87 protein-coding genes and 4 pseudogenes (1 of these 91 running past the window's edge) are annotated in these 115,343 nt (G+C 69.1%); 47 read left to right on the forward strand and 44 right to left on the reverse strand.

Annotated elements, in window-relative coordinates; genetic code table 11:
- Nucleotides 1–966 precede the first annotated feature (966 nt).
- Nucleotides 967–1,575 carry a hypothetical protein gene (locus AB0G84_RS24605; RefSeq protein WP_361324620.1) on the reverse strand — a complete coding sequence of 203 codons (609 nt, stop codon included), beginning with the start codon at nucleotides 1,573–1,575 and terminating at the stop codon, nucleotides 967–969.
- 742 nt (nucleotides 1,576–2,317) lie between these two features.
- Between AB0G84_RS24605 and AB0G84_RS24610 the strand changes: the two genes are divergently transcribed.
- Entirely contained in the window at nucleotides 2,318–2,440 is a 123-nt protein-coding gene (locus AB0G84_RS24610; RefSeq protein ID WP_361324623.1) for a hypothetical protein, read from the forward strand.
- Nucleotides 2,441–2,997: 557 nt separating this feature from the next.
- Here AB0G84_RS24610 and AB0G84_RS24615 read toward each other — a convergent pair.
- The 5 genes and pseudogenes from AB0G84_RS24615 to AB0G84_RS24635 all read right to left on the reverse strand — a co-directional run bounded on the left by AB0G84_RS24615 (nucleotide 2,998) and on the right by AB0G84_RS24635 (nucleotide 6,406).
- Nucleotides 2,998–3,672 carry a transposase gene (locus AB0G84_RS24615; protein WP_361324626.1) on the reverse strand — a complete coding sequence of 225 codons (675 nt, stop codon included), beginning with the start codon at nucleotides 3,670–3,672 and terminating at the stop codon, nucleotides 2,998–3,000.
- Between the two features lie 151 nt (nucleotides 3,673–3,823).
- Nucleotides 3,824–4,735, reverse strand: a complete 912-nt coding sequence (locus AB0G84_RS24620) for a phosphotransferase (RefSeq protein WP_361324629.1) — start codon at nucleotides 4,733–4,735, stop codon at nucleotides 3,824–3,826.
- Nucleotides 4,722–5,171 (reverse strand): hypothetical protein, encoded by a 450-nt coding sequence (locus tag AB0G84_RS24625; RefSeq protein WP_361324632.1) that lies wholly within the window; start codon nucleotides 5,169–5,171, stop codon nucleotides 4,722–4,724. Before AB0G84_RS24625 ends, AB0G84_RS24620 begins: the two co-directional genes overlap by 14 nt.
- Nucleotides 5,172–5,640: 469 nt before the next feature.
- Nucleotides 5,641–5,826: pseudogene (locus AB0G84_RS24630) on the reverse strand (transposase); the annotation flags it as partial.
- Nucleotides 5,827–5,878: 52 nt separating this feature from the next.
- Nucleotides 5,879–6,406 (reverse strand): DapH/DapD/GlmU-related protein, encoded by a 528-nt coding sequence (locus tag AB0G84_RS24635; protein ID WP_361324635.1) that lies wholly within the window; start codon nucleotides 6,404–6,406, stop codon nucleotides 5,879–5,881.
- A gap of 114 nt (nucleotides 6,407–6,520) precedes the next feature.
- On the opposite strand from AB0G84_RS24635, the pseudogene AB0G84_RS24640 reads away from it, so the two are divergent.
- Nucleotides 6,521–6,769: pseudogene (locus tag AB0G84_RS24640) on the forward strand (LysR family transcriptional regulator); the annotation flags it as partial.
- Between the two features lie 39 nt (nucleotides 6,770–6,808).
- Here the strand turns inward: AB0G84_RS24640 and AB0G84_RS24645 are convergent.
- Nucleotides 6,809–7,174: pseudogene (locus AB0G84_RS24645) on the reverse strand (transposase family protein); the annotation flags it as partial.
- Between the two features lie 552 nt (nucleotides 7,175–7,726).
- On the opposite strand from AB0G84_RS24645, the gene AB0G84_RS24650 reads away from it, so the two are divergent.
- The 3 genes from AB0G84_RS24650 to AB0G84_RS24660 all read left to right on the forward strand — a co-directional run bounded on the left by AB0G84_RS24650 (nucleotide 7,727) and on the right by AB0G84_RS24660 (nucleotide 12,451).
- A complete protein-coding gene (locus AB0G84_RS24650) occupies nucleotides 7,727–10,888 on the forward strand; it encodes an amino acid adenylation domain-containing protein (protein ID WP_361324637.1) in 3,162 nt (1,053 codons plus the stop codon).
- Nucleotides 10,889–11,175: 287 nt separating this feature from the next.
- Nucleotides 11,176–12,222 carry a MupA/Atu3671 family FMN-dependent luciferase-like monooxygenase gene (locus tag AB0G84_RS24655; protein ID WP_361324640.1) on the forward strand — a complete coding sequence of 349 codons (1,047 nt, stop codon included), beginning with the start codon at nucleotides 11,176–11,178 and terminating at the stop codon, nucleotides 12,220–12,222.
- Between the two features lie 34 nt (nucleotides 12,223–12,256).
- A complete protein-coding gene (locus AB0G84_RS24660; protein WP_361324643.1) occupies nucleotides 12,257–12,451 on the forward strand; it encodes a hypothetical protein in 195 nt (64 codons plus the stop codon).
- Nucleotides 12,452–13,094: 643 nt separating this feature from the next.
- On the opposite strand, the gene AB0G84_RS24665 is transcribed toward AB0G84_RS24660, so the two are convergent.
- The 6 genes from AB0G84_RS24665 to AB0G84_RS24690 all read right to left on the reverse strand — a co-directional run bounded on the left by AB0G84_RS24665 (nucleotide 13,095) and on the right by AB0G84_RS24690 (nucleotide 23,756).
- Nucleotides 13,095–14,303: a serine hydrolase domain-containing protein gene (locus AB0G84_RS24665; protein ID WP_361324646.1), complete on the reverse strand. Its 1,209-nt coding sequence runs from the start codon at nucleotides 14,301–14,303 to the stop codon at nucleotides 13,095–13,097.
- Between the two features lie 58 nt (nucleotides 14,304–14,361).
- Nucleotides 14,362–15,771 (reverse strand): condensation domain-containing protein, encoded by a 1,410-nt coding sequence (locus AB0G84_RS24670; RefSeq protein WP_361324648.1) that lies wholly within the window; start codon nucleotides 15,769–15,771, stop codon nucleotides 14,362–14,364.
- 14 nt (nucleotides 15,772–15,785) lie between these two features.
- On the reverse strand, nucleotides 15,786–19,040 hold the full coding sequence (locus AB0G84_RS24675) for an amino acid adenylation domain-containing protein (protein WP_361324651.1): 3,255 nt from the start codon (nucleotides 19,038–19,040) through the stop codon (nucleotides 15,786–15,788).
- Between the two features lie 199 nt (nucleotides 19,041–19,239).
- A complete protein-coding gene (locus AB0G84_RS24680; RefSeq protein WP_361324654.1) occupies nucleotides 19,240–19,911 on the reverse strand; it encodes a transposase in 672 nt (223 codons plus the stop codon).
- A 900-nt stretch (nucleotides 19,912–20,811) separates the two neighbouring features.
- Nucleotides 20,812–22,749 (reverse strand): KedN5 family methylcobalamin-dependent radical SAM C-methyltransferase, encoded by a 1,938-nt coding sequence (locus AB0G84_RS24685; RefSeq protein WP_361324657.1) that lies wholly within the window; start codon nucleotides 22,747–22,749, stop codon nucleotides 20,812–20,814.
- Nucleotides 22,750–22,976: 227 nt separating this feature from the next.
- On the reverse strand, nucleotides 22,977–23,756 hold the full coding sequence (locus AB0G84_RS24690) for a class I SAM-dependent methyltransferase (RefSeq protein ID WP_361324660.1): 780 nt from the start codon (nucleotides 23,754–23,756) through the stop codon (nucleotides 22,977–22,979).
- Nucleotides 23,757–24,344: 588 nt separating this feature from the next.
- Here AB0G84_RS24690 and AB0G84_RS24695 point away from each other — a divergent pair.
- The 3 genes from AB0G84_RS24695 to AB0G84_RS24705 are packed head-to-tail and all read left to right on the forward strand — an operon-like array spanning nucleotide 24,345 to nucleotide 27,340.
- Nucleotides 24,345–25,415 carry a glucose-1-phosphate thymidylyltransferase gene (locus AB0G84_RS24695; protein ID WP_361324663.1) on the forward strand — a complete coding sequence of 357 codons (1,071 nt, stop codon included), beginning with the start codon at nucleotides 24,345–24,347 and terminating at the stop codon, nucleotides 25,413–25,415.
- The gene (gene rfbB / locus AB0G84_RS24700; protein ID WP_361324666.1) at nucleotides 25,400–26,365 is read left to right on the forward strand and encodes a dTDP-glucose 4,6-dehydratase; all 966 of its coding nucleotides are present in this window, start codon (nucleotides 25,400–25,402) and stop codon (nucleotides 26,363–26,365) included. The genes AB0G84_RS24695 and rfbB overlap by 16 nt, the downstream gene beginning before the upstream one ends.
- A 60-nt stretch (nucleotides 26,366–26,425) precedes the next feature.
- Complete coding sequence (locus AB0G84_RS24705) at nucleotides 26,426–27,340, forward strand: aminoglycoside phosphotransferase family protein (protein ID WP_361324669.1); 915 nt, start codon at nucleotides 26,426–26,428, stop codon at nucleotides 27,338–27,340.
- Between the two features lie 99 nt (nucleotides 27,341–27,439).
- Here the strand turns inward: AB0G84_RS24705 and AB0G84_RS24710 are convergent, their stop codons facing one another.
- The 7 genes from AB0G84_RS24710 to AB0G84_RS24740 all read right to left on the reverse strand — a co-directional run bounded on the left by AB0G84_RS24710 (nucleotide 27,440) and on the right by AB0G84_RS24740 (nucleotide 36,508).
- Nucleotides 27,440–29,404, reverse strand: a complete 1,965-nt coding sequence (locus AB0G84_RS24710; RefSeq protein WP_361324672.1) for an ABC transporter ATP-binding protein — start codon at nucleotides 29,402–29,404, stop codon at nucleotides 27,440–27,442.
- A complete protein-coding gene (locus AB0G84_RS24715; protein WP_361324675.1) occupies nucleotides 29,401–31,416 on the reverse strand; it encodes an ABC transporter ATP-binding protein in 2,016 nt (671 codons plus the stop codon). Before AB0G84_RS24715 ends, AB0G84_RS24710 begins: the two co-directional genes overlap by 4 nt.
- On the reverse strand, nucleotides 31,416–32,285 hold the full coding sequence (locus AB0G84_RS24720; protein ID WP_361324678.1) for a xanthine dehydrogenase family protein subunit M: 870 nt from the start codon (nucleotides 32,283–32,285) through the stop codon (nucleotides 31,416–31,418). Before AB0G84_RS24720 ends, AB0G84_RS24715 begins: the two co-directional genes overlap by 1 nt.
- Nucleotides 32,286–32,408: 123 nt before the next feature.
- A complete protein-coding gene (locus tag AB0G84_RS24725; protein WP_361324681.1) occupies nucleotides 32,409–32,870 on the reverse strand; it encodes a (2Fe-2S)-binding protein in 462 nt (153 codons plus the stop codon).
- A gap of 77 nt (nucleotides 32,871–32,947) precedes the next feature.
- Nucleotides 32,948–33,571 carry an FkbM family methyltransferase gene (locus tag AB0G84_RS24730; RefSeq protein WP_361324684.1) on the reverse strand — a complete coding sequence of 208 codons (624 nt, stop codon included), beginning with the start codon at nucleotides 33,569–33,571 and terminating at the stop codon, nucleotides 32,948–32,950.
- Nucleotides 33,572–33,801: 230 nt separating this feature from the next.
- Nucleotides 33,802–36,216, reverse strand: a complete 2,415-nt coding sequence (locus AB0G84_RS24735; protein WP_361324687.1) for a xanthine dehydrogenase family protein molybdopterin-binding subunit — start codon at nucleotides 36,214–36,216, stop codon at nucleotides 33,802–33,804.
- 28 nt (nucleotides 36,217–36,244) lie between these two features.
- On the reverse strand, nucleotides 36,245–36,508 hold the full coding sequence (locus AB0G84_RS24740; protein WP_361324690.1) for a MazG-like family protein: 264 nt from the start codon (nucleotides 36,506–36,508) through the stop codon (nucleotides 36,245–36,247).
- A gap of 457 nt (nucleotides 36,509–36,965) precedes the next feature.
- Between AB0G84_RS24740 and AB0G84_RS24745 the strand changes: the two genes are divergently transcribed.
- The 11 genes from AB0G84_RS24745 (at nucleotide 36,966) to AB0G84_RS24795 (ending at nucleotide 50,347) form a co-directional block, all read left to right on the forward strand.
- Nucleotides 36,966–38,204, forward strand: coding sequence for a hypothetical protein (locus AB0G84_RS24745; protein WP_361324693.1), 1,239 nt, complete (start codon nucleotides 36,966–36,968; stop codon nucleotides 38,202–38,204).
- A gap of 21 nt (nucleotides 38,205–38,225) precedes the next feature.
- A complete protein-coding gene (locus AB0G84_RS24750; protein WP_361324696.1) occupies nucleotides 38,226–39,380 on the forward strand; it encodes a hypothetical protein in 1,155 nt (384 codons plus the stop codon).
- Between the two features lie 46 nt (nucleotides 39,381–39,426).
- A complete protein-coding gene (locus AB0G84_RS24755; RefSeq protein ID WP_361324699.1) occupies nucleotides 39,427–40,569 on the forward strand; it encodes a hypothetical protein in 1,143 nt (380 codons plus the stop codon).
- Entirely contained in the window at nucleotides 40,566–41,516 is a 951-nt protein-coding gene (locus tag AB0G84_RS24760; protein ID WP_361324702.1) for an NAD-dependent epimerase/dehydratase family protein, read from the forward strand. The genes AB0G84_RS24755 and AB0G84_RS24760 overlap by 4 nt, the downstream gene beginning before the upstream one ends.
- A 45-nt stretch (nucleotides 41,517–41,561) precedes the next feature.
- Entirely contained in the window at nucleotides 41,562–42,947 is a 1,386-nt protein-coding gene (locus AB0G84_RS24765; protein WP_361324705.1) for an NDP-hexose 2,3-dehydratase family protein, read from the forward strand.
- A gap of 29 nt (nucleotides 42,948–42,976) precedes the next feature.
- Entirely contained in the window at nucleotides 42,977–43,966 is a 990-nt protein-coding gene (gene cs1 / locus AB0G84_RS24770; RefSeq protein WP_361324708.1) for a clavaminate synthase Cs1, read from the forward strand.
- Between the two features lie 13 nt (nucleotides 43,967–43,979).
- Nucleotides 43,980–44,930 (forward strand): Gfo/Idh/MocA family oxidoreductase, encoded by a 951-nt coding sequence (locus AB0G84_RS24775; protein WP_361324711.1) that lies wholly within the window; start codon nucleotides 43,980–43,982, stop codon nucleotides 44,928–44,930.
- A gap of 67 nt (nucleotides 44,931–44,997) precedes the next feature.
- The gene (locus tag AB0G84_RS24780; RefSeq protein WP_361324714.1) at nucleotides 44,998–46,701 is read left to right on the forward strand and encodes a carbamoyltransferase N-terminal domain-containing protein; all 1,704 of its coding nucleotides are present in this window, start codon (nucleotides 44,998–45,000) and stop codon (nucleotides 46,699–46,701) included.
- 117 nt (nucleotides 46,702–46,818) lie between these two features.
- Entirely contained in the window at nucleotides 46,819–47,718 is a 900-nt protein-coding gene (locus tag AB0G84_RS24785) for a TauD/TfdA family dioxygenase (protein WP_361324717.1), read from the forward strand.
- Between the two features lie 1,079 nt (nucleotides 47,719–48,797).
- Entirely contained in the window at nucleotides 48,798–49,700 is a 903-nt protein-coding gene (locus AB0G84_RS24790; protein WP_361324720.1) for a histidine kinase, read from the forward strand.
- Nucleotides 49,697–50,347, forward strand: coding sequence for a response regulator transcription factor (locus AB0G84_RS24795; protein ID WP_361324722.1), 651 nt, complete (start codon nucleotides 49,697–49,699; stop codon nucleotides 50,345–50,347). Before AB0G84_RS24790 ends, AB0G84_RS24795 begins: the two co-directional genes overlap by 4 nt.
- 63 nt (nucleotides 50,348–50,410) lie before the next feature.
- On the opposite strand, the gene AB0G84_RS24800 is transcribed toward AB0G84_RS24795, so the two are convergent.
- Together AB0G84_RS24800 and AB0G84_RS24805 are read right to left on the reverse strand one after the other, a co-directional pair.
- Nucleotides 50,411–52,054, reverse strand: a complete 1,644-nt coding sequence (locus tag AB0G84_RS24800; protein ID WP_361324725.1) for a DUF6297 family protein — start codon at nucleotides 52,052–52,054, stop codon at nucleotides 50,411–50,413.
- On the reverse strand, nucleotides 52,044–52,742 hold the full coding sequence (locus tag AB0G84_RS24805) for an ATP-binding cassette domain-containing protein (RefSeq protein WP_361324727.1): 699 nt from the start codon (nucleotides 52,740–52,742) through the stop codon (nucleotides 52,044–52,046). The genes AB0G84_RS24800 and AB0G84_RS24805 overlap by 11 nt, the downstream gene beginning before the upstream one ends.
- A gap of 186 nt (nucleotides 52,743–52,928) precedes the next feature.
- Between AB0G84_RS24805 and lxmK the strand changes: the two genes are divergently transcribed.
- The 9 genes from lxmK to AB0G84_RS24850 all read left to right on the forward strand — a co-directional run bounded on the left by lxmK (nucleotide 52,929) and on the right by AB0G84_RS24850 (nucleotide 61,271).
- The gene (gene lxmK / locus AB0G84_RS24810; RefSeq protein WP_361324730.1) at nucleotides 52,929–54,029 is read left to right on the forward strand and encodes a class V lanthionine synthetase subunit LxmK; all 1,101 of its coding nucleotides are present in this window, start codon (nucleotides 52,929–52,931) and stop codon (nucleotides 54,027–54,029) included.
- Nucleotides 54,026–54,979, forward strand: a complete 954-nt coding sequence (locus AB0G84_RS24815) for a T3SS effector HopA1 family protein (RefSeq protein WP_361324733.1) — start codon at nucleotides 54,026–54,028, stop codon at nucleotides 54,977–54,979. Before lxmK ends, AB0G84_RS24815 begins: the two co-directional genes overlap by 4 nt.
- A 3-nt stretch (nucleotides 54,980–54,982) precedes the next feature.
- Nucleotides 54,983–55,309, forward strand: a complete 327-nt coding sequence (locus AB0G84_RS24820; RefSeq protein ID WP_361324736.1) for a transposase — start codon at nucleotides 54,983–54,985, stop codon at nucleotides 55,307–55,309.
- Nucleotides 55,310–55,447: 138 nt separating this feature from the next.
- Nucleotides 55,448–56,395 carry an LLM class flavin-dependent oxidoreductase gene (locus AB0G84_RS24825; protein ID WP_361324739.1) on the forward strand — a complete coding sequence of 316 codons (948 nt, stop codon included), beginning with the start codon at nucleotides 55,448–55,450 and terminating at the stop codon, nucleotides 56,393–56,395.
- The gene (locus tag AB0G84_RS24830; protein ID WP_361324742.1) at nucleotides 56,392–56,994 is read left to right on the forward strand and encodes a flavoprotein; all 603 of its coding nucleotides are present in this window, start codon (nucleotides 56,392–56,394) and stop codon (nucleotides 56,992–56,994) included. The genes AB0G84_RS24825 and AB0G84_RS24830 overlap by 4 nt, the downstream gene beginning before the upstream one ends.
- Entirely contained in the window at nucleotides 56,991–57,980 is a 990-nt protein-coding gene (locus tag AB0G84_RS24835; RefSeq protein WP_361324744.1) for a hypothetical protein, read from the forward strand. The genes AB0G84_RS24830 and AB0G84_RS24835 overlap by 4 nt, the downstream gene beginning before the upstream one ends.
- Nucleotides 57,977–58,747: a class I SAM-dependent methyltransferase gene (locus AB0G84_RS24840; protein ID WP_361324747.1), complete on the forward strand. Its 771-nt coding sequence runs from the start codon at nucleotides 57,977–57,979 to the stop codon at nucleotides 58,745–58,747. The genes AB0G84_RS24835 and AB0G84_RS24840 overlap by 4 nt, the downstream gene beginning before the upstream one ends.
- A complete protein-coding gene (locus tag AB0G84_RS24845) occupies nucleotides 58,735–59,988 on the forward strand; it encodes a pitrilysin family protein (protein ID WP_361324750.1) in 1,254 nt (417 codons plus the stop codon). Before AB0G84_RS24840 ends, AB0G84_RS24845 begins: the two co-directional genes overlap by 13 nt.
- A 488-nt stretch (nucleotides 59,989–60,476) precedes the next feature.
- Nucleotides 60,477–61,271 carry an insulinase family protein gene (locus tag AB0G84_RS24850; RefSeq protein WP_361324752.1) on the forward strand — a complete coding sequence of 265 codons (795 nt, stop codon included), beginning with the start codon at nucleotides 60,477–60,479 and terminating at the stop codon, nucleotides 61,269–61,271.
- Between the two features lie 122 nt (nucleotides 61,272–61,393).
- On the opposite strand, the gene AB0G84_RS24855 is transcribed toward AB0G84_RS24850, so the two are convergent.
- The 3 genes from AB0G84_RS24855 to AB0G84_RS24865 form a co-directional block, all read right to left on the reverse strand.
- Entirely contained in the window at nucleotides 61,394–61,531 is a 138-nt protein-coding gene (locus AB0G84_RS24855; RefSeq protein ID WP_361324754.1) for an LxmA leader domain family RiPP, read from the reverse strand.
- Between the two features lie 435 nt (nucleotides 61,532–61,966).
- Nucleotides 61,967–63,034 carry a hypothetical protein gene (locus AB0G84_RS24860; protein ID WP_361325013.1) on the reverse strand — a complete coding sequence of 356 codons (1,068 nt, stop codon included), beginning with the start codon at nucleotides 63,032–63,034 and terminating at the stop codon, nucleotides 61,967–61,969.
- Nucleotides 63,035–63,388: 354 nt separating this feature from the next.
- On the reverse strand, nucleotides 63,389–65,257 hold the full coding sequence (locus tag AB0G84_RS24865) for an Ig-like domain repeat protein (protein ID WP_361324757.1): 1,869 nt from the start codon (nucleotides 65,255–65,257) through the stop codon (nucleotides 63,389–63,391).
- Between the two features lie 850 nt (nucleotides 65,258–66,107).
- Here AB0G84_RS24865 and AB0G84_RS24870 point away from each other — a divergent pair.
- Entirely contained in the window at nucleotides 66,108–67,652 is a 1,545-nt protein-coding gene (locus tag AB0G84_RS24870) for an FMN-binding glutamate synthase family protein (RefSeq protein ID WP_361324760.1), read from the forward strand.
- A 122-nt stretch (nucleotides 67,653–67,774) separates the two neighbouring features.
- Nucleotides 67,775–68,581, forward strand: a complete 807-nt coding sequence (locus AB0G84_RS24875) for an alpha/beta fold hydrolase (protein ID WP_361324762.1) — start codon at nucleotides 67,775–67,777, stop codon at nucleotides 68,579–68,581.
- Between the two features lie 133 nt (nucleotides 68,582–68,714).
- Here AB0G84_RS24875 and AB0G84_RS24880 read toward each other — a convergent pair whose 3' ends face one another.
- Nucleotides 68,715–69,518, reverse strand: coding sequence for a MerR family transcriptional regulator (locus tag AB0G84_RS24880; RefSeq protein WP_361324764.1), 804 nt, complete (start codon nucleotides 69,516–69,518; stop codon nucleotides 68,715–68,717).
- Nucleotides 69,511–70,056, reverse strand: coding sequence for a VOC family protein (locus AB0G84_RS24885; RefSeq protein WP_361324767.1), 546 nt, complete (start codon nucleotides 70,054–70,056; stop codon nucleotides 69,511–69,513). Before AB0G84_RS24885 ends, AB0G84_RS24880 begins: the two co-directional genes overlap by 8 nt.
- A 322-nt stretch (nucleotides 70,057–70,378) precedes the next feature.
- Between AB0G84_RS24885 and AB0G84_RS24890 the strand changes: the two genes are divergently transcribed.
- Together AB0G84_RS24890 and AB0G84_RS24895 are read left to right on the forward strand one after the other, a co-directional pair.
- Nucleotides 70,379–71,086, forward strand: a complete 708-nt coding sequence (locus AB0G84_RS24890) for a hypothetical protein (protein ID WP_361324770.1) — start codon at nucleotides 70,379–70,381, stop codon at nucleotides 71,084–71,086.
- A 252-nt stretch (nucleotides 71,087–71,338) separates the two neighbouring features.
- Complete coding sequence (locus AB0G84_RS24895) at nucleotides 71,339–71,608, forward strand: hypothetical protein (protein ID WP_361324773.1); 270 nt, start codon at nucleotides 71,339–71,341, stop codon at nucleotides 71,606–71,608.
- Nucleotides 71,609–71,893: 285 nt separating this feature from the next.
- Here the strand turns inward: AB0G84_RS24895 and AB0G84_RS24900 are convergent, their stop codons facing one another.
- The 3 genes from AB0G84_RS24900 to AB0G84_RS24910 form a co-directional block, all read right to left on the reverse strand.
- A complete protein-coding gene (locus tag AB0G84_RS24900) occupies nucleotides 71,894–72,487 on the reverse strand; it encodes a hypothetical protein (RefSeq protein WP_361324776.1) in 594 nt (197 codons plus the stop codon).
- A gap of 110 nt (nucleotides 72,488–72,597) precedes the next feature.
- Nucleotides 72,598–73,722 carry a hypothetical protein gene (locus AB0G84_RS24905; protein ID WP_361324779.1) on the reverse strand — a complete coding sequence of 375 codons (1,125 nt, stop codon included), beginning with the start codon at nucleotides 73,720–73,722 and terminating at the stop codon, nucleotides 72,598–72,600.
- A 430-nt stretch (nucleotides 73,723–74,152) separates the two neighbouring features.
- Complete coding sequence (locus AB0G84_RS24910) at nucleotides 74,153–74,749, reverse strand: TetR/AcrR family transcriptional regulator (protein ID WP_361324782.1); 597 nt, start codon at nucleotides 74,747–74,749, stop codon at nucleotides 74,153–74,155.
- 170 nt (nucleotides 74,750–74,919) lie between these two features.
- Here AB0G84_RS24910 and AB0G84_RS24915 point away from each other — a divergent pair, with 170 nt between their 5' ends.
- Nucleotides 74,920–75,885: a chlorophyllase gene (locus AB0G84_RS24915; protein WP_361324785.1), complete on the forward strand. Its 966-nt coding sequence runs from the start codon at nucleotides 74,920–74,922 to the stop codon at nucleotides 75,883–75,885.
- A 301-nt stretch (nucleotides 75,886–76,186) separates the two neighbouring features.
- Here AB0G84_RS24915 and AB0G84_RS24920 read toward each other — a convergent pair whose 3' ends face one another.
- A complete protein-coding gene (locus AB0G84_RS24920) occupies nucleotides 76,187–78,112 on the reverse strand; it encodes a HEAT repeat domain-containing protein (protein ID WP_361324788.1) in 1,926 nt (641 codons plus the stop codon).
- A 282-nt stretch (nucleotides 78,113–78,394) separates the two neighbouring features.
- On the opposite strand from AB0G84_RS24920, the gene AB0G84_RS24925 reads away from it, so the two are divergent.
- From AB0G84_RS24925 to AB0G84_RS24940, 4 genes are all read left to right on the forward strand, one after another.
- Nucleotides 78,395–79,522 (forward strand): FAD-dependent monooxygenase, encoded by a 1,128-nt coding sequence (locus tag AB0G84_RS24925; protein WP_361324791.1) that lies wholly within the window; start codon nucleotides 78,395–78,397, stop codon nucleotides 79,520–79,522.
- A 76-nt stretch (nucleotides 79,523–79,598) separates the two neighbouring features.
- Complete coding sequence (locus tag AB0G84_RS24930) at nucleotides 79,599–79,742, forward strand: hypothetical protein (RefSeq protein ID WP_361324794.1); 144 nt, start codon at nucleotides 79,599–79,601, stop codon at nucleotides 79,740–79,742.
- Nucleotides 79,739–80,683: a VOC family protein gene (locus AB0G84_RS24935; RefSeq protein WP_361324797.1), complete on the forward strand. Its 945-nt coding sequence runs from the start codon at nucleotides 79,739–79,741 to the stop codon at nucleotides 80,681–80,683. The genes AB0G84_RS24930 and AB0G84_RS24935 overlap by 4 nt, the downstream gene beginning before the upstream one ends.
- A gap of 149 nt (nucleotides 80,684–80,832) precedes the next feature.
- On the forward strand, nucleotides 80,833–81,807 hold the full coding sequence (locus AB0G84_RS24940) for an AraC family transcriptional regulator (protein ID WP_361324800.1): 975 nt from the start codon (nucleotides 80,833–80,835) through the stop codon (nucleotides 81,805–81,807).
- Between the two features lie 132 nt (nucleotides 81,808–81,939).
- On the opposite strand, the gene AB0G84_RS24945 is transcribed toward AB0G84_RS24940, so the two are convergent.
- A complete protein-coding gene (locus AB0G84_RS24945; RefSeq protein WP_361324803.1) occupies nucleotides 81,940–84,126 on the reverse strand; it encodes a SpoIIE family protein phosphatase in 2,187 nt (728 codons plus the stop codon).
- Between the two features lie 300 nt (nucleotides 84,127–84,426).
- Here AB0G84_RS24945 and AB0G84_RS24950 point away from each other — a divergent pair, with 300 nt between their 5' ends.
- From AB0G84_RS24950 to AB0G84_RS24960, 3 genes are all read left to right on the forward strand, one after another.
- Nucleotides 84,427–85,800, forward strand: coding sequence for an MFS transporter (locus AB0G84_RS24950; protein WP_361324806.1), 1,374 nt, complete (start codon nucleotides 84,427–84,429; stop codon nucleotides 85,798–85,800).
- Between the two features lie 152 nt (nucleotides 85,801–85,952).
- Entirely contained in the window at nucleotides 85,953–86,654 is a 702-nt protein-coding gene (locus AB0G84_RS24955) for a response regulator transcription factor (protein WP_361324809.1), read from the forward strand.
- The gene (locus AB0G84_RS24960) at nucleotides 86,651–88,036 is read left to right on the forward strand and encodes a HAMP domain-containing sensor histidine kinase (protein ID WP_361324811.1); all 1,386 of its coding nucleotides are present in this window, start codon (nucleotides 86,651–86,653) and stop codon (nucleotides 88,034–88,036) included. Before AB0G84_RS24955 ends, AB0G84_RS24960 begins: the two co-directional genes overlap by 4 nt.
- 34 nt (nucleotides 88,037–88,070) lie before the next feature.
- Here the strand turns inward: AB0G84_RS24960 and AB0G84_RS24965 are convergent, their stop codons facing one another.
- From AB0G84_RS24965 to mhpD, 4 genes are all read right to left on the reverse strand, one after another.
- Nucleotides 88,071–89,042, reverse strand: a complete 972-nt coding sequence (locus AB0G84_RS24965; RefSeq protein ID WP_361324813.1) for a TAXI family TRAP transporter solute-binding subunit — start codon at nucleotides 89,040–89,042, stop codon at nucleotides 88,071–88,073.
- Nucleotides 89,043–89,182: 140 nt separating this feature from the next.
- Nucleotides 89,183–90,214 (reverse strand): 4-hydroxy-2-oxovalerate aldolase, encoded by a 1,032-nt coding sequence (gene dmpG / locus AB0G84_RS24970; RefSeq protein ID WP_361324815.1) that lies wholly within the window; start codon nucleotides 90,212–90,214, stop codon nucleotides 89,183–89,185.
- The gene (locus tag AB0G84_RS24975) at nucleotides 90,211–91,158 is read right to left on the reverse strand and encodes an acetaldehyde dehydrogenase (acetylating) (RefSeq protein WP_361324818.1); all 948 of its coding nucleotides are present in this window, start codon (nucleotides 91,156–91,158) and stop codon (nucleotides 90,211–90,213) included. The genes dmpG and AB0G84_RS24975 overlap by 4 nt, the downstream gene beginning before the upstream one ends.
- Nucleotides 91,155–91,976: a 2-keto-4-pentenoate hydratase gene (gene mhpD / locus AB0G84_RS24980; RefSeq protein WP_361324821.1), complete on the reverse strand. Its 822-nt coding sequence runs from the start codon at nucleotides 91,974–91,976 to the stop codon at nucleotides 91,155–91,157. Before mhpD ends, AB0G84_RS24975 begins: the two co-directional genes overlap by 4 nt.
- A 192-nt stretch (nucleotides 91,977–92,168) precedes the next feature.
- Between mhpD and AB0G84_RS24985 the strand changes: the two genes are divergently transcribed.
- Nucleotides 92,169–92,891: an IclR family transcriptional regulator gene (locus tag AB0G84_RS24985; protein WP_361325016.1), complete on the forward strand. Its 723-nt coding sequence runs from the start codon at nucleotides 92,169–92,171 to the stop codon at nucleotides 92,889–92,891.
- 16 nt (nucleotides 92,892–92,907) lie between these two features.
- Here the strand turns inward: AB0G84_RS24985 and AB0G84_RS24990 are convergent, their stop codons facing one another.
- Both AB0G84_RS24990 and AB0G84_RS24995 read right to left on the reverse strand, forming a co-directional pair.
- Nucleotides 92,908–93,921, reverse strand: a complete 1,014-nt coding sequence (locus AB0G84_RS24990; RefSeq protein WP_361324824.1) for a VOC family protein — start codon at nucleotides 93,919–93,921, stop codon at nucleotides 92,908–92,910.
- Nucleotides 93,918–94,781, reverse strand: coding sequence for an alpha/beta fold hydrolase (locus AB0G84_RS24995; protein ID WP_361324827.1), 864 nt, complete (start codon nucleotides 94,779–94,781; stop codon nucleotides 93,918–93,920). The genes AB0G84_RS24990 and AB0G84_RS24995 overlap by 4 nt, the downstream gene beginning before the upstream one ends.
- Nucleotides 94,782–95,125: 344 nt before the next feature.
- On the opposite strand from AB0G84_RS24995, the gene AB0G84_RS25000 reads away from it, so the two are divergent.
- Nucleotides 95,126–95,758, forward strand: coding sequence for a TetR/AcrR family transcriptional regulator (locus tag AB0G84_RS25000; protein ID WP_361324830.1), 633 nt, complete (start codon nucleotides 95,126–95,128; stop codon nucleotides 95,756–95,758).
- A gap of 378 nt (nucleotides 95,759–96,136) precedes the next feature.
- On the opposite strand, the gene AB0G84_RS25005 is transcribed toward AB0G84_RS25000, so the two are convergent.
- From AB0G84_RS25005 to AB0G84_RS25025, 5 genes and pseudogenes are all read right to left on the reverse strand, one after another.
- Nucleotides 96,137–96,709, reverse strand: a complete 573-nt coding sequence (locus AB0G84_RS25005) for an ATP-binding protein (RefSeq protein WP_361324833.1) — start codon at nucleotides 96,707–96,709, stop codon at nucleotides 96,137–96,139.
- 560 nt (nucleotides 96,710–97,269) lie between these two features.
- Nucleotides 97,270–97,845 (reverse strand): response regulator, encoded by a 576-nt coding sequence (locus AB0G84_RS25010; RefSeq protein ID WP_361324836.1) that lies wholly within the window; start codon nucleotides 97,843–97,845, stop codon nucleotides 97,270–97,272.
- Nucleotides 97,835–101,830, reverse strand: a complete 3,996-nt coding sequence (locus tag AB0G84_RS25015; RefSeq protein WP_361324839.1) for a response regulator — start codon at nucleotides 101,828–101,830, stop codon at nucleotides 97,835–97,837. The genes AB0G84_RS25010 and AB0G84_RS25015 overlap by 11 nt, the downstream gene beginning before the upstream one ends.
- 3 nt (nucleotides 101,831–101,833) lie before the next feature.
- Nucleotides 101,834–104,227, reverse strand: coding sequence for a LuxR C-terminal-related transcriptional regulator (locus tag AB0G84_RS25020; RefSeq protein WP_361325019.1), 2,394 nt, complete (start codon nucleotides 104,225–104,227; stop codon nucleotides 101,834–101,836).
- 30 nt (nucleotides 104,228–104,257) lie between these two features.
- Nucleotides 104,258–104,737, reverse strand: a pseudogene (locus tag AB0G84_RS25025) (AAA family ATPase); the annotation flags it as partial.
- Between the two features lie 222 nt (nucleotides 104,738–104,959).
- Between AB0G84_RS25025 and AB0G84_RS25030 the strand changes: the two are divergent.
- Nucleotides 104,960–105,334 carry a hypothetical protein gene (locus AB0G84_RS25030; RefSeq protein WP_361324842.1) on the forward strand — a complete coding sequence of 125 codons (375 nt, stop codon included), beginning with the start codon at nucleotides 104,960–104,962 and terminating at the stop codon, nucleotides 105,332–105,334.
- 350 nt (nucleotides 105,335–105,684) lie between these two features.
- Here the strand turns inward: AB0G84_RS25030 and AB0G84_RS25035 are convergent, their stop codons facing one another.
- Nucleotides 105,685–105,963 carry a type II toxin-antitoxin system Phd/YefM family antitoxin gene (locus tag AB0G84_RS25035; protein WP_361324845.1) on the reverse strand — a complete coding sequence of 93 codons (279 nt, stop codon included), beginning with the start codon at nucleotides 105,961–105,963 and terminating at the stop codon, nucleotides 105,685–105,687.
- 124 nt (nucleotides 105,964–106,087) lie between these two features.
- Here AB0G84_RS25035 and AB0G84_RS25040 point away from each other — a divergent pair, with 124 nt between their 5' ends.
- The 4 genes from AB0G84_RS25040 to AB0G84_RS25055 all read left to right on the forward strand — a co-directional run.
- On the forward strand, nucleotides 106,088–106,942 hold the full coding sequence (locus AB0G84_RS25040; protein WP_361324848.1) for a thioesterase domain-containing protein: 855 nt from the start codon (nucleotides 106,088–106,090) through the stop codon (nucleotides 106,940–106,942).
- 122 nt (nucleotides 106,943–107,064) lie between these two features.
- Complete coding sequence (locus tag AB0G84_RS25045) at nucleotides 107,065–107,718, forward strand: ATP-dependent Clp protease proteolytic subunit (protein WP_361324850.1); 654 nt, start codon at nucleotides 107,065–107,067, stop codon at nucleotides 107,716–107,718.
- 111 nt (nucleotides 107,719–107,829) lie between these two features.
- Nucleotides 107,830–108,147 carry a hypothetical protein gene (locus tag AB0G84_RS25050; protein WP_361325022.1) on the forward strand — a complete coding sequence of 106 codons (318 nt, stop codon included), beginning with the start codon at nucleotides 107,830–107,832 and terminating at the stop codon, nucleotides 108,145–108,147.
- Nucleotides 108,148–109,287: 1,140 nt separating this feature from the next.
- Nucleotides 109,288–115,343, forward strand: the 5' portion of a protein-coding gene (locus tag AB0G84_RS25055; RefSeq protein WP_361324852.1) for an SDR family NAD(P)-dependent oxidoreductase. The gene runs 259 nt beyond the window's last position; the window shows 6,056 of its 6,315 coding nt (coding positions 1–6,056); its start codon is at nucleotides 109,288–109,290; the stop codon falls past the right edge of the window.

Genomic DNA, 115,343 nt, shown 5'->3' on the forward strand with positions numbered 1-115,343 from the left:
CGGAGCGCGGCCGCCGACCGCACCCGAAGCGGGGTTTGCGCAGGTCAGAGCCTCAGCATGGAGGCGACGTGGACGATCGCGTGCCCTGGCTTGCCGTAGCTCACCGTGATCTGCTGGTACGGATGTGGTGCCTTGCTCGTGATCAGGGCCGGGGTCTTCTGGCCCGGAGAAGCGGGGTTGCGGGGTGGGCGCGGACAGCTCACTCACGCGCTCCACGCTCTCAGATCTCACTGTCCCTTCCACAGGGCCTTGCGCCGGACGACTATCCCCGAAGCAGGGCTTCGGCGTAGTCGGCGGGCATCCGTTTCGTGGCCACTTGCAGTGAAGGGAGTACGAGCGGACGGTTCCTTTCTCATGTCTATTTCGCCTCGGTGGCCTGCGTCTCCGCGCACCGTCGGGCGGAGCCAGCCGACGGTGCCGGGGAATGGCCCCTGCCTGGCTGAAGAGACGGGTGCAGATGCGGACGACGCTCGTGCATGGGATGAGCGGCTGGGCTGGGCGTTCGGGCTGATAGCAGATCATCCGGCTGCGAGGAGTGCGGCACGCGCTGGCCGCCGTCCTCGACCTGACCGCGTGCGCGGTGGCGGACCGACAGCGCACCCCGCGCTATGGCGACCTGGCGCAACCTCGCGGTCGGCGCCCTGCGAATGAACGGCGCGAAGAACATCGCCTCCGGCCGTCGCCGCAATGCGCGTGACGCCCGCCGACCCCTCACACTCCTCGGCCTCGTCTGAGCACGAAGTGGACCTCGCTCGACTACGCCGAAGCCCTGAGGGCTGTCGCAGAAATAACTTCAGACTTTGATCTTGGTCAGGCGGGCTGTCTCGCGAGGTCATCGAGTGGAACGGCGCTTCGGCGTTCGTGAGTTATTTTCCGACGGCTCCCTGGGCCCGCTCAGGGGTCGACCGGGGCCGGCGCATGCGTTCTCGGCGTTCTCTCAGGCCGAGACCGAGAGGTAACGCCGCCTCAGATGGTCGGGGTGTCGTCAACAACCGGCCTGTGAATCTCAACGACCGGCTTCCACCCCGCGGAGAACTCGATGAAGTCCGCACGGGTGGGGTAGGTGTCGACCGCGCGACGGTCACGCTTGGGGCTGTCGCTCCCCTTGCGCCCCCGGGGAATCTGCTCCTCGAAGATGTCGACCTTCACGTCGGGAACCTCCTTGAGGCCCTGGCGCCAGATCTGCACGACGTCGGCGCCGAAGGCTTGCCGGGCTGCAGCGTAAAGGGCCGTGAGGGCCCCCTTGTCCCCACTAGGGACGAAAAGCGCCAGGTCCAGCACGACACCGGCGGACTGGAGGACCTCGATGGTCACCGAGCCGTTCTCGTCGGCCAAGTAGATTCCGGCTTCATTCTCGTCGTCGGGAAGGCAGGAGACCACTTCCTGGAATATGGTTCTCGCCGTGACCGAGCCGCCCTCGAAATCCTCACCGGACTTGGTCAGAAAAGCAGGGACATAGCAGTCGGGAAGCTTGAGTTCTGCCGTGTCGGCGGAAACGAAGAGCCTGTCTTTCACGCCGAGCTTCGCCACCTCTTCCAGCGAGAGGCGGCGAGCGGCGATCTTCTCCGTGTTCACGTTTTCCCTTTCAGGTTGCATTGTCCCTCCGAACAAGGACGCTACCACGAAACCCTGAGGTCAACTGCCCAGCAATCTTTGGGTAAATGGCCCTCGATGACCTGCACGGGAGGATACCGAAGCGAGTGCCACTCGGCCGGGAACACGCATCCGCCAGGTAGTGTCCCTCGCCGTGCTGTTGCGGATCAACTGGCGGCTGCATTTCGGTGCGTTGGGCAGTGCGGAGGAACCAAAAGAGAGCTTACGGCAGATACCACCCATATCCCCCTTCGGGGAGGTGGCGGTGCGGTAAGGCGATCCATTCGTCGTGCATCTCGAAGAGCGCAGCGGAAACCAACCGGATGGTCCGACAACGCAACAACGGAGACCCCCACCGGCAACATCTGGATGAAGCGCGAACCGGAAGTCGCGTACTACCGTCGCGCCCTCTTCGTTCAGGACTCGGCGTAGTCGACTGACGTCCGCTTGCTGACGCCTCGTCATGTTGAGGGGGGTTGGGTACACAGCAGGCACGGGCGTCCGCGATCACGGGCGCGCCGGTGGGGAAGCTGGTCCGTCCCCGTGCTCTCGCCGGAACACCCACAGAGGCCACGGAGCCCACAACGGGTCTCCAGCGCCCCTGCATGGCGTCTATTTGCTCTTGTCTCCGTGAGGCGTGGGCGGCACTGTGTGTGGCTCGTATCGGAGGGAGCGAACGCGTGAGGGATCAGCGAAGCTCCTCGAAGGACGCAGTGAACTGCTCGTGGTGGTCGAGGTGCTGTCCGGCGTCCACGTTCGCAACGACGCGAGCATGTCCGACCCGCCACCGGACGCCACAGGCGACACCCAGCCCGACGGTGACTGCCTCAACCACCCCGCCGATTAACCGCCCCGCTGGGCCGTGCGGCATATGCCGCACGGCCCGCCGCTCGTGGCCCGGCACACACAGAGGAGCGCTGTGGAACACCGGCTTATCCGTGAGGTCGAGGAAGCCCTGGGGTGGAGCGGCCCCGAGCCGCTGGGCGAGCAGTTCGCCCGCGGGAGCATCGCTCACCCGGATGCGCGGCCGCCGGCCGCGCCCGGAGGATGGTTTGTGCAGGTCAGAGACTCGCCGTGGAGACTGCGCAGGCGATTGCGCGACCTGGATTGTGGTAGCTCATCGTGATCCGGTGGTGCGGATGCGGTGCCTTGCCTGTGCTCAGGAGCGGGGTCTTCTGGCCAAGAGAAGCGGCGTTGCGGGGTGTGCGCCGACATCTCACTCAGGCCCTGCACGCTCTCAAATCTCACAATTTTCCACATGCTGAGTTGGAGCCCCGTGCAGGCCACCCATGCTGCGGCGGCTTCGCGAAGATCTTCCACGTCCGGCTTGATGTACCACCGCTTGGTCTGGTCAGGCATGGTTTCGCTCGGAGTGAGGGAGGCATGCGGCGTCTTGTGTCCGCTTCATGACGGAGGGGTGCGCGGTGGCGTCGGTGCTGGGAATGCGGGAGGAGCGGGAGGCGGCTGCCCGCGTGCGGGTGGAGGGCCTGCGGGAGGAAGCCGCGCGGTTGGCTGAGGTGTTGGAGGCCGCGGAGATCGAACTGAACCGCCGAGTGGTCGCGCGGGCGGAACTGGTCGAGGCCCTGGCTGTGTCCGCCGACGGGGCGACTGCCGTGACCGGTCGCGTTCACGGACCCTCCCGCGCAGCCGGTCATGGAACTCGGCGATCAGCCCGTGCTCGCGCCAGCGGCGGAAGAAGGCGTAAACGTGGCCCCATGCGGGGAAGTCCGCGGGCATCGCCCGCCACGAGATCCCGCCCGCGACCAGGTAACGGATCGCGTCCAGCATCTGGCGGTGGCAGTAGCCCTCGGGCTGCCCGCCCCGCCCTTGGAGCCACGCCGGCACCGGCAGCAAAGGCCGGCCCTCCGCCCACTCCGCGTCCGTCATGTCCGACGGACGCCGGCGCCCCCGATCGGGATGATCGGCCGCGTTGCCGTCCACATGCGCGAGGCAATCCCACGACACGACGGACGAGTTGAAGTGAACCGGCTCGGGCGCGTACAACAACGACAACAGGGCCTCCGGGAACCGCTCGGAATGGGGTCGCACCCCCGAGCTAGCAGGAGGCCCTGCCTTCATGCGCGTACGGCTGGAAGATCACCCGACCAGGAACTCCGTTCGACTCGCAAATTCCACGATCGGTTGAGATACGGCTTCTAAGGAGCCTTGACACAGTCCCGGTACGCCTGCGCCACACGTTCCAGCGACAACAAACGCGACATCACATCACTCACCGCCCTCTCAGGACCCGGTCGAGCGCCGCCCGTCCCGCCGGACCCCAAGCCGGCTTGCCGCCGGGCAGGCCGCGGTCCCCGTTCTGGCCCATCAGCATCAGGAAGAGGCTCTTCAGTGCGGCCAGCCCGCGGGCGCGCCGCACCGTCGCCTCGTCAGCCTCCGCGTACGCGGCGAAGAAGCGTGCGGCCGCGCCCTCCGGCAGCAGCACCCAGGCGGCCGCCAGGTCCAACGCCGGGTCGCCGACGTACATGTCACCGAAGTCGACCACGCCCGCCAGCGTCCCGTCCGCGACGACGACGTTCGCGGGATGCAGGTCGCCGTGCACCCACACGGGCGGCCCCTCCCATGCGGGGGCCGCGACAGCGTCCTCCCAGATAGCCCAGACGTCGGCGGCATCGGAGCCGATCGCGTCAGCGTCGACGGAGTCGAAGAACTGGTGGAAGCCGTCCGTGCAGTCCTTGGGGTGCGCGCCGCGGCCCGTATCAGCCGGTGCGTCGGCGGGCGCTGCCACGTGCAGCGCCCGCAGGAATGCCGCCAGGGTGTCGGCCGCATGCTCGCCACGGGTGATCGACCCATGGTCCAGCGGCAGGCCCGGCACCCACGTCATGACCGTCCACAGCTTGGGAAAACGCTCGGAGGGCGCACCACTCCGCACCGGGACCGGAATTGGCAGCGGCAGGCGTGGGGCGAGCAGTGGCAGCCACCGGCGCTCCTTGAGCTGGTGATCCGGCTCGGTGTCCATGCGCTGGATCCGCACGGCCAGCTCGTCCCCGAGGCGCCACATCTCGTTGCCCCAGCCGCCCTCCACCTTGCGGAGGGGCAGCTCGGCCAGGTCCGGGTGCTGGTCCCGCAGCAGGTGGCGGATAAGACCCGCGGTGATCTCGGGCTCGGTCTCAATCTCGGTCATTGGTGGTTGGAGGCGCAGTACTCCTTGCGGGCCCGTGCCCTCCGTCCCCTTTCAATCCTAGTGTGCGGCGCAGTTCTCCCGTACACGACTTTCTGGTGATCTTCTTGTCCGTGTTACGCGGCCACCGGGTGCCTGGCGTCCCGCCGAGGCAGTAGATCCCTTGGCCGTGGAAGCCCTGCCTCGTCCGTTGTTTCGCCTGTCCGGCCCGCAGGTTGCGCCCACGCTTCTTGATCATCAAGCCCCTGAGGCGCCGCTCCACGTACTGATCAGCCTGGCGAAACTTGGCGGCGGCATTGCCGGTGAGGAAGTCGAAACCCTCCTGGCATTCCCTGAGGCAGGCCACCCGGGTCTTGTCCGAGTGGAGTTGCAGACGCAGCCCGCCCAGGATCTCCCGGGCCGTGATCAGGGCCGCCTCGGCCGACAGCGGCGAGATCACCCCGCCCTGCGGAGTCCCGGCACAGTGCGCCGGAACTCGCCGCCATCCAACCGTCCCGCCCACGGCCACTTGCGGATCGGCTTCAGCACCCGCTGATCCTAGGTCCTCCGCTCGACCTCGCGCATCAGCATGGCTTGATCCATCTGGCCGAAGAAGCCCGGGATATCAGCCTCGGTGACATGCCTGTCCCCCGCGGGAAGTGCACGCGGATCTGCTCCATCGCCTGCGTCGCGGACCGCTTCGGCCGAAACCCATATGAGACAGGCATGAAGTCCGCCTCCAGAATTGGCTCGATCACCATGCGGGCCGCCTGCTGGGCCACGCGATCCCGGACAGCCGGGACAGAGGCGGTACATGGCTGCATCGTCCAGGCAGCATTCGCGTTGGTTGACGGTGACGCACCCGTTTCACCCGCCGGCCGGGCGTCGGGTCGAGGCCCGTCGGCGGCCCAGCGGCGGTGGCGGGCCTACACGGTCTTCCAGGATCCGAACCTGGCTGGGAGGTCTCGCCAAGGAATACCGGTGCGGTACCGGTAGACGATCGCCTCCACAATGCGGCGGTGATCGGCCCACGGCCTGCCACGACGACTGGTGCTGGAGGGCAGCAGAGGTCGGATGCGGTCCCACTGGTCGGTCAGCCGGGCGTGACGAGGCATCAGGATCAGACCGCAGAGGTGCTGTGCACCTGGGCCGGCAGCCCGGCCGGGCTCAGTCGATCGTCTTGATCACCCGGGCGGGCACTCCCGCGACCACAGTGCCGGCAGGAACATCACGAGTGACCACCGCACCGGCGGCGACCACCGCTCCGGCACCGATGGTCACCCTCTGCGTGATCACGGCAGCCGTCCCGATCCAGACGTCGTCCTCGATGACGATCGGCGCGAAGGAGAGGTACTCGCGGCGCTCGGCCAGGGGCAGTGGATGGCCTCCGGTGATGAGGCTGACCTTCGGGGCGATCATGACGCCGTTGCCGATACGGATGCCTCCCCTGTCCATTAAGGTGCATCCCTGGTTGACGAAGACGTTCTCCCCGAACGTCGTGTTCAGCCCGTACTCGGTAAAGAACGGCGGGTAGATCATCACCGACTCCGGCAGCGGGCCACCGAACACAACAGAAAGTAGTTCCGCACGACCTTCGCTGTCGCTGAACGGAAGCACGTTCAGTCGAGACGTCGCATCGGTCACCTCCACGATCCGCTCCGCATGACGCGCGAACTCAGGCGTCTGGACATACATAGCCTGCTCTGTGCGGGTAGACATGCGCTGATCCCACCACCGCGCAGAACACCCGATCAAACAACCCTGCACCACACCAGACACAACTAATGGTTGTGGAAGCAGGGTGGAAGTGTGGATGTTGAAGCGCTGCGGACGTTCGTGGCCGTCGCCGAGACCGGCCAGTTCCAGGCTGCGGCCGACGAGCTGGGGATCAGCCAGCAGACGGTCTCCAAGCGGGTCGCGGCTCTGGAGAGGCACATCGAGGTCACGCTCCTGGTGCGGACCTCCCGAGGCTCCCGGCTGAGCCTGGACGGGCAGGTCTTCCTGCCGCACGCCAAGAAGGTCCTGGCGGCCATCGAGCAGGCCGTGCACCCCGGCAGCGCCCCTTGTTGGGGCCGAGCGCGTCGATGCGACCGCAGGGCGGGTGTCGGCGTCGATGACGACCTGGTGGTTGGTGGAGTACCTGTAGTTCTTCGACGGCTCGGCGACCTGGTGGTCGCGGATGGGGACCAGGGTCCCGTCCACGATCAGCACGGAGAACCGGCGGTACCCCTTGCAGGGCTGGAGCGCGAGCGTCGGCCCGAGGTGGTCCCGATGATGCGGTCGGTGGCCGACTTTGACACCCCAAAGAGCGGGGCTAGTTGACGCAGCGTCAGGTTGGGGCGTCCTCTGTACGCGGCGACCAGCAGGACCCGGTCCTCCAGCGGCAGGCTCCAGGGTCGGCACCGGATCCGCCCCTTCACGCCGCAGCGCGGTGATCAGCTTGCCGAACTGCCGCGGGCTCAGCCCGGTTTACGGGGCTATCCAGGACGGCTCCAACGCCGTGATCACACCAGCCACACCAAGATCACCTCACCCGTGACCAGTAGTTACGGGACAGCCCTTAAAGCGAGGCCATTACTCCATGGCCGAAGAGCCAATAGGCAAGGCGCAGGCCCAGTAGAAGTATTATTTCGGATTCCAACACATTGATATCCGTTCGCTGCAGTGACTTTCCTGAGATGAAAAGGCATTGAAGGGCTGCAACACCACCGAGGCGCCGCTGGCGTCCTGCATACCCAAGGAAAGGCAGTCGCGGCCTTCACCGCGTGACGGCAGGAGATGGAGGTTCTTGGCGGAGGAATTGGCCGACGTCGTGCTCTACGTAGCGAGCATCGCCGAGATGACCGACCTCGATCTGCAGTACGCAGGCACGAACGCGGCACGCCCTGAGAGGCGTTGGACGCCGAGAAGGTGAAGGTGCTGAGCATGGCCGGGAACCCGACTCCAGAGAGGCCGACAGCGATGCTCAGCGGGAACGGTACGGCGCGTCCCACGCTGGTCCGGCAGCCGCGTCCCATGCTGATCCCACTGTCACCCGCCCAACGGCAACTATGGATTCTTGACATTGTCTCGGGAGGTGCGGATCGCGCACCAATGGCGCACCATATCCCGTTGGTGCGGCGCCTATCCGGACGGCTCAACTCCGCTGCCCTGCGGAGCGCACTCGGTGACGTGGTGACGCGGCACGAGGTGCTGCGCACCGTCTTTCCCAGAACGGAGTCCGGAACCACCTACCTCGCCCACCAGGTCATCCTCAGCACCTTCAAGCCCGCGCTGCCCGTTACGGACATCTCGCCCGAGAGACTGGATGAAGCGCTGGCGACCGAGGCGGCACGCAGATTTGATCTGACGGCTGAGCCGCCGATCCGCTGCCATCTGTTCGCTGTCTCACCGGACGAGCATGTGTTGCTGATAACGATCCATCACATCGCGATGGATCGCTTGTCTTGCGGCCCGCTGGCCGCGGATCTCTCACTGGCCTACACCGCACGGTCCCAAGGGCGAGAGCCCAGCTTTGAGCCGCTGGCCGCCCAGTTCGCCGACTATGTCCTGTGGCAGCAGCGCATGCTGGGCGACGAACGCGATGCCGACAGCCTGGCGAGTTCGCAGCTCGCCTTCTGGCGGCGGACGCTTGCCGGCCTGCCGGATCAGCTGGAACTCCCGACCGATCGACCCCGCCCGGCCGAGGCGAGTCGGCGCGGCTCGACCGTTCCGATCCGGCTTGACGCTGCGCTGCATACCCGGCTGATGCAACTGGCGCGCTCCACCAACACAAGCTTGTTCATGGTGCTGCAGGCCGGACTCGCCGCCATGCTCACCCGCCTCGGCGCCGGGACCGACATCCCGCTGGGCTGCCAGATGGCCGGCCGCGGCGACGCGGTCCTGGCGGACATGGTCGGCTGCTTCCTCAACCCGCTGGTGCTGCGGACCGACACATCAGGCGACCCGGCCTTCACCGAACTACTCGAACGGATCCGGAAGAGCGATCTGGCGGCCTATGCCAACGCCGACATACCATTTGACCGCGTGGTGGACGCAGTCAATCCGACGCGCTCCCTGGCCAGGCATCCGCTTTTCCAGATCATGCTGGTACTGCAGAACGCCTCGGCACGGCAATTCACTCTGCCCGGAATCGACGTCACCGAGCAATACATCCACACTGGCGGCGCCCGCTTTGACATGGTGATCGACTTTCGCGAGGAGCCCGGCGGCGACCTTGGCGGGGTCATCGAATACGCCAGCGACCTGTATGACCAGGTCAGCGTCGAGCGCTTCGCGGCGCGGCTGGTGCGCCTGCTGCGCGCATTCGCCGCGGATCCCAGCCTGCCCATCGGACAGCCGGCGCTGCTGGAACCAGCCGAATTCGAGCGCATGGCGACACAGGGACAGGGCCCCGATGTTGATGCGGAGCTGGTTCCCGTACAGAGTCTGTTCGAGGCCCAGGCGCGACGGACGCCCGACGGCCTCGCGGTGGCCTTCCGCACCCGGGAAATCAGCTACGCCGAACTCAACGCGCGAGCAGACGACCTGGCTCGGCGGATCGCCGCGCGAGGTGTCGGTCCGGAAAAGCTGGTAGCGGTGTGTATGCCCCGATCCGAATGGCTGGTCGTCGCGTTGCTAGCGGTGCTCAAGGCCGGCGGTGCCTATCTGCCGATCGACCCGGACTACCCGCCGGATCGCATCGGGTTCATCCTGGACGATGCCGCCCCTGTGCTCGCGCTCGCCACGTCCGCGACGGCTACCAGGCTTGCAGAGGGCAAGGTGCCGTGCCTGCTCCTGGACTCGGACCCGGCTGGCGACGAGCAGACCAGCGAGGGGAAGTCGGCCGATAGCGGCACCGTGGCCCAAGTCCCACCAGCAGCACCCGCCTACGTGATCTACACCTCGGGCTCGACCGGACGACCCAAGGGGGTCGTCATTTCCCACGGCGCGCTGAGCAACTTCCTCGGGGCAATGCGGGAGCGTTTCCCCCTCGGCTCCACTGACCGGTGGCTCGCGGTGACCACGATCGCCTTCGACATGTCCAACCTTGAGCTATGGCTGCCCCTGATATCCGGTGCCGGAGTCGTCCTCGCAGACCGGGACATCGTCTACGATCCGGCCGCCCTCAGCACCGTCGTCAAGTCCGCCGGGGTCACCCACATGCAGGCCACGCCATCGCTGTGGCAGTCCCAGCTCGGCGCCGACCCCGAAGGCGTGACGGGCCTCCGCATACTCGTCGGCGGAGAGGCGCTCCCGTCGGCGTTGGCAAGAGACATGGCGCAGCGGGCAGTTGAGGTCGTCAATGCCTACGGCCCCACCGAGACCACGATCTATTCAACGATGGCCGCCGTACCCCCCGCAGTCGGCCACGCTTCGATCGGGCGGCCGATCTGGAACACTCGAGCCTACGTCCTCGACGCCGGTTTACGGATGCTTCCCAGTGGCGTCGTGGGTGAGCTCTACATCGCCGGCACCGGCCTTGCCCGTGGTTACTTGAACCGTGCCGCACTGACCGCTGAACGCTTCGTGGCTGATCCATTCGGCCCGCCGGGCTCGCGGATGTACAGGACAGGCGATTTGGTGCGCTGGCAGGCCGACGGCACCCTCAGCTACATCGGCCGGGCCGACCAGCAGGTGAAGCTCCGGGGTTTCCGTATCGAGCTCGGCGAGGTAGAGAACACCCTGGCCACTCATGAGAGGGTTGCGCAGGCCGCCGTGGTGCTCCGCGAGGACCGTCCAGGAGACAAGCGGCTGGTCGGCTACGTGGTTCCCGCCGTCCCGGACGGACCGGCCGCGGCCCCTCTCGACCCAGTCGACCTGCGGGCTTTCGCGGGAGAGAAACTCCCGGGCTACATGGTGCCCGGATCGATCGTTGTGCTGAATACGCTTCCGCTGACCCCTAACGGCAAACTGGACCGCGGGGCGTTGCCAGCCCCGGAGCTACCGGATGCGACTTCCCATCAGTCTCCCGCTTCCGCGACCGAGGAACTCCTGTGCCGGTTGTTCGCGCAGGAGCTTGGCCTTACCGACGTCGGCGCCAACGTCGGGTTCTTCGACCTCGGCGGGAACAGCCTCGCTGCGATCCGGCTGGTCAGCGCCGCTCGCAAGGCCGGGCTGCCGCTGAAGGTACAAGACGTTTTCGCGCACCACAGCGCCGAGCGCCTCGCCCGTGCCGTCGGCGGTCGCTCCGGATGACAGGAACCCGTGCAGCGGGCCGAATTCGGCCCGCTCATGCGCTACGGATCGGGACGGCAATCCGTTTCCCTCTTGGCGACCGTAGACGGGCAGTCACATGGGAAGGAGCCGCTTCTCCATGACCAATCCCTTCGAGAGCCCCCAAGGCAGTTACTTAATGCCTGGACCAGATCAGTGAGAACTGGGCCGACATGCGACCGAAGAGCCTCGTGGTCGCGATGTGTTCGGACGCGCCGGAACCCGCTGTAGCAGATCACTAGCAACAGGTTGATTGCTGGAGGATAACCGTGGATTTCAGTCTTCTCTACTTCGCTCACGACGGAGCCGGCGGAAGCCGGCAGATGCCTGGCGATCTCCTGCTCGAAGGAGCACGTTTAGCAGATCGGCATGGGTTCACGGCGGTGTGGACCCCGGAACAACACCTCCATCCGTTCGGCGGGATCTATCCCAACCCTGCCCTGACAGGCGCAGCAGTCGCGGCCATCACGGACCGGGTCGAGATCAGGGCGGGGAATGTCGTTGGCCCGCTTCATGCCCCGATCAGGTTCGCCGAGGACTGGGCGGTGGTCGATAACCTCTCCAAGGGCCGGGTAGCGTTGTCCTTCGGCCCCGGCTGGCCCAGCCCCGATTTCGTCCTGCCGCCAGAGGACTATTCCCAGCGTCGGGAAGTTCTCCTGCGAACGATCGATACCGTGCGGCAGTTGTGGCGCCAGGAGGCGTTCGAACTCGCAGACGGCACCGCCGAACCAGCGACCAAACGCATTTACCCAGCCCCGGTGCGGCCCGAAGTGCCCGTCTGGCTCACGAGTGCGGGCAGCACCGAGACCTTCCAGGCAGCCGGTCAGCTCGGCGCTGGGCTTCTCACCCACCTGCTCTGCCAGAATCTGGACGAACTCGCCAAGAAGATCACTATCTATCGTGAGGCCTATACCGGGACAGCAGCGCCACGGGTAGCGCTCATGCTTCCCACCCTCCTCGGGCATGATCGCGAGATGGTACGGGAGACCGTCCGTGTCCCGTTCCTGCGCACCAAGGCGGGGCTGCTCCTGCAGGCACCAAGCGACCTCCTCCCTGGAGTAGATCCAGACGACCTCGACCCGGAAGACCTGGAGTTCGTCGTCGATCAGGCTTTCGATCGCTACTTCGAGAACGGCGGTCTGTTCGGCCAAGTGGAAGTTGCCGCGCGGCTGCTGGACAGGGTCGCCGAGATCGGCGTCGACGAGGTGGTGTGCATGATCGACCTCGACGTGGAGGCCAGCGCCGTGCGTGCCAGCCTCGGCCATCTGGCCACGCTCAAGGACGTATGGCAGACCTCGCGACCGGCCTCCGGGTAGCTTTGACGGCGTCTGCGCGGCCGGGACCTCACTCATGCGGCGCGTGGTGGCCCTGATCGAGCCCGTCATCGCCTCCTGGAAGGCTCGGCATCCCTCCGTTAGCGGCCACCAAGGCACCCGCTGGAGGCGGGAGATCGTCAACGCCCTGCCCTGCCAGTCCCGTACCGCAGTGGACCAGGGGTTCAAGACCGTCGTCATCTGTCGAGAAGACCGGCCGATGCTGTGTTGACACGGATGCCGCGCGACCCGGTGCACATGGGTGTCCACGGCACGCTGCCATTCGCGGTCGGTGAGGTCGTCGTAGCGGGCGAGGACGCCGCGCGCCGCTTTGTTCACGAGGACGTCGAGCAGTCCGTGGCGGCGCGCCCAGCCGGCGAACCACCCGGCGGCCGCGTCGCGTTCGGCTACCCAGGGCGCCTGGTGATCCTCTCCGTCCATCCCTCCATCCGCACTCTCGACCCGGAGCCGCAGCGCAAGGGCGGCCACCTGGTCCTCGCTGTCGGTACCAGAGGACCTGGCCCGCTTCTACGCCGGCCGCGGAGTCGTCCTCGGCCCGCCCCTGACCTCGGACAGGGGGCATGGGCCCGGGCAGCCGCACCCTGGTGGCCCCCGGCACCGTGCGTAAGCCCCGGATCACATGGGAGCCGTGCTCCGGCTTCGAATGCGGGGAGCAAGGGTTCGCTGCCCGGCGGCAGCGGCCAGGCAGAGGGCCGCGCAGATGAGCCACAGCCAGTCTGCGCCCATTTCGAGCAGCCGCGTGCCGACAAGGGGCGCAGCAAGCATGGCGGCGGACCACACCCCATGCCGTACACGCCGTAGTAGCGGCCGTCCGGGCATTGCACGATGAGGCAGGGCCGCCGCCTTGACGGAAGTCAGTCGACGATCGCCTGGTAGGCAGCCGTCCAGAAGTCGACGAGAGCTGGCAGTTCGAGCCCGTCCTCCCGCTGGATCATGAAGATCGTCGTCATGTCCTCGGCAGGGTCATTGCACCAGGCGGTGCCGTACTTGCCGTACCAGCCGTAGCTCCCGGCCGACGGGCCGAGGTTGGTGCGCCGGGTGCGGACCTCCATCCCGAAACCCCAGCCGAAGTCCGCGAAGTGCTCCAGCGGCCAGATCCACCTGGAGGCCGCCTTCTGCGCCGGTGTCAGGTGGTCGCTCGTCATCAACGACACCGACGGCCGTGACAGGACCCGCTCGCTGCGGTGGGTACCGCCGGCGAGCAGGGCCGAGGCAAAGGCCAGGATATCGACGGCGGTCGAGACGAGTCCGCTGGCGGGCGCCTTGAACGTTGACGGTCGCTTCCGGATGCCGTCGAGGCCTTCCTCGACGAGCTCGCCGGCGGCTTCGTCGTACACGTACGCGGCCGCCGCCCGGCCGGCGCTCGCGTCGCCCAGGCCGAAGGTGGTGTCCTTCATCCCGAGCGGCTCGCAGATCCGTTCACGCACCGCGTCTTCGAGAGACATGCCGGTGGCACGCGCGATGAGCAGGCCCGTCGCGGTGGGGCCGGTGTTGTACATCCAGCGCTCACCCGGCTGGTGGACGAGCGGGAGCGTGCCGAGTCGGCGGAGCCACTCGCCCGGCGACAGCTCAGGCTCGTCCGGGCCGTCCCCGCGATCGAGGGCATTGAGTGCGTCGCAGATCGGGACCGTTCCCGGCTCGGCCAGGATCGCGCCGGTGCCGAGGCGACAGGTGAGCAGGTCCGACAGTGTGATCGGGCGGTTCATGGGGACGGTGTCGTCCAGCGGCCCGTTCGGATCGGCGAGCACGGTCATGTCCGCCAGTTCCGGCAGGAGCGCGTCGACCGGGTCGTTGAGGCGGAGCGTGCAGTCCTCGACAAGCGTCATCGCGCAGGCGGCAACGATCGACTTCGTCATCGATGAGATACGGCAGATCGAGTCGGCTGCCATCGGTCTGCTCGCGCCCGCGCCCTCGAAGGAAAGATTGCCCACTGCCTCGATGTGAACCTCGCCATGGCGGGCGACGACGGCGGCCACGCCCGGGCTGTAGCCGGCGTCGACGCGACGCTCGAGCACGTCTCGCACACGGGTGAGCCGTTTCGCCGAAAAGCCACTCCTGGTCACCTGATCCCCTTACTCATCCATGTTGTACGTAACCGACACGAGATGACCGCGCGCATCCTCACCAAGGGAATGTCCCGGCGATTGCTTTGTCTATCAGCCCGGAAAGGCAGTCCGTTACCTCAGTAGCGGTTGCCGCGTCGAGGCGCGTACGATCGTATTCGAATACACCGGCGAGACTGCTGTCTTCCATGAATTCGATGGACAGCGCCGTGGGAAACAGGCCGGAGACAGGGCTGTCGAATTCCAGAATCGGTGCGGCGGGAGGGAATCCCGACGGTGTGGGCATCGACCGTTGGACTCCGACGAGGTCACGGGTTCCCGTTGAGCTGTTCTGCACCACGAACAGAGCGCTCGCTGCGGAAAGTTCGGGAAGGATGTCGATGAGGTCGTTGCGCGGCACGTCTTGGCGGCCGAATGCCTCGATGCAGCCCTCTCGCAACGCCGCGATCGGCGTCTCGCCTTCGGGGGCGCGCTCGATCGAGCCGAAGACGGGGACCAGGTTCATGAACAGGCCGACGCTCCGGCTGAAAGAACTAGATACGCGGCCGGACATGGGGGACCATACAGGGGAGTCGGGCGACAGGAATCCCTTTTCCTCGAGGGCGGAGCGATAGGCCGCCAGAAGCACCATGTACAAGGTCAGACCCAGCTCATCGGCACGAGCTGCCAGCTTCCTGCTGTCGTCGATGCCCCAGCGCAGCGTGATTCCGCCGAGGTCCACATGGTGAGGGCGCGGGCGCGTATCAGCCGGGCCGTCCAGGGCTTTCGGGTACCGCGAGCGGATGGCTAGGGCGGCCTCCTTGGCCCTCGCGACCCTGCGGGCCGACTGCTGCTCGGCGAATTCGCCCTGCTGGAGCGGGGCGGGCGCGTCTCCCGGGTCGTTGTACGCCTGGCACAGATCGTCCCACAGGACTCCGAGCGAGTATCCGTCGACGACGGAGTGATGCCATGACAGGACGAGAAAGTGCGTGTTCTCGCGGCCGAGTACGAGCTCGGCACGGGCCAGCGGGCCACCGACGAGGTCGAAGCCTTCGGCTCGATGCCGGCCGACGGTCTCGCTCATCGTACGTTCATCGATTGCGGCGCCACGGATGACGAGTTCACTCGTCCTCTGAGTTGCTTTCTGGCGCCACTGGCTGCTCTTCTCGCCAAAGGTGGTGCGGAGGGCGTCGTGCCTGTGCTGCAGCTTGCGCCATGCGATGCGCATTCGCGCCGGATCCACGATCCCCTTGAGCACGAAGAGTTGGTGGATGCCCGCGCAGCGGCTGTGCGGGTGGACGCGCGCGACCTCAAGAATTTCTTCCTGGAACGCAATGGTCGGGAGCCACTCGTTCTGCTCGCACCCTCCGTCCTGCGTCAGGAGGTCCAGCAACTTCTGTTGTTCTTGCGCAGAGAGCTCCTTGAGAATCCCCTCGATCTCTGCATCGGAATCGCGATCAATGTCGCGCGCATCCTGTGGTCCGGGCACGGTTCTTCTCCTAGTCAGGACGAGGAGTCGACATCAGACGACGAGATGGCCGAATCAGCGGCCTGGCCCACCTTGACCGCGAGGCCGCGAATCGTAGGATTCTGGAAGAAGTCGACGATCGCCAGCGGTACGCCGAACTTCTCCACGACCCCTCCGACGATTTGAGCGGCCTGCAGCGAATTTCCGCCCAGCTCAAAGAATCCGGCATCGGGGTCAGGGTTACGGATGCCGAGGGCGGGTCCGATGAGCTCTTCGGCAAGTCGCCGCTCGGTGGCCGACAAGACGTACTCGGCCTCACCGAAGCCACCGGTGTCCTGGCTGGCGAGGACTTCCTCCAGAGCCGATCGGTCGACCTTTCCGTTCGGCGTCAGGGGCACGTCGTCAAGAGGAATGAACCTCCGCGGGACAGAGTACGCAGGTAGCCGGTTCGCGGCTTCCTTCCGCAGGGTCGCCGCATCCGGCCCGGTTCCTTCCGCGGCAGGGACGACGAAGGCAACCAGGCTCCGGCCGAGCGCGGGGTGGTCGAGGTACTCCACTCGCACCCGTTCGATGCCGTCGATGGCGCTCAGGACCTGCTCGATTTCGGACAGCTCAACACGAAACCCATTGACCTGGACCTGGCGGTCGTTCCGACCGTAGAAGTCGAGATTCCCGTCCGGGCGCCACCGTACAAGGTCACCGGTCTTGTAGATGCGTTCACCAACGGCCGGTACGGAGCGGAAGCTGCGGGCTGTGAGGGCCGGTTCTCCGAGGTAGCCGTCAGCGAGGCTGGGGCCCGCGATGCAGAGTTCGCCGATGGCGGCGGGGGGCAGCAGTTGGTCGTGAGCGTCCAGGATGTAGGCGCGCAGGCCGGGTATGGGCCGCCCGATGGGCGGCGAGGTGGACCATTGGCCCTCGCAACGCATCAGGGTAACTCCGACGGCTGTCTCGGTCGGGCCGTAGCCGTTCCAGAATTCCCGGCCGTTCCGTGTCCAGTCCTCGACGAGGGAGCCGGGGAAAGCTTCGCCTCCGACGGAGACGATACGCAGGTGGGGGTACTCTCCCTTGAGCCGCGGCATGAGGGCAGGGGGCAGCTCTGCGATGGACACCTTTTCGTGCCGCATGAAGTCCGCCAGGAGTTCCGGATCTCGCCGCTGTTCAACGGTGGCGATACAGACGGCGGCCCCGGCGTAAAGGGTCGCGAGAACCTCTAACACGGAGACGTCGAAGCTCAGCCGGGCGAAGGCCAGGACCCGGTCGTCGGGCCGCGTGTTGAAGGCGGTGGCGAACTCGTGGCAGAAGTGCAAGCACGCGCGCTCGCTCACCACCACCCCCTTCGGTTCCCCTGTGCTGCCGGAGGTGAAGATGACGTAAGCGGTGTCATCGGGGGTGGGCAGCGTCTGCGGGGCCCAGCCCACGCCTGCACGCGGAGCACGCTTCTCGGCTTGGGGATCAATGACCGGGAGGGAGTCGCCGACCAGCTCGCGAGCTTGCTCACGGCTCGCGTCCGTGCCCACCACCAAGGCAGCGGCGTCAGTCTTCTTAACAATCGAGGCGAGCCGCGCCGCCGGTGCTTCGATGTCGAGCGGAACGTAGGCGGCGCCCACCATGGACGTCGCGAGCACGGCGCTCACAGCGACCGGACTCTGACTGCTCAGGAGCAACACACGTGCACCCGAGCCCACGTCGTTCGCCACCAGGGCGTCGGCGATCGCTCGCGCGTCCGTCAGGATCTCTTCGTAGGTGTAACTGCGACCGCCGTAGCGGACTGCTTCGCTGCCCGGCCTGCTCGTGGCGTGCTTGTAGACCGCCTCAAGGACTGTCTCGCCGGCGGCCTTGGTCGAGTCCCCTCCGTTTGCGAGGCGGGCCAGCGCGTCGCTCTGGCGGTCGGTCACGATGCTGAGGCGGCCGAGAGGCGTTCCGTCGTCCTGGGCGGCAGAGCGGAGCAGTTCACGCAGCGAGTCGACGAAGTTCTCCAAGCTCGCTCGATCAAACAGGTCATCGCGGTAGGACGCGATGAGGTCCAAGCCGCCGTTGCGTTCTCGGACGAGGAAGGACACATCCACGTCTGTGGCGCTTGGATACACCTCTTCCAAGGCCATCCGGCATCCCCCGAGATCAACAGCGGGAACGGCCATCTCGCTGTTCTCGTATCCGTACTTGAGCTTGATGATGGAGTTTGTCCCTGGCTCACGAGGGTTCATGGCACTGGCGATCTGCCCGAACGGAAGGTCGCCATGTTCAGCAGCCCGAGAGACGCGCGTACTTACGGTCGAGAGAAACGTCGGCACCTCCGCCGCAGGATCGATGCTGATCGAAACGGGGAGAACGTTCGAGAAGGGGCCGATGACATCACCGAACTGCTCCCCGGGCCGGGTATCACCGGTCCAGCCGATGGTGACTTCGTCTTGCTGGTTCCAGCGGGAGACCAGTAGGGCGAGGAGCCCGAAGACGACGGTCGGCACATCGGCGCCCACGGCACGCCCGACTTCCGCGAGTGCCGACGTAGCGCCGCTGCTGGCCACTTCGGCGCTTATCCGGGCAGGGGTAAGACTGCGGAGCCGACCCTCGTTGCCATGGTCTCGTCGAGGGCGGTCCAGCGGTAGCGAAACACCGCTGTATTGGTTCGCCGACCACCACTTCCTCAGAGCGTCACCGCGCCGGTTGAGCATCTCGTACTGCCAGTGGCTGAAGTCGGAGTAGGAGAGTTCAAGATCCCTCCCCGCCATCGTTGAGAGATAGGCGGCTGCTACCTCGCGCATGAAAATGGCGACGGAGTGGGCGTCCCAGGCAGCTTGGTGAACTGTCCAGACGAGCAGATGCTGGTCGTCCGAGCAGTGCACGAGCGTCGCGCGCGCAAGGACCTGGTTCTCCAGCGTTAGAGGATGCGCGGATTCAGTGCGTAGGACCTCGCTCAGTACGCTGTCCGTAGCCGAGCCGGTAGCGTCGACAGTGCGCACCTGGAGATCAGCGCGCGGCACGGCGGCATCCCGGCCTTGCGGCGCAGAGAGTACGGACTGCCTGCTGACTGTTGACCGTAGCGCCGCGACCAGCCGGTCGTCGTCAACTTGGCCGTACAGGACGAACCGGTACACAAGGTTGTGCTCGGATGGGTCGCCCCCTGTCTGTTCCCGGAACCACATCCGTTCTTGCTGCGCGGACCAGCGCAACTGTCCGGGAGGCACGGCCGTCACCGGTGGTACGTCAGAGACGTTGCCGCGGAGGTGCGCCGCGAGGAGCTTCCGCCTTTCAGGAGACAAACTGGCCAATTTCTCGGACAGGTTCGACAACGCAATCCTCCTGAAGGGTGATCTCGCGGTGGCGCATCAGTGACGCAGGGCGTCCAAGTCGCGTAGCTGTTGTCGGCTCAGAGCTTGCCGAGGTCGACACGCTGTTGCGGCCAGGGGCATCGACAGCGGAGACCGCCATGGCCAGCGACAGAACGCCGTGGGTGGCCAAGAAGTGGGTCTCCGGGCGGGTTGGCCCCGATCAACCGGAGTGGGTCCGAGCCTCGTCCTCCCTTTTCGCCCGCATCATCGCGGCGTCGGCCACAGCCTGGGACCAGTCGCTTTGCACCTGTGTGTACGGCTCGTCGAGCACCGCGCACCGCAGTCGGGGCCACATACGTGCCTTGGCCCACTGCCCGAAGCGCCATTGTGCCGCCTGAAAGGCCACCCCGAACGTCGGCGGCAAGTCCCGCCACGCGCATCCGCTGGTCACCACGTAGACGATTGCGGTGAACACTGCGCGATCCTCAGCGGAAGCCGTCCCTCCTGCCTGCGGGTGATCCCGAGGCCGCGGGATCATCGGCTCCACCAGCATCCATAACTCGTCTGGCACTAACCGTTGCGATAACTCGTCGATGCCGCCATCCTGCCACTCCAAGCGACCAGATAAGGCGCCCTCAAACCTCCATTTGGTGGCGATCACGGCTATTTCGACCCGGGAGCCCACTCCGAGCTTGAGCATGATGCGCGCAACGTGCTCCCGCGCCGTCCTTTCGGATATTCCCAGCTCCATACCAATGCTGCAGTTGGTCTTACCGGTGGCGACCAGATGAAGAACCTCCATCTCCCGCGCACTCAAGGAGAGTATCCCGCGGCGCAGCTCAACGACCTCGCCGCTCGGTTCGATTTCGTGGGTCGTGGCAGTGTTATACACTCTTTCCCCTCCCGTTATGAACAATCATCGAATACCTCTTGCCCTGCGGCGCATCTGTACGCACTGACTGCAACCAACCCATGAGAGTGTTTTGGATTCAGCCACAGAGGGAACCTCGCCGGCCGTCGACCAGTAGTGGGACGGCATCGAGACCGTACGTCCTGAGAGACCGCAAACGCCGCCGACCAGGGCAGCAACCGCGTCATCAAGCGCAGCGCACGATGCATCTTCGGTTCACGCGCCCGCGCCGGCCAACGCCTGCGCTCACTCTGCGCAACCGCGAGACGCTCCCGACACGAGGCGTTTCGAAGACCCGAAACGACGTCAGCGCCACCGGAACTCCAGTCAAGGGCTTCTTCCGTGAATCCTCCCGCCGCCACGACGGCTGAGGGATCGAAGACCTCATTCAGAGTTCCTTAGCTCACGAAAAAAATTACTCTCTTGGCGATTCACCGACTCGACGTTGATCGACCCTACGAAGTCATATGCCCTTGAGCAACACCGCGCATGTATCGAGGAGGGCGGATGGCAAAGTCTCGGTCATGGCCGGACAGGCAACTTGAAGCGCTTTACGGGGCTCGAAGAACGGGGTGATACGAGACGATCGCCGGCACAGCGGCACCACCGCAACGGGGGGCATAGCCCTATGCTCCCGCTGGTCATGGATGCGCCATGCACGTATCGGCTTGAGCCGGTGTCCGCCAAGCGGCCACCGACTGGCACTTGCTGGAGCGACGACGGGTTGACGGTGGAGCGTGATCACGTCAGCTACAGCGGGCAAAGGTCTGGCTGAATCGGGCCCTGGTGGGGGTGGAGTCAACTTCCCTTTGCAACGGGTGAGTTGGGTCGGCCAGACATCAGCGTGACCGACACCCGCGACACCGCCGCGACGGCAGCTCGTTATGAGGCCTCCGGTACAAGATCCAGGGGCTTCCGCGCTGCGGGGGCCGGGGTGTCCGGTGCCATTGGTGTGGCCGTCGCAAAGTAGTGCGCTCCGGTCTCGTGGTTGTCGAGATGGAGGTAGAAACCGCGGCGGGAGCGGAACTCGTACGCGGTGGGGTTCGCTTCGGGAAGCGTCAACACACCTCCGGCGAGCCGCTCATAGGCGGCAACCACGTCGAACGGAAACCTCGCAAGGTCCTGGCTCACGTATGCGTCGCCGCTCTCGTCCAAGCGCCAGCCTTCAGGCATGCTCGCCCCCGGCGGCTGGTAGACGGGCCGGGAGAAGCGTTCGAAGCGATACAGGTGGGGCCCGAACTCGGCCCAGGCAGCGGGAAATCGGGAGACGACCTGTTCGTTCCACCAGCGCTCGACCTCGGCGTCGAGCTCCGGATCGGAGTACAGCATCCGATGACCGGCGGCGACGGCCGGCGACTCGGCAAGCACGGGGAACGCTTCGCGGAACGCCAGGACGGAAGGGTGCTCGGAGGCGTCGATCCACTCCAGCAACGAGTGGATGACCTGCGACTGCGTCATCCCGGCGAGTAGCCTGGCCGGGTGCCACAGCCGCTTGAAGTACTGGTTCTCGCCCAGGATGCGGGCCAGGAACATGAAGCGCTGCATCGCGAAGTTCTCGGCGAGGCTGGCACTGCGGCTGGCGAGCACGTACTCGAAGTCGTCCGACTCGCCGCGCACGGTGACAAAGCCATGCAGCTCCCGCTTTTCGCTGTAGTCCGTGTTGGGCAGCAGAAGCAGCGGATAGACGGCGATGCGGGGCACCTTCTCTGCGATTCGGTCGTAGCCGTCGAGGAACGACTCGACGGTTTCGCCGGGGGCGCCCCAGATCAACTCGACGAAGGACTCCATGCCCTCGGCGGCCAGCCATTCGGCGAGATCCTGCCACTGGTTGAGCTTCATGTTGCGCCGCCGCATGTCGGTGAGCGCCTCGTCGGTGAGGGTCTGCAGGGCAAGCGTGAAGGAGCTCTTGAAGCCGTTCTGCTTCAGGGTGCGCACGATGCGGTGGAAGCGCTGGGACTTGTTCTTGGCCCAGTTGGCCTCGAGCGAGGTGGGGAAGCCGTACTTCTCGTGAACCTTCAGTAGATCCTCGGTGAACTCCTCGTCGGCTTCAAGCATCCCGAAGTTCGCGTCACACAGGAACACGGTGGGGACCTGGTGGTATCCGAACAGGTCCAGCTCGGCGGCCAGGCGATCGCGGGAGAAGGAGCGCACCCGCTGGCCGGTCGCCCCGCCCCAGTAGCAGAAGGAACAGCGATACGGGCATCCGCGGTTGGTCTCCATCAGGGCGAACTCGTAGGGGAAATGGCCCTTCTGGTCGAGCAGGGGTATCGCTCCGGTGAGGAACGGCGAGGGAATGATGTCGAGGTCGTCGATCCTGGGTCGGTCGGGCGTGGTGGAGAAGTCCTGGCCGGATGTGCGGTACGAGAGTCCGGAGACGGCCGCGAGAGCGGGGGCGCCCCGGTCGGCGAGGACGGCCGCGACCAGTTCGCGGAAGGTCAGTTCGCCCTCACCGTTCACCACGATGTCCACGTCCGGGCATTCCCGGAACACCTTCTGAGCCTGGTGGCTCACGTGATTTCCGCCGAAGACGGTGAATCCAGCGGGTTTCAGCTGCTTGTGCACTTCCGCCAGAAGGGAGAAGTTCCGGTAGTTCCAGCCCACCACGGAGAACGCCAGCACGTCCGGGATTTCCTCGCTGAAGATGGCCTTGGTCATCTCGTTGACTCGCCAGCCACCGCGCATGTTGTGTATGCGTACGTCGACTTCGGGACTGATGTCGGGATCGGCGTCGAGCACTGCTTTGAGATAGCCGGCCGCGAGGGGCATCGAATCGACGGGAAGGTCCCAGGCGCTCTGCTGCACCAAGGCGATCTTGAGCATGTGCAGTTGCCTCCATAGCTGAAGTCCATGAGATGTTCCGCGGTCAGCTGCTGGGCGCCCAGGTGACCTCTGCGTCTGCGCTGCGCTCGAAGGCGTACAAGGGCCACTCGGGCGTGCCCTTGGTGCGGTCAGCGTCCCTGCGATTCCCGTGCCGGGTCAGGACATGGGAGCCGTCGCCGTGGACGGCTTCGCCCTCTACGGGTGTCTCGCGGAAGTGCCGGGGCCGCTCAGGCGTTCTTGGTGGCGCGCAGGCACCGGCATGCCACCGGCAGATCGATCGTCTTGTCCCCCGACAGCCCCAGTTCCTCGCGTACGTACGCAGCCACCTGCTCGTCCACGGCACTCCGGGCATCGACCGGCAGCGCGATCGCGCTGGCGTCAGTGCCCAGGAGCCCGACAAGCTCCCCCGCAGTCACCGGTTTCGACCAGGTCATGCGCATTTCGGTGAATACGGAGAACAGCGATCCGGTGGGCGGATCCGTGGCCTCCCTGGTGGGCGCCGCACCGGTACCCGTCGGTCCTTCCGCGGCGGCACGGGCACGCAGTTCGCGGGTGAAGCTGTCGAGTTCGGCCACCCAGGGGACGGAGAGGGCCCGGTGGTTCCACGCCACACCGAACGTCCCGCCGCTGCGGAGGACGCGTGCGATCTCCGGGACGGCCCGTTGCGGATCCATCCAGTGCCAGGCCATGGAAATCAGCACCGCGTCAGCCTGGCCGTCGGGCAGCGGAATCTGCTCGCCGGTTCCCGACAAGACCCTCGCGTCGGGACAGTTACGGCCCAGGGTCTCCCGCATCCGTGGGTCCGGTTCCACCGCGATCACGTGTTCCACGTGATCGACCAGGCTTCGGGTCAGCGCACCCGTGCCGGCTGCGAGGTCGACCACCGTCTTGCAGCCGTCCGGGACGAGCCAGTCCACAGCCGCCTCGGGCAGACCGGGACGAAAGCGGTCGTAACGCTCGACAATCTCGCCGAACGACAGTCCTCTGGCCGCGTGTTCAGGAGACACGTTCACTCCTCTGACCCCTCTCCGATTTCTTCACTCGCTTTTTGACATGCGTTGAGGACTGCGACGGCCTTTTCCAAACGACCTTTCCTTGAGAAATGCAAGAATGCAGCGCCCTTTCGCTGCCCAGGAGTTGACCGTTGTCACCAGATCAATACTCCACGTTGGCCTGTTGTCTTGCCTATTGGCTCTTCCGCCACGGGGAACTGTCCGCCGTCAGTCGACCGACGCAACTTCCGCCATTCAGGTCAAGAATGAGTGCATGAAATTTTTTGACGGGGACTCAAGGGATTCGGGACGGCTGGGCGCATCGCTGCAGGTCAGTGCGCTCGCGGGAGCAGGGCCTCAAGATTATCTGGGGCAATAATTGCCCGGCCTGTTCCCGCAATTGCGGACACGACTCGGATCGCCATCGGGCCAGGCTGTCCTACACTGAGGCGAACTGCCGGAGGCCGCCCGATCTGAAGCCGACGTACGCCCCGAGTCAGCTGTTCCGTTTGAACTCCACCATCCCGCCGTTCGACAACGGTGAGTGCCCCGGCCGGTGCCGAACCGGGCGTCAGCCCGGGAAAGCGGAAAGGGAGAGATGAAGTGAAAGCCTTGGTCCTCGCCGGAGGTTCCGGAACCCGGCTACGGCCGATCACGCACACTTCGGCCAAGCAACTGGTGCCGGTCGCGAACAAACCCGTCCTCTTCTACGGCCTGGAGGCAATCGCCGAGGCCGGGATCACCGACGTCGGCATCGTGGTGGGTGACACCGCGCAGGAGATCCAGCGCGCCGTCGGGGACGGATCCGCCTTCGGCTTGAATGTCACCTACCTGCCCCAGGCAGCGCCGCTCGGCCTGGCGCACGCGGTGCTGATCGCCCACGATTACCTGGGCGACGACGACTTCGTCATGTACCTCGGGGACAACTTCCTGATCGGCGGCATATCGGAGCTGGTGGAGCGGTTCCGCAAGGAGCGCCCCGCGGCCCAGATCATGCTGACCAAGGTCGCCGATCCCCGTGCGTTCGGCGTGGCGGAACTGGACGCCGAGGGGCGGCTGATCGCCCTCGAGGAGAAGCCAGCCAAGCCCAAGAGCGATCTGGCCCTGGTCGGGGTCTTCCTGTTCACCGCCGCGGTGCACCCGATCGTGGCGGACCTGGCTCCGTCGGACCGGGGCGAACTGGAGATCAGCCAGGCCATCTCCGGGCTGATCGACGCCGGTCATCCGGTGGCGACGACGATCACCGAGGGCTACTGGAAGGACACCGGCAACGTCGCCGACATGCTGGAGGTGAACCGGCTCGTCCTGGAGGCGATGGAACCCGACCTCGCCGGTGTGGTGCGGGACTCGGAGCTGATCGGCCGGGTGACGGTGGCGCCCGGCGCCGTGGTGCGCAACTCCCGCATCGTAGGCCCAGCCGTCATCGGACCAGGCAGCGTGGTGCAGGACTCCTACCTGGGGCCGTTCACCTCGGTCGCCGAGGACTGCCAGATCATCGACAGCGAACTGGAGTACTCCGTCGTCCTGCGCGGAGCCGCGGTCCGCGGGGTGCGGCGCATCGAGGCCTCACTCATCGGCCACGAGGTGGAGGTGACCCCGGCGCCGCGGACGCCACGGGCGCACCGTCTGGTCCTCGGCGATCACAGCAAGGTGCAGATATGCGCGTACTCGTAACCGGCGGCGCCGGCTTCATCGGCTCGACCTACGTGCGCGAGCTCCTCTCCGGCGCATACCCGGCCTGGCAGACCGCCCAGGTGACCGTGCTCGACCTGCTCACGTACGCGGGAAACCTCGCGAACCTGGCGCCGGTGGACAGGCGGTTCACCTTCGTGCACGGCGACATCGGCGATCGCGCCCTGCTGGAGAAGGTGGTGCCGGGGCACGACGTGGTGCTGAGCTTCGCGGCCGAGTCCCACGTGGACCGCTCGATCGCGGGAGCCGCCGACTTCGTACAGACCAACGTGCTCGGCGTGCAGAGACTCTTCGACGCCTGCCTGGAGGCCGGGGTCGGACGCGTCGTGCACGTCTCCACCGACGAGGTGTACGGCTCCATCGCCTCCGGATCCTGGGACGAGACCGCACCCCTGGCCCCCAACTCGCCCTACGCCGCATCGAAGGCCGGCAGCGACCTGCTCGCGCGCTCCTACCACGTCACCCACGGGCTGCCCGTGGTCATCACCCGGTGCGGCAACAACTACGGGCCCTATCAGCACCCGGAAAAGGCCATACCGCGCTTCGTGACCCGGCTGCTCACCGGGGGGACGGTGCCGCTCTACGGGGACGGCACCAACGTGCGGGACTGGATCCACGTCAACGACCACTGCCAGGGAATCCAGGTCGCCGCCGAGCACGGAGCGGCCGGCGAGGTGTACCACATCGCCGGAACCCACGAGCTGACCAACATCGAGCTGACGGACCGGCTCCTGGCCGCCTGCGGAGCGGGCTGGGACCGGGTGGAAAAGGTGCCGGACCGGCCCGGCCACGATCGCCGCTATTCCCTGACCGACGCGAAACTGCGGACCCTCGGCTATGCACCCCGGATCTCGTTCGAGAAAGGACTGGCCGAAACCGTCCACTGGTATGCCAGAAATATCGCCTGGTGGCAGAAGTCGGGACCGTACTGAGTACCCCGCCGGTCACGTGCATAATGCACGTGCTTGCATCACAGCACTATAGTTACGGCCGTGACGGACACCGAAAATGAGATCACCGCGGATCTGATTGCAGCGTTACTCCGCGAACAGCACCCCGACCTGGCCGACTTGCCGCTGACGCTCGGCGCCCGCGGTTGGGACAACCAGTTGTGGAGGCTCGGCGACGACCTCGCGGTCCGGCTGCCCTGGGCCACGGAGGACGCGGACGAACTGCTCCTCAAGGAGTACACCTATCTGCCTGGCTTGGCACCCCAACTCCCCTTGCAGGTACCGGTTCCACAGCGTCTGGGTCAGCCTTCCGAGCGATTCCCGCGCCCTTGGATCGTCACCACCTGGGTCCCCGGCGAACCTGCCGACCGCGCCCCCGCGACGCACGGCGTCGCAGCAGCCGATGCCTTGGCCGCCTTCCTCAAAGCCCTGCATCAGCCCGCGCCCGGCGACGCGCCTGTCGGCCGTAATCGAGGAGGTCCGCTGGCCAACGCCGACGAAGGCTTCGAGTATTTCCTCAAAGAGACGGCGAATCGCGGGTTGATTCCCCACCCGGATACCGTGCGCGAGGTCTGGAAAGACGCGCTGAACGCACCTGTCTGGACAGGTCCGTCTTTGTGGCTGCACGCAGACTTGCACCCGGCCAATCTTCTGACGAGAGACGGTACATTCTGCGGCGTCGTCGACTTCGGCGACCTGTGCGCGGGAGACCCGGCCTGTGACCTGGCGGCCGGCTGGCACGTTCTGCCGGACGGGGCCATAGACCGTTTCCACCAGAGCTACGCGTCGGCTGCTGACGTGGCGACCCTGCGCCGCGCTCGCGGCTGGGCCGTGCTCAAGGCACTCGCATGCCTGCTCATCGGCGACAACGGCGTCCATGGCCGCACGGGTGGCAAAGCCACGTGGGGGCCGCCGGCGGACGCGGCTCTGCGGCGCCTGACCGCGACTCACTCCTGATGTGAAGTAGCCGCGCCGGGGTCGCGGGTGTCGGACACGAGGAGGTCCAGCGCGTCACTCCCCTGACCGGCCCGCGACTCACGGAGCCGGGCCCCGCCGTCAGGACACGCTGTCCCGCCACGCCCGGTGCAGCTCGGCGAAGCGGCCCCGCCCGATGACGAGTTCGGCCGGAGAGCCGTCCTCGACGATACGGCCTTCGGCCAACACCAGCACCCGGTCGGCGATCTCCACCGTGGACAGGCGGTGCGCGATGACCACCGCCGTACGGCCGTGCAGCACGGTCCGCATGGCGTGCTGCACCGCCCGCTCGCCGGGGATGTCCAGCGAACTCGTCGCCTCGTCCAGGATCAGCACGCCCGGGTCGGCCAGCAGGGCGCGCGCGAGACTGACCAACTGGCGCTGGCCCGCCGAGATCCGCCCGCCCCGCTTGTGTACGTCCGTGTCGTACCCGGCCGGCAGCGCCGCGATGAAGTCGTGCGCGCCGATCGCCTTCGCGGCGCGCTCGATCTCCTCCCGGCTCGCGTCCGGGCGGCCGATCGCGATGTTCTCCGCGACCGTGCCGGAGAACAGAAACGCCTCCTGGGTGACCATGACCACGCCGCGGCGCAGATCGGCGCCGGACAGCTCGCGCAGGTCGACCCCGTCGAGCAGAACCCGGCCACTGGTGGGGTCGTAGAAGCGGGCCAGCAGCTTGGCGAGAGTGGACTTCCCCGCGCCGGTGGGACCGACGACGGCCACCGTGCGGCCCGCCTCCAGCGTCAGGCTGAAGCGCGGCAGGACCTCGCCGCCGGTGCGGTAGGCGAAGCGTACGGAGTCGAGCACCAACGCGCGGCCGGGGCCCGCGCCACGGAGCGGAGGCAGTGCGACGGGCGCCTCGGCCTCGGGGACCCCGGGGCGCTGAGCGAGCAGTCCGGCGATCTTCTCCAGGGACGCGGCCGCCGCCTGATAGCTGTTCAGCAGTACGCCCAGCCGGTCGATGGGGTCGTACAGCCGCCGCAGATACAGCGCCGCTCCGACCAACGCTCCCAGCGCCAGAGCGCCGGTGGCCACCCGGTAGGCGCTCCACAGCATCAGCACGGCCACCGCGGAGTTGGCGACCAGGCGGGAGGAGGCCACATAGCGCGCCATCTCCAAGGACGCGTCGCCGCTGACCTGTTCGTGCCGCTTGTTCAGCCCGGCGAACTCCTCGTCGTTAGCGGGCTCGCGGCGGAAGGCCCGCACCGGACGGATGCCGTTGAGGGTTTCGGCGAACTTCACGACGATGGCTGCGGTGGCCGTGGACTTCCTGCGGTAGGCGCGCATCGAGCGCCACTGCAGGGAGCGCACCAGGAGGGCGAGCGGCGGCGTGGAGACGAGCACGGCCACGCCCAGGCCCCAGTCCAGGTACAGCAGCATCCCCCCGATGTAGACCGTGGACAGGCCGATCGCGATCAGCTCCTGCAGGCCGTTGCCGTTGTTGAGCAGCGCGCGCAGGTTCTCGACGTCGGCGGTGGCCCGGGAGACCAGGCGCCCCGAGGTGTAGCGCTCGTGGAAGTCCAGGCTGAGGGCCTGCGAGTGCCGGAAGATGCGGGTGCGCAGCTCCAGGAGCGCGTCCTGGCCGAGGCGCCCGAAGAGCTGGATGAAGCCGTACTGCAGAACACCGGCGGCCACGGCGCACAGCAGATACGCCGTCGCCACGGCCAGCAGCGGACCCGTGTCGTCGCGCCGGAGGGCGGGCACGGCACGGTCGATCGCGAACGCGACCAGCAGCGGGCCCGCCTGCACGGCCGCCTGCTGCAACAGGACCAGCAGGGCCGCCGCCCCCACCTGGCGGGAGTGCGGGCGCAACAGGGAGCCCAACAGTGCTCGGGGGGCGCCCTTGGGCGTGGGCAGCGCGTCCCGGTCGAAAGGGTCGTCAGGGCCGGGCCCGGGCCCGGAGTCCGCGGCGGCGTCGCCCAGGGGCGTGGCGTCGACGGCGGCAGAGGCATCAGTGGCGGTTGCCGCGCCGGCCGGCCCGGTGCCCGTGCCACGCCCCTGCGGGCCGTCCCGCCCGTCCGCCTGTCCGGTGGTCGCGCTCGTGCTCATCGCTTGTCGTCCTTCTGCTTGCCTCGCGTGCCGGTACGGGCCTCGGGGCCGGCCGTTGCGGCGGCGGTGCCGACGGCAGGGGAGGGCGCGGGCCCCGCCGGGCCGCCCGACATCAGGGCCGCGTACTCGGCGCTGTCCCGTAGCAGTTCGTCATGGGCGCCGACCGCGGCGATCCGCCCCCCGGAGAGCAGCGCCACCCGGTCGGCGAGCAGGATCGTGGACGGGCGGTGCGCCACGATCAGGGCGGTGGTCTCCGCAAGGACGCGCCGCAGCGCCGCTTCGACCATGGCCTCGGTCCGGATGTCCAGCGCGGAGAGGGGATCGTCCAGGATCAGATAGCGCGGCCGGGCGACGACGGCGCGGGCCAGCGCCAGCCGCTGCCGCTGGCCGCCCGAGAGGCTCAGCCCCTGCTCACCGACCTGGGTCCGTGGACCGTGCGGGAGCGCGGACACGAACTCGTCGGCCTGGGCGACCTCCAGGGCCCGCAGCAGATCCGTGTCCGTGAGTCCGTCCCCACCCATCAGGACGTTCTCGGCCACGGTCGCGGAGAACAGCGTCGCTTCCTCGAAGGCGACGCTGACCAGGGTCCGCAGCTCCTCCCGCGTCAGCGAGGCGATGTCCCGGCCATCGAGCAGAATCCGGCCGCCGGTGGGCTCGTACAGCCGCGGGACCAGGGCCGTGAGGGTCGTCTTGCCGCTGCCCGTCGCGCCGACCAGGGCCATGGTCTCGCCGGGCCGGACCCGCAGGTCGACCCCTTGCAGGGTGGCCGGGGCGTAGTGCGGTGCGTGCGGGTAGCGGAACTCCACGCCTTCGAAGGCCAGTTCACCAGGTCTCGCCGCGCTGCCCGCGCCCGCCCCGGGCGCCTTCGCCTCGACCGCCGCGCCGCGCGTCTTTCCTGGGCTACGGGCCTCTCCTGCACCGGGCGGCGTCCCGTCCGTTACCACTCCGGCCTCTACTGCCGCCGTGGCCTCTCCCGCTCCTTGCGGCTGCGTTTCCCACTCCGTGGGCTCGTCCATCACCTCGAAGTAGCGCTCGGTGGCCGCGGCCGCCTCGTTGCTCATCGCCAGCAGAAAACCGATCGACTCCGTCGGCCAGCGCAGCGCAAGCACCGTGGACAGAAACGCGACCAGCGTGCCCGCCGAGAGCCCGCCATCGGCCACCTGCACGGTGCCGAGCACCAGCGCCGCGCCGATGGCGAGCTCCGGGAGCACGGTCATGACCGCCCAGAGCGCGGCCATCAGCCGCGCCTTGCGCAGCTCGCTCGTACGCACCTTCCGGGCCAGCGCGGCGAAGGAGCGGGCCTGGCTGCGGTGGCGGCCGAAGCCCTTGACGATCCGGATGCCGAGGACCGACTCCTCCACCACCGTGGTCAGATCGCCTACTTGGTCCTGGGCCCGGCGCGAGGCGACCAGGTACCGCGCCTCGAAGAAGGAGCACAGCACCACCAGTGGCACCACCGGAGTCAGCAGCACCAGCCCCAGCGTCCAGCGCTGCCCCAGCAGGATCACGAAGCCGATGAGGATGGTCAGGCCGTTCACCACCAGGTACGCCAGCGGGAAGGTCAGGAACATCCGGATCACGTTGAGGTCGGTCGTGCCGCGGGACAGCAGCTGGCCTGAGGACCAGTGGTCGTGGAAAGGCATCGGAAGCCGCTGCACGCGCCGGTACAGAGCGCCGCGCAGCGCCGCCTCGACTCCGGCCAGCGGGCGCGCCACCAGCCAGCGCCGCAGCCCGGACAGCCCGGCCTCGGCAACGCCGAGCACCAGCAGATAGATGCCGCCCAGCCAGACACCGCCCGGATCGCCCTCCGCGACGGGCCCGTCCACCATCCACTTGAGCACCAGGGGGATGACCAGCCCGGCGCAGGAGGCGAGCAGTGCGACGACCACCGAGGTGAACAGCCGCCCGCGCACCGGCCGGACATACGGCCACAGCCGCAACAGGGTTCGTACGGCGGACCGTTGGGTCGAGTCGGGCTCGGCGGGCGCCGCCGCGCCGGGCGTACCGGTCATCAAGAGCACTCCGTTCCGGCTGCGTCGAGGACGGCGCGGCGCGTCAGCACCCGGGCCAGGTGGGCCCGGTAGGCGGGCGGATGGTCCGGGTCCGTCGACGGCGGCGCGGTGCCCTCGGCCGCCGCCTCGGCGGCCCGGCCCACGGCCTCGGCCGTGGCGTCCGCACCGGCCAGGGCCGCCTCGGCGGTGGACGCCCGCAGCGGGGTGACGCCCATGTTGGTCAGCGCGATACGCGCCTCGGCGATGCCGCCGCCCTCGCGGCGTACCGCCACGGCCACACCGACCAGCGTGGCGGTCTGCGCGGAGAGGTGGAACTTCTCGTAGTGGCAGCCCCAGCCCTCCCCGAGCTTGGGCACGCGGATCCCGACGAGCAGTTCGTCGGGCTCCAGCGCGGTCGTCAGCTGGTCGACGAAGAACTCGGCGGCCGGGATGGTGCGTCGTCCGCGCGGGCCCTGCGCCACCAGCTCGCCGTTCAGCGCCAGGACCACCGGCGGCAGGTCACCGGCCGGATCGGCGTGAGTGACCGAGCCGCCGAGAGTGCCGCGGTGGCGAACGGCGGGGTCGCCGACTGTCTCCGTCGCGGCGGCCAGCAGCGGGGCGTGGCGCCGGACCAGCTCGTGGTGGAGGACGTCGTGGTGGGTGGTCATGGCGCCGATGACGAGCGCGTCCGCCTCCTCTTGGACGCCGCGCAGCTGCGGCACCCGGTTGATGTCGACCACCAACTGCGCGGAGGCGCGCCGTAATCGCAGCATCGGCAGCAGGCTCTGGCCACCGGCCAGCACCTTCGCCTTCCCGCCGCGCTCTGCGAGCATGCGGACGGCCTCCCCAACGCTCTCCGGGCATGCGTAGTCGAATGCCGCGGGGGTCATGCTGCCCTACCTTCCACTAGCCTTCCGGGCGCCCGGAAGGCACGGCCAGCTGCGGTCACCGGGGCGGGTTCCGGGGTGGTCATGCGTACGCCTCGTCCCCACGCGGGGCCGGTTCCGCCGGGCTTACTGTCTGGCAGCCGCAGCGAGCACGGCCTTGACGATGTTCTGATAGCCGGTGCAACGGCAGAGGTTACCCTTCAGCGCGCGCCGGACCTCCTCCTTACCTGGTTCGGGGTTGTGCCGCAGCAGATCGCGGGCCGCCATGATCATTCCGGGGGTGCAGTAGCCGCACTGCAGGGCGTGGTGCTCGTGGAACGACCGCTGCAGCGGATGCCACTCGCCGTCCCGGGCAAGCCCTTGCACGGTGGTCACCTCACCGCCGTCCGCCTGCACCGCCAGGACCGAGCAGCTCTTGACGCTCGCCCCGTCCAGATCGACGGTGCACGCCCCGCAGTTCCCGGTGTCGCAGCCACTCGACGTGGCGGTCAGGCCCAGCCTGTCCCGCAGGTAGTGGACGAGGAGAAGCCGCGGCTCCACCTCGTCCTCGTACGTGGTGCCGTCCACGTGCACCGAAATGCGGTTCATCTGATCTCCCTCAAGGAAGGCCGAGCGGCGCCGATGGAATGCGGAATGCGGCCGATGGGGTACGGCGTGCGCCGGCCTCAACTGTCGCCGCGGGCTCCAGCGCCCGGAGCCCGGAAGATGCCGTCGATCATCAGCATCTGACCGGTCGTGTCGTCGCCGCTGTGATTCTGCTCCAGGGCGACCGCCGAAAAGCCCCGTCCGCTCAGGAAGTTCAGCACCTCGCGGAACGTCGGCGCGCCATGGTGCATGTCGACCAAAGACAGTTCGACTTCGAGCAGCGCGATGTGGTCGAGGACCGGCCCTGCGCCCTCCAGGACAGACAGTTCGGCGCCCTCCACGTCCAGCTTCAGGTACACCCGGCGCCCGTCGCACCCCAGCTCGTGCCAGAGCGAGCGCAGCGACCGCATCGGGACCATCTCCGTACCGGCCGCGACGTCCTTGGGCCATACGCGGGAGTGGAGCTCGGTCCGCCGGAAGACCGACGAGCCGAGCGAGGTTCGGCTCAGGTACAGCAGGACTTCGCCGTCCTCGGGCCCCAGTGCCACGTTGTGGCAGTGCCAGTCGTCGTCCGACCGGGCGGCCTCGGCAAGGACACCGAACGTCTCGGACCCCGGCTCGAATGAGAAGATCTCCCCGCGAAAACCGCACTGCCGCATCCACTTCGCGTACTGGCCGCCGTTCGCACCGCCGTCGATCACCACATCGATGTCCTGCAGAAGAAGACGTCGCCGTTCCTGAGAGGTCATCAAGTTTGCGGTTTGCGGTGGGAGATCCTGTACATCGCGTGGTGCTGGACGTGTCACGACAGCCTCGCTCTCGGCGTGAGGGTGGGTAGGGTTCGGCCCGTGGGCGACGGGGGAATGAGGCGCCGAGCGGCAGTGGATGCCGTCCCGTCGCCGACGGCCGGAGGTGCTCTCCCGGCCCCGGACCGTCAACGCCCGGAGCGGCACGCGTCGCCAACTTCCCTGATCGCCGCCCAGACGCGGCCCGGCGTCATCGGCATGTCGATGTGCCGGACGCCGAGGTGAGCGAGCGCGTCGACGACCGCGTTCTGCACCGCGGGAGTGGCACCGATCGTCCCCGCTTCGCCGATTCCCTTGACGCCGAGGGGATTTACGTCCGTAGGGGTCTCCCCGGCCACCAGCTCGAAGTCGGGCAGATCGGCGGCGGCGACGGCCCCGTACTCCGCGAGCGTCGCGCTGAGCGGGGCGCCGTCTGCGGCGTAGCGCACCTCCTCGAACAGCGCCTGGGCGACCCCTTGCGCGATGCCGCCCTGGCGCTGGCCTTCGGCGAGGGACGGGGTGAGGACCGGCCCCGCGTCGTCCACGGTGACGTGGCGCAGCAGCGTGGTCCTGCCCGTCTCGGTGTCGACCTCGACGACCGAGAGGTGCGCACCGAACGGAAACGTCGGCCCGTCCGCGTCGAACTCGGCGTCGGCGCTGATCTCGCGCTCGGCGTGCTTGACCAACTGGGCCCAGGTCAGGGTGCGGCCGGGGCTGCCTGCCGCATGCCAGGTACCGGAACCGGTGTCGAGAGTGACGTCGGACATCGGGACGCCGAGGAGCTCGGCGGCGTACCCCCGGGCCTGGTTCCTCACCTCGGAGGCAGCCTTGACGACCGCGGAGCCGCCGAGCTGCAGGGACCGGCTGGAGTAGGTGCCGACGGCCTTCGGGATGAGGTCGGTGTCCCCGTGCACGACGGTGACCAGGTCCATCGGGATGCCGAGCTCGGCCTCGACCAGGACCGCCCAGGCGGTGTGGTGCCCCTGCCCCTGCGCCGAGCTGCCGGTCAGGACCGTGGCCTGCCCCCTGCCGTCCACGGTCACCTTCGCGGTCTCACCACCGCCACCGGTCATCTCCACGTAGACGCAGAGACCGATGCCGAGCACGTTCACGCACCCGTTGGCCCTGCGGGCGGCCTGCTCAGCCCGGAGCCCGAGGTAGTCGGCGGCCCGCAGGACCTTGTCGAGAGCCGCCTCGTAGGCACCGGAGTCGTAGCGGACCCCCGTTGCGGTGCGGAACGGGAAGGCGTCCGCGGCGATGACGTTGCGGCGGCGGACCTCGGCCGGGTCCATGCCGATTTCGGCGGCGTACAGGTCCACCGCGCGCTCGATGGCGGCCGTGGCCTCCGGCCGGCCCGCGCCGCGGTACTTGTTCACGGGGGTGGTGTTGGTGACGACGACGCGGAATCCGCTCTGCACGTGCGCGATGTCGTACACACCGGGGGCCATCGTGCAGGTCACGGGGGCGAGGGTGCTGGTACGCGGATAGGCGCCCGCGTCCTGGACGACGTCGAGGCGGTACGCCGTGATCGTGCCGTCACGCGTGCCGCCGAGCTTGACGCGGTTGAGCTGGGCACGGCCCTGCGTCATGGCGATGAGGTTCTCGGCGCGGCTCTCCACCCACCGCACCGGGGTTCGCGACTTCCACGCGGCCCAGGCGACGACGATGGAGTCCCGGTCGATGCCGATCTTCGCGCCGAAGCCGCCGCCGACGTCGGGGACGATCACCCGGATCGCCTCGGCCGCGATGCCGAGGGACGCGGCGAGGGTGCTGCGGCAGCGCTGAGCGTTCTGGCTGCTGTGCCAGACCGTGAGCCGGGTACCGTCGAAGGCCGCCGCAGTGGCACGGCACTCCATCGGGACGCAGGCCACCCGGTGGTTGACGATCTCTCGCTCGACGACCACGTCCGCTTCGGCGAAGACGGCGTCGTCGTAGCCGTCGCGGTCGCGCTGGTCGGCGATGTTGGTCCCGGCCTCTTCGCAGAGCAGCGGCGAGTCGTCGCGCATTGCCAGTGCGGGGCCCACGACGGCGGGGAGCTGCTCGTAGTCCACGTCCACGAGCTCCGCGGCGTCCTGGCCGTCGTACTGCGTGCTGGTGAGCACGACCGCGACCGGCTCGCCCACGAACCGGACCTTCTCCTCGGCGAGCAGGGGCTCGGCGAAGAACCCGCCGCCGCCCTCCGGCTGCCGGAACGGCTGCGGTGCGGGCAGGCCGGTCAGGTCCGCGGCCGTGTAGACCGCCACCACGCCGGGGTGCGCCTCCGCCCGGGACGTGTCGATGCCGGTGATGACCGCATGCGCGACCGGGGAGCGCACGAAGGTCACGTACGCCGCCCCCATGAGCTCGGGGACGCGCAGGTCATCGACGTAGACGCCGCCCGAGGTGAGCAGCCGCGGGTCCTCCACCCGGTTCACTCGGGTGCCGAATGCGTTCATGGCGCGACGCCCGGGGTCATGGTGGTACGCGGCCAGCGGCGCTCGGTGCCGGGCCTCGGGCGCCGACGTGATCGCGCCGGAGTCGGTCGGCTCGCCAAAGGACGGTGCGCGCGTTCCGCTGCCGGCCATGCCCCTCACCTTCTCAGCACCCCAGCTCTCAGTCGGGACGTGCCGCGTTCTTGTCGACCTTCTTCTTCACTTCGTGCTGCAGGTCGAGACCGGTCATTTCGGCGATGCTCGTCGCGTAGAGCACGACATCGGCGAGTTCTTCCCCGAGGAGCTCTTCCTGCTTCCGCCACGCGGTGAAGGACGTGGCCACGTTTTCCTGGAGCATACAGAACTCCAGGGGCGTATCGGTGGTGTTGTAGCCCTTCCGTACCTTGTTCTCCCAGACGAGTCGCTGCAGCGAACTGAGGTCCATGCATTTCTCCCAGCGGTCGAGCGCGCTCACTCATTGGAATGCGGATCAATAGTCCCGCTCGAGCCGTCGCCGTGCCTAGTGGCCCTTCGGCCACGGGAGATCAGCCGGGTCACTGAAGCCTTTCCGGAAGCGGCCGGTTGCGGGGCGGTGGCGGGGCCCCGGCCTGACGACCACCGGCCCGGCAGTCCGGGCCGATCCGCCAATGATGAAGAGTCGGTAGACGGGTCGTCACGCACCGCAGCAGACTAAAGATTGCACGAGAAAAGCACGTACGTTAGCTGCGGCGTACAGAATTAGGCACTCACGAGTCGCCCCGGTGAACAAGCGGGTCTCAACGTGATGGGGCGCTGCGATGGCGGCCTGGCGGTCACGCTGTGCCACCCCTTTCCGGAGCCGACGAGAGGCGTACCCCATTGACTTCGAAGACCGCAATAGGCGCACTTTCGGGAACCACGGTATGACTGACATCGAGGAGCTCCGTAAGGTCGTCGACCGATTCCGTACCCAGGAGCGGAAGGCAGCGGACACCGTCAATCTCGTGCCGAGCGAGAACAAGCTGTCGCCGCTGGCCCAAATGCCGCTCAGCACTGACTACTACAACCGATATTTCTTCAATGACCAGTTGGATCCCGGCTTCTGGCAGTTCCGCGGTGGCCAGGAAGTGGCCGAGATCGAGACGGAGCTGGCCCGTGGACACCTGAGCCGGCTCGCTCGCGCTCCGTACGTCAACGAACGGCCCATATCAGGGCTTTCGGCCATGATGCTGGCCATGGCGGGACTCGGCGGGAAGCCGGGCGGCACGGTCGTCTCCATCGACGCCGCGTCCGGCGGGCACTACGCCACCGCCGACATGGCGCGCCGGCTCGGCTTCGAGTCCGCCACCGTTCCCGTCGTTCGCGGCCGGGTCGACGAGCAGCGGCTCGGGCTGGTTCTTCGCGAACGCGCACCCGAACTGGTCTATCTGGACCTGCAGAACAGCCGCCACGCGCTGGAGGTGTCCCGCGTCGCGGAGCTCATCGAGGCGCACTCCCCGCGCACGCTCCTGCACGTCGACTGCAGCCACACGATGGGGCTGATCCTCGGGGCCGCCCTGAGCAACCCGCTCGACGCCGGGGCCCACACCATGGGCGGTTCCACGCACAAGACCTTTCCCGGGCCGCACAAAGGGGTCCTGTTCACCCGGAGCCCCGAGCTCCATCAGCGGCTCAAGAACGCCCAGTTCACGATGCTCAGCAGTCATCACTTCGGCGAAACGCTCGCCCTGGGGCTGGCCGCCGCGGAGTTCCGCCACTTCGGCCAGGCCTACGCGGAACAAGTGATCGGAAACGCGCAGCTGTTCAGCAAGCTGCTCGCAGCGGACGGGTTCGACGTCACCGCCGACGAGAACGGCCACACCACCAGCACCCACCAGCTCTGGGTGAGGATCGGGGACGCGGAACAGACCGACCGCTTCTCGGAGTCCCTCTACGACCACGGGATCCGGGTCAACGTCCAGGTGGACCTCCCCGGCCTGCCCGGCCCTGTGCTCCGCCTGGGGGTCAACGAGCTCACCTTCCTCGGGGGGCGCGAGGCCGCCGTCCATGCGCTGGCCGAGGAGTTCGGCCATGCGCGGGCCGGTGCCCGTCGGGACGGCCAAGGCAGCCGACGGGTTCGCGAACAGTTCGGGCCTCCCTTCTACTTCGTAGAGTTCTCCTGACTGGATGGTGCTCGCAGAGCAATGACCGACCAACCCATCGTCGTCGTCGACGCAGGTTCATACTCCCTGTCCGAGACCTCCATCGCCGGTGCCGGCCAGCGCCTCGCGGAGATCGCCCAAGTCCTCAGCCGGCACTACACGGTGCGCGTGCTCACCCAGCCCGCCGCCGATACCGTCGACCTCGGTGCCGCGGAGCAGGTGGGGCTGGGCGAGGAGGCGGCACGGGCCATCGCGACGGCCGACGCCGTCATGTTCTTCGACACCCCGGACCGGCGCCGGATCGAGCTCGCCGTCGCCCACCGCAAGCTGATCATCGGCGAGTGCCGGGCGCCCATCGAGCACATGAGCTTTCCGTCGGTACTCGCCCGCGCCGACCCGACCGGCGAGCACCAGCACTTCCTCGGCACCTACCGGCGCCTGCTGCAGGTGACGCACCACTTCCTGTGCCGCTCCCAGGTCGAGCGGGCGGCGCTCCTGTCGACGCTCTGCGCGTTCGGCCGGACGACGCCCGATGACATCGCGCGGTCCGCGACGCTGGACCACCTGATCAGCACCTTGCCGGTCGGGTTCAGCCGGCGCAGTCTGGAGTCGGCGGACGCCACCGCGCCGGTCCACATGGCCGACTTCCTGTGGACCGGCGGCATCTGGGCCTTCTTCGAGCCGCTCATGCTGGTGGAGGCCATGGCGATACTCCGGGACCGGGGCGTGGAGGCCAGTGCCGCCTTCCTGCACGCGGCGCCGACCGAGGACACCCGCTCCGCCATCGCCGTGGTCCGCAGGGCGATCGACGGCCTCGAGCTCGGCGACCGCGTCCACCTGCACACGCAGCCCCTCGCCCTGTCCCAGCGCGACCAGTACGTGAAGGCAGCCCAGGCGTACGTCTGCATCGCCAAACCGGGCGCCGAAAACGAGACCGGCACCCGACTGCGGCTGCGCGACACCTTGCTGCATGGCATCCCCACGATCATCGACCCCCACGGGATCTCCGGCGACCTGGTCGCTCGCGAAAACCTGGGAGTCGTCCTGCACCAGCCCAGCGCCAAGAGCCTGGCCGACGCGCTGGAGCAGGTGAAGTCCGGCGCCGTGGGCAGACCCGCACGGCGCATGGAGCGGCTCTACGAGAACAGCATGGCCCCTTTCATGACCTGGCTGGACAAGGAATTGCGCGGTGAATGAGTTGGAATTCCCTCCGAATGCCGAACGGCGAACTGGGAGCCACACCATGGAGTACCAGGACCTCGGCGTCGCACCCGTCGTCAGCGCACAGGCCAACTCGACCCCGCTGGGCGGCTGCACGCTCAGCGACGGCGTCATCAAGGCCATGGGCAGCGCCGCACGGTTCCACGTCGACATGGACGAGCTCTGGCAGGCCGCCGGCAGCTACCTCGCCGAGGCCACCGGCAGTGAGGACGCCTGCCCGGTCATCGGGGCGGCCGCCGGCATGGCGATCGCGGTGGCCGCCTGCGTCGCCGGGACGGACGGCTTGCGCGTCCAGCGCCTGCCCGACCCCGGGGACAGGCCCAACGAGATCGTGCTGCAGAAGGGCCACGCCATCAGCTACGGAGGCGCCCCCCTCGCCCAGATGATCGCGCTGGGCGGCGGCCGGGCCGTCGAGGTGGGCGCCGTCAACGAGACACCGCGCAACCACGTCGCCAGTGCCGTCACCCCACGCACCGCGGCCCTGGTGTACGTCACCTCCCGCACCCACGCGGTCCACCGCAAGGGAGTCCCGCTCGACGAGCTGGTCGCCATCGGCCGCGAGCACGGTGTCCCCGTGATCGTGGACGCCGCGGGCGAAGGGGATCTGCGGCGCTGGGCGGCGAGCGGCGCCGACCTGGTGATCTACAGCGGGCCCAAGATGCTGGGCGCGCCCACCTCCGGGTTCATCTGCGGGCGCAGCGAACTGGTCGCAGCGTGCCGGGCGCAGTACTCCGGCATCGCCCGGCCCATGAAGGTCGGCAAGGAAAACCTGCTGGGGCTGCTCCAGGCCGTCCGCGAGTACACCGCCGTCCCGGAGGAACAGCGGGCCGCGGAGCAGCTGGAGCGGATGACCAAGCTCGCGGCCCGGCTGGACAAACTCCCCGGTCTCTGCGCCCGCACCGCCCAGGACGACTCCGGGCGCACGATCTACCGCGTCCTGCTGACGGTCGACCCCGCCGCGGGGCGCAGCGCCACCACCCTCGCCGAGGAGATGAAAGCAGGCGTTCCGTCCATCTATCTGCGGGACTTCAAGCTGCACCTGGGCCAGCTCGAGGTCGACCCGCGCGCGCTCAGCCCCGACGGCGAGGAGTCGATCGTACGACGGCTGGAGGAACTGCTGTTGGACCACGGTGACGCACGGACCGGCAGGGGGGCCGCACGATGACACGGCTCACCCTGATCGGCGCGGGCTTCCTGGGCAGCGCGCTGGCCCGGGGCGCGGCGCGGCGCGGCTGGAGCGCCACCGTGATCAGCCGTTCCGACCCCTTCGCCACCCGGGACGCGGATCCCGGGCCGGGTGAGATCCGCCTGCTCTCCGGCGAGGGCGCCGACCGTCTTCCACAGGCCCTGGACCAGGGCGTGGACGCGATCGTGATCGCCGCGGGCGGCCGGTTTCCGCTGCCCTCGGCGGCGGCACCCGCGGCCGACGCCATCGGGACGCTCTCGCTGGTGATCGAGCTCTGCGAGAAGGTTCGCTCGCTCAGCCCCGGCACGAGGATCGTCTTCCTGTCCTCCGCCGGTGCCGTGTACGCGCCCGGCGACGAACTCAAGCGCGAGTCGGATCCCGGGCAGCCCACCTCTCCGTACGGGATGTCGCGACGGATGGGCGAGGAGTACATGGCGTACTACCGAAGAGTGCACGGCTTGGCAACCCTCTCCCTGCGCTGCGTGAACGTCTACGGCCGTCTCCTGCCGCAGTCGCGAGGGCAAGGTGTGGTGTCGGCGGCATTCTGGAGCGCCCTGACCGGGGCTCCCTTCACGCTCCACGGCAACGGGCGGCAAACCAGGGACTTCATCCACGTCGACGACTTCGTCACGGCGACGCTCGGCCTCGTAGCCTGCGGCCGGGAGCTTCCCGGAACGGTCAATGTCGGCACCGGCACGGGCAGATCCATCGCGGAAGTGCTCGACGCAGTCAGCAATGCCACGGGCTCCCCGATCGCCACCACTCCGGGCCCCGACGCACACACCGACACCGGCCACCTGGCGGTCGACCTGTCGGTGCTGCGGCGCATCATCGATTTCGCACCGCGCAGCCTCGATGCCGGCATCGAGCTCATGGCCCGGGACATCGCGGCCGACGGTGCCTTCGGCGCCATCCAGACTCTGTGACCCCTCGTCGCACTCCACCGACGTAGCTTGAAGGAGAGCTGCTTCATGCCCACCAAGGTGAGTCGTGCCGATGGATTCCTCTCCTCGTCCACGACCCTGAGCACCGCGGAGACCCCGGACCCCGACGCCTTCCTCGAAAAACGATCCGCGTCCTCCACCTTCAGCGTCGAACACGTTCCGTTGGCCGCGCTCCCCGACTGGCAGCTCGACGACCGCCTTCAGCATGCGTCCGGCCGGTTCTTCTCGGTGGAGGGACTGTCGGTTCGCACGGACTTCGGGCCGATTCACGAGTACCGTCAGCCGATCATCGTTCAGCCGGAGATCGGCATCCTCGGGATCCTCGTCAAGCGCATCAAAGGCGTCCACCACTTCCTGATGCAGGCGAAGATGGAGCCGGGCAACAGCAACCTGGTGCAGTACGCCGCGACGGTGCAGGCCACGCCCAGCAACTACCAGCGCGTGCACGGCGGCCGCTCCACCCCGTACCTGGAGTACTTCCAGGAGCATGCCGGACGACGCATCGTCTTCGACCAGCTCCTCTCGGAGCACGCGTCCTGGTACCTGCACAAGCGCAATCGCAACATGATCGTCGAGGTTCCTGAGGACGAGGACATCGCGCCGGCCGACGACTTCACCTGGCTGACGCTCGGCCAGTTGCGGCACCAGCTCGCCCAGGGCAACCGCGTGAACATGAACGCGCGCACGGTGTTGTCCGGCATCTCGTACGCCGCGGAGGACGACCCGGAGTTCTACGGCGACATCCCGGACGCCTTTCACCGCCAAGCAGTCGAGTCACACACCGCGGGGCGCTCGAACGCCGACGTCATGGCCGCGACAACCTGGCTCATCGACCAGAAGGCGAAGTTCAGCCTGGACGTCCGGCGGATCAGCCTGCGCGACATGGACGAGTGGGTGTGCGGCGAGGACAGCATCCGCCACCGCGAGGGCCGCTCCTTCCAGATCATCGGGCTTTCGGTCGCGGCGACGAGCCGGGAGGTAGGCACGTGGTGGCAGCCGATGCTCGAACCGACCGGCGGCAACGTCGTGGCCCTGATCTGCCAGCGCCGTGAGGGAGTGCTGCACTTCCTCGTCCAGGCCATGATCCAGCCCGGCCTCACGGACCGGATGGAGCTCGCCGCGACGGTGCAGCTGACCCCGGGAAGCTATCGCGGCCCGGATGAGGTCCCTCCGCTCGCGGAGTACCTCAACGCACCGGAGTCCTGGATCCGCCTCAAGGCCGTGCAGTCGGAGGACGGCGGGCGGTTCGCCCGCGCGGACACGACGCACGTCATCGTCGACGTCCCGGAAGGGCACACGGTCGACGCCCCGGACAACTACCGGTGGATGCCCCTGGGCCTGCTCAACCGCCTGATTCACTCCGGCTATTACGTCAACGTCGAGGCCCGCAGCCTCCTCGCCTGCCTGCTCTGACCCCGCCAAACCGAAAGGAGATCCGTTCCGTGTCTTCCTCGATCACGTCTTCTTCGACCATCGACTGTGCTCCGTACCGGGAAGAACTGCTCGAACTCGCCGCCACGCTGCCGAAGGTGCCCCGGGCCGACCTGTACGCGTTCTTCGAGGACGCGATGCGGCTGGCCAAGCGGCTGCCACAGGAACTGCGCGACGGCCTGGACGAGTTCAACGCCAACGGCAACCGGGACGGCTATCTGCTCCTGCGGGGCCTTCCCGTCGAGCCGGACGACGAGTTGCCGGCCACGCCCACGTCCAGCCCGCCGCCGGAGGACCGGCGCCTGCTGAACATGGAGGCCATGCTCTGCATCGTCGGCGGCAGGCTGGGGCTCCTCACCGCTTACGACCAGGGCTACGGGAACCGCCGCTCCATCACCGTCCTGCACGAGCTGTACCCGACGCCCGAGGCCCACCACCTCTCGGGGGGAACCTCCCATACCCAGCTCGAGTTCCACACGGACCTCTCGCACCACGCGCGCCAGCCGAACTACATCCTCCTCTCCTGCTCTCGCGGCGACCACGAGGGCAAGGCCGCCACACTCGTCGGCTCGATCCGCAAGGCGCTGCCGCTCCTCAGCGACGAGGTCCGCAACCACCTGTTCGACCGGGTGTTCACGCGGCGGTTCGACGCCGCGGACCCGGAGGCCATTGCCCACGTCAAGCCGCTGTACGGCGACAAGGACGACCCATACGTCAGCTTCAACCGGTCGTTCCTGACCGCCGAAACCCCCGAGGACATCGCCGCCCTCGACGCGCTCTCCGCGGCCCTGAGTGAGGTCACCGAGCCGGTGCTGCTGACCCGGGGCGGCCTGCTGATCATCGACAACTTCCGGATCGCCCACGGGCGGGCCCCGTTCACCGCGCGCTGGGACGGCAAGGACCGCTGGCTGCACCGGGCGTACGTCCGCACCGACCGCAACGGCCAGCTGTCGGGCGGCGAACGGGCGGGCGACATCGTGCCCTTCACCGCCCGCCGCTGACCCGGTCGAGGCCATGGAACTCCTGCTGATCGGCATGTCGCGGTTCGCTCAGCGGCGCGTGCTGCCGGCCGCCGCGTCCCTCCCCGAGATCGAGACGGTCCATGTCGTCACCTCGCACGCGGACCCCGCAGCACTCGCGCGCGTGCCGAAGCTCGGCACGGTGTACACCGACTGGGACGAGGCGCTGGCCGTCGCCCGCCCCAGCCTGGTCTACGTCTCACTGGTCAACAGCGACCATTCACGGGTGGTCCGCTGCGCGCTCGACCACGGGCACCACGTGGTGGTCGACAAGCCGGCCCTGCCGGACCCGCACACCGCCGAGGAGTTGGTGGCGCTGGCCCGGTCGTCATCGCTCGTCATCGCGGAGGCCACCTGCTACGCGTTCCACCCGTTGTTCGCGGCGGTCGAATCGGTCCTCGCGGACCTCGACGCCGAAGTCACCAAGGCGCTGGCGGTGTTCACTCCCCCCGTTCCGGCCACCGACTGGCGGTACGACCGGGCCCGGGGCGGCGGGGCGCTGCCGGACACAGGCCCCTACGCTGTGTCCCTCGGCCGGGTGCTGTGGGGCGCCGAACCCGAGCGGATCGACGCCGTCGTGGGCGATCGCACCGCCGACGGGCTGGAGACGTCTTACAGCATGCTCACGGGCTACCCCGGCGGCCGGACCGTCGTCGGCCAGTTCGGTTTCACGACCCTCTACCAGAACACGGTCCGGCTGATGGGAAAGGGGATCACGATCGAGATCGACCGGCCCTTCTCCGCACTACCGGGGATGGCGGTCGACCTGCGGATCCAGGCCGGGAACCGGACGTACGTGCACAGCGTGGAGCCCGCCGACAGCATGCGGCTGTTCCTGTCCGAGGTCCTCGCGGCGGCGGAGAAGGGGGGACAAGGCTTCGCCGTCCCCCTGCTCAGCGATGCCCGGGCACTCGCTCGTCTCACGCGGGCGGCAGCGTCCTCGTAGCCCGGAATTCTCTTTTCTCGCTTACGCACCAGAATTCTCTCTTACGTGCCAGAAGTGAGGGGCGTTAATGATCATCTGCGGTATCAAGTTGACCCACGACGGTGCGGTGGCGGTCATTGAGGACGGTCGTCTCCGATTCAGCATCGAGGCCGAGAAGATTGCCAACGGCGCCCGCTACAGCGCACTGGGAAACCTGCGGCGCGTGCTCGACCTCCTTGCCCTGGAGGGAATGTCACCGGCCGATGTCGACCAGTTCGTGATAGACGGCTGGTACACGACCGGCGTGAACGGCAATCACGCCATCACCCTCAACAACGGCGACCTGCCAGTGGAACTGGCTGTCGCGCCCTACCTGGAAAGCTCCGCCGGGGAAGACCCCCTGAAGCGGCATCACTTCGACGCCGATGGATTCGGCTTCGACGGACTCGACGGCAACGGCTTCAACGGCCGCTTGGCCTACGCCAGCTACAACCACGTGACCAACCACCTGCTCGGCGCCTACTGTTCGAGCCCCTGCGCCGCCCGCGGCGAGGACGCGCTCGCCCTGGTGTGGGACGGAGGCATCGAGCCGCGGCTCTACCACGTGCGGGCCGCCACATGCGAGGTGACGCTGGTCTCCGTTCTGCTGCCCATTACCGGAAACAGCTTCGCGAACTTCAGCGCGCAGTTCGGCCCGTACGCGGCCGACCTCAGCGGCATGACGCGGGAGGAGGTGCTCCAATACCGTCTGTCCATCGCAGGAAAGGCGATGGCGTACGCCGCGCTGGGCAAGACGGAGCCCGACGCCTTCCCGCTCCTCGATGGCCTCGTCGCCGAGTTCGCCAGCGCCCAGATGGAGAACGCCCGAATCATGGGAGCGAAGGTCGCTTCGAACCGGGACGAGTTGATGCCGGGCATGTCCGACGCGGACATCATCACCACGTTCCAGGACTACCTGGGCACGCGCCTGCTGGACCGACTCTCGGCGGTGGTGAAAAGCAAATTCCCCGACCAGCGCCCCAACCTGGTGCTCGGTGGCGGCTGCGCGCTCAACATCAAATGGAATACGTCGATGCGCGCGAGCGGGCTCTTCCGTTCCGTGTTCGCACCGCCGTTCCCGAACGACGCCGGAGCGGCCATCGGCACGGCAGTGTGCGAGTCGTTCCACCGCGGGAACCTCGCCCTGCTGGAATGGGATGTCTACAGCGGACCCTCGCTGGTGGCCGGCCCAACCCCCGAAGGGTGGCAGGCACGGCCCTGCGACGAGGCACAGCTGGCGCAGCTGCTGCACGCCGAGGGCGAACCGGTGGTCGTCCTGTCGGGCCGTGCCGAGTTGGGCCCGCGCGCCCTGGGAAATCGGAGCATCCTGGCCCCTGCCACCGATCCCGGGATGAAGGACCGGCTCAACGCGATCAAGAACCGGGCCGGCTACCGACCGGTGGCTCCGATCTGCCTGGAATCCCGCGCGCCCGAGGTGTTCACCCCCGGCACCCCGGACCCCTACATGCTCTTCGAGCACCGCATGCGGCCTGGCTGGGCCGAGCGCGTCCCGGCCATCGTCCACCTGGACGGCACCGCCAGGCTCCAGACCATCAACGAGCACAGCCGCTCGGCCACGGCCCGCATTCTGGCCGCGTACGAGGAAATCAGCGGCGTGCCCGTGCTCTGCAACACCAGCGCGAACTTCGAGGGGCGAGGGTTCTTTCCCGACGTCGCATCAGCTGCCCGATGGGGAGGGACGCGCCGCATCTGGTCGGAAGGCGTGCTCTACACCAACTCGGTGGCCAAGTGACGCACGCGGAGACGCCGAATGCGGACTCACCGCATGAGGCCGGTCGGTCCCCGCTGGTCCCAGCTGAACCGAAGTCCCTCCCCGCCCCGGACAACCGCGCAGCGAGTAGTAAGAGGCATGCACGGCAACGACCCCGTGGAAGGTGACAGCGTGCAACAGTTGCAAGCCGACTTCAGCGATCCACGGTGCACCCACACCGTGGACTTCGCGGAGCACGACGCCCCGAAACAAATCGTGAACATCCTGGAAGAACGCGGCTTCGCCGTGGTCACGATGCCGGACCCAGGACCGCCCGACGCCGAACTCATGTCACTGGCCGCGGCACTGCAACTCGGAAATCCATACATTCCGGCCCTGTACCGCTACGCGGAGGCAAAGGACTACTCCGCGGCCTACAGCCACATCCGCAGCGATACGAAGGACCGGCACCCCGGCTTCAGCACCACAGCGGGTCAGGCCTGGCACGTGGACGGTCTCCTCGACGACATCGGCGATATCCGAACCACCATTCTCTACTGCATCCACGCCGCCCACCGGGGTGGTGAGACCCTCCTCTTCAATTCGCTGGCCGCCTTCGCCGAACTCCGCAAAACGGACCCGGCCGCGGCGGAAGCACTCCTCTCCCCCCGAGCGCTCAACCGCCGCTCCACACTCCCCGCCATCGACGTGAGCGCCACGGGCCCGGTGTTCGCCGTGGACGAAGCGGGCAACCTCCTGTCCCGCTACACGGACAACGACACCTGCACGTGGAACTTTTCGGTAGGCACCCCTGGCGGCCTGCGCCGAGCACTGGCCTTCCTCCGCACGGCGTCCGACAACCCCCGCTACCGACTGGCCATAAGCCTGGCCCCCGGCGAAGCGCTGATCTTCCGCAACGACCGCCTCTCCCACGGCCGACGCCCTTACGAGGACCGGCCGGACGCCCGCCGTCACCTGGTCAGAGCGCTGTATGCCAAGGTCCCGAGCTGCCATCCGAACGCGATCGGTGTGGAAGTCTCGGCGTCGAAGGCGGAATAGCAGGACTTCGTGAGCAGCCCAGCAGCGTGCGAGTTCCAGGCGCCGGTTCCTCTGCGGCCACTGCCGGGGTTCCTCGCCTGGGCACGCGCCAGGCCCTCTGACCGTGGTCAGCGTCGTCGTACGCCGCGTGGGTCACGCCGTGTCGTACACCCTTCATAAACGGCATCGCGCGCGCCAGCGAAACCGGCCGCGCGTGCCGCAGCCTCATTTCCCTTCGCCGTCGGCGGTCTGGCGGCGGTCCACTGGGACCACGCGCAGCTGGCATACCTCTCGGCCTGCCGTACCACGGTCGTGGAGTCCGCCTCTGCCGGCCGTGCGGGATCGCTTCCCCCCCCAGACACAGTCCCTGTGGGCCGGCCGGCTACCTCCACGCCGGAATCCGTACACGCAATCAATTGCTGAGTGGTTTCCGTCATTTCGTGCTCGGCCCTGGCGATGGGAGAGCAGTCGCAAAACCAATCCTTACTCACATCCGACGCCCCGTGTGCTCTGGCGGCCACACGGGACGAGCGATGCCTACCACGGGCCTCGGGCTCATGTCGATGCAGGTCATGGGTACTTCTCGCGTTTGCGTAACGCCCCCGCCCTCCGCCGCACTTCGGCCACCGCGCCCACATCGTCACCGCTGCCCTCCCTACGCCGCCGAGATCGGCGAGCCGGCACAGCAAGACCGCGTTTGAACACCACGCACCAGACCCATCCCCGAACGCAAAAACCCCCGCCGGAGCCTACGCGCGCGCGTGGTGGGGGGTGCCGGACAGCGGTCCACGCCGACTCGGCCGATTCCCGACGTGAGTACCTCGGTCGGCGGAGAGCTGAGGCACCATGGTGATCACGCGGGATCACGCTCATCAACGGGGAGAACACACATGGCGAGATTTCATGTGCTCTGCAGAGGTATCTGCACGTCCTTACGGCCCCGAGGAGCGCCGCCGCAGCCGAAGCACCGCATTGGGCGGCATTCCTGGGTCGAGATGAAGAGGACCGATGCGGTGGGCCGACGGCGGACGCGCTTATGCGGTCTGCTTCCGGTCTCCCGGTCCGACCTGGCAATAGCGCTGGGGATCACGGCAGTTGAAGTGATCGAGGCCCTCTTCGTCCGGGACGGTTGGCGGCCGGTCCTCCGCACCTCGCCGGAACTCCTCTTCCCTCCGGTCCTGTTGGGGTTGGTCGTCCTGGCCCTGCTCACGCTGATCCGGAAGGCCCGGAGGGACATGCCGGCCGAGCGGGCCTGCCGGTCCCGGCGGGAGCGCGCTTTGCTGGCCGAGCGCGTCCGGGTGGCGGAGCGGGCCCGGCTCCACAGCGAACTGCACGATGCGGTGGGCCACCAGGTGAGCCGCATGGTGCTGGCCGCCGGAGCGCTGGAGTTGACCGCCGAGCAGGGCGCGGAGACGGTCCGCGCCCAGGCCCGGACGATCGGCGCCACCGGCCGGCTGGCCCTCCACGAGATGCGCAACCTGGTGAAGAGGCCGGGCCGGGACGGCCTCGCCTGGGCGCCGCCGTCGGCCGCCGCCGGCATCGAGCAGCTGGTGGAACACGCTCGGGCGCAGGGCCGCCGGGTCGCTGTGCGTATGACCGCCGACGTCGACGCCCTGCCGGAAGGCGTGCGGCACTCCCTGTACCGGCTGATCCGTGAGTCGCTCACCAATGTGTTCAAGCACGCGCCCGGCGCGGACATCGCGATCCGTGTGACGCACCGATACGGCTGGGTGGTGGTGGAGGTCGTCAACACGGTCGCCGGATGCCGGGGTTCCGGAATGCCGGGCAGCGGAAGGGGGCTGGCCGGGCTCGCGGAAAGGATCCGTCAGGAAGGCGGCGTCCTCACGGCGGGACGCCTGGCGGGCGGTGTCTTCCGGGTCACCGCGTCGATACCCGTCGACGGGGACGGTGTGTGGGGTCGCGGGGCCGCGGGAAGTGTCTGGGGCCGCGCGGAGCCGGATGTGCGGCAGCCGGCGCGGGGCCCGCTGGAGGTCCTGTCGTGATCAGGGTTCTGGTGGCGGACGACGACCAGTTCGTCCGGCAGGGGCTGACCACCATTCTCGAGACCAGTACGGACATCCACGTCGTGGCCCAGGCGGAGGACGGGCGCGAGGCCGTTGAGGCCGCCCGCCGCTTCGCGCCCGATATCGCGCTGCTCGACGTCCGGATGCCGCGCGTCGACGGCCTGCGAGCAGCCTGGAAGATGCGGACGCTGCCCAGCCCGCCGCGCGTCGTCATGCTGACCAGCTTCGGCGAGGACGAATACATCGCCGAGGCCGTGCGGGCCGGGGCTGCCGGCTTCCTGACGAAGGACACCCCGCCGGGCGGGCTCATCGAGGCGGTGCGCACCGTCGCGTCGGGGCACGGCATGCTCTCGCCCGCCGTGACCGTCCAGGTGCTCAGCGCGCTCCGGCGGCGGTCGGGGGCGGTCACGGCGGAGCTGCGGGAACAGCTGGCGTCGCTGACCCCACGGGAGCGGACCGTGCTGGTGCTCCTCGCGACGGGGCTGCCCAATACGGGGATCGGAGCCCGGCTGGACATGACCGAGGCCACCGTCAAGGGACATGTCACCCGCATCCTGACCAAGCTCGGCGCGGCCAATCGCGTACAGGCGGCGCTGCTGGCGGACCGCGCCGGGCTGGCCGAATGAGCCCTGGTTGAGCCCTGGTTGAACGCACCTCTCCGGGCGGGCCGGGGGCGGCGGGACGCCGGATCACCGCTGCCGCCTGGCGGCGTGCCACGCCCACAGCAGTTGCACGGCGCCGACGGCGGACAGCCAGAGCACTCCGCCGGCTCCCAGCGCCCCGCGGCCGGCGGTCAGGACGAGGACCGGGACGGTCAGCAGCAACGCCCCCAAGGGACCGCGCAGATACCAGGCGGCCATCTGGAGCGGCGCCGTGTTCCCGAACGGGGTTTCCACACCGATGGCCACATGGGGCGGCATGGCCCCACGGTAGGCACTCACCAAGGCCGCCCCCACCATCGTCGGCACACAGAGCGGCAGCGCCGGCAGGCCGGGGTGCCACAGCCCGGCGGCCGCGCAGCCGGCGAGCCCCGCCGCGGCCCCGGTGAGCAGCAGGCCCGCCGGGACGGCGGCGTGCCACAGCCCCAGTGAGCCCGGGGAACAGGGGAGGTTGGTCGACCTCCGGGGATCGTCGCTGTCCACTCGGGCGGGCTCCGCCAGCTGGGCCGCGGCCAGATACATCGCGCCGAGGGCGCCCGTTGCGCAGAGGATCTGCAGGCGCAGCGACGGCCCGTCCATGGTCGCGGTGAGCACGACCGCGGCGACCAGCAGCACGGCGGCCCATGCCGGCCGCCCCGGTGCCCTCAGCAGTCCCGTCGCATCGCGCCACGGAATCACCAGCCACCGGGCGCGTGGTGCGGGCAGTCGCAGGACGGGGCGGGACCGGTGGCGGTGCGTGCCCTGGACGGAGAACTTGGCTTGGCGCAGCTCCAGCGAGAAGAGCGACGCCGTCACCTGGGAGACGACCAGAGCCCGTCGGCGCAGCGACTCCCCCGGGATCAGCGCCACCGAACGCCCGGCCTTCCGTACCCCCCACAGGATCACGGCCACCAGCAGCGCGGAGGCGACCGGCCAGCCAGGGGCCGTCCCGCCCAGCGCCGCCAGCAGCGGCTGGCCGGCCCAGCCCCACGGGCCGGACCAGACCAGGACGGCGCCGAACCAGGCCGGCAGGTCCTGGAAGAAGGAGAGCACCGACAGCCCGAGCAGACCGGCCGCAGCCGTCCAGCCGAGTACGAACAGACGCCGGCCGATGCGGGCCACGGCGCTGTCGTGCCGCTCGACGAGGACACCGGCCGCCGCCGAGCCGAGCCCGGCCGCGCTGCCCGCCCAGGCGCCGGCGGCCGTCGCGGCCAGCCAGGAGCCGTCCGTTCCGGTCGCCAGCAGGAAGCCCGCGACGGCTCCGGCAACGGCGCCCGCCAGCGTGGCGAGGACGACGGAAGTCACGAAGCGGGGCATGAGCAGCGACCGCCGAAGGAGCGGCTGCGGCACGGCCCAGAACGCCGTCGGCAGGTCGACCAGGACCGGCCCCCGCCACGCGGCATCGCGCAGGGTGAGGAAGAGGACGATCGCAAGGACGCTCGGCAGCGTCACCGGCAGCGCCGTCAGCAGCTGTTCCGCGAGGGCGCTGCGACCGCGGCCCGCCCGCGACGCGTTCGCGGCGGCCAGCAGGTACGGGGTGCCCAGCAGGGCGGCGACGACCACCACCCCGTAGAGCACCACCGCGTTGCCGCGTCGCTGCGCCCGCTGTCGGGCCTGCGTGGCACCGCGCAGATATCCCAGCGCCTCGGCGGTTGATCCGCGGAAGGCTGCCGGAGCCGACGCCTCACCGGGCACGGCCGGCCTCCGCCCAGTCGTGCTCCCCGCCGTCCACGGGTACTCCCGATTCGAGGACGAGGACGCGGTCGGCGACCTGCTCGGCGAGCTGCGCGTTGTGCGTGGCCATCAGGACGGCCGTCCCCCGCTCCTTGTGCGACACCAGGCGGTCCGCCAGCCCGGCCCGCGCGCGCGAGTCCAGCCGCTGCTCCGGCTCGTCCAGGAGAAGGAGGTCGTGGGGTCGTACGAAAGCCGAGGCGAGGAGCAGCAGTTGGCTCTGTCCCGAGGAGAGCGAGGCCGGCAGGGCCGTCGCGTGATCGGTCAGATGGTGGTCCGCCAGGGCCTGGTCCACGGCGTCGTCGGCGGCCGCACCGAGACCGTGGGCCAGCGCGACGAAGACCATGTGCTCGCGCACCGTCAGGTCGGGGTAGTGGGCGCCCGGGTCGAGTACGGAGGAGATCCGGGCGCGGGTGGCCGGATCGTCCTCATGGAGGGGAGCGCCGTCGAAGAGCACCTCGCCCTCGAAGGCGGTCTCCCGGCCGGCGGCCAGCCGTAACAGTGTCGATTTCCCGCATCCGTTGTGGCCCACCAACGCCACGCATGCGCCGGGCTCCAGGTGCAGGGAGACCGAGCGCAGCACCTCCCGGTCCCCGTAGCGATGGCCGACGCCCTCCAGACGGAGCAGAGCAGCGGCGCGTGTCTTGTGCATCAACGGCTTCACACTTTCGGATAGCGCGGCATCGACGTCCTTGCCGCCCCCCATTCTGGCCGCCGCCCGTTCGGCCTGCGGCCCCTACTCCCGTCGCCGGCCGACCACGACCAAAGTAGGGGACGTGGCCCTTCGGGGACTTGCGATTCTGGGGTGCGAGCCGCTTCCAGCCGACAAGGAGTCCCCGTGCGCACGACGTTCGACCCGGTGGCGCTCCGGGACGCCCCCGGGGTGAACGAGTTCCTCGGCCGCATCGGCCTGGGCGAACTCGCCGACCCGGACGTGGCCTCCCTCATCGGGCGCAACGACAACTGGGTGGGCGTCACCTCCAGGGGCGTCGCCGTGTTCGTCAAGCGGGTGCTGGGTGGCGCCGGGACAGCGGAGCGCCAGATCAGGCGCTCCCTCGCCTTCGAGGCGACGGTCGGGCGGGTGGGCCGGGAGGAACTGCTGACCCCCGCGGTGCTCGGTCACGACGAAGCCGCCCCGCTCATCGTGACGGAGCTGCTGACGGACGCCGTCAACGGGACGGAGCTGGCGGAGCGGGACACGTTCGACGAGGACCTGTCCCATCGCGCCGGGCGGGCCGTCGGGCTGCTGCACGGTGCATCCACCGAAGGCACGGCGCCCGCCCTCGACACCTCGGCCCCCGCGCTGCCCAACGTCGCTTGGTGCGACGCGCTGCCCCTGCCGCTGTTCCTGAACCTCAGCTTCGCCGAAGTGAGTCTGTGGAACATCGTCCACGCCGACCGCGAACTGTGCGCGGCGCTCGCGAGGCTGCGTCGGTGGGAGTCGGCCGCCGAGCGGCGCCCCGTCCACTGCGATCTGCGACTGGACCAGTTCCTGCTGGCCGGCGGCCTGCTCCACCTGATCGACGGTGAGGAGTTCCGGCTGGCCGACCCGGCGCGTGACGTGGGGAGTTTCGCCGGCGAGTGGCTGCACCGGGCGCTCGGCGGACTCACCGGTGGGCGCACGGAACACGGCCGGATCGACCGCGGCCCGTCACACGAGGAACTGGTGGCGACGGGAACGCGGGAACTCGCCCGCTTGCGGCCCCGCATCGCGGAGTTCTGGACCGGCTACCGCAGCGTGCGGGCAGCGGTCGACAGCGGGCTGGCGGTCCGCGCCACAGCCTTCGCCGGCTGGCATCTCATCGACCGCGCACTCGGCGCGGCGGAGCAGAGCTCCCGGCTGTCCGCGGCGACCCGGGCGGCGATGGGAGTCGGCAGGGCTGCGCTGGTGCACCCCGAGAAATTCGTCAGGACGCTGGGTCTGGGGGACGGTCGATGACAGCCACGACCGAGCGGATATGCCGTCGGTTGCATCCGGTCCTGCGGGATGCCGTCGTCGCCGAGGACGGTCTGACCGTCGAGCTCGGCGGTCGGACGGTCCAGGGGGAATCGCTGCGGGAGTGCACGGGCGAACTGGCGAACCTGCTGTACGAACACCTCCACGCCGGGCTGCCGTCCGAGGACGGCCCGCTCCCGAAGCGGCTGCGCGACCCGGCCACTGAGGCGGCCCTGGCGGCCGCGGTCCCCCACGGGACGACGCGTTACCCGGCCGCGGCGGCGAGGGCGGCCGGCGGGCACCTCGTGGCGAAGATCGACGGCGTGCGGGTGACCGTTCCGTCCTCGGCCGTGGACCCGGCCGAGGACGTGCTCCGGCTGCCCGCCGCCCGTCCCGCCCTGTCCCCCGGCTTCTTCCTGGTCGACGGCTCGCGGGGACGGCCGTCCAGGGGGCCGCTGCTCCGCGTCTACGTCCATATCGCGGAGGCGCGGTATGTCACCGGGATCTGGCGATCGGTGCTGGCCCGGATGGAGGCGGCGGCCGTCCCGTACCGGGCAAAGGTCATCTCCTCCCCTCGGCTCCTGCCGCGCCGGGACTCCCTCGTCGTCTACCTGGGCAGCGATGCCTGGCCCGCACTGGATGCGCTGGTCGAGGAGCTGTCCGGGGCACCCGGGCTGGCGCCCGGGGTCTCGCCGTTCGCGAAGATGCTGGCTCCGGGGGTCTCCGCCGGCTGGGAGCCGCACGACCGGAGGCCTGGGCACGCCGGGCTGAGCTTCGGCCAGCACCGGGCGCTGGCCCTCGCGGAGGGCCTGCTGGCGTCCCGGCGGGAGCCCGCGGGCACACGGCGCCACACGTATGTCGCCGAGGCATTCACGGCCGCCGGAACAGACCCACTCGAAATCTCACGGAACATCGATTCACCTGAACTCTCATACGGAAAAGGCGGGGTGTGACTCATGGCACGGCGCCCGGTGCTGCCACCGCAGGAGAAGGCAAAGATCGTGCTCTCCGTGCTGTCGAAGGAACGCACGGCGGCAGAGGCGGCACAGCTCTCCCAAGTGTCCGAACAATCCATAGCCAATTGGCGAAGACAGTTCATCGACAGCGGCACGGAGGGGCTGGCGGGCAGCGGGAAGACGTCTGCGCCGCCCTCCCTGCAGGAGCAGAAACTCCGGCATGAAGTGCGGAATCTGAAGATCGCACTCGGAGAGGCATACGTCGAGCTGATGACGTGGCGACGGGTCGGGAATCATCACGGAATCCCTTCTCGGACCTCGAGTTGATACGTCAAGAGCTGGGGATCCCCATCTCGAGGTTCTGTCTGGTCCTCGACATCCCGCGTCGCACATACACCTGGCGCCTCCAGCGACTGAAGAAGGTGGAAAATCGTGGTTGAGAGAGTCGCGGGAAAACTCTCCCTCATGTATCCCGCACAGCCGGACGCCATTGGTCCGGCCGTCGAATTCGCGCGTTTCGCCCAGGAGACATGCTTTACGCGGCTGTGGTTCGGCCAGTCGCTGCGGCTGGACTCCCACCTGACCATGGCGGCCCTCACCGCCCATGTCCCCGGCCTGCCACTGGGCACGAGCATCGCGCTGGCTCCGCTGCGCCACCCTTACCAGGCTGCGGTCGAGGCCAGGACCCTGAGCGCCTTGTCCGGGGCGGGCCTCGTCGCCGGCTACGGGCCGGGGTCGGTGGAGTTCCAGAAGTCGTTCCTCGGTGAGGCCTTCGACCGGCCGCTGAAGGCCATGGGCGAATACCTCTCCGTGGTCCGCAGGCTCCTCGACGGCGAGACCGTGGAGCACGAGGGCGAGCAGTACCGGCTCACGGCCGGCCTCCCGCGCCTCGCCGCCCCGCCCGCCGAGGTCGGGCTGGGCGTGCTGCGCCCCGGCATGGCGAGGACCGCAGGCCGTTTCGCCGACGTCGCCATCACCTGGCTCACCCCGCCCCATTACGTCGCGGAGCAACTGCGTCCCGCGATGGAGGCGGGCGCCGCCGAACGCGGGCGGAAGGTTCCCAGGGTGGCCGCTGTCGTGCACGCGGCGGTGAGCCGGCCCGGCCGCAACCCCGCTCGGGCGGCGTACACAGCGGTGGGCGCGCATCTGTCCACCGACCACTACACCGACATGCTGCGGCGCGCCGGGGTCGAGGCCGACCCCGGTGAGCCGGTGAAGGGCGCGGAGGCCCTCGTGGAGTCGGAGGTCTTCCTCACCGGAACCCCGGACGACATCGCCGCCGCACTGTGCCGGTTCCACCACGCAGGGGTGGACGAGGTGATCCTCAACCTCTCCGGCGTCCACTTCACGGAAGGCGAGGCCGCCGCCCGCCGCGACCTGCGCGATATCGCGAGTGCCGGAGGTCTCGGATGACCGGCGGCCGCAAGGGCGCGGAGCTGCCGCCGTTCGCGGCCCGCAGGCTCCTGTACGTCGGCACCGGTGCCCTAAGCGTCGCGCACGCGCCGTTCTGGATGAAGTGGCTGCGCACCGGATACCCGGACCTGGAGCTCCGCGTCGTCGTCACCCGCAGCGCGGAGCGCTTCGTGGCCCGCGGAGCCCTGGCTCCCGTCGTGGGCCGGGACATCCTCGTCGACAGCTGGCCCGACGGGCCGACAGCCACGGCGCTCCACGTCGAACTGGCCGAGTGGGCGGACACGGTGATCGTCAATCCGGCGAGCATGAACTTCCTCGCCAGGTTCGCCCTCGGTAGCGCCGACACCCCGGTGCTGCTCGCGCTGCAATGCACCACCGCACCCGTGGTCGTTGCTCCGGCGCTGCCGCCGGGCGGGGTGGACTCGGTGGCCTACCGGCGGCACTGCCGGGCGCTCGCCGAGCACCGCAACGTCGTCGTGGTACCGCCGAAGCCCGGTCTGAGCACCACCACCGGCCGGATGGACGCGGCCGTCGCCGCTCCGCTGCCGGAGCTGGTGGAGGCCGCGGAGGCCCTGCGGAACGGCGGAGGCGCACCGTGACCGCGCCCACGGACGCCCCCGGGGGCACGGTGCGCGCCGCCTTCGCCACCGGGTATCTCGCCACCAGGATCGCTGCCAGCGGCCCGGAAAGCGACGAACCGTATGTCTGGGTGCGGTCCCCCGGCCCCCGGCGCCCTCGGCCGTTCTCACCCGTGACGCCCGCGATCCGCGAGGCGGTGGCAGGGCTGTCCGGTGGACCGGTCGTGCTGAACCTCGGCCTGCCGGTCGGGGCAGGACGCAGTTACCCGGCCGGCGCTGCCCGGTCGGCGGGACATGTCCTCGCGGGTGGACCCGACAACGCCGGGTGGCACGGGCTGAGTCAACTGATCCATGGAGTAGGGCAGTTGCTGCACCGGGTGCACACTTCTCTGCCCAAGGCGTGGGCCGCCCGGGAGCCCGCCGGGGCCGCGCGGCTCTCGCTCTGGCTGGACGGCGAGAAGGGGCCAGGAGCCGGGCCCACCCTCCACACCGCGGCGCGCGCACGGCTCGGCCCGGAGCGCTGGGAGCGCGCGCGGACATGGTGCGAGGAGGCCGCCGCGGACCGGGCCGACACGGTATTCCTGTGCGGCGGGGTGAGCATGGGCTCGCTGATTCCGGCGGCCGTGGGCGGGGCATCAGGCCGCGGCACACTGCTGGCCGGCGAGGAATTCGCCGCCGGCCCGCCCGAGTACGACATCGGCTGGCTCCTCGGCGAGCTGGCCGAGTTCCGGCTGCGTCATCTCACCGCACACCCCGAGGCGTCATCACACTGCGCCCACGCCGCACGGCAGTTCCTGGCCGGATACGGAACCGGCTCCTTCGACACCGCGAGGGCGGGCCGGATGGCGGCGCTGCGCGTGCTCACCCACGCGCACGACTTCGCCGCGTACGTCGGATGGGCCGATGACCTCCGCCACCACCTGGACCTCGCCGCAGACCTGATCGACACCGAGGGCGCCCCCGCGCTGTGTGCGGACGGACTCCCGATGACCCCGAGGACGACATGAGTATTGATCACGCCCACTACGACGAGAAGCTGGCCGAGGTCTACGACCAGATGTATCCGGTCGCGGCCGACACCGAGCAGGCCGTGGGGCTGATCGCGGACCTCGCCCCGCCCGGCGGCCGGGTGCTCGAACTCGGCGTGGGGACGGGACGTATCGCCCTGCCGCTCGCCGAGCGCGGCTTCGAGGTGCACGGGATCGACGGCTCCGAGGCCATGCTGGCCAAGCTCAAGGAGCAGGACGCCAAGGGTGCCGTGTCCACCGTGCTGGGGGATTTCACCGAGCGGAGCACAGGGTTGCGCTTCGATGTCATCACGGTGGTGATGAACACCTTCTTCTCCGCCATCACCCAGGAGCAGCAGCTCGGCTGCATGCGGAACGCCGCCGATCAGCTGGCGCCCGGCGGCCGCTTCATCCTCGAAGCGTTCGACCCCGCCGTCTACCACACCATGGAGAAGCAGGAACTCTCCATGCAGCCACTCGGCGAGAACGGCGTCCTGCTGAACACCCTGATGGTGGACCGCTCCCAGCAGATCATGCTCGGTACGCACACCATCCTCGACGGCGGACCGCCGGAGACCAAGCGCCATCTGCTCCGGTACGCCTTCCCCTTCGAGCTGGACCTGCTGGCCAAGCTCTCCGGCCTGCGCCTGGTCGAACGCTGGGAGGACTGGACGAGGCAGCCCTACACCTTCCGCAGCACGCGCCATGTCTCCGTCTACGAGGCCGACACGGGAGAGAACGACGGCAGCACCCCGTGCACCGGCTGACGCTGCACAACGGCCTCCGGACCGTCCTCGACCCCAGACCGTCCGCTCTCGTGACCGAGATCGCCGTCCACTACCACGTGGGGTACAGGTCGGAGCCCGCGGGCCGTTCCGGATTCGCCCATCTCTTCGAGCACTTGATGTTCCAGGGCAGCGAGAACGTCGGCAGGTCGGACCACCACCGGATCGTCAACGCGAGCGGCGGCGTCGCCAATGCGGCCACCCACCCCGACTACACCGAGTACTTCCAGGCCGTCCCGCCGCGGGCTCTGGAGCGGGTCCTCTTCCTCGAGGCCGACCGGATGCGGGGGCCCCGGCTGACCGAGGAGAGCCTGCGGACGCAGATCGAGGTCATCAAGGAGGAGATCCGGCTCAACGTCACCAACAAGCCGTACGGCGGCTTCCCCTGGCCCCTTCTGCCGCAGGTCCTCTACCGGGAGTTCGCCAATGCCCACGACGGATACGGCCACTTCGCCGACCTGGAGCGGGCGACCGTGGAGGAGGCGGAGGACTTCTTCGCCGCGCACTACGCCCCGGGCAACGCCGTTCTGACGCTCACCGGCCGGTTCGATCCGGAGCGGGTCGCAGCCCTGGTCGACCGCCACTTCGGCGACCTGCCGGCGCGACCGGGTGCGGCGCGGCCCCGGCAGGCGGAGCCCGCACCGGAGACGGACCGGCACGGCACGCACCACGACCCCTTCGCCCCGCTCCCGGCGGTCGCCGTCGGCTACCGGCTGCCCGACCCGGAGGCCGAACAGCGGGCCTACCTGGCGCACGTACTGCTGGCCCGGCTGCTCGGGCACCGGCTGCGCAGGGCCCTGGTCGACGGTACGGGTGCCGCGGCATCGGTCCGCACCCACTGCGGCTTCTTCGGCCCGTTCCAAGCCCACTTCCCGGACACCTTCGGCGTCTCGGTGACGCACCGTCAGCCACATTCCGTGGAGCAGGTCCTCGACGCCGTCGACCGGGAACTGGAGGAGCTGGCCGGCCGGGGCCCCGATCCGGGACACCTGCGGCAGGCGGGCGCGCGGGCGAACCGGGAGATCCTCCGTGCGCATGACACTCTGCTGACCCGGGTCCGCAACGCCGGCGCGTACGAAGTCCTGCACGGACGGGCCGAGCTCGTCGACGAGTTCCCCGGACTACTGCTCACCCTCGACTCCCCGGATATCTCCCGAGCCGCCGAGCTTCTCGCAGGGCAGCACCGGGGCGTCCTCACCCTCGTCCCCGGAGGGCTCCGATGAATCCGCCGCGTACGCCACGCCTACTCCCCGCCCTCGGTCCCGACGAGCACTTCCCCATGCCCCCCTGGTCGGACACGGTCCTCGGCGACGGGCTCCGGGTGGTGGCCGTCAAGGCTCCCTCGGTCCCCCTGGTGGAAGTCAGATTACGGATCCCTCTGCCCACGGGTCCGAACCATCCGCCGGCCCTCCGAGAGGTACTCGCCCGCGCTCTCCTGCACGGGCGCGCACCGAACTGGCCGGGCGCCGCTCTCACCGCCGGGCTCGACAGCACCGGCCTCACCCTCTCCGGTACGACGTCGGCCGCAGGCCTTCTCCCCCTGTTGGAGAGCCTGGCCACCGCCCTGACACCACGTCGGTACGACGACGACGTATGCCGCGCGGCAGTCCGGAGAGTGGCGGCGCACAGCGCACTCACGCGTGCCCAGCCGGCAACACACGCGCGAGAGGCTCTGCTCGCCCACGCATACGGGGACGCGTTCCACCGCCTCATGCCGTCCGATGAAGACCTCGCCGCTGTGACCGCCGGGCGCCTGACGGCCCTCCACTCCCCCCTCATGGGGACAGAGGGCGCCGTGCTCGTCCTGGTGGGGGATCTCGACCCGGAAGCGGCGATCGGGAACCTGCCGGCGGAGCTTTCGCAGTGGCCCTCCCCGGTGCGCGCCGACATCGGCCCGGCGCGCACGCCGACAATCACCGGAAGAGGCATCGCGTCCGTCCCCCGCCCCGGGGCCGTCCAGTCCCAGATCCTGCTGGCGGCCCCCGCCTTCGGCCAGTCCGACCCCCGGTTCCCCGCCCTCAGCCTGGCAGGCTGCGCCCTGGGGGGATCGTTCTCATCGCGGCTGGCGCTCGGCATCAGGGAAGCGCGGGGAATCGCCTATCGCACATCGGCCACCCTCGACGAATACCGTGGCAACACGTTCCTCCTCGTCCAGGCCGACACGGCCACCCGCACCACCGGTGCCGCACTCCGCGAGATCCAGGCGGAACTGGGGAGATTCGCGGCCGATCCGCCGTCGTCCACGGAAATTCACGCGGCCCGTGAATTCATCATCGGCGCGACCGCCGCCAGCGCGGCATCCCAGGCAGGCATGGCGGAGTTTCTCCTCACTTCTATGGCGAGCGGTTTCGGCCCGGAATGGCTGCACGGCCATGTGGCGGCCCTCAGAGACACCACCCGCACCGACGTCGTGAACATGGCGCAGGAGTTCTACGCACCGGCCCGCTTCACCGGCGTCGTCATCGGGGCCGAGCAGCCTGCTGACTTGGCCGCCGCATTCGGTTGAGACGCACCTCCCGTCACCCGGAGTGGCATCGGGACACGCCGCTCGCCCCCCCGGAGAACACCACCGCAAGAAAGGGCCCCGGTGCGTCCTGCTCGCACCGGGGCCCGCCTGCACTGTGCCGGTCAGCAGTTCCAGGCCATGGTGCTGGTCACCACGACCGACGGCGTGTTCGCCGGCGCCTGGTCACCCATGTCCGCCTCGAGCTCCTCCGCCGTCGCGTAAGTCGAGTAGCCGGCGATCAGGTTCTCGGCGTCATCCATGAATACATTCTCAGAGGCCATAATAATTCCTCCCCCTGTTCTACGCGGCAATGCCTTTCACTGCCACCTCTTTTCTACCTGACGAAGCGGCCGGAAAGCCATGAGAAAAATAATGTTGCTCAGCCTTGGGAGGTCGCAAAGTTGAGAAACGTGAGGCCGGTGCACCCCGGAGAGCCGCACACGGCAGAAAGCCGCGATCGTGCCCGAGGAAGCGTTAGAGCGCCACTCGTGCGCCGACGGTGTCGGCGCCCGCCACCTACGCGAGGGCCCACCACTACGGCTCGGTGGTTCCGATCCCGGCGAGGGCCGCCCGGGTGCGGGCGATGACGGCCTTGTAGGCCGCCCAACTCCAGTAACGACGGGCTGCTTGATCTCGAGCCCCGCCCAGAGCTGTTGCGGTGGGTGCGGCCTCGCGAAAGAGGGCTCAGCGACAGCTCACTGGATCAGGTCGGTGTGCGGATGCTCCGGGGATGCCGGGCAGACATAGAGCTGCAGATTGTCAGTGCTGCCGACTTCGACCGCGGTCGGCTGCGTGGGGTTCTGGCCGGCGGCATGACCGGCGGCGAACGCGGCGGCCGCATCCTCGTACGGCGCCCAGCCGCGCGTACCACCGTCCCATTCGAAGGAGGCGATGGTCAGCAGCGGAACCATCTGAGCGTCGCAGACAGCGCAGAATCGGCGATACGGGTCGGTGCGGCCCCACGGGGGCCAGCCGCCGACCTTCCAGCCGGGAGCGTCAGCCAGCTCACCGTCATAGAACTCCGTCGGATAGTCCGCGTACGAGCTGTCCACGCCGACGTCAGCTGCCTGCCATCTGCTCCAGTCCCCCACCAGCTGCCGCAACTCCGCGCTCAGATCGAGGCTGTTGGGGTACTCGGTGATCTGCTCTGGCGCGAGCAGGCACGGCTCCGGCACGTAGCCGTCGTAGTCCGCCTCATACGGTTCCGGCGGTGCGGCGAGGATGTCGACCACCGCGGCGGCGGTTCGCCAGAACAGCGCGGTCGACGGCTTGTGATCCGGTTCGTGGTCGTAGGGGCACCAGAGAACCTGGAGCAGATCGGCCCCGCCGGGCGGCCGCAACATGGCTATGTCGCGCAGATACAGCTGGGCCACGGGCAGCATGGGGACCGGGCTCTCCGCGGGCCACGGGGGGCCGGCGTCGAGCCGCTCCATGAACACCGCGTCGTTCCGCTCCTTGATCGCCTCCTCCTCGGGTGTGTACTGAGGGCCGTGGGGATCACGGTGCAGTCGGGCCAGCCTGCGCCGCTCCAGCCTTATTTCTGCGGGTGACCTGGACATGCCGCTGCCCGGGTGCGAGCCGTCGCAGTGCGGCCACGGCTCATCAGCGGGCCACAACAACGGACCCCCCACTGAACTCTCGAACACCGAAGGCGACCCGGCGCGAGGATGCAGCCGAATCGCCGCCCGCGCCAACGGCGCCAACTCGGGAAAGACCGCGGCGACGTCGACCGGCCGCGGCGGAGTGGTACGAACAAGGCTCATATCAGCGATCCTGCCACCAGCCACCGACAGTCCTCGGCCGTCTCAACCGGCGTCAGGCATCGCTCATCCTCTGGCTCCGTGAGCCGTGATCATTTGTCAGACACCGCCGCCGCTGGGGCACCCTCCAAGCTCAGCTCGCGAGCGCGGAGTCGGGTTGTTCTCCCGCCCTTCCTGCGCCGTGGTCTGCCGATCACCGTGCCGATGCTGGAGCCGCCCTCACGGCCGGAGCCCCGCCGCTGGAATCCACACGTGTCCCAAACCCCTCGACTGGTCGGCCGACTCGTCCAGTCGGACCACGGCGTGTTCCTCCCGTCGCAGCAGACCAGGTGACATGGGGTTTCGGAGCCAGTGAGATCAGCCCTGGAGGGGGATGAACAGCAGGACGCCGTGACCGGTGGCGGCGGTGTAGCAGGCAGTGCCGGGGAAGGAGGCGGTGTAGAAGGGGGTGGCGACGGCGAAGACGGGGACGATGGCGTTGTGGAGGGTGGCGGTGCCGTTGGCGTCGGTGACGGCGGTGCCGAGGTTGACCGGGCCGAAGAGCGTGGCGGCGGTGAAGGTCACCGGCTGACCGGCCACCGGCATCCCCGAGGTGGTCGTCAGAGTGGCGCTGAGGGTGGGGATGTAGAACTCGGGCAGCGGGGTCAGCCGGAGCCGGATCGTGCCTGGCTGCGCGGTCAGCGTTGTGGGGGTGGGGTTCACGGTGACGGGGGTACTGGTGGTGGAGCCGATGAAGCAGCTGTCACCGCCGTAGCCGGCGGTGAGGGTGCCGGTGGTCAGGGCGGTGGTGGTGAAGCAGGCCTGCCCCGATGCGTCCACGGAGACCATCTGGGTCTGGCCGTTGGGCAGGGTGAAGGTGACCGTACCGGTCGGCACCGAGGTGGTGCCTGGTGCCGGGGTGATGGTGGCGCACACGGTCACGCTCTGCCCGCAGGTGGAGGGGTTCGGCGTCACCGACAGCGCCGTCGTTGTGGGGTTGGGGCTCACGGTGACGGGGGTGGGGTTGCCGTTCACGGTCGCGGTGAACGTACCGGCGGTGTAGGTGTGGGTGGTCTGCCCGCTCCCGGTGGCGTCCAGAGGGACGGTGACCGTGGGGCTCGCGTCCCCGAAGTTCACCACCGCTGTCCCGTTCGGAGTCCCCCCGGAAATGCTGAACGTCACCGGTTGCCCGCACACCGGCGACGCCGGCGAGGTCGTCACCGTCAACGGCGAAATCTCCGTCACGTTGGCCGAATTGGCGTTGGTGACGTAGACATTGCTGTTCTGCGCCGCCGCCACCGAGAACGGGAAAGCGCCGACGGGAACGGTGGCCAGGACGGTGTTCGTGGTGCTGCTGATCACCGTCACATTGTTGGAATTGCTGTTGCCGACGTAGACGTTGCCGGTCGGCGCCACCGCCACCCCGAACGGGCCCCCGCCGGTGGGGACGGTGGCCAGGACCGTGTTCGTGGCGCTGCTGATCACCGTCACGTTGTTCGAAACGGTGTTGGTGACGTAGACGTTGCCGTTCTGCGCCACCGCGATCACCCCCGGGACCGTGCCGGCGGGGACGGTGGCCACGACGGTGTTCGTGGCGCTGTCGATCACGGTCACGTTGTTCGAGGTCTGGTTGGCGATGTAGACGTTGCCGTTCTGCGCCACCGCCGCATAGCCCGGGAACCCACCGGTGGGGAGGGTGGTCAGGACGGTGTTCGTGGCGCTGTTGATCACCGTCACGGTGTTCGCGTTCCGGTTGGCGACGTAGACGTTGCCGTTCGCCGCCACCGCCACCGCGTCCGGGACCGCGCCGACGGGGACGGTGGCCAGAACGGTGTTGGTGGCGCTGCTGATCACCGTCACGTTGTTGGAGGTGCTGTTGCCGACGTAGACGTTGCCGTTCGGCGCCACCGCCAGCGCGAACGGGCCCCCGCCGACGGGGACGGTGGCCAGGACGGTGTTGGTGGCGCTGCTGATCACCGTCACGTTGTTCGAGCTCTGGTTGGTGACGTAGACGTTGCCGTTCGGCGCCACCGCAATCATGGCTGGGTCTGAGCCGGCGGGGACGGTGGCCAGGACGGTGTTCGTGGTGCTGCTGATCACCGTCACGTTGGCCGAATTGGCGTTGCCGACGTAGACGTTGCCGTTCTGCGCCACCGCCACCGCCAGCGGGGTCGTGCCCGCCGGGATCGTCACCGTGGAGAACGCCGCACTGAACGGCGCGGCCACAAGCCCCCGTACAGCGGCCACCTCGGATCCACCGGCCGGTACAACCGGCCGAACCCCGCCGGCCACCGCCGGAGCTCCCAACCAACCCGTAGTCGGTTCCATGACAAACCTCTCTCAGCTGAGAGGGCCGCCCAAGAACTCCCACCGGGGCCCGCGTCACACGGCGCCGGAATACGCGAACCGGATCACCGCTTGCACACCGGGACAGAGAGAGGACACACCGACACGTACCACGCACCGGCGCACCGGCGCACCGCAGGGTTGCCCATCTCTCCCCGGAGAGATGGGCAACCCACCGGAAAACGGTCACCACCATTAACCCGAAATGGCCAATGGAACACCACCCTCTTGACTCGACTATCACCCGGACAGACCAATACACAGCCCCACCCGGGCACGTCGTTGGAGAGGACGAACTGGCACGCAATGCGGCCCGGAACGTGGAGCTGAGCAGCTCATGCCCATGGCGCACCAGAACCGGGGAGTTCCGGACTTCCGTCTACCCAAGTAGATCTTGGTGTCGCCGCCCTGCTCGCCCATCTCCCGAACCCCGGGCTCGGCAAGCTGGCCTGTATTCGGCAGCTCTCGACGAGACCGTCCAGCAGCCCTTGCCTCGCCCGGCTCGGCCGACACTCAGACATTACGCCGTGTTACACGAGCGTCACCGTGCATAGCCCGTTCTGACGCGCCTGGACCACCCACCACTGGGAAGACCACCCCACCCGCAACCCTCTCTCCGGGCGAGCCCCTAATATCACTTGGCGTTCTCCGACGAACGCTGACGCCCGCTGGGTCGTGCCCGCCGCCCAACGCCCGGCACGACGACTCCATCGCATGGCAATGGAGTCGAGCATCGAGGAGAGGAAGGTTTATGCGAGCCCGGAGCATCGCCACGGCCACCGCAACAGCATTGGCACTGGTGGCCGCTCGTGACCTTGTCCAGAAGAAGCACGCATTGCTCCGGAACTTCCCTGTGCTCGGGCACGCCCGGTACCTGTTGGAGACGATCGGGCCGGAGCTGCGGCAGTACATAGTGACCTCCAATGACGAGGAGCGCCCGTTCAGCCGTGACCAGCGCACCTGGATCTACGCGTCGGCGAAGGGGGAGAACAACTACTTCGGGTTCGGAACCGACAACGACGTCGAGCACATGCAGGGGCACGCGTACCTGAAGCAGCGCACGTTCGCCGGCACGTTGCCCGACCTGCACGACCCGCAGGCCCCACTGCCGTCAGCCAAGGTGCTGGGCGGGCCGCGCGGGCGCGCCAAGGCGTTCCGGCCGGCGAGCGTGGTGAACATCTCGGCGATGAGCTTCGGATCGCTCTCCGGCGCGGCGATCACGGCGCTCAACAAGGGGGCGGCGCTGGCGGGCACCCTGCACAACACGGGCGAGGGTGGTCTCTCGCCGTACCACCGCAACGGCGGCGACCTCGTCCTTCAGATCGGTACGTCCTACTTCGGCTGCCGCAACGAGGACGGCAGCTTCAACATCGACAAGCTCAAGGACGTGGTCGCCGGCGCTCCGGTCAAGGCGATAGAGATCAAGCTCTCCCAGGGTGCCAAGCCCGGGCTGGGCGGAATGCTGCCGGGCGCGAAGGTGACACTGGAAATCGCCGAGATCCGCGGCATCCCGCTCGGCGAGGACTGCGCTTCCCCGTCGCGACACACCGCGTTCGGCGACGTCGACTCGATGCTCGACTTCGTCGAACTGCTCGCCACCGAGACCGGCCTGCCGGTCGGGATCAAGAGCGCGGTGGGCGAGATGGAGTTCTGGCAGGAGCTGGCCACGCTGATGGCGCGTGGTGACCGTGGTGTCGACTTCGTGACCATCGACGGCGGCGAGGGCGGCACCGGGGCGGCGCCGCTCACCTTCTCCGACTCGGTGTCGCTGCCCTTCCGGATGGGCTTCTCGCGGGTCTACGGCGCCTTCGCCGAGCGGGGGCTGACCGACGACCTGACGTTCATCGCCTCCGGCAAGCTCGGCCTGCCCGAGAACGCCGCGGTCGCCTTCGCTCTGGGTGCCGACATGATCAACGTGGCCCGTGAGGCGATGCTGTCGATCGGCTGCATCCAGGCGCAGAAGTGCCACACCGACAAGTGCCCCACCGGCATCGCCACCCAGAGCCCGTGGCTGGCCCGCGGCCTCGACCCGGCCTCGAAGGCCACCCGGGCCGCTGTCTACCTACGGACCCTCCGCAAGGAGCTGATGAAGGTCTCGGCGGCCGTCGGTGTCGCCCACCCGGCGCTCATCACGGCCACCGACATCGAGATCATGAACGGCGACTACGAGGCTCGCACCCTGGCCGGCGTCTACGGCTACAAGGACGGCTGGGGCGAGCTCGGCCCGCACCTCGCCGAGGAGATCACCGCACTGCTCACCACCGCGCAGTCCTCCGACCAGAAGCCGACCGCCTGACGCGCCGATCACGGCAGGCCCCGCGCTCGCCGCTCCCCTACCCGGAGCGCGCGCGTGGCGCCGGCCGGTGGCACCCTTGTCTTTCCTGCTCCACGAACAGCCCCTGCCTAGGTGATCACAACATGAGCGAAAAAGTGAGATTCCCGAGCGTCGTCGGCCCCGAACTGGCCGGCGCGATCGACCTGCCGGACGGCGAGATCCGCGGCTGGGGGATCTTCGTACACGGATTCACCCTCGGCAAGGGTTCACCGGCCGCCTCGCGTGTCAGCAAGCAGCTGGCCCGCGAGGGGATCGGCATGCTGCGCTTCGACAACCTCGGGATCGGGGACTCCGACGGCGACTGGGGAGACGGTTCCTTCACCGTCAAGGTCCAGGACACGATCCGTGCCGCAGCCATGATGGCGGAGCGCGGGACCCCGGCGGACCTGCTGGTGGGGCACTCATGGGGAGGCGCCGCCGTCCTCGCCGCGGCGGCCGAGGCGACCGGCGTCCGCGCGGTCGCCACGATCGGGGCGCCGGTCGATCCCAGCCACGTCGAGCGGCAGTACGACGCGGTCGTGGATCGCGTGCTCAGCGAAGGGTCGCACGAGTGGTTCGTCGGCGGGAGGACCCTGGTCCTCAAGCGCGCCTTCGTCGAAGACGTCCGCCGTGCTCACCTGCGGGACCGGATCGGCGAGTTGGACCTGCCGCTGCTCGTCCTGCATTCGCCGACCGACAACACCGTCGACATCGCCAACGCCGGAGAGATCTTCCGCGAGGCACGACACCCGCGAAGCTTCGTCTCACTCGAAGGAGCAGACCATCTCCTGACCGCCCGAGGACAAGCCCAGCGAGCCGCCCACATCATCAGCGCCTGGGCCGACCAGTACATCCACGGACCACGGTCCGCAGGAGACACATCTCAGGTGGTGAAGAGCTCGCTCGGATAGTCCCGCAGGGTGCACCCCCTGACTGGCGCCCAGTCAACGGACGCAGACAGGAAGAGCCGTCGGAGTGTGGTCGCCGACCGCCGACCGCGACGAGTGCGATCGAGCGGAGAGAGCTGACGTGGGTGCGGGGCTACTACTGCCAGGTCGCCGTGTCGGGGTCGATTCCGTGAGCGCGAGCGGCCTCGTCGATGATCTGCCGGAACCAGGAGGCAAGCCCGGCACGAATGCCGTCGTAGTGGGCCGCGAAGCCCCGGTCGGACTCGAACATTCGCCCAAGACACACCTGCATCTGCCGCGTGAGCGGGAAGAAGTTCGAGAAGACCTTGCGGTGGCGCTCGACGAGCGCGTTCGCCTCCGGACTGCCCGGAGCGACGCCCTGGTCCAGCGCATCGCCCAGATCACGCTGGAGCGTGGACATCGCCTCGTAGAGGGACCGCCACTGTTCGTGCGTGCGGGAAGCGGAGCGTTCGGCGAACTGCGCCCACTGCGGGGAGTCTCCCCAGACAACGCGGGCCTGCCCCGATCCGCGCGGGTCCCAGCCCGGGCCGAACGTTGCCGACTGCTCTTCGTCGCTCAGGAGGATTCCGCGTTCGTGTGCCTCAGCCATCCGTTCCAGGCGTTCGTCGAGCTGTTGCAGGTCGTGGATCCGCTCGGCGAGCTGGGAGCGTTGCTCACGCAAGGTGGCGCCGATCTCGGTGGTCGCGTCGTCGAGAACCCCGCGGATCGCATCCAGTCCGAGACCGATCTCTCGATAGGCGACGATCCGATGCAGTCGCTGCAGGTCCGCGTCGGTGTAGCGGCGGTACCCGGCCGTGGTGCGGACAGACGGCGATGCCAGGCCGATCTCGTCCCAGTGGTGCAACGTGCGGACGGTCACCCCCAGGAGCTGGGCGGCCGTGCCCACCGTGAGACCGCCGTCGAGCTCGGGATCAGTCATGAACGCCATTGTCGCCTTCACCCGTTGATTTCGGGGCGACGATCCCGACCGATTCGAGAGCGCGCGCCTCCCGGCTGCCGGGAACGAGGCGCTTCGCCGCGGTGAACACGACCCGCGCCCGCTCGGGCGTGATCACTTCGACGTCGCGAGTGTTCCACGGAGTATCACGCGGGCCGGTAACGCTATCGGCAACGAGTCCACGACATGCCTCGACGAGCTGATCGACCTCGCTCAGGACGCACGAGAAACTCACGCTCATCGCTGGCACCTGTGTCTGCGCAGAAACACCCTCTGCGGGGACGAGCAACACGTCCTGGAACGCCCACCGGCGCAGGTGTACCACCTGGCCGGGAATGCTGAACAACTCAAAGAATCCGAGCCCTCGCACCCAGAAGTCCGTGGACGCGGCCAGATCGGACGTCGGAATCGTCACGAACGCCGGCATTCCATAGATGCCACGAAACAGCTCCGGCGCAACCGCATCCGGCCCCGGGGTGGGCACGGGACTCATCTCAAACGCGTTGAAGAAGTCACTCATGCACCGCATCGTCCACCCTCACGCAACGTGAGGGTCAATCCCAGCAGCAGATGTACCCACCTCGCGTCTGAAGCGCGCACGGCTGCGCCTGCCAACTACGGCTGTTGTCCGCCCACTTCGGCCCGCCGGTATGCGGCATCGCGCCCGAACCGTTCCTGCTGAGCGCAGCCGTGACGGCGATCCATCACCTGCGGTGGGCTCACGAACCGCATCCGTGTTAGCCGGCTATTAGTGGAGCGACAGCATCTCGATAGTGGCCCAGACCAAAGTGGGTGACGTACCGAAGAGACAACGACACCGACTGCCCCAGGGGACCCCAGTAATGAGCTCCAGCGCCACTGTCCGCACCGCTCGTCGCCGCACCCTGCGCATGGCCGCGGCGGCCCTGGTCGCGGCCGCCGGCCTCACCCTGACCGCCTGCTCCGGCTCGGACGCCGCCGACGCGAAGTCCACGGGCCACACGAGCTCTGCCGCCGCCAAGGCCACCGCCGCGGGCTGGTCCGGAATTCAGAGCTCCGATGGCAAGGAGAGCCCCGATGCCAAGATCGGCATCAGGTCGGTCGCTGCGGGCAAGCAGCCGGGCGGCGCGCAGTCCGCCAGGGCCAAGACGGGATCCCCGGTCCGCACCCAGACCCTGGTGGACGGCAGCACGGCCAAGATCTACGACCTCGGCTCCCAGCGCTACCGCGCCGAGATCGTCAGCGACGGTTCGGTCGTGGCCACGATGGAGACGACGGAGCAGGACGCCGACGCCGGGCTCGATGCGAACGGCATGTACGTCGTGCTCACGATGGGCGGCGAGGTCCACTCCTGGATGGGCGGCGAGCACCAGGGACCGGGCACTTTCAAGCTCGCGGGCGGCTGGCAGGCCAAGGTCACGAAGGTCGGCGAGCTGCGGTACCGCGCGCAGATCATCGGCTTCGAGGGCGTGGCCGCCACGCTGGAGACGAAGGGGCACGACGTGGGGGTCGACGCCAACGGCGTGTACATCGTGCTCAGCGCCGGCGGTGTGATCAGCTCCCACAAGTGAAGACCCGCCCGGCTGCGGCGGTGCAGCCACCTCCTGCGGGGCAGCCCCACCGCCACAGCGACGGAAGCGATCTGCGCACGCACGCACACCATGCGTCATGCACGGCCTGACCATGACGAACGTCAACCTGTGCCAGTGGCCCAGTGCGTGCATCAAACCCAGTGAACTACGCACAGAGCAGGCGGCTTTGGCCGCGGTGCCTCTCCAGGAGAGCTGTGCGTAGAAAGATCCGAAAACACAATGGAGGAATTCATGAAGTCCTGGCGCACCCGTATCGCTCTCGGTCTCGCCGTCGGTGCCGCGGCGGTCACTGTGCCGCTGACGGCCACGGCCGCTTTCGCCGCCGGCCCTCCGCCCGGTGACGGTTGGCAGGCGGTCGGTGGCGAGTCGTTCGACTCCTGGCAGAAGTGCTATGACCAGATGCAGAGTGACCTGTCACAGAACCCCAAGTACCACGAGGCCACCTGCGTCAGCGACCCCCAGCCCGGCCTCCCCAACTTCTACTCGGAGTGGATGCGCTGAGCTTGTTCTTCATAGTCTGAGCTCGAACGATTCCCCGAACCTGATGGCCCGTACGAGGATTCCGGGGATGTGAACACGGCCTTCGTCTGATCCTGTGCTCCGACCAAAGAGGCACATGACCAGTACGAAGGCCGTGGGTTTGAATGAGCCTGCGGCAAACCGGCATCCGGCGGGAAGCGTTCGCCGTCACGCCGGATACGGATACTGCCGCAGCCATTCCCGGACTCATTCATCTAGGGACTGCCGCCGTCGGGCCGCGACGGCGGCAGTCCCTACCCGCGGGTTTCAGCCCTCGCGGGGGGAGAAGGCGCCGACCTCGTCGACCTCGGCCGTGCAGTCCGTGTCACGGTAGCGGTCGGTGAAGGCACCGGTGAGGCCGGTGAACGCGTCGTACGCGTGGTCCATGGGCAGGTCCTTACTCACCCTGAACCGCAGCTGCGCGTGGACGGACTCGCGGGGCTTCAGCGTCTTCGGGCCGGGGATGGTGCCGCGGGCCTTTCCATCGGCCTGGCGCAGCGTCTTCCAGGCGCGCTGCGAGGTGTCCCAGTACTGCAGATCGCCGTACGGGCTCAGGTCGCGCTCGCCCTCGTTGTAGACATAACTGCCCAGCTTGGCGCTGAGTTCGAACGACTTCAGCTCCTTCGCCGAGGCGTTGGTGAGCGTGACGGTGTAGGTCGTCCACTGCGTGCCGAGAGCGATCGACTTGGGTATGCCGAACGAGCGGCCCACTAAGGTGTTGTGGTGCTCCCCGGTGTCGAGGTCGGAGCACTTCGGGAGTTTCGCGGCGGGGGCTGCCTGGGAGGCGGGCGCGGTGGCCATCGCCATGGGGAGCAGGGCGGCCGTCGCGGCCGAGACCGACAGGGCGCGGCGCAGTTTCATGAAGATCTCTTTCCTGGTTCGTCGGACCCTTGGAGCCTTTGTTTCCCGTGTCATTGGGCTTCAAGGCCGTGGATCCTTGGGTTAACAGGTTCGTGGAGGAGTGGTGGGGCTTACGCGGTGACGTCCGTGGCGCCCGGACCAGCCACGCCCGTCCGGCGGCGTACGCCGATGACCGCACCCGCGCCGACCACCATCGCGGCTCCGCCGGCGAGAGCGATCGCCGGGAGCGCGGACGTGGAGCCGGTCGTGGCGAGCTGGCCGCCGCCCTGCGGGCTGAGGCCACCGGTGGAACCGGAGCCACCCGTACCGCCGCCGGACACGGCGCTCTGGCCGGGCTCGGCCGTGCCACCCGGCTCACCCGGCTTGTTGGTCGGGGGCTGCGTCGGCTTCGCGCCCGCGGGGAGGATGGTGAAGTCGTACCAGGCTTCCTTGGCCGAACCACAGGAACCGTCGCCGTTGCGGTAGTCGCCGGCGGCGAGCGCGTACCCGGCGCCGGGCTTGGCGTCCTTGACCGCGTGGGTGCGCAGTTGGAGCGTGATGCTGCTGTGCGGACCGATGGCGAAGAAGCCGAACAGGTCCTCGGGCAGGGCGTCATGGAAGGTCTTCCACTTCCCCGTCTTGGCGTCGCGGTACTCGGTCTCCAGCTCCCAGTACGGCCGGTCGACGTCTTCGGCGGAGGACACGAGCAGGGAGGGCTGGACCTTCTCCAGGGGCTTGCCGGTGGTGTTGGTGAGCGTCATGGAGAAGGGAGTCCAGGCGCCGCCCGCGGCCAGCTGGCGCGGCAGCCCGTGGACGGCCGCCTGCAACTGGTCGGACTCGAACGCGCAGGGCTGACCCGCACCGTCGGAGTCACCGGCGTTCTTGCCTCCACCGGTGGCACCACCCGCGCCGGTGGTCCCCTTGTGGGTCCCTTCGGCGGTCCCGGCGGCTTTCGGCGGCTTCCCCGGGGCGTGACGGGTGGCCCCGTCGCGGTCCTGGGACGCCGAGCCACCGGCAGCGGCTTCGCCCGGGCGCCGCGACTCGTCCGGGTGACCCGTTCCGCCGCCGCTCGTTGCGGAATCCGCTGCCCGGTCCGCCGGTGTTGCGGCACCGGGAGAGTCGGCAGAGGCGTGCGTGCGGGGACCGGTCTCGGACACCGGCTCCGTTGCGAACGCGGCGGCGGGCGCGGTCAGTACGGCGGCGGGCGCTAACACGGCAGCCGCTGCGGCGGCCGTCAGGGCGCGGCGAATCTTCATTCAGCAGACCTTTCGTATCCCAAGTGCCGCCTGGGCGGCACAGGTTGACGTTCGTCACGTTCAGGCCGTGCATGACGCATGGTGTGCGCGTGTGCGCATGCAGACATGCGTACATGCGTACCTCTTCGCCTCTTTTAGGAGGACTCGCACCGCGAAGAGGTTCCACACTCAAGCCTCTGAAGTGGCATATGGGGTGGGAAATGTCCTGGGTTTTCCGTCGGGGTTCACGGGGGCTTGTGCCGTCGGTGATACCTGGCCGGTCCTTGCGCATCCCGCCCTCGTCGCGATCCTTCGCGATCCTTCGCGATCTGATCGAATCGAGGAGGACGGCCCCCAGCCCGGCGATCCGCTCTTCCCCGGGGAGAAGAGCGGGCTGCTCACCGACGACTCGCCCTTGAGAGGGGCCAGGTCGCGATGTCGCTCGTCGGCATCAGCATGCCTGAGATTGCTGGAGCCCCTGGAGGAGGAGGGCGATCAGGCGTCGGGGGTCGTACCGGGGGTCGTTGTCGCGCCCGATGCAGAGGTTACCGATGCCGCGCATCAGCTCGTAAGGCTGCGTGCCGGGCCTGATTTCGTCGGCCTCGACCGCGGCGTCGAGCAGTTGGGCGCAGACGGGCAGCAGATGGTCGAGGAAGTAGGCGTGCAGCGCGGCGAAGCGGTCGCTGTCTGACTGCAGGGCGTCGGCGAGTCCGTGCTTGGTGACCAGGAAGTCGACGAAGAGGTCGATCCATTGGCGCAGGGCGTCGAGCGGGGAGTCGGCACTCGCCAGCAGACGGGGGCCGGCTTCGGCGCATGCCTCGATCTGGTGGCGGTAGACGGCGGTGACCAGATCCGCCCGGGTCGGGAAGTGGCGGTAGATCGTGGCCATCCCGACGCCTGCCCGGGCCGCGATCTGGCGGATCGGCGCATCGACGCCGGAGGTGACGAAGACGTCGGCGGCGGCGGTGAGTACCGTCTGCCGGTTGCGCTGGGCGTCGGACCGCTTACTGCGGGGCGGCGACTTCCCTGCGGGGTCCTCGGTGGCCATCACGTTCTCCTTCGACACCACTTGACAAAACGGAGCACCGCTCCAGATATTAAATGGAGCAGCGTTCCGTTTCAGCTTAGCCGAAACGGGTCGCTCCTGACCGCCCCATCCGCCCGCCCGGCCGCAGGAGACCGGGCGGCCGGCAGACGCCACCGAAGGGAACCCACCACGTGAGCACCTCCACCGCCACCAGCGCCGACGCCCTGGGCACGCCCTCCCCGGTCCTGTCCTTCAGCCCCGTAGTCCTCTCCGTGCCCGGACGTCCCGTGGACCTCCAGGTGCGCGTCTCCGCCCCCGCGACCGGAACCGGCCTCCCCGTCATCCTCCTCTCCCACGGCCACGGTCCCTCGAACAACCTCTCCTCGCTCAACGGCTACGCGCCGCTCGCCAACTTCTGGGCGGCACACGGATTCGTCGTCGTCCAGCCCACCCACCTCACCTCCAGGACACTGAGCCACCTGGTCGCTGACGCCTCCGGCGCACCTGCCTTCTGGCGCTCCCGAGCCGAGGACATGACACACATCCTCGACCGGCTCGACGTGATCGAGAACGCCGTGCCGCAGCTCGCCGGACGGATCGACCACGCCAAGGTCGCCCTCGCCGGGCACTCGCTCGGCGGCTTCACCGCCGCCCTCCTGCTGGGCGCCGGGCTCACCGACCCCGACACCGGGAACGTGGTGCACCTCGCCGAGCCCCGGATCAAGGCCGGCGTACTGCTCGCCGCGCCCGGCAGGGGCGGCGACGTCCTCAACGGGCCCATGGCCGAGCAGTGGCCCATCCTCGGGGCCGTCGACTTCTCCACCATGACCGCACCCGCGCTGATCGTCGCCGGCGACAAGGACGACTCTCGGCACTTCACGGACATGGGACCGGACTGGCACGCCGACCCCTACACCCTCGCCCCCGGCCCCAAGACCCTGCTCACCCTGTTCGACGCGGAGCACGGACTCGGCGGGATCGCCGGATACGACGCCGCCGAGACCACCGACGAGAACCCCGAACGAGTCGCCGCCCTCGCCCGGCTCACCGCGGCCTACCTCCACACCCAGCTCCACCCCGGCGCCCCCATGTGGCAGACCACGTGCGAGGCGCTGACGACCGGTCCCGACCGGGTAGGACGAGTCGACGTCAAGTAACCCAGCCGCAGCCACGTCCGCCAACGGGCGGTCCCCACCGTCATCGTCCAACGCACCGCATCGGGTCGCGCAGGGGGCTAGGTGTCCGCGGAGCCGGCCCTGTCCGTCTGCCGTTTGCTTTGCTGAGGCGGCGGTGGCAGATGAGGTGGCGGCTTCCTCCCCCGCGGCCAGGTGGGCGTCCAGGCCGTCGCCCGCGAATCCACCCCGAACTGGCGCGACACCTGAACCTCGAACCAAACGACCTCGCCACACCAACGCGCTCTTTCAGCGAACTCCCCTACCCGGGCGTGCCGCTGTGCCCCTATCTCTTGGCCAATCCGGCCTCGATGATGCCGATGGTGTTCCGGGCGCGGGCGCCCACTTCGTCATCGGACCTGGCATGGTCGCGGAGTACGGGCAGCGCCGGGTGAGCGGCGATGCCCATGTAGCCCAGGTGGTTCAGCGCCCCCTGCGGATCGTGCGGGATCTGTTCGATCAGTGCGCGCCACGCACCGTCCGCGTCACCGGTGATCCGCCACAGCGCGTAGGCCGCGGCCACCCGCGCTTCGGCCGGCTCCGCCGCGCCGTCACGCAGACCGCGGAGGGCAGCGGCGGCGAGCTGCGCCCGCGGGCCCAACTGACTTAGTTGATTACAGGCGTTGACTTCGAAACGCAGGCCACGGCGGCTCCCGGTACGAAGGGTGTGGCCCCGCCGCGCGAGGACGTCCAGCAGCAGGGGCACCACTTCGTCGTCCGCTGATACGCCGACTCCGCTGAGCGCCCCGATGCCGGACAGCCGGAGCTCCGGGTCCGTTCCGGCGGCGACCCGCCGCAGGGCCGACCTCGCCGGCTCGTCGGACAGCCCGTACCGGCGCAGGAACGCGCAGGACTGGTGCGCCGCCTCCAGATCGTCGTCGTCGGGGCGGTCGGTGGCGTCGATGCGTCGGCACAGCCGCTCCAGCGTGCCGATGACCTGAGGGACGGCCTGACCGCCGCCGCGCCATCCATGGGTTTCGGTCAGCAGCGAGCAGACCTCGGCGGACGGGATGTCCTCGGCGAGCCGCTTCTGGAGGTGCGGCCACACCTGGTCGGCCAGGCCCTTGCCCGACCGCAACAGCCCCGTGGGGAGGGTGCCCTGACGGATCCGTCGCTGTAGCAGCGGCAGGCACCGGGGGTCGCCCTTCGCCGTGAGAATCGCCAGCGCCTTCTCGAACACGGCGGGGTCGGGGACGGGGGCACACAGAATCGCGGCCAAGGCATCGCGGTAGCCGTCGTGAAGGTGCAGGTGAAATGTCTGGACGGCAGCGCGTCGTACTGCGGGATCGGGATGGCCGAGCAGACCCGTGACCGCCGATGCATGACCCGCACACCCCTCGCGGTCCTTGGCGAACAGCCGGTCAGCGGCCTCGACGAGTACGGGGGCCGTGGCGGCGTCGAGCCGGCCGTCCCACAGGCCGGGGAGCATGCGGGTCAGCCAGCGGGAGCGCAGCTCGGGGGTGGGGTGGAGCCAGTTGTCGAGCGCGTCCACGGGACCGCGCGGCGCCGGACCGCTCCATTCCGGGTCGCACCATGCCAGCTCCGCCAGCGCAGCCCCGGCCTCATCGGCGCACCGGGCGAGCGCCTCGACCGCTTCGCCGATCACCGCGTCATCGGTTTCCAGGATCGGCGGCAGGAGCAGGCCCAGCGCTGCCCCAAACGCCCCGGCCGGTTCCCCCGCCAGGCGGTGGCGCAGATAGTCGCGCACCTGCGGGGTATCCACGTACCGCCCGAGCGCCAGCAGCAGCCCGAGCCTGACCGGCGCGTCGGGGTCGTGCTCGCTGTGCACGCGGAGCGCGGGGACGATGTCGTCGGGGAGGGCGTCCGTGTAGGCCAACACCACGGCAAGGATGCGACGCACCGCGGGGTCCGGGTGGGACAGCTGCCCGAGGAGTGCGGGCAGCCCCGCGCTGACGGCCAGTGACAACTGCTCCGCCCAGTGGCCGGCGAGGAAGAAGTCCTGGGCATCGGGGGCCGTTCCCAGCTCCGCGTTCAGCGCTTCCAGCGCCGCACCGCTGCGGCTGCCCGGCTCGTCGAGTTCGACATCGAAGTCCCGGTAGATGACGGAGTGCCAGTCGACGGAGTGCCAGTCGAAGGCGACAGTGTCGGCACCCGATCCGTCACCTGGTCCCGGCCGGCCCGAGGCGTCAGGAGCCCCGGGGCCTGTCGTGTCGGGAGGCACGGGGCCCGGTCCATCGACTGATGAGTTCATCACCGGACTCTAACGAGGGAAGCCCCCGAGTCGGGCCGAGGTGGTGGTCCGCACCGCGCCCATGAATGGCGCACTCAACTCGTGAGGGGCACCTCAGAGCAGTCCGAGTGCGGCACAGAAGAACATCAGCGCGAAGAACCCGGCAATGCCGCCGAGGAGGGAGAAATTGCCGCCGATCAGGTAGTCGATTGCGCGCAGCGGATGGTCGCCGCCTGATTCGGATAAGGCGGAGCGCCGACGGAGCTTACGGTTTCGAAGAAATCAGGTGCTCTGGAGGCATACATGAACAGCTGTCCCGGTGTGCGTACGGCCATGATCGTGGGCGCGGGGGTCGCTGGTCTGACAGCGGCAACTGCCCTGGCACGCGCGGGATGGCAGGTTGAGATCGCTGAGGTCAACCCGTCAAGGGCGACTTCCGGCTGGGGGTTGTGCCTGACCGGTCCGGCGCTGCGCGCGCTGGCCGAGCTGGGGCTCGCGGACGACTGTCTGCGCGAGGGCTACGGCATGAGCGTGATCACGCACATGGACGTGGACGGCGAACCCGCGGGTCAGGCCCGGCTGCCGAGCCTGATCGGTGCGCGGCGACCGGCGATGGCCGGCATAGCGCGCCCCGTGCTGCACCGCATCCTGCACGCGGAAGCCGAGCAGCGCGGCGTAGTCATACGACAGGGACTCACCGTCACGGCGGTGGACCAGGAGGGGGAGCTGGTCCACGTGCAGTTGTCGGACGGGACGGTCCGGCAGGTCGCGCTGTTGGTGGGCGCGGACGGGATCCGCTCATCGACGCGGAGCCTGCTGGGCCTTGAGACCTCGCTCGACTATCACGGGCAGATGGTCTGGCGGGCTCTGGTGCCCCGCCCGCAGTGGGCCACCGGGATCCACCAGTTTGCCGGGAAGGCCGACACGGCCGGCCTCGTGCCCCTCTCGGCCAGCCAGGCGTACGTGTTCTTGACGGAGAACGGAGTGGAGCAGGGCGTCCTGCCCGAGGCCGAACTCGTCCCGCGCCTGCAGCAGATACTGGAAGCCTTCCCGGGTCGGGTGGAGGAGATCCGCCCTCTGGTGTCCGTGTCGGAGTCGGTGGTGCGCCGCCCGGTGCTGACTGCGTTCCTGGAGGGCGTCTGGAACCGGGGCAACGGCGTCGTCATCGGTGACGCCGCGCACGCGCCCGCACCGCAGATGGCCAGCGGCGCGGCTCTGGCCATCGAGGACGGGCTCGTGCTGGCCGAAGAGCTCGGGCGGCACAGGTCGGTCGGGGCGGGGCTGGAGGCGTTCGTGAGACGGCGCAGGCAGCGGTGCCGAACGCTCGTGGAGACCTCGGTGGCGATCGCCGGCCTGGAACGCGCGCAGCGCTACCGCGAAGCGTATCCGCTGATGAATGCCGGCCACCGGCTCATGGCCGAGCCCGCGTGACCATCCGGCGCGAAGTGGCCAACGGGACGAGGGAGTTCCGGCGGCCGGCCCGTCGCGCGTCGACGGGGAAAGACCCGTGAGGGCTTTCGCCTGGCTGCACGAGCAGGAGCACCTGGACGCAGACCGGATGGTGGCCCTGAGCCGACCTGCAGAACGCCTCGGCACCGACCTCTACCGAACGACCGAGCTGACCAGCGCATCTCAAGGGAGTTCACCATGAGCAACAACGGCAGTCTGATCACCCACCTGCGGCACATCGATGTCGCCATGCCGAACCTCGCCGAGCAGCGTCAGTTCTACACCGAGCTGTGGGGGCTGACGGAGACCGCCGGTGACACCGGTGTCTCGTTCCTGGCAGCCGAAGGCTCCCCGGAGCAGTACGTGGTGCGACTGCGCGAGGACGCCCACAAGCGCACCGACCTGATCGCCTTCGGCGCCGCCGCCGCGGGCGATGTCGACACCCTGGCCGCCCAGCTGCTCGCGCAGGGCGTGCGGCTGGTCCACGAACCGAAGCCGCTGGACACGCCCGGGGGCGGCTACGCCGTCCGCTTCTTCGACAACGAGGGCCGCGTGGTGGAGGTCTCCGCCGACGTCGCCGCGCGCGGGTACCGCAGGATCGAGGCCCGCGAGCCGATCCCCGTGCGCCTCTCCCACGTCCTGATGAACTCTCCCACCCCCGAGGCCACGGTTGCCTGGTACATCAGGCACCTGGGGTTCCGTCTCTCGGACACCATGTGCCTCGGCGGCCGCGGCGAGGTCATGTGGTTTCTGCGCTGCAACACCTTCCACCACAGCTTCGGCATCGTGCGCGGGCCGCACGCGGCCTTCCACCACGCCTCCTTCGAGATGCGCGGAATCGACGAGTTCATGCGCGGCACCGGCCGGATGCGGCGCATGGGCATCGAGCAGCTGTGGGGGCCGGGGCGGCACCGTGCCGGTGACAACTCCTTCAGCTACTTCCTCGACCGGGCCGGCAACACCGTCGAGTACACCACCGCGTTGGAAATCCTGGACGAGGACACCTGGCACCCCCACACCTACGACCTGCGCGACCCCGCCAACGCGGATCAGTGGGGCACGGCCAACGAGATGGACGAGTTCATCGCCGCCAAGTCCCACAACGACGTGGACCCGGGGCTGTTGGTCGCCCCACCGATGTGAGCACGCCCGCAGAACAACTCACCAAAGAACCCGCTGAAGCTGAAGGACGTTGCCAGACCACCACGGCTGAGACACTGACGCCAGACTCGGGCCGCCCGCCACGGACGCTCCACAGCACCGCGGCGGACGCACCAAGGGAGGCGAACGCCGTGCCGGAGCCACTGCGCACCTACCTCATCAGCAAATCCCGGAACCCCGTCGACCTGCTGAACGCCGCCACCCTGCTCTTCGGCGGCGCTATCGCCACCTCGCCGCTGGACGGCCTGTGCAGCGGTGATCACGAACTGCGCGGCGTCGCCGCCCACGACTTCGCGGTGGGCTACTTCGCCTCGCCGCTCGATGTGCGCGTCGCCTCGGCCGAGGGCCGCAGGTCCTACTTCGTCAACATCGGTGTCTCCGGCGCGATCTCGGCAGCGCGCGGCAGCCTGCGGGCGACCTTGGACAAGTCGACGGCGGGAGTCGTCAACCCCGGAGACTGCCAGGAACTTCGGCCCGTGCGTGCCCGTAGGACGCGGTTCCTGGGGCTGCGCATCGACGCCGCCCTGGTCGACCAGGAGTTCAGTACGTTGACCGGGCACCCGCCGCTGTCCCCCATACGCTTTGACTTCGCCCTGGACCTGACCACGTCCAAGGGCCGGGCGGTGCGGCTACTGGTCCGTTCGCTCCTCGAACAGCTGGATTCGGGAGACCCCCTCTTCCAGCGCTCGGACGTGCAGCGCAGCCAGCTGCGGTCCCTCGTCACCGCCCTGCTCCTGGCCCAGCCGCACTCGCACACGGCCGAGCTGCGCGACGGTCCTCCACCCGGCCACCCGCGTGCTGTGCGGGCAGCCCTCGCGTTCATCGAGGCGAACCTCACCGAGCACATCAGCCTCAGTGACATCGCTGGGGCCGCCCAGTGCAGCCCGCGCACCCTCAGCTCGGCGTTCCGCAACCGGCTCGGCCACTCTCCCCTGTCCTACGTCCGCAACCTGCGGCTCGACCGGATCCGTGCGGACATCCTCGCCTCCACCGACCCCATCGGCACCATCGCCTACCGGTGGGGCGTCTGCCACCTTGGCCGCTTCGCGAGCGCGTACCGCGACCGCTTCGCCGAACTCCCCTCCGCCACCGCAGCCCGAAGGTAACCCCAGCCCCCTGCGGAACGAAGGAGACCTGTGGGCGCGGTCCCGGCGTTCCATGACCCGCCGGAGCCGCGCCCGTCGGGCACCCCTCAACCCTCTAGCGCACGCCCCCGAAGGGCGCGGCGTTCCAGGGGCTCAGGGGCTCGTGGTGAGTTCGAACCAGGTCGTCTTGCCGCGCCCGGCGGGGGAACTGCCCCAGTCGGCCGCGAGGGCATCGACGATCAGCAGTCCGCGCCCGGACTCGGCCTCCTTGTTGTCGGACTCACCGGCGGTGAGGATCTCGGTCGGCACAGGTGGATGCGGATCGCTGTCCCGTACTTCGACACGGAGCCGGTCCGGGTACTCCCGCAGCCGTAGATCCACGTCGCTGTGCGCATGGATGAGGGCGTTGGTGACGACCTCGGACACCAGCAGCTCCAGATCGTCCAGCATGGGCATCAGGTCCCACTGGCCCAGCAACTCCCGCAGGAAATGGCGTACGTGCGCCACACCGCGCAGATCGTGCCGCTGGACCGAGGTGCGTGCTACCCGGCGCTGACCACCGGGCTGAGCCCCTTCGTAGCGCATCACCAGCAGGGCGACGTCATCGCCCTGCTGTGGCCGCGGTGTGCAGTGCTGCGTCAAACGATCCGCCAGCACCTCGACGTCCTCTGTGCAGTTGTCGGCCACCACACGGGCCAGCCGCCCGACGGCGGCATCCACCCCCAACCGACGGGTGTCCAGCAGACCATCGGTGAACAAGGCCACCACCGACCCCGGCGACAGGAGGGTCTCACTCTGCTGGTACACGGCATGCGGGTCAACGCCCAACGGCGGTCCCATGGGTGGCTGCGCCTGGACGGTCCGGCCCTGGGCGTCACTGATCAGCGGCCCCGGGTGGCCGGCGGTGGCGAGGCTGGCGCTTCCGAGCGCCAGATCCAACCACAGGCAGCAGCACGTGGCGTACAGGTCGGTGTCCAACCCCGCAAGCAGATGGTTGCTCCGCTCCAGCACCCTGGCCGGTTCGTGCCCCTCGGCGGCGTAGGCCCGTGTCGCGCTGCGCAGCTGGCCCATGGTGCCCGCCGCTTCCAGGCTGTGGCCCTGCACGTCCCCGATGACGAGCCCGATGCCGCCTCCGGGCAACCGGAGGATGTCGTACCAGTCGCCACCCACCTCCGCGCCCTCGTTCGCGGGCAGATAGCGGGACGTGGCGACCACCTCGGGCAGGTGTGGCAGGCTCCGGGGCAGCAGGGTGCGTTGCAGGCTCTGTGTGAGGGCGTGCTCGATCTCGTAGGAACGGGCACGCTCCAGGGACAGCCCCACCTGCTCCAGCATGATGACCAGTACGGCCAGTTCCTCGGAGGTCAGGGTGCTGCCGGGGGTGTCGAGGTCGAGGGTGCAACAGCCCACCGCCCCTGCGGCGGAGACCAGGGGAAGGTAGGCCCGGCCCTGGAAGTCAGGGGGGTGGCCTGCGTCGGGATACGCCTTGCGGAACTCACCTACCGTGGCGAAGAGTTTGGCCTCGGCCTGGGCGATGGTGTCGGTCTCAGGGGTGTGCTCGGACAGCAGCGTTCCTTCGATCTGATGGACCGCCTCCCGCGAGAAGCCCGCGGCGCCCACGACGTGCAGACGGCCCTTCTCGGCGAGGGACAGCATGAGTCCACGTGCACCCAAGGGCCGCACATGGGCCTGCGCCGCCGCGACGATGTCCCGGACGCGCCCTGCCGCAGTGAGGTCGAAGGCGAGCCTGTGCAGTTGGTAGGAGTAGGTGTTGCTCGCCAGCAAGCCCTCGGCCGGTTCTTCCCGCTGGTCCTGGGCGGCGGCTTCCGGGACGGCCGTGGTCGGCCGGTGAGGTGCGGTGCCAGGGGACCGGGCGACGAACCACGGGACGAGAGGGGGCTCCAAGGTCGCCCCTTGCTCGACCAGCCTCTCGAGGTCGGACGCCAGCTCGTCCGCGACCGCCTGCATGTACTCCAGACTCGCTGCGGAGATCTTCCGCGCCGGCGTCCAGCGCAACGTCACAGCCCCGAACCGGCGCCGTGGCGTCCGCACCGGCGCGGACGCCAGGACCGTGGCGAACGGGATGTGCAGGAGAAGCGCAGGCACTTGACGGGCGGAACGCCGTACCTCCGTACTGTCAATGAACGCCAACGCACCCGACTGGTGGGCTCTGGCGGAGGCGAGCGAGAGATCGTCCGCCGCCATCGACGGCAGGATGGTGAAGCTCAAGGGCGTGCTCACGGTCATTGCCGCGACCAGCGACCGGGCGTCCGAGGTCAGCAGATAGGCGGTACACGTCGCGGCCCCCAGGCGGGCGTCCAAGGAGCGCAGTGCGGACGCCACGGCTTGGCTCCACTGCGGCTGCGGCTGCGGCTGTCCGGCGACTTCCCGAGTTGCCGATTCGGAGAATTGGGGGGCCATGAGATCCACCCTGGGGGTGCGGCACACGCCCGGCGTGCATTGCTGGAAGTGGACGCGCTCGCCGGGCTGCTTCCTTCCATTATGGATCCGCCCCGGCCCCCGTTCCCTTTCTTAGCGGGATGTTAGATCTGGCGGTCCGGCCTTGTTCCGGCATTGCGGCGCGCGCATGCTCTGGGCACGTCATCACCCCTCTCACCAGGGGTCTTCTCGTCAGGAGCCGCCATGTCACCCTCTGCCCATGCGCGCCCAACACCGCCTGGCGGCGAGCGCGCGCAGCGACGGCTCGCCCTGGTCGGCGGGTCACTCGGCAATCTCGTCGAGTGGTACGACTGGTTCGTCTACGCCACCTTTGCGATCTACTTCGCCGACTCGTTCTTCCCCGGTGAGAGCCCGACCGCCCAGCTGATGAACACGGCGGGAATCTTCGCCGTCGGCTTCCTGATGCGTCCGGTCGGCGGCTGGATCCTGGGACGCGCCGCTGACCGGCACGGACGCAAGAGCGCGCTCACCCTCACCGTCGCCATGATGTCGGTGGCCGCCCTGCTCATCGCCGTCGCACCCACCTACGGGCAGGCCGGCTACTTCGGAGCGTTGGTCCTGTTGCTGGCGCGGCTGTTGCAGGGGATGAGCATCGGCGGCGAGTACGCCGCGAGCGCCACCTATCTGACCGAGGCGTCGGCCCGCGGCCGCCGGGGGCTGGGGTCGTCGATGCAGTACGTGTCGATGACCTGCGGCCAGCTGCTGGGCCTGGGCATCCTCATCACCCTCCAGCACACCCTCAGCAAGGACGAGCTGTCGAGCTGGGGCTGGCGGATCCCGTTCGTGCTGGGAGCGCTCTTCGCGGTGGTGGTCTTCTGGCTGCGGCGTCGTCTGCAGGAGACCGAGGCGTTCACCGAGGTGTCGGCAGCCGGCGGCCGGCCGGACGACACCCGCGGCACGCTGAAGGCGCTGTGGCTGCACCGCCGCCAGGCGGCACTGGTCATGGCGCTCACCCTCGGCGGCACGGTGGCGTACTACACGTACACCACCTATCTGACCAAGTACCTGATCGGCAGCGCGGGCATGGCGAAGTCCACCGCGACACTGGTGAGCTTCACCTCGCTGACGATCTTCGCCGTGCTGCAGCCTTTCGCAGGTGCGCTGTCGGACCGGATCGGCCGACGACCGCTGCTGATCACCTTTGCGGTCGGCTGTACCGTCGGCACCTACCCGATCATGACCGCGCTGCGGTCCGCGTCGTCGTACTGGTCGGCGCTGGGACTGTCGCTGCTCGCCCTGGTGATCGTCACCGGGTACACCTCGATCAACGCGGCCGTGAAGGCGGAGTTGTTCCCCACCGGGGTGCGCGCCCTGGGAGTGGCGCTGCCCTACGGGATCGCCAACGCGCTCTTCGGCGGTACGGCGGAGTACGTGGCGCTGTGGTTCAAGGACGCGGGCCACGAGACCCTGTTCTTCTGGTACGTGTCCGGGTGCGCGCTGGTCTCCCTGGTCACGTATGTGCTGATGCCGGACACCCGCGATGCCGCGCTCAGCCGTGCCGAGGCCGAGCCCGGACCGGCCGTGGCGCCGGGCGCTCCTCTGGGAGCCAGGGGCTGATTTTTCCGCGGCTGCGGCCGCAGGCCGGGGCTCGGCCCTGGTCTGCGGCCGCAGCCGGCGTACAGGTCCGCCTCTTCCGCGAAGGCAGCCGATGGGATATGCCAGAAGGCACACCGTCCCAGGTGACAGGGGTATGACAGGGGTAAGCCCGCATGCATGCACTTCTGGTCGAGGACGACGACCGCATGGCCCACGCCCTCGGCACGGCTCTCGCTCAGCGCGGGCACACCGTCCGCAGGGTCGGCCGGGCCTCGGACGCGCTACAGCATGCGCACGAGGCCGAGTTCGTGCTGCTCGACCTGGGCCTGCCGGACCTGGACGGGCTGGAGCTGCTGCGGCGGCTACGGGCCGTCTGCCGCGCGCCGCTCATCGTGGTCACCGCCCGCTGCGGCGAGCGCGACATCGTGCAGGGCCTGCGTGCGGGCGCCGACGACTACGTGGTCAAACCCTTCCGGACCGCCGAGCTGATGGCCCGCATCGACGCCGTACGCCGCCGCACGGACACACCCTCCGGCGAGCGGGACACCGGCGGAAGGGACACCGGCGGCCGGGTGCGCACCGGTGACGTCGAGATCGACCCGGCGGCCCGTACCGTCACGGTGGCGGGGGCGGAGGTGCGGCTGACCCGCCGGGAGTACGACGTGCTGGCGTTCCTGGCCGCGCGGCCGGGCGAGGTGCACTCGCGGGAGGAGATCCTGGACCGCATCTGGGGCGATGTGTTCCTGACCGCCTCGCGCTCCCTGGACGTCCATGTGGCGGGCGTCCGTGCCAAGACGGGCCGGCCGGGCCTGATCCGTACGGTTCGTGGGTTCGGATACCAGCTGGGTGACGGGGGCCTGGAGGGCGGCCCATGAGGCGCAGGCTGCTGGCGGTGCTGATCGTGCTCATGGGAGCGGCGGTGCTGTTGCTCTCCGTTCCCCTGGCCGGCACCCTCGCGCGGAGCCGGACCGAGCATCTGCTGCTCCAGCGGCGGGCCGATGCGGTGCGGTTCGCCGATCTCGCCGACCGGGTGCGCACCCCGACCGACCGCGATGAGCTGTCCGCCGAGATCGGCCGGTACGCCGAGCTGTACGGGGCCGGGGTGCTGGTCGTGGACGCGGTAGGGCATCCGGTGGCACGGGCCGGGACGGGCGCTCGGGCGGCCGCGGCCGATCGGGCGGTGGACGCCCGGAGCCGGGCGCTGACCGGCCGCCCGACGGCGCAGCTGCCGACGATCTGGCCCTGGGGCCCGTCCACCGCGGTGCTGGCCGAACCGGTCGGCCAGGACGAGCGGGTGAGCGGAGCGGTGGTGCTTGCCGCCCCCACCGACGCGGCGCGACGCGATGTGACCGTCCGCTCGACGCTCATCGCCACGGGCGCACTCGCCGCGTTCACCATGGCGGCCCTGGTCGCGGTGGGCATCAGCCGGTGGCTGATGCGGCCGGTGCGTGACCTGGACCGGGCCGTGGAGGGACTGGCCGCCGGCAGCCTCCGGTCACGCGCCGCCCACGACACCGGACCGCCCGAACTGCGCCGCCTGCGACAGCACTTCAACAGCATGGCGGAGGCGGTCACCGACTCGCTCAACCGCCAGCGTGACTTCGTCGCCGACGCCTCCCACCAGCTGCGCAACCCCCTGGCCACCCTCGTGCTGCAGCTGGAGAACATCGAGCCGCACCTCCGCCCCGGCCCCGGCCGGGCCGAGGTCTCCCGCGCACTCGACGAGGCCGAGCGACTGGGGGAACTACTCGACGGACTGCTCGCGCTGGCCCGGGTGGAGTCCGGTACCGCCGAACTGACCGAGCAGGACCTGTCGGCGGCAGTGCGTGAGCGGGTGACGGCCTGGGGCTCCGTCTTCCGCAAGGCCGGTATCGAGCTGTCCGCCGACGTCGGCGACGGTCTGCGGGGGCAGGTCCTGCCCGACGCGGTGGGCCGCATTTTGGACGCGCTGCTGGACAACGCCGCCAAGTTCGTACCGCCCGGCGGCCGCGTCGACGTACGCGCCGGGCCGCGGGACGGCGGCGTGGTCGTACGTGTCGCCGACGACGGCCTCGGCGTGCCGGACGACCAGTTGCCGGCCCTGCTACGGCGTTTCGGCCGTGGCGCCCAGCATCAGAACACGCCCGGCAGCGGCCTGGGGCTGGCCATCGCCGACGAGATCGCCCGCCTCAGCGGCGGCCGGCTCTCCGTCGGCCACAACACACCGCGCGGTCTCGCGGTGGAGCTGGCGCTGCCGGGGAGGGAGGCGAGGCAGTGACCGTCGTGTTCCGGCTGCCCGGTCTCGTGACCGGTCAGCCGTAGGCGGAGCGGTAGTAGGCGACCGCGCCCGGGTGGAGCGGCACGCCTCCGGTGGAGAGGGCGAAGCGGGGCTCCAGCCGCGCCCCTGCCGTCACGTCCCGCAGCAGGTCGCGCCATCGGTCGAAGACCACCTGAAGCAGGTCGCGCACCACGCCTTCGGGCACATCGGCCCGGGCCAGCAAGTAGTTGCCGACACCGATGGTGCCCACCGGGTCCCGCAGTCCGTACACCCCGGCGGGAAGCGTGACCGCCGCATACACCGGGCCGTAGCGCTCGCGCAGCGGGCCCACGAAGCCGTCCAGCTGCAGGAAGCGCAACGGGACGGTCCGCGCGAGCTCGGACAGTGCGGGCGTCGGTACGCCTCCGGACCAGACCAGCGCGTCGACCGAGCCCGCGCGCAGGGCCCGTACCGACTCGGCGAGGCCGAGCTGCCGCTCGCGCACCGCGCTGTCCCCGGTCAGCCCGGCCACCTTCAGCAACCGCCGCGCCAGCACCTGCACCCCCGACCCCGCCGCGCCCGCGGCGACCGGTCGTCCGGCGAGTGCCCGGACCGTTCGGACCGGTCCGTGCGCGGGGACCACGAGGTGGGTGTAGTTCACATAGACCCGGGCCAGCGCCCTGACCGGGACCGGTCGGGAGAACTCGGCCCGTCCGTGCACCGCGTCCTCGGCGACATCCGCCATCGCCAGCGCGAGCTCCACCGAGCCCCGGTCGAGCCGGTGCAGATTGTCCACGCTCGCCGCGGTGCCCACAGGGACGACCCTCAGCCGGTGGCCGCTCGCGGTGACGGCGTCGGCCAAGGCCTGGCCGAAGGCGTGGTACGGCCCGCCCTGCGGCCCCGTGGCGAACCGCAGCCGACGCACCCGACCGGACTCCACCGCGCACCCGGCCAGGACGACGGCGAGCCCGCCGACGCCGAGCCTCAGCAGACTCCGGCGGTCGAGCCCCGCATTCGCGCTGGTCACGGCCGGAGTGTAACCGCGGACCACACGGGGCGGCCATGCTTCGAGACGGCGGAAACGGGCGGGCAGGCCGCGGTCGAGCCCCGGAGTACGGGGGCTGGCTGCTGGCTCGGCCTCGACGGACCGTGAGCGGTCCCTCCGCGTCAGGCGGTGGTGCGGGCCGCGGCGAGGTCGAGGGCGATGTCGGTGATCATGTCTTCCTGACCACCGACCAGCCCGCGGCGACCGACCTCGATGAGGATCGCGCGGGCGTCGATGCCGTAGCGGCGGGCGGCCGTCTCGGCATGGCGCAGGAAGCTGGAGTACACGCCGGCGTAGCCGAGGGTGAGGGTCTCGCGGTCCACCCGCACCTCGCGGTCCTGGAGGGGGCGTACGACGTCGTCGGCGGCGTCCATCAGGGGGAACAGGTCGCAGCCGTGCTCCCAGTCCATCAGCTCGGCGACCGCGACGAACGCCTCCAGGGGGCAGTTGCCCGCTCCGGCTCCCTGGCCGGCGAGGGAGGCGTCGACCCGGGTGACACCGTTCTCGACGGCGACGACCGAGTTCGCCACGCCCAGCCCGAGGTTGTGGTGGGCGTGGATTCCCAGTTCGGTGGACGGGTCGAGGACGTCGCGGTAGGCGCGGACGCGGTCGCGTACGCCGTCCATGGTGAGGTGGCCGCCCGAGTCGGTGACGTAGACGCACTTCGCGCCGTAGGACTCCATCAACCGGGCCTGCCGGGCCAGTTCGGTGGGGTCGGCCATGTGGGACATCATCAGGAAGCCGGCCACGTCCATGCCCAGGTCGCGGGCGGCGGCGATGTGCTGGGCGGAGATGTCGGCCTCGGTGCAGTGGGTGGCGACGCGCACCGAGCGGATGCCGAGCGCGTGTGCCCGGCGCAGGTCGTGCAGGGTGCCGATGCCGGGCAGGAGCAGGGTGGTGGGCACCGCGTGGGTCACGGCGTCGCAGACGGCCTCGATCCACTCCCAGTCCGTGTGGGCGCCGACGCCGTAGGTGATGCTGGAGCCGGACAGGCCGTCGCCGTGGGCGATCTCGATCGCGGCGACTCCGGCGGCGTCGAGTGCGGCGGCGATGGTGCGGGCCTGTTCGACGGTGTAGCGGTGGCGGACGGCGTGCATGCCGTCCCTGAGGGTCACGTCCTGGACGTACAGGGTGTTCGGCTGGGGCGCGGTCATGGGGAGACCACCTTCGTGGTGCGGTGGGCGGCCATGCGCTCGGCGGTGCGCAGGGCGGCCGAGGTCATGATGTCGAGGTTGCCGGCGTAGGGGGGCAGGTAGTGGGCGGCGCCCTCCACTTTGAGGAACACCGACACCTTGGCGGCCTGGCCGGACCGGGAGGCGGCCGGCAGGAGGGAGCGCAGTGGGTCGTCGGGGGCGACGCGTTCGAACTGCACCTTCTGCTTGAGGCGATAGCCGGGGACGTACGTCTGGACGCGTGCGGCCATCTCCGCCACGGAGGCGGTCACGGCGGCGTCGTCACAGTCACCGACGAGGCAGTGCACGGTGTCCCGCATGATGAGGGGCGGTTCGGCGGGGTTGAGGACGATGATGGCCTTGCCACGGGCCGCGCCGCCGACCTGCTCGATGGCCGACGAGGTGGTCTCGGTGAATTCGTCGATGTTGGCCCGCGTGCCGGGGCCCGCCGAGCGGGACGAGATGGCCGCGACGATCTCCGCGTAGTGGACCGGAGTCACGGCGGCGACGGCGGACACCATGGGGATGGTGGCCTGCCCGCCGCAGGTGACCATGTTGACGTTGGGCGCGTCCAGATGGGCGTCGCCGTTGACCGGCGGTACCACGTACGGGCCGAGCGCGGCGGGGGTCAGGTCGACGACCGTGCGGCCCCGTGTGCGCAGTACCTCGTCGTGGCGCCTGTGCGCCCCGGCCGATGTGGCGTCGAAGACGAGGGACACGTCCGCGAACTCGTCCAGCCCGACCAGGCCTTCCACACCCTCGTGAGTGGTCGCGACCTTCAGCCGTCGGGCGCGTGCCAGGCCGTCGGAGTCAGGGTCGATGCCGGCCATCGCGGCGATCTCCAAAGAGTCGGAGAGCCGCAGAATTTTGATCATGAGGTCGGTGCCGATGTTGCCCGAGCCGATGACGGCGACCTTCGTGGTCATGCTCCGGTTCCTTCCGTGGCGGAGGCGGCGAACGCGGTGCTGACCGTGCCGAGTCCTTCGATGTGGGCGGTGAACTCGTCGCCTTCGACGGCGACGGCCATCGGGCCGAGCGCGCCGGTCAGGACGATGTCGCCGGCCCGCAGCGGCTCGCCCAGGCCGACGAGCGTGGCGGCGAGCCAGAGGGCGGCGGTGAGCGGGCTGCCCAGGCAGTCGGCGCCGGTGCCCCGTGACACGGTCTCGCCGTTCCTGGTCAGGGTCATCCGTACGTCGCGCAGATCGACCCGGTCCAGCGGTACGGGGGTGCCACCGAGGACGAACAGGCCGCAGGAGGCGTTGTCGGCGACCGTGTCGACGATGCTGATGTCCCAGTCGGCGATGCGGCTGTCGACGATCTCCAGCGCGGGCAGGGCGAACGCCGTGGCACGCAGCAGGTCGGCGACGGTCGGGTCCCGGTGCGGCAGGTCCGCGCCGAGCACCAGGGCGACCTCCGCCTCGATCTTCGGCTGCACCAGCCGGCCGGGGGCGATCAGTTGCCCCTCGGGCACCGCCATGTCGGCGAACAGGGCGCCGAAGTCGGGCTGGTCGACACCGAGCTGGCGTTGCACGGCGGGCGAGGTCAGACCGACCTTCCGGCCTGCCAGCCGCCGGCCGGCGGCGATGCCCCGCTCGACGTTCAGGCGCTGGACCGCATAGGCGGCCTCGAGGTCCGCCTCGGGCAGCAGATGACGCACCGGGGGGCACGGGACGCCGGCGCGGGCGGCTTCGTCCAGGACGGCCGCCACCTCGGCCACCGGGCCGGCGGACTCGTGGGCGTTCATGCTTCGCCCCCGTCCGGAGCGGTGCGAAGGGGCTGTGGGATGGACATGCGGGTTACCTCCGGGAGGGAGCGGAGCCGGTGAGGGGCTCGGTACGGGTGTGCCGGCCATCGCTGTGACGCATGCCAGGTATAGACGCGCATCGTGAGCAACGGCAAAATATGTTCCATGACACGGAACAGCGCACAGGGAAACATGCTGGACAAGGCAATGGCAGTCCTGGATTGCTTCCGACCGGATGGCGGATCGTTCCGCCTCACGGAACTTTCTGGACGTACAGGCCTGACCAAGACCACGGCGTTCCGGCTGTGCGGCGAACTGGTCCGGCTCGGTCTGCTCGAACGCGATGCGGAGAGCTACCGGCTCGGCGGCAAGCTCTTCGAACTCGGCTCGCTCGTGCCGCGCCGGCAGGATCTGCGCGAGGCGGCCCTGCCGTTTCTGCAGGACCTGTTCGAGGCCACGCACGAGACCGTCCATCTGGGGGTACGCGAAGGCCACGACGTGGTCTACGTGGAGCGCATCCACGGTCATGGCGCCCTGCGACTGCCCTCCCGGATCGGCGGTCGGCTTCCCCTGACCTGCACCGGCGTCGGCAAGGCACTGTTGGCCTTCTCCGGCGCGGAGCTGGCGGAGGAGGTACTGGACGCACCCCTCCCCAGCCTCACGCCGCACTCGGTCACCGATCCGGAGCGGCTGCGTACCGCCATCGAGCAGGCTCAGGTCGCGGGCCTGGCCTACGAGGAGGAAGAGGCCACCCTGGGCGTCAGCTGCATCGCGGCCCCCGTCTTCGACGGGGCGGTGGCGGTGGCGGCGCTGTCGGTCGCCGTGCCCCGCAACCGCTTCCGACCCGCCCAGCTCGCTCCGGCGGTACGGACCGCCGCGTTGGGACTGTCACGTGCGTTGCGCTCCGGCACGTGATCGGGCGATGAACTCGTCATGCGCCGGGCATGCCTGCGCCACTCAGCGACGGAACCGTGCTCTCCGGGCGACCCAGGGAGCGGGCCCCGGCCTGGAACTGGGCGAGTTTGTCGATGATGGTCCGGCCGACCGGGAGGTGGCCCCAGATGCTGATGCCCTGGTGAGTGGTGGGCTCCCAGGTGGTCTCGTCGATGACGACGGGGTTCCAGCCGACCTCCCAATCGAAGCCCGATGGGGTGCGAGCGTAGTAGGAGAGTTCCTTGTCGTTGGTGTGCTGGCCGACGGACAGGGCCATGTCGAAGCCGAGTTCGTGCACGCGCTGGTAGCTCTGGGCCACGTCGTCGAGGGTGGCGGCCTGGACGTTGAGGTGCTGCACGCGGGTGCGGACCGCATCGATCGGCAGGCCACGGGCGGCGGCGACCGCGATGGAGTGGTGGCGTTCGTTCACGCGTAGGAAGCGAATCGTGAATTTGACGCCGCTGAAGGTCTCGTCGATGTAGTCGGTCAGGCGGGCGTCGAAGACGGTGTGGAAGTAACCCCGGGTCTGCATCGGCTTGGTGGAGGTCAGCGCGATGTGGCCCATGCCGCCGTCGCCGGTGACGAAGCCCGAGGCGAGCATGCGCAGCGGCTCGGCCGACTTCGCCGGGGTGGTGTAGATCTCCTGTGTGAGGCCCTTGGGGCCGGGGAAACGCAGCAGCCGCTCGACGCCGCGCAGGGCGGCCTCCTCGTCGGTGCCGACGGCGAGGGGGACGCCGTGGGCACGGATGCGGGCCTCGATGCGTTCGAAGGTGGCGTGGTCGTCGATGTGCCAGCCGGTGGCGACGACGTCCTCGGCAGGGCCACGCCGGATGAGGAAGCGGCATTCCTGGTCATCGAGGCGGAAGCGCATCAGGTTGCGGGAGAGGGCGTCGTGGTGCATGCCGATGGCGTCGGTGCCGAAGCGGCGCCAGTCGGCGAAGCGGTTGGTCTCGATGACGAGGTATCCGAGGTGGACGGCACCGAAGACGGACGGGTCGTCATGTGTGGTCATCGGCGGCCGGCCAGGAAGTCGGCGCACAGGCCGTTGAACAGGTCGGTGCGCTCGAACTGCACCCAGTGCCCGGTGTTGGCGACGAGGTACAGGTCACAGTTGGGCATGCGGTCGGCCAGCATCCGGCCGCCGGACGGCCGGTTGACCTTGTCCTCCGCGCCCCACAGGACGAGGGTGGGCACGGGCAGCCGGCTCAGGCGCGGATCGCGGGTGAAGTCCATCTTCCACAAGGTGCGCAGCCCGGCGGGGCGTTGCAGCGGCGGAGAGGCGATCACGTCCGGGTCGATGCTGGCCTGGTAGCGCTCCTCGATGGCGGAGTCCGGGACCTCCGCGGCGTTGAAGACGAGGTAGTTGCGGATGAACTTCTCCAGCTTCAGCCGCGAGGGTCCGTCGCCGGTGTAGTAGCCCAGCAGGTTGTTGAGCCCGGGAGTGGGCAGGGCGCGGGTGTTGCCGATCCCGCCGGGGCCCATCAGCACCATGCGGTCGACCCGGTCAGGGGTGTCCAGGGCCAGCCGCAGGGCGCAGGCGCCACCGTAGGAGTTGCCGACCAGATGGGCCTTGTGCAGGCCGAGTGCGTCCAACAGGCCGCGGATGCCGTCGGCCAGGTAGCCGAACGGGTCGGCACCGTCGACGCCCTTGGTGCTGCGCCCGTAGCCGGGCAGATCGGGCACGATGACCCGGTACTCCTTGGCCAACTCGGCGATGTTACGGGCGTAGTTGGATACGCCCGAGGCACCGGGGCCGCCGCCGTGCAGCAGCAGCACGGGCGGGCCGTCGCCCGCCTCCGCGGCGAAGATCTCCTTGCCGCCGATGTCGTACGTCGTCTCCTGCATCGTCGGCAGGCCGGTCTGCGGGGTCATGGTGTCGGTCCTCACTGGGCGGTGTCGCGGTCGGGCGGGGCGCGGCTGCTGGGACCACGCCCACTGGGGGGCGGCGGGGGTACAGGGCGGCTGGGTAGGCGTAGGCGTGGGGTCGCAGGGCGATGACGGCCGTACGGCGGGTGGTCATCCAGGGCAGCAGGACGCTTTCCCTGGCCCTCCCCCGCCGGGCCCGGCTTCCGGACTCCGTTGAGGTGGACCGGGCGCGAGACGAAACCTCAGCATCGCTCTGGGCTTACTGTAGCGTTCACTCCAATTGGAATGAACGCTACAGTAAGCTCGACGCCGGATACGGTCAAGGGCCAGCACAACAGGAGGGAAGTGCCATGACCGGGCCCCACACGACGCGCCGGAAGCGGGCGAACGGAAGGGAGTCGCGGCAGCGCATCCTCGACGCCGCCGTGGAGATCGCAGGTGAACGCGGCTACGAGGGCACGTCCATCGCGGCCGTCAGCGCCAAGTGCGGACTGCCCGCGAGCTCGATCTACTGGCATTTCAAGGACAAGGACGACCTGATCGCCGCGGTCATCGAGCGCAGCTTCGACAGCTGGCTCGCCGCGGTCGAGCTTCCGTGCGAGGAGACGGGCACGTCCCTGCAGCGGGTCACCGCCATGGCCGCGAACGTGGCCAAGTCACTGGTCGACGCGCCCGACTTCCTACGCCTCGGCCTCATGCTCGCCCTGGAGCGGCGACCCACCGAGCCCCGAGGTCGGACCGTATTCCTCCAGGTCAGGGAAACCGCGCGCCGAAAGATCACCGAGATACTGCGGACCCTCTTCCCCGAGTTGGACGAGACCGAGATCCACACGCTCACGACGTACGCCATCGCGGGCGCGGACGGCCTGTTCGTACAGCGGGAGATCACCGGCGACGCCGTCAACTTGATGGCGATGTTCGAACTGCACGCCCAGTCGGTACACGAGGCGGCACGCCGGATGGCGGCCACAGCGGGACGGTGACCGGGGCCGGAAGGTGACCAGGGCTGCTCGGCGACGTGCCTCCAGGGCATCTGGACACCGGGGCACCCGTCGCGGCACTTCGTCGTCTACTCCGGTCAGCAGTGGGACCGGCTCAGCGAGAGCCACGCACAGAACATCCGCGTCCACTGGCCCGACGGTCACTACACGGACGGCATCGACCGGCACATCGCCGACATGAAGAGCCAGTTCGTCTGGGCGCCGGACACACGCATCACCGAGCACCCGATCCGCATCGCCAAGGACAACCTGACCTTCTACCAGCAGATCGGCCTCGCCTGACCCGTGCGTGGCCCGGCGGCGCGGGAACCGCCGGGCCGTGCGGATCTGGCGGGCGAAGCCAAGGTGATGGCGGTCGCCTCAGGGCGCGCGTAAGAATCGCCGCCGCAGACGCCTCAGCCGACGGGCCCTGGCGCGGGTGCGCAGTTCGAACCAGACGATCTTCCCCGCGGGGGTGCGCAGGGTGCCCCAGCGAGTCGAGAGCTGGTCGACCAGGTGCAGTCCTCGGCCGTGTTCCTCGTCGGTGCGAGCGGGCGGGCGGGCTGCGGGCGGGGCGGCGGGGCAGCCGTCGGCGATGTCGCAGCGCAGCGTCCGGCCATCGGCGGAGTGGGCCATGCGCAGTCGGATGGGGCCCCAGGCATGCTGGAGCGCGTTGGTGACCAGTTCGCTCACCAGGAGTTCAGCGGTGTCGACATGCTCGTACAGCCCCCATCGGACCAGCTCGGCCCGGATGATCCGGCGGGCCTGGGGCACGGCGCGCACATGGGGGTCGAGCGGCTGGGAGACCACATTGCCGCGCCTCTTCCGCAGGTACCGGGACAGCTGAGTGACCCGTGCGGCGGTGGCCGCCGCCAGCCGCCCCAGCAGACGGCACAGCGGGAGCAGTACGCCGTCACGTACGGCAACACAGGGTGCGCGAACGACGGTACTCATGGCGGTGTGGTCCGGCCGAGCGGCATCCGCTGCGGCGGAAGGCTGGGACGAATGGGGCTGGGGCGGCCGTACGAGAGCCCTTCCTTGAGGCACGGACCCGGAGAACGCATACGGTGTCGCCTCTGTGGCCGCCCTCGGCGGTCGGGACGCGCCCGGGGGCGGCTCTGGTTCCGGAAACATCTGTCAGCCCTCGCTTCTCAGTGGGGCATCGGGCGACTGGAGGAGTCCGGAGGTCACACGGGCTCCGCTGGCGTCCCCGGGAGGGCTGTGGCGTGCGCACATGGGCCCGGGGCATGACGTCCGCCCCACCTCTCATATCCGCTCCATCGGTTGTGACGGGGAGCTGAGGTATGTCCTCAGCGTGCACCGGCGCCGTACGGGTGTCGTTAGGGGAACCCCCCAGTACGCCCCCTAAACAGGGCACGGTGCGGTGGTGGTGGGGGCTACGGGTGCGGTGGCGAGGGAGGCGGGGACGGGCCGTTGTCGGCGTACAACGCCCGACTGCCAGGGCTGATTGCGTCAGGCAAGCAGGGGCTGCTCAGCGTGACGGCCCCACGCGCTCATCGCTTCGAGGTCACAGCCGCGAGCTGCTGAAGCTGCCGCGCCAGACGCCCGACGGAGTCGGTTTGCCCGGCGAACTGGTCCAGGGCCCCGGCCGGGAGCGCACCGCCGGCCATGGCCTGCACGGCGTCGGCGATGCGACCGAGCCCCTGTTCCACCTGCTCAAGCCGGATCTTCAGCAGGATGTTGTCGACCCTCGATGTCAGCAGGAGGTGGTCCAGGGGCTTCGGTAGGTAGTCCTCGGCGCCCATTTCGAGGCATCGGACGACACTGTCCAGATCGCCGACGGCCGACATCATGATCACGGGTGTACGGCTGAGCTGCTGGTCGTGCTTCATCAGATCGAGCGTCGCGTAGCCGTCCATCCCCGGCATGAGGATGTCAAGCAGCACCACATCGAAGTCGCTCTCCCGCAGCATCTGGAGAGCCTCCAGCCCGTTCTCGGACGTCGCGGTCTCCAGCCCGGCCATTTCCAGGCGATAGGTGAGCATCATGCGGTTCGTGCGATCGTCGTCCACGACCAGGACGCGCCCTTTTCTGCCGGTAACGTCCGTCACGGCGTTGCTATCCGCCACAGCGTTTCCCTCCGTCATGGTCAAGCTCCGCTCTCTGTGCGACCAGCCCGTCTCTCGCAGCGCGGTATTCCGCTTCGATGCGGGATACCAGCGGTGCTGCTTCGCCCAGATCCCCGGTGGCGCCGAGGTCCTCCGCTTCCTGGCACGGCTGAACGAGCCGCGGGAATCCAAAGGTGTTTGCGTGGGACTTGAGCGTGTGAGCTGCCCGACGCAGTGTGCTTCCCTCCTCCGCGTCGAGGCTGCGGCGAAGACTTTCGATCAGTTGGGGGGAGTCCTCCAGGAAGGCATCGACGAGTTGACTGACGAATTCCTTGCCGAAGGAGTCGACCAGGCGCTGGAAAGTGGGTGTGTCAAGGACGGGCGGCGCCGGCTCCTCCGGACCGGGTGCGGGCGCTGCCGTCTCCGGGCTCCGTGCAGGCTGCGCAGCCTCCGGGCCCGGCGCGGAGGGACCGTGGGGTACACCGTCCGCGCGGGGGCCGTGTGGCACACGGTCGAGTGCCTCGGCGAGATCGGCGCCGTGCAGGGGCTTGCTCAGGTAGTCGTCCATCCCCGCGGCGAGGCAGGCGTCACGGTCCTCGCTCATCGCGTTGGCGGTGAGGGCGATGATGTACGGCCGTTCCGCGGCGGACAGGGACCGGTGGATCCGTCGGGAGGCGTCCAGGCCGTCCATCACCGGCATCTGCACATCCATCAGGACCACGTCGTAGAGCGCGTGCCGCAGCGACTCCAGCGCTTCGGCTCCGTTGCCGACCGTATCCACTGAGTGGCCGATCTTCCGGAGCATCCGGACGATCAGCTGCTGGTTCACCAGGTTGTCCTCGGCCAGCAGGATGCGCAGGGGCGCGGGGTGGCTCTCCGCGGCCTCCGGCCGCTGTGCCGCGCGGGGCGTTTCGATGGATGCCGCGGCGCCGAGCAGTGTGCGGCAGAGGTCCGCGTAGAGTTCGGCCGCCCGGATGGGTTTGGTGTGGTATCCGGAGAACTCTGCAAGACTCCTCTGGGACGTCAATGGGCGGCCAACAGAGGTCAGCAGGAACAAGGGCAGCTCGTCCTTGCTACGGTGCCGGCGGATCTCGTCCGCGAGCATGACGCCGTCCATGTCCGGCATCTGCATATCCAGAATTCCAATGTCGAACGGATCGCCCTGCCGGACCCATTCGAGGGCTTCTTGCGGGTATCCCGTGGCGCGTACCACCATCCCCCAGGCGCTCGCCTGGTGGGTGAGGATCATCCGGTTCGTGGATTTATCGTCCACGACCAGCAGGTGTTTTCCTCGGAGGTCGACACGGGGGACAACATGGCTGGTACGCATGGCTTCGGGAACTTCTCGCGTTTCCACGGTGAAGTGGAATGTCGACCCCACGCCGAGTTCACTCTCGACCCACATCGTGCCCCCCATGAGCGCGGCCAGCCGCTTGCTGATGGCCAGCCCGAGTCCCGTTCCGCCGAAACGCCGGGTGGTGGAGGTGTCGAGCTGTTCGAAGGGCCGGAACAGCTGGCCCAGGCGGTCCGCGGCCATTCCGATTCCGGTGTCGCTCACGGAGAAGTGCAGCCGGATGGTGTCGTCCGCGTCCTTTGCAGCGGGCGCATTGACCGATTCCGGCGGCTCCTCGGAGGCATCCGGTTCCGAATCGGCCAAACCGACCCTGAGGACGACCTCGCCGGTTTCCGTGAATTTCACGGCATTATTGAGCAGATTAATGATGATCTGGCGCAGTCGGTCGATATCCCCGATAATTTCTTCCGGCAATTCCGGATCGATAATGTACGCCAGATCGAGATCGCTCTTCTCCGCCGCCATCGGAGATACGAAGTCGAAGGCTGATTCCACGCACTGGCGAAGCTCCAGCGGCTGGAGTCGAAGATCGAATTTTCCGGCCTCGAACTTCGAGAAGTCAAGGATGTCGTTGATGATGGTGAGCAGACTGTTACCGCTGTTCTGGATGATATGCGCGAATTCGGCCTGTTCGGCATTGAGCGGGGTGTCGAGCAGAATTTCGGTCATGCCGATCACCGCGTTCATCGGCGTGCGGATCTCATGGCTCATGGTGGCGAGAAACGCGCTCTTGGCCTGGGTGGCGACCTCTGCCGCCTCCTTGGACGCCTGGAGCTCCGCCGCGGCGCGGGACCGTTCCAGTACCCGTCCGAGCTGGGTGCTCACATCGAGCATGAGCCGCAGCAAGGCGTCATCCGGCTCCATGGCCTGCGGGGTCAGGAAGTCGAGGACCGCCGCGACATCCCGTCCGATGACGACCGGGAGGGCGATGCGGCCGGTCACCCCGGAGCTCTCCGGGCCTACGGACGACGGCTTGCGGGACCCGGAGGAGTCCACGGTGATGTCCCGTATCCAGGCGGGGCGGCCGGTCGCGCGCACGGTGGCAGGCAGGCCCTCCGGCTCGTACAGCCCGGCTGCGGCGGCGATGTCGTGCAGCGGCATCCGCAGGTGCCGTTCCTCGACGTGCCAGAGGGGCACCGCGGTGAGCTCCGCATCCGGGGCGGGCCGGCCGGTGCGGGAGCCCGGGCCGGACGCGGGCTCGACGAGGTAGACGTGGCCGACCGGCCACCCCATGTGCCGGCACACCAGCTCCAGGACCGTCCGCGCCGCGTCCTCCCAGGTCTCCGCCTCGTTCGCGGCCGAGGCCACATGCTGGAGCAGGCTGAGGGATTCGGTCTTCTGGTGCAGCTCCGAGGTGCGCTGGCGGACCTCCTCCTCGACGGCGGAGTAGCTCTCCTGGAGCCTCCCGGCCATGACGTTGAAGGCGGTGGCCATCGCGCCGACCTCGTCGTGGCTCCGTACCGTCGCGCGGCGCGTGAGGTCGCCAGCGGCGAGGGCCTGCGCGGCGTGCACCACGGCCGCCAGATTGCCGGTGATACGCCGGGAGAGCAGCGCGGCCATCACGATGATCGCGGTGAGGACCGCGGCAATGCCGGCCAGGACGTGCAGGTTGCGGTCGTGGAAGTTGTCCAGGCGGGCGTTCAGCATCCGGTCTTCCTGGTCGAACAGGGCTTTCCAGAGGTTCGCGTTCGCCCGGATGGCGCCGGTGGTCCGGGCCGCCCAGGCCGCCCGCGGGATATCGCTCCGGTCGCCGTTCGTGAACTGCCGGTTCACGGTGCCGGTCACCTCACGGACCGATGAGGTCGCCTTGACCAGCAGGGGCTGGATCGCGGGGCGGAGTCCGGTGTGGGAGGTGGACTCGAAAGCCCGGTTCAGATCGCTGTTGAGCTGGAGGAGGTTCTGGTTGAGCCCCGTGGAGTCGTAGGCGATGCGGACCCGGTCACTGTTGGACTTGCTGCCCTGGACCAGGATCGAGTCTCCGGTGCCCGCCACCTGGTAGAGCTGGTTCATCATCTGCGGCTCGCGGAGCAGCAGTCCGGCCATCGTGTAGTACGTGTCGAGGTCGGGGTCGAGAATCAGCTTCGAGGTGTCTCCGACGTAGGAACCGAGCGCCAGCAGCTTCCCGACAAGCCGGTCGTACCGCGGTACGTCGGCGCGGACGTCGGACGGAGCCGAGGACAGCTGCGCCCAGTCGTGGCGCAGCGCCGCGGGCGCCAGCCTGCCCTTCCCCTTGGCGGCAAGGTCGGAGACGGTCGTTCGCAGCGGCTCCCTCAGCCGTCGGTCGACCTTGGTGAGCGCCGTGAAGTCTTCGTTGACGGCACGGTCGGCTGCCGCGACCCGGCTCCTCGGCACGGACTCTCCGGTGATCTCGCGGTGCAGCAGCGCACGACGGTCGGAGACGTCCTGTACCAATGCGCTCACGGGACGCAGGTACTGAACGCCGCTCAGCTCGGTGCGAGCAAAATCGATCTTGCTGTTCTGCTGGTCGACCAGGTAGAACGTGGCCAGCCCCAGGGGGATCATGAGGGCGATGCAGAGGGCCAGCAGCTTGTGCCAGATGCGGGGCGCGAAGCGCATCCTGCGGCTGCTGCGCGACCCGCTCCGCGGTGCGTCCGGTGCTCCGGGCGGCTTCGCATCGGGCACGGCGGACATGAGTCACTCCGGTTCTTCCGTCGCGTCGGTCCGCTCGGACAGCCCACTGAGCTGGCGCCGGCTGGTGACGCCGACCTTCCGGTAGACGTTGGACAGGTGGGCCTCCACGGTCTTGGCCGTGACGAACAGCTGCTGGGCGATCTCCCGGTTGGTGCGTCCGGCGGCGGCGAGGTCATAGACCCTGTGCTCACTCGGTGTCAGCGAATCCAGACCGGTGACCGCGTGGCGCCGCGGGCGGATCCCGGCCGCGTGCAGCTCGTCCTGGATCTGCTGGACGAGGGGGGCCGCGCTTCGGGCCTCGGCGATGTCCAGGGCGTCGCTGAACATGGTCCGCGCCTGGTTCCGCACTCCGTGCCGGCGCAGTGCCGCCCCGTAGTCCGCCAGCGCCTTGGCGTACTCCAGACGGGCCGGAGATCCCTGCAGCCGGGTGACGGCCTCGCGCAGCAGGCCGACGTCCGCGTCGCCCTCGCTCAGTGTGCCGGCGATGCGCAGAGCGCGGCCGAGGGCTCGGGGCGCGCTCCAGTAGCGGGCCAGCTTCAGCTCCGCGTCGGCCAGGGCCCTGGCTTCGTCGTCCCGGCCGAGCAGATGCAGGCACAGGGCGGCTTCCGACCGCCAGGGGACGATGGCGGGATTGTCCCCGCCGGCCGCGCTGAACGACTGGCCCGCGGCCAGCGCGGCGTTGCATGCCTCCGTGGTGCGGCCCTGGAGGCGCAGCAGATGGGACCGGCTGTACAACACGTAGTACATCAGCCCGGTGAGCGGCGCGGGATCGGGAACTCCGGTCCACTCCAGGGTGGCCTGCGCACGGGACAGCGCGCCCTGCTCCATCTGCACCTCGGCCTGGACGGGACCGAGGACCAGCCGGTGCAGCCCTGGCGAGGACGTTTCGACGGCGTGCACCGCGTCCGAGGCGTCCGCGGCGGCCTCTTCGAGGTTGCCCCGGTACAGCCACGCCATCGCGCGGTAGGTCAGCGCCCCGGTCAGGTCGTTGACCGAGCCCTGCCGGTGCGCCTGCTCGACCGCGGTGTCCAGATTGGCCAGCACTTCCTTGCGGTCGGCGCTGATCAGGGCCAGCCAGCCGAAGGAGAGGGACGACTGTCCGTCGGACGGCCGGGCCGGAGTGTCCTCGTGGAGCGCGCGCTGTGCCCGTACGACCGCCCGCGGGTCGCCGATGACGGCGTCATGGCCGGCGATGACGCAGTCCAGGTACCGGCCGCCCCTGCTCTCGCTCGGTTTGGGCGAGCGCAGTTCCGCAATGCGGCTGAGGATGTCCTGACGCAGATCCGGCCGGCCGGGTTCGTAGAGCGGGATCGAGAGGATGCAGGCGTTCAGCCGGTAGAACAGTTCGGTGTCCTCGGGCGCCGTACGGGCCAGGGCCTGTTGCCAGACCGCCAGGGCCTCTTCGGAGCGCCGGAGTGCGAGCAGCGAGTCGCCGAGGGCCAGTGCGATGTCGACGCCCTGCCGTGACGGCCCGGCCAGTTCGTTCGCCTCGGTGAGGTACTGGACGGCTGCCGCGCTGTCCACCCGCCGCATGGCGTTGCCGAGTTCGAAGAGGAGGTCCCGCCGGTCCCCGGTCGGCGGGGGCTCGGCCAGAGCGCGGCGCAGATACTTCGCCGCCGTCTCCGGCGAGCCGCGGGCCAGGGCGCTCCGCGCCGCCGACCACAGCAGGGTCACGGTCGCGGCGTCAGCGGAGGGCAGGGTGCGCAGCAGGTGCAGGGCGACTTTCTCGATCTCGGCCTTGGAGTCCCGGAGCAGGCGCGCGGCGGTCTTGTGTGCGCGGTGGGAGTCGGCCGGTGTGATCTCCTCGTACACGGCGGCCCGCACCAGTGGATGCACGAACCCCACCCGGGGCTTCATCTCGTCCGAGGGGACGGTGTAGAGGATCCGGGCGTGCTCGAGGCTCTTCGCGGCCTGCATCGCATCGTCCCGGTCAAGCCCCGCCAGCTCCGCCGCATGGATCAGCTCCGCACCGTCCCCGAGCACCGCGATGGCCCGGGCCAGTGGGGCACAGCCCTGAGGGAGGCGCCGCATCCACATCGCCACCCGCCGGGCGATCGCGCGCGGGCCCAGGGCGTAGACCTGCGGGATGTGGGCGGCGGTGGGCTCGACGTGCTCGGTGGTGAGTGCCTCGGTGAGCTCCTTGAGCAGGAGGGGGTTCCCGCCGGTCGCGGACCAGCAGGCGGCGAGGAAGTCCTCGTCCTCGGGTTCGGGTGCCCCGGATTTGGCGAATTCACTGATGATGAGCGAGGTCGATGCCTCGGCGCTCAATTTTGACGGGAAAACGACTATCGAGGGCGGTGCGGTGACAATCTGGTCGAGTGCATTCGACTGGGCATACGCTTCAAATTGCCTCAGGGTGCCCACCACACAGGCCGGGATGTCCTCAAGGCGCGGCATGAGGTAACTGAGAAATTTCAGTGAATCGCTGTCCGCCCAGTGCAGATCGTCAACCGTGATGACCAGGGGCTGCTTTTCGCAGACATCGGCGGTCAGCCAGTACAGTCCATGGAGTACGGAGAAATCGCCGCCCAGGGAGTGCCCGGGAACCGCTTTCCCCAGCACGATCCCCGCCTGGCCCGCGGTGCCGGACAGGATGTGCTGCCGATCTTCCGCTTTCATCCGTGCAAGGAGTGGTTCGAAGAGCTGCCGCACCACGCCGAACGGGAAGTCGCTCTCGAATTCCGATCCTCGCGCGCTGGCTACCTGAAAACCAGCGGAAACAGCAATCCGCTTAGCCTCGGCCAGCAAACTGGTCTTGCCGATTCCGGGCGCACCCTCGATCATCACGGCTTCTCCATGGCCGCCGAGGGTCGCATCCATCGCTGCCCGCAAGACCTTGAGCTCGCCGCTTCGCTCGTAGAGTCCGGCCATATTCGGCATACATTCCATTATGCGCGATAACCCCATCGGGCGGCCCGTCCTGGAGCGCCGTGGAGCCTGTGGGGGCCAGGCACCCGTCGGGCCATGATCCTTCCGGACCTGGTGCAGCGCAGTCCGGCGTGGGCGTCGAGTCCCAGCAGCGCCGTCCGGCTCGCGCCCGCCCCCTGTCACCGTCGTGCACTTCTGCCACAACTCACCCTTTGCCTATGGTGTCTTGAGACCGCAGAGCGCGGTCGAAGGGAGATGCTCATGCCTACGCAGACCAGCCGCGCATCGCACAGCCTTCCTCGCTTCGAAGACGCAGAACCGCTCGGTCCGCAGGACGCGGAGTTCGCCAGGGACATCAAGGCCGTGCTGGAGAAGCACGGCAACCTGGACCGGTTCGGTCTGGTCCTGTTACACGACCACTTCTCGGTCGACAGCGACGAAGTGCTCGTCGAGACGAACGATCCGCAGGCCCGCACACTCCACGTCGAGGTGGAGAAGAAGGGGGAGACCCAGCACGCCCAGCCGTCGCAGTGGCGCTTCGTCGCGGACTCCGGGGAGACGCCCACCGCGCAGAGCGACGGCGCCCCCTACGCGGTGCTGATGCTGTGCCTGACACTCGCCTGCGAGGACCGCTGACCTCGGACGCCCCCGGCTGACACGCCCGCACACCTGGGGAGGGCGCTACGAGCTCCCTCGAGTACAGGCCGGGCATACGGGGCCCGTACGCCCGCAACGCACGGCCCTCTCCGTGGTAGCCCGCTCCGCGCACAGGCCCCGTCGGGATGCTTCCCGACGGGGCTTCGCCGTATGGCGCGCTCTCGCGCCGCATTGCGCGCTCTGACACAGCCCCCACCGCGCGAGACGCCACCGGCAACGCCCGCCCCGCGAGCTCCAAGCGGCTTGCCCCGGCTGGGCCTTGCGGCCATGCGCCCTTAGGGCGTTTCTTTTGGATCTTCGCGAGCCCACGAAGATCCGAAAGAACCGCCCTAGGGCCCGTAGGGGCTGTCGTACCTGGCGATGAGGCCGAACTGGCTCTGGTCGCTGCTGGAGGGCGGCACCTCGGACACGAAGGACACCGTGCCGATGACGCGTTCCGACGCTTCTTGTGCCACGGAGTCCAGCTGTTCCAGCTCCGCGGCCGACACCAGGGCGACGAGCGGCTTGCCGTGGCGGGTCACGACCACTCGCTCCCCGCCGTAGACAACACGGTTGATCAGTTCTGCGAGTTCGGCCCGGGCCTGCGTCACCGGAATCTCATAAGCCATGCGGTCATCTTAGATTCTGTACGTCCTGTACAGTTGATGTTGAACGCGCGCGCTGGGGGGAAGCACAGGCACGTCATGCTCCCCGTCGGCCTGCTGGGTACGTGATCGACAAGGAGCTTGTGAAGTGGGCGGTAGCCTGGTCTGCTTGAAGGCGTCTGGTGGGCGGCGCGCTGTGGTCTTCATCCATCCCGCGAGCGGGTCGGCCGCATCGTTCCGCGCACTGCTGCCGCACCTGACGTCGGACTGCTCCGTCTATGCGTTCCACGCGCCGGGCATCGACCCTGAACGCCCCCGGTCCATCGAAGGCATCGCGGAGGCCTACCTGACGGAGTTCCTGAGCGCAGACTCCCGTTCCACGCCGGTCTTCGTCGGATGGTCCTTCAGCGGGCCGGTCGCGGTGGAGATGGCGCGTCTCGCCGAGGAGAGGGGGATCAGGCCGGCGGGCGTGATCCTCCTGGACAGCGCGACGCACGAGGTCCTGGGATCGCGAACGACCGATCTCGCCACGGAGGTCGGCGGACTCTTCGGGGTCGACATGTCCCGGGCGCACGCTCCGACGGTCGACGGGCTCCTTGACCACGCGGCGGCCCTGATCGCCGTGGCGAGTGACACGCCGGGGCTGACGGGCCAGGATCTGCGCCCCTTCTGGGACATCTACAGCTGGCACCAGGGGATATACGACGAAGGCTGGCGGGCCAGTCCGTGTGCAGCGCCGCTGCTGGTGATCCGGGCGCGTGACGAGACCGGCTGGAATGCGGCGACGGAATGCCTCGGGTGGTCCGAGGCGGTCGGTCGCCCGGTGTCCGTAGCCTGGGCCGGAGGTACGCACTACACGATGATGGACGACAGCAGGCTGGGGGACATCGCGCGCATCATCGAGCGGGCCATGGACACGTGGGACGGCGAGCCAAGCCCCCGCGGGGTACGCCCGGTACCCGACGAGGCACCGCACGCTGGGGTCTCCCCTGACGGCCCTTAGGCACGAGCTCCGGCCCGTCAACCGGCCGCTGATTCGGGAGCTACGCCGGAAGCGCTCGTCCCGATGTGCCCTTTCTCCTTCTTGACTTCCAGATAAGCCCTTCTCACCAACAGGACGGTATTGTGAACTCGAGGAATTTCGCAGACTCTTATGCGCGGCTGCCCGGGGCTGAGGCGCGCTATGTGGTTCCGCGTTTTGTGGAGCGCACCTCGCAGGGGGTCCGCGAGTACGACCCGTACGCCAAGCTCTTCGAAGAGCGCATCATCTTCCTGGGTGTGCAGATCGATGACGCTTCGGCCAACGACATCATGGCGCAGTTGGTGTGTCTGGAGTCGATGGACCCGGACCGGGACATCTCCCTCTACATCAACAGCCCCGGCGGCTCGTTCACCGCACTGACGGCGATTTACGACACCATGCAGTACATCAAGCCCGACATCCAGACCGTCTGTCTTGGGCAGGCGGCCTCGGCTGCGGCCGTTCTGCTGGCGGCGGGAGCCCCCGGAAAGCGGATGGCGCTGCCGAACGCTCGCGTGTTGATCCATCAGCCGTACACCGAGACCGGCCGCGGTCAGGTGTCCGATCTTGAGATCCAGGCGAATGAAATCCTGCGCATGCGGGCGCAGATGGAGGAAATGTTCGCCAAGCACTCCAGCACGCCGATCGAGAAGATTCGTGCGGACATCGAGCGCGACAAGATCCTCACGGCTGAACAAGCCCTTGAGTACGGGATCGTGGACCAGGTCGTTGTGCCACGCAACATCCAAATGAGCTGAGTCTCCCCCTGGTTAATCAGCCAGCCCTCCGGCGTCGGCGGCACCCGGCGCCGGAGGGCTGGCGCGGCGGCATGGTCAGAAGACGAGTGCAGGCAGGCGGTTGCGTCCGTGATGTTCCCCGAGGGTCCCAAGGTTCCCGCTCTCACTGAAGCCGAGAGCCAGGTCGTTGATGCCTATCTGGCTGTTCTGAAACGGTTGAGCGGCGTCAACCCCACGCAGACAACGGGGACTTACACGGCCCTCAGGGCTGCGCAGGCGCTGGTGACCGAGACGCGGGCCCTGCGGGACGCCCTGTCCTTGATGTTCGAGCGGCAGGAGAAGGAGATTCACGTGCGGACCATGGAGAAGGCGTTGCGCTCTCTCGATGGGGACCGCTTCCTCCCTCGGCTGGGTCCGGCCTCGGGAGGGAAGCCGGCTGACGACTCGTGAGGACTGCGGGGCGAGGGATCCGTGGCTGCCCGCGTGTGCGGCGCCATGGCTGGCGGCGTCGAGGGCGGTCCCGCACCGTACTCGCCGTGCGTCGGACTCGCCCTCCCCACGGAGTCGACCCGTGTCGGACTCGTCCTGCATCGGGGCGTGCGTAGTACGCGGCATTCGTCGTGGGCGGAGTTCACCGCGATTACCTGTGCCGGATAGCCGCCCGAAGCGTGACCGAAGGGCGTATCGGAGTTTTGACCCGGTCAGGGTTGACTGCCTCTCGCTCCTCGGTTAGAAATAAGATGATCTTCGTTGCCGTAGTCTCCGAGGCTGCGACAACATGAACTGATCCATCATCGGCATTAATGGTTCGATTCATCGTGCCCGTAATGCGGATGCTTTGAGATAGGGCGACCGGGTTCATCTGCGGTCGCAATCGGCGATGGATTCTCTCCGTCGTCATGAACGGGGGATACGGGAATGAACGCCGTCGGTGTGATAGCGGAACGGTCGAGGCGCGGTTTCACGGAAGACCTTGCGGTACTCGGCCCGCCCCGAGGGGCTACGCCACCCCCCGATTAATGGCGTGAGCGCCGAGGCTGACGGCTGCCCGCGCTCGCACTCGCGCGTACGCTCGCGGCCGAACGTGCCGTAGAGCGGCAAGTCAGCGTCTATAGACCTTGGTTGCCCGGCGCCCCTCCATCATGGCCACCCCTTCATCGTTGCCAGTCATCGTTGTCGCCTCGCCCTGCCGTGCAGTCCGACGCGCACAGCGCAATGCGGCGCGGCGCGATGTGGTGCGCAAGAGGCTTCACCATCCATGGCCCAGGACGCCGGCGATCGGTCCATACTTTTCGTTGCGGCGGTGCGCGGGATTCATTCGCTTTTGCCTGCCCGGAATTCCAGGTAGACACATCAGGTCGATCGCATGGATTTTCATCCAGCGGCGGTTGACTAAATTCCACTCCGCAGGCTAGAAATTAGTTGATCTTCGCTGGCGGCCTCAATGCCTACGCCGGCGTGCAGGTGATCTTTTTCCGGTTCGGGTCTTACGTGCCCGTAATTCGGGTTCTTTGGGATAGAGCGACCGGTTCCTCTCGGGTCGCATTCATCGAGAGCTGCTGTCTCACTTCATGAAATTGGGGATGCGGAATGAAGACCGCCGGTGATATCGCGGGCTGGCTGCGGCAAAAAATCGGAGAAGAGCTGGGGGTGGCGGTCGATGAGGTCGATACGGCCACTCAGTTCCGGGATCTGGGCATCGATTCCGCCGGTATGACCGCCCTGACCGCGCAGCTGTCGGTACGGCTGGGGAAGCCGCTCTCGCCCACTGTCGCCTGGCACTTCCCGACCGTCTCCAGCCTCGCTGAGGCTCTCGCCGGCGAGCAGGACGCATCGGCGCGTCCAGCGGGAACGGCTGCGCACACGACGGGGGGAACGGCAGCGGGAACGCCCGCTCAGAGCAGCGCGGTACCTTCCGACGAGCCCATCGCCGTGGTGGGGCTCGCATGCCGGTTCCCGGGCGCGTTGAATGCGGAGGCGTACTGGGAGCTGCTGCGGTCGGGGATCGACGCAGTGACCGACGTTCCGGCGGAGCGCTGGGACTCCGAAGCGCTGTACGACCCGGACCCCTCCATGCCGGGGAAGATGAGCACCCGCCGTGGCGGCTTCCTGTCCGATGTGGACGCGTTTGATCCGCAGTTCTTCGGTATCTCTCCGCGCGAAGCCGCCCAGATGGACCCCCAGCAGCGGATCGCCCTCGAACTCGCCTGGAGTTCCCTCCAGGACGCCGGCATCCCGCCCGCGTCACTACGGGCCGGCAGCACGGGTGTGTTCCTGGGGACCTTGTGGAGCGATTACGCACGTCTCGCCGGGCGCGATCTGGAGGAGATCCAGCAGCACACGGCCACCGGCCAGGAGCCGAGCATCGTGCCGGCCCGGGTGTCGTACACCCTGGGCCTCCAGGGGCCCAGCATCGGTGTCAACACCGCCTGTTCGTCCTCCCTCGTCGCTGTGCACCTGGCCTGCCAGAGCCTGCGTTCCGGTGAGAGCACCCTGGCACTCGCCGGTGGTGTGAACCTGGTGCTCGCGCCGGAGAGCAGCGCGGCGATGTCGAAGCTCGGGGCGATGAGTCCGCACGGCCGGTCTGCGGCGTTCGACGCCTCCGCCGACGGATACGTACGGGGCGAGGGCGGCGGCATCGTGGTGCTGAAGCCGCTCTCCGCGGCACTGGCCGACGGGGACCGGATCCACTGTCTGATCCGTGGCAGCGCGGTCAACAACGACGGTGCCAGCAATGGCCTCACCGCGCCCAGCCCGTCGGCGCAGGAGGCCATGCTCCGCGCGGCCTGCGCACGGGCCGGCGTCGACGCTCACGACATCCACTACGTGGAGGCGCACGGGACCGGAACGCGGCTGGGCGACCCGATCGAGGCACACGCGCTCGGCAAGGTGCTGGGCGCGGGCCGGCCCGCCGGGGCGCCGCTGCTGGTCGGATCGGTGAAGACCAACATCGGTCATCTCGAAGCGGCGGCCGGAATCGCCGGACTGATCAAGGTGGCGCTGTCGATGCGCCACCGCGCCGTCCCGCCGACCCTCCACCACGACCGGCCGAACCCCGATATCGCCTTCGACGCGTTGCGGCTGGCCGTGCCGACCGCTCTCACTGACTGGCCGGCCGGCGACGCCAGGCTCCTGGCGGGGATCAGCTCCTTCGGGTTCGGCGGCACCAACTGCCATGTGATCGTGGAGGGGCCGCCCACCGGCAGCGCACAGATCCTGCCGCTGTCCGCCGCGACGCCCGAAGAACTGCGGGAGGCCGCGGGCGCGATGCGCGACGCGGTGGCGAAGGCTCCGTCGGACTCCGTCGCGGACTGGTGCGGGACCGCCGCCCTGCGCCTGAGCTCCCACCCGTACCGTGCCGCGGCGACCGTCCGCACCAGGGACGAACTGCGGGACGCACTGGCCCACATCGCCTCCGGTGGCGCCGGCTCCGCGGTCGGGAAGCCGCCTCGGCTCGCCTTCGTGTTCTCCGGTCAGGGCTCGCAGTGGTGCGGCATGGGACGGGACCTGCTGCACACCGAGCCCGTCTTCCGCGAGGCACTGCTGGAGTGCGACCGTCTGATACACGCCCACACCGGGATCTCCGTCGTCGAGGAACTGCGCCGCGCTGACGGCGAGTCCCGGCTGGACGGGACGACGGTGATGCAGCCGGCCGTGTTCGCCGTCCAGGTCGCCCTTGCCGCGCTGTGGGACTCGTGGGGCGTACGGCCGGACGCCGTGGTGGGGCACAGCCTGGGCGAGGTGGCCGCGGCCCACGTGGCGGGCGCCCTTGGCCTGGAGGACGCGGTACGGGTCGTCTGCGAGCGCAGCCGGCTCATGAGCCGGATCGAAGGCATGGGCGCCGTGGCGGTGGTGGACCTCCCCTTCGCCGAAGTGGACGGTCTGCTCGCCGACCGCCCCGGCCTCTACGCCGCCGGCGCCAACAGCACCCGGAACTCCGTCCTTTCCGGAGACGCCAGCGCGCTCGACGCGTGCCTGGCGGAGCTGAGCGAGCGCGGTGTCCGGTGCCGGCGCGTGAACATGGGGGTCGCCTCGCACAGCGGACAGTGCGACCCGCTCCTGCCCGAACTGCGCGAAGCGCTGTCCGATGTGCAGGCGTCACGAGCCGCGGTTCCTGTGATGTCCTCGGTGACGGCGGACTTCGTCGACGGGAGCGCGCTCGACGCCTCCTACTGGGTCCGCAACCTGCGGCAACCGGTGCTGTTCGCCCCGGCGGTCGAGCGGCTGCTCGATGCGGGGTACGACCACTTCCTCGAAGTCAGCCCGCACGCCGTGCTCACCGGCTCGGTGGAGGCCATCATCGAGGATCGCGGTGCGCCGGCCCGGTCCCTGGCCTCACAGCTGCGCGGACGGGATCCCCGCGAGGTCCTGCTGAGCACGCTCGGCGCGCTGTACACCGCCGGCCGCGACATCAACTGGCGCCCCGTCCACCCGGCGGACCTGCGTCTCGTCGAGCTCCCCGCGGCGGCCGACCGGCTCGCCGTCCCCGTGGCGGAGGACCGGCGGGTCCGCGCCCTCCCACTGAGCGCCCACTCCCTCCCGGCGCTGCGTCAGCTGGCCCGCGAGACGGAGACCCGCCTCGCCGGGCCGGCGCACATCGACCTCGACGACCTGTGCGACACCGCGGCACTCCGGCGCGACCACCATGAACACCGTGCGGTGGCATCGTTCACTTCGTCCGAGCAACTCGTCGCGCAGTTGCGGAAGTTCGCCGCTGACGGCTCGGCGGACGGCCTGGTGGCCGGCAGCGCCCTGCGCGGGACGACCGGGCCGGTGTTCCTCTTCTCGGGCCAGGGCGGGCACGCCGCCCGTATGGGCTGGGAGCTGTTCGCCCACGAGCCGGTGTTCCGTGACGTCCTCAAGCGGTGCGACCGGTGGCTGGCCGAGAAGGCCGGCTGGTCACTGATCGCCGAGCTCCAGGAGCCCGAGGGCTCGTCCCGGATCGACGAGACGGAGATCACTCAGCCCGCCCTGTTCGCGCTCCAGGCCGGACTGGCCGCACTGCTGCGGTCCTGGGGCATCACGCCCCCCGCGGTCATCGGACACAGCGCCGGCGAGATCGCGGCCGCCTACTGCGCCGGGGCCCTCACGTTCGAGGACGCGCTCCTCGTCGCGCTCCACCGGGGCCGCATACTGCAGCAAGCCACCGGCAGGGGCCGGATGGCCGCGGTGGGCCTGGGGGAACGGGACATCGCGGGCCTGCTGGCCGGCCGGGCGGGCGAGGTGTCCATCGCCGCCGTCAACGGCCCCCGTACCACGCTGCTGAGCGGCGAGACGCACGCCCTGCAGGAGCTGCTCGACGACCTCGACCCCGCCGTCTTCCGGCGGATGCTCCGCGTCGGTTACCCCTCGCACAGCCCCCAGATGCGCGTGTACCAGGAGGAGCTGGGCCGCCTGTTGGCGGACGTCCGGCCAACGGCGGGCGACATCCCGGTGTTCTCCACCATCGACGCGGATTTCCGCCCGGGGACGCACTTCGACGCCGCCTACTGGGTCCGGACGATCGCCGAGCCCGTGCGGTTCTCCGCGGCCGTCGAGGCGCTCGCCGCCGAAGGCCACCGGTCGTTCGTGGAGCTCGGGCCGCACCCCGTCCTCGTGGCGCCGGCGTCCCAGTGCCTGGAGCAGGCCGGCCACGAGGGCCTCGTCGTTCCCACCATGCGCCGGGAAACCGGTGAACAGCAGGCCGTTCGTGAGGCGGCCGGCACCCTCTGGGCCCACGGACATGACGTCGACTGGAAGGCGGTGCGTTCCCGCCCCGGCCGACTGGTGACCACCCCGGACTATCCGTGGCAGCGGGAACGGCACTGGCTCACGCCCGCGCCACTGACCCGACGGGACGCCGCCACCGGAAGTCTGCTGGAACTGCTGGCGCGCGGCGACGTGTCCCGGGTCACCGACGAGATCGCCCGCCGGGGCGACCTGACGGACCAGGAACTCGGCCTGCTGCCCAAGCTCCTCCAGCGGCTCGCGCCGCCCGGCACCGGGACCCCGCACGAGTGGCTGCACCACGTCGTCTGGCGCGCGAAGCCGCTCGGGGGCTCGGCGAAGTCCGCCGGTCCCGGCAGCTGGATCGTGCTGGCCGACTCCCCGGAGGGGCCGCTCGCCGGTTCCGTGTCGCGGGCCCTTCGCTCGGCCGGGCAGGAGTGTGTGCTGGTCCGGACCGTTTCGGAGCCCGAGGAGCTGGCGACGGCGCTGCGGCGGGCCGCTGCGGAATCGGCCGCTCCGTGCCGCGGGGTGCTGCTGCTCGCCGACCGGGATCCGGCGGCGGGCCCGGAGGAAGCCGTGGCACGCGGCCTCCGTCCGGCCCTGGCCACCGTCCAGGCGCTGGCTGCCTGGCAGGGACGGTCCGCACCGAAGCTGTGGCTGGTCACCTCGGGCGCGCACCCCGTGGGCGAGCGGCCCGCCGAGGCGGACGTGGCCCACGGCGCACTGTGGGGCTTCGGCCGGGTCGTGGCGCTGGAGCACCCCGAGGTGTGGGGCGGTCTGGTGGACCTCGACCCCGTACAGGCCGGCTCGGCAGCAGGGGCCGACGCGTTGGTGCAGGAGCTCCTCGCCGGTGACGGTGAGGACCAGGTGGCGTTCCGCGACGGCAGCCGCCGGGTGGCACGAGTGGCACCCGCCCCGGAGGAGTCCCGGCCCGCGCAGCGGACCGCGATCCGCCCGGACGGCGGCTATCTGATCACCGGCGGGCTCGGGGGACTGGGTCTTGTGGTCGCCCGGTGGCTGGTCGCGGAGGGGGCCCGGCACCTGGTGCTGCTGGGCCGCCGCGCGCCGGACGCGGACGCCGCCGCCACCCTCGCCGAGCTGACCTCCCTCGGTGCCACCGTGGACGTAGTGCAGGCCGACGTCACCCGGGCCGAGGACGTCGAGCGCGTGATCGCCGAGTTCGGGCGGCAACGGCCCCCGCTGCGCGGTGTCTTCCACGCCGCCGGCGTGCTCGACGACGGAACGCTGCTCCAGCAGGACTGGGACCGTTACCGGGCCGTCCTGGCTCCCAAGGTGACCGGCGCGCACCACCTGGACCGCTGCACCCGGGACCTGCCACTCGACCTCTTCGTGCTGTTCTCCTCGTTCGTCGCCGTCCTCGGATCCCCGGGACAGTCCAACTACGCGGCGGCGAACGCCGCCCTGGACAGCCTGGCCCACCACCGCAGCGCGCTGGGGCTCCCCGCGACGAGCGTCAACTGGGGACCGTGGGAAGGCGTCGGCATGACCGACTCGGCGGCCGCCGCACGGTACCGCTGGAGCGAACGCGGAGCCCGGACCATCCGCCGTGACGAGGGCGCCCACCTGCTCGACCGGGTGCTGGAGCGGCCCGCGCCCCAGCTAGGTGTGTTCTCGGTCGACTGGGGCGTCTACCACGACTGGCTGCACCCGACGGCCAACCGCGACCTGCTCGCTCTGGTCCACACCGCGGCCGCGGGGGCGCAGGACGCCGGGCCCGACGAGGACACCGCGTCGTCCTTGCCCGACCGGCTGGCCGCGCTCGATGCCGGGGACCGGACGGAGCACCTGGTCGCGCACCTGGCGGCCATGGTGGCCGACATCGCGGGCTTCGCCGCGGACCACGCCGTGGACCCCAACACCGGCTTCTTCCAGCTCGGCATGGACTCGCTCATGAAGCTGAAGCTGGTCACGCGTCTGCG

This window comes from Streptomyces sp. NPDC020742 (assembly GCF_040641675.1).
Classification (GTDB): domain Bacteria; phylum Actinomycetota; class Actinomycetes; order Streptomycetales; family Streptomycetaceae; genus Streptomyces.

Coding starts and splice junctions, on each gene's coding strand:
- AB0G84_RS25030 (WP_361324842.1), top strand. CDS start 104,960: ATGCCTACGCAGACCAGCCGCGCATCGCACAGCCTTCCTCGCTTCGAA.
- AB0G84_RS24925 (WP_361324791.1), top strand. CDS start 78,395: ATGAACAGCTGTCCCGGTGTGCGTACGGCCATGATCGTGGGCGCGGGG.
- AB0G84_RS24745 (WP_361324693.1), top strand. CDS start 36,966: ATGACTGACATCGAGGAGCTCCGTAAGGTCGTCGACCGATTCCGTACC.
- AB0G84_RS24805 (WP_361324727.1), bottom strand. CDS start 52,742: ATGCACAAGACACGCGCCGCTGCTCTGCTCCGTCTGGAGGGCGTCGGC.
- AB0G84_RS24760 (WP_361324702.1), top strand. CDS start 40,566: ATGACACGGCTCACCCTGATCGGCGCGGGCTTCCTGGGCAGCGCGCTG.
- AB0G84_RS24715 (WP_361324675.1), bottom strand. CDS start 31,416: ATGACCGGTACGCCCGGCGCGGCGGCGCCCGCCGAGCCCGACTCGACC.
- AB0G84_RS24650 (WP_361324637.1), top strand. CDS start 7,727: ATGCTGATCCCACTGTCACCCGCCCAACGGCAACTATGGATTCTTGAC.
- AB0G84_RS25035 (WP_361324845.1), bottom strand. CDS start 105,963: ATGGCTTATGAGATTCCGGTGACGCAGGCCCGGGCCGAACTCGCAGAA.
- AB0G84_RS24785 (WP_361324717.1), top strand. CDS start 46,819: ATGCACGGCAACGACCCCGTGGAAGGTGACAGCGTGCAACAGTTGCAA.
- AB0G84_RS24840 (WP_361324747.1), top strand. CDS start 57,977: ATGAGTATTGATCACGCCCACTACGACGAGAAGCTGGCCGAGGTCTAC.
- AB0G84_RS24765 (WP_361324705.1), top strand. CDS start 41,562: ATGCCCACCAAGGTGAGTCGTGCCGATGGATTCCTCTCCTCGTCCACG.
- AB0G84_RS24905 (WP_361324779.1), bottom strand. CDS start 73,722: ATGAAGATTCGCCGCGCCCTGACGGCCGCCGCAGCGGCTGCCGTGTTA.
- AB0G84_RS24720 (WP_361324678.1), bottom strand. CDS start 32,285: ATGACCCCCGCGGCATTCGACTACGCATGCCCGGAGAGCGTTGGGGAG.
- AB0G84_RS24880 (WP_361324764.1), bottom strand. CDS start 69,518: ATGACTGATCCCGAGCTCGACGGCGGTCTCACGGTGGGCACGGCCGCC.
- AB0G84_RS24775 (WP_361324711.1), top strand. CDS start 43,980: ATGGAACTCCTGCTGATCGGCATGTCGCGGTTCGCTCAGCGGCGCGTG.
- AB0G84_RS24615 (WP_361324626.1), bottom strand. CDS start 3,672: ATGAAGGCAGGGCCTCCTGCTAGCTCGGGGGTGCGACCCCATTCCGAG.
- AB0G84_RS25020 (WP_361325019.1), bottom strand. CDS start 104,227: ATGCCGCGCCTTGAGGACATCCCGGCCTGTGTGGTGGGCACCCTGAGG.
- AB0G84_RS24885 (WP_361324767.1), bottom strand. CDS start 70,056: ATGAGTGACTTCTTCAACGCGTTTGAGATGAGTCCCGTGCCCACCCCG.
- AB0G84_RS24950 (WP_361324806.1), top strand. CDS start 84,427: ATGTCACCCTCTGCCCATGCGCGCCCAACACCGCCTGGCGGCGAGCGC.
- AB0G84_RS24985 (WP_361325016.1), top strand. CDS start 92,169: ATGCTGGACAAGGCAATGGCAGTCCTGGATTGCTTCCGACCGGATGGC.
- AB0G84_RS24910 (WP_361324782.1), bottom strand. CDS start 74,749: ATGGCCACCGAGGACCCCGCAGGGAAGTCGCCGCCCCGCAGTAAGCGG.
- AB0G84_RS24755 (WP_361324699.1), top strand. CDS start 39,427: ATGGAGTACCAGGACCTCGGCGTCGCACCCGTCGTCAGCGCACAGGCC.
- AB0G84_RS24750 (WP_361324696.1), top strand. CDS start 38,226: ATGACCGACCAACCCATCGTCGTCGTCGACGCAGGTTCATACTCCCTG.
- AB0G84_RS24860 (WP_361325013.1), bottom strand. CDS start 63,034: ATGAGCCTTGTTCGTACCACTCCGCCGCGGCCGGTCGACGTCGCCGCG.
- AB0G84_RS24660 (WP_361324643.1), top strand. CDS start 12,257: ATGCGGCGCGTGGTGGCCCTGATCGAGCCCGTCATCGCCTCCTGGAAG.
- AB0G84_RS24825 (WP_361324739.1), top strand. CDS start 55,448: ATGTATCCCGCACAGCCGGACGCCATTGGTCCGGCCGTCGAATTCGCG.
- AB0G84_RS24990 (WP_361324824.1), bottom strand. CDS start 93,921: ATGACCACACATGACGACCCGTCCGTCTTCGGTGCCGTCCACCTCGGA.
- AB0G84_RS24740 (WP_361324690.1), bottom strand. CDS start 36,508: ATGGACCTCAGTTCGCTGCAGCGACTCGTCTGGGAGAACAAGGTACGG.
- AB0G84_RS24900 (WP_361324776.1), bottom strand. CDS start 72,487: ATGAAACTGCGCCGCGCCCTGTCGGTCTCGGCCGCGACGGCCGCCCTG.
- AB0G84_RS24725 (WP_361324681.1), bottom strand. CDS start 32,870: ATGAACCGCATTTCGGTGCACGTGGACGGCACCACGTACGAGGACGAG.
- AB0G84_RS24960 (WP_361324811.1), top strand. CDS start 86,651: ATGAGGCGCAGGCTGCTGGCGGTGCTGATCGTGCTCATGGGAGCGGCG.
- AB0G84_RS24955 (WP_361324809.1), top strand. CDS start 85,953: ATGCATGCACTTCTGGTCGAGGACGACGACCGCATGGCCCACGCCCTC.
- AB0G84_RS24920 (WP_361324788.1), bottom strand. CDS start 78,112: ATGAACTCATCAGTCGATGGACCGGGCCCCGTGCCTCCCGACACGACA.
- AB0G84_RS24850 (WP_361324752.1), top strand. CDS start 60,477: ATGCCGTCCGATGAAGACCTCGCCGCTGTGACCGCCGGGCGCCTGACG.
- AB0G84_RS24735 (WP_361324687.1), bottom strand. CDS start 36,216: ATGGCCGGCAGCGGAACGCGCGCACCGTCCTTTGGCGAGCCGACCGAC.
- AB0G84_RS24995 (WP_361324827.1), bottom strand. CDS start 94,781: ATGACCCCGCAGACCGGCCTGCCGACGATGCAGGAGACGACGTACGAC.
- AB0G84_RS24830 (WP_361324742.1), top strand. CDS start 56,392: ATGACCGGCGGCCGCAAGGGCGCGGAGCTGCCGCCGTTCGCGGCCCGC.
- AB0G84_RS24685 (WP_361324657.1), bottom strand. CDS start 22,749: ATGCTCAAGATCGCCTTGGTGCAGCAGAGCGCCTGGGACCTTCCCGTC.
- AB0G84_RS24855 (WP_361324754.1), bottom strand. CDS start 61,531: ATGGATGACGCCGAGAACCTGATCGCCGGCTACTCGACTTACGCGACG.
- AB0G84_RS24635 (WP_361324635.1), bottom strand. CDS start 6,406: ATGTATGTCCAGACGCCTGAGTTCGCGCGTCATGCGGAGCGGATCGTG.
- AB0G84_RS24875 (WP_361324762.1), top strand. CDS start 67,775: ATGAGCGAAAAAGTGAGATTCCCGAGCGTCGTCGGCCCCGAACTGGCC.
- AB0G84_RS24820 (WP_361324736.1), top strand. CDS start 54,983: ATGGCACGGCGCCCGGTGCTGCCACCGCAGGAGAAGGCAAAGATCGTG.
- AB0G84_RS24895 (WP_361324773.1), top strand. CDS start 71,339: ATGAAGTCCTGGCGCACCCGTATCGCTCTCGGTCTCGCCGTCGGTGCC.
- AB0G84_RS24780 (WP_361324714.1), top strand. CDS start 44,998: ATGATCATCTGCGGTATCAAGTTGACCCACGACGGTGCGGTGGCGGTC.
- AB0G84_RS24935 (WP_361324797.1), top strand. CDS start 79,739: ATGAGCAACAACGGCAGTCTGATCACCCACCTGCGGCACATCGATGTC.
- rfbB (WP_361324666.1), top strand. CDS start 25,400: ATGCGCGTACTCGTAACCGGCGGCGCCGGCTTCATCGGCTCGACCTAC.
- AB0G84_RS24815 (WP_361324733.1), top strand. CDS start 54,026: ATGACAGCCACGACCGAGCGGATATGCCGTCGGTTGCATCCGGTCCTG.
- AB0G84_RS25015 (WP_361324839.1), bottom strand. CDS start 101,830: ATGTCCGCCGTGCCCGATGCGAAGCCGCCCGGAGCACCGGACGCACCG.
- AB0G84_RS24620 (WP_361324629.1), bottom strand. CDS start 4,735: ATGACCGAGATTGAGACCGAGCCCGAGATCACCGCGGGTCTTATCCGC.
- AB0G84_RS24870 (WP_361324760.1), top strand. CDS start 66,108: ATGCGAGCCCGGAGCATCGCCACGGCCACCGCAACAGCATTGGCACTG.
- AB0G84_RS25050 (WP_361325022.1), top strand. CDS start 107,830: ATGTTCCCCGAGGGTCCCAAGGTTCCCGCTCTCACTGAAGCCGAGAGC.
- mhpD (WP_361324821.1), bottom strand. CDS start 91,976: ATGAACGCCCACGAGTCCGCCGGCCCGGTGGCCGAGGTGGCGGCCGTC.
- AB0G84_RS25005 (WP_361324833.1), bottom strand. CDS start 96,709: ATGAGTACCGTCGTTCGCGCACCCTGTGTTGCCGTACGTGACGGCGTA.
- AB0G84_RS24890 (WP_361324770.1), top strand. CDS start 70,379: ATGAGCTCCAGCGCCACTGTCCGCACCGCTCGTCGCCGCACCCTGCGC.
- AB0G84_RS25000 (WP_361324830.1), top strand. CDS start 95,126: ATGACCGGGCCCCACACGACGCGCCGGAAGCGGGCGAACGGAAGGGAG.
- dmpG (WP_361324815.1), bottom strand. CDS start 90,214: ATGACCGCGCCCCAGCCGAACACCCTGTACGTCCAGGACGTGACCCTC.
- AB0G84_RS24710 (WP_361324672.1), bottom strand. CDS start 29,404: ATGAGCACGAGCGCGACCACCGGACAGGCGGACGGGCGGGACGGCCCG.
- AB0G84_RS24975 (WP_361324818.1), bottom strand. CDS start 91,158: ATGACCACGAAGGTCGCCGTCATCGGCTCGGGCAACATCGGCACCGAC.